Here is a 114,035-nt window from a genome sequence, read left to right on the forward strand (position 1 = left end):
GTTCGTCCGCGGCGCTGAGACCCAGGGCTTCGGCGCGTGCGTAGCTGTCTGGTGTCATCAGCGCGCCGGCGTTGTCTTCCGAGCCGTCGATGCCGTCGGTGTCACCGGCCAGCGCGTACACGCCGGGCAGGCCCTGCAGGTTTTCCGTCAGGCTCAGGAGGAATTCGGCGTTGCGTCCACCGCGACCGTTGCCGCGTACCGTCACGGTGGTTTCCCCGCCGGAGAGGATCACGCAGGGCGGGGCGATCGGCTGGCCGTGCAGCACCACCTGGCGGGCGATGCCGCCGTGAACCTTGGCCACTTCACGCGATTCGCCTTCCAGGTCGCCGAGGATCAGGGGGGGGATGCCGGCGGCGCGAGCCTTCTCGGCCGCGGCGTCGAGAGACTGCTGCGGCTTGGCGATCAGCTGGAAGTGGCTGCGCGACAGGCAGGGATCGTTGGGCTTGACGGTTTCGGAGCGTGGGTCTTCCAGCCAGGCACGAACATTCGCCGGAATCTCGATGTCGTAGCGTGTCAGGATCGCCAGCGCTTCGGCCGAGGTGGTCGGGTCCGCCACTGTGGGACCGGAGGCGATCACCGTCGCTTCATCGCCCGGCACATCGGAAATCGCATAGGTATAGACACTCGCCGGCCAGCAGGCCTTGGCCAGACGACCGCCTTTGATCGCCGAGAGGTGCTTGCGCACGCAGTTCATCTCGCCGATATGGGCACCGGAGCGCAATAGCGCCTTGTTGATCGCCTGCTTGTCGGCCAGGCTGATGCCTTCGGCGGGCAGTGCCAGCAGCGAGGAGCCGCCGCCGGAGAGCAGGAAAATCACCCGGTCGCTTTCCTCGAGATTGCTGACCATGTCCAGCACGCGGCGGGCGACGCGCTCGCCGGCATCGTCCGGCACCGGGTGGGCGGCCTCGACCACTTCAATCTTGCGGCAATCGGCACCGTGGCCATACCGCGTCACCACCAGCCCGGAGAGTTCGCCTTCCCATACCGCTTCGATGGCTTCGGCCATGGCGGCCGCTGCCTTGCCAGCGCCAATGACGATGGCACGTCCGCTGCGATCGGCCGGCAGGTGATCGGCCAGTACCTGGCGTGGGTGGGCGGCGTCGATGGCGGCGGTGAACAGCTCGCGCAGCAGGGCTTGTGGGTCGAGGCTCATGTACTGCTCCTTCTAATGGGTCTGGAGCCGATTCCAGACCTTAGTGCTCGACAATGCAAGCGCTAAGGTCTGGAATCGACCTACCCGGCAGTCGGGCCGTGACTCCTTCTGCCGGGCGGGTCGAAAGGGGCGCCGCCCGGAGGCGGCAAGCAAAGCAGGTGCTGAACAGGGTTTGTTGCGTCGTGGGGACGTGATTCCAAGTACGGCAACCGACTTCGCTTTTGAGTGGCGTTGAGCGCAGCGCCATTCAGCGTTGCTGTCTGGGTCCAACGCTGAATGACGCGGCTCAACTCAACTCGGTTGCTTCCCGATCACTGCTTGCGGATCGAGAAGTTGGCCATGTGTTCCAGGCCTTTGATCAAGGCCGAGTGGTCCCAGCCGCTGCCACCGATCGCCGCACAGGTGCTGAACACTTGCTGAGCGTTGGCGGTGTTGGGCAGGTTCAGGCCCAGCTCGCGGGCGCCGGCCAGGGCGAGATTCAGATCCTTCTGGTGCAGGCTGATGCGGAAGCCCGGATCGAAGGTGCCCTTGACCATACGCTCGCCGTGCACTTCGAGAATCTTCGAGCTGGCAAAACCACCCATCAATGCCTCGCGGACACGGGCCGGATCGGCACCGTTCTTCGCCGCGAACAGCAAAGCTTCGGCGACCGCCTGGATGTTCAGCGCGACGATGATCTGGTTGGCGACTTTGGCCGTCTGGCCGTCACCGTTTTCACCGACCAGGGTGATGTTCTTGCCCATCGCCTGGAACAGCGGCAGGGCGCGAGCGAAGCTCTCCTCGCTGCCGCCGACCATGATCGACAAGGTCGCGGCCTTGGCGCCGACTTCACCGCCGGATACCGGGGCGTCCAGGTAGCGGGCGCCAGTGGCGTTGATCTTCTCGGCGAACTGCTTGGTGGCGCTGGGAGAGATCGAGCTCATGTCGATCACCAACTTGTTCGGGCCGACGCCTTCGGCGACACCATTCTCGCGGAACAGCACGTCTTCGACCTGTGGCGTGTCCGGAACCATGATGATGATGTACTCGGCTTCCTGGGCGACTTCCTTCGGGTTCGCCAGGGCGACGGCGCCCGCTTCGACCAGCGCGGCAGGTGCCGAGTCGTGGTGTTCGGACAGAAAGAGGCTGTGCCCAGCTTTTTGCAGGTTCTGAGCCATGGGCAGGCCCATGATGCCGGTGCCGATAAATCCAATCTTAGCCATGAGTGTTCTCCTTCAATCTTCTCGTGTTCGGTCAGTTCAGATGGCGTTGTGCGCTTTCATCCAGCCGAGGCCGGCAGCGGTAGTGGTGGCCGGCTTGTACTCGCAGCCGACCCAGCCCTGGTAGCCGATGCGATCCAGATGCTCGAACAGGAAGCGATAGTTGATTTCGCCCGTACCCGGCTCGTTACGGCCCGGGTTGTCGGCCAACTGCACGTGGTTGATCGCCGCCAGGTTGGTTTCGATGGTGCGCGCCAAGTCTCCTTCCATGATTTGCATGTGGTAGACGTCGTACTGCAGAAACAGGTTGCCGCTGCCGACCTTGTCGCGGATCTCCAGCGCCTGCGAGGTGTTGTTGAGAAAGAAACGCGGGATGTCGCGGGTGTTGATCATCTCCATGACCAGGCGTATGCCTTCGGCTTCGAGCTTCTGCGCGGCGTAGCGCAGGTTCTCGATAAAGGTCATCTCCAGTTTGCCGAGATCGGCGCCCTTGGGTGCGATACCGGCCAGGCAGTTGACCTGCGTATTGCCCAACACCTTGGCGTAGGCGATGGCCTGATCGACGCCGGCGCGGAATTCCTCGACTCGTGCTGGATCGCAAGCAACGCCACGGTCGCCCTTGGCCCAGTCGCCGGCCGGCAGGTTGAACAGCACCTGGGTCAGGCCGTTGGCATCCAGCTGAGCCTTGATCTGCTCGGCAGGGAAGTCATAGGGGAACAGGTACTCGACACCGGAAAAGCCGGCCTGGGCGGCAGCGGCGAAGCGGTCCATGAAGTCCTGCTCGGTGAACAGCATCGACAGGTTGGCGGCAAAGCGGGGCATGGTTTTCTCCTGATCTGTAGGGATCACATTCGGTTTCGCATTGCGGTGGTGTGGTGGCCACCCTGGGTGTTGTGTTTGCGGTGGATATGCTTCGCGATATCCACCCTACGGACCGAAGTGTTCGTAGGATGGAAGACCGCGAAGCGTCTTCCACGCGTTTGGTTACGGTTGAATCAATCCAGCAGCGCGACCGCAGTCGGTGCGTCTTCTCGGCCCTCGGCCAGCGGCTCGAATTCGTTGATGGCGTCGATCTCGGTGCCCATGGCGATGTTGGTGACGCGCTCGAGGATCACCTCGATCACCACTGGCACCTGGTGCTCGGCCATCCACGCCTGGGCCTGCTCGATGGCTGGGCGCAAGTCTTCCTGCCTGAACACGCGGATCGCCTTGCAGCCCAGACCCTCGACCACCGCGACGTGGTCGACGCCGTAGCCTTCCATGCCGCTTTGGTCGGCATTGATGTTCTCGAAGCCCAGCTGCACGCAGTAATCCATCTCGAAGCCGCGCTGCGCCTGGCGGATCAGGCCGAGGTAGGCGTTGTTCACCAGAATGTGGATGTAGGGCAGCTTGAACTGCGCGCCCACCGCCAACTCCTCGATCATGAACTGGAAATCGTAGTCGCCAGAGAGCGCCACCACCTTGCGGGTCGGGTCCGCCGCGACCACACCGAGCGCCGCCGGAATGGTCCAGCCGAGCGGGCCAGCCTGGCCACAGTTGATCCAGTGGCGCGGCTTGTACACATGCAGGAACTGCGCGGCGGCGATCTGCGACAGGCCGATAGTGCTGACGTAGCAGGCGTCCTTGCCGAACGCGTTGTTCATGCACTGGTACACACGCTGCGGCTTCATCGGCACCGAGTCGAAGTGGGTCTTGCGCAGCAGGGTGCGCTTGCGCTCCTGGCAATCGGCGGCCCAGGCGTTACGATCCGGCAGCTTGCCCGCGGCCTTGCGCTCCTTGGCGACTTCCACGAACAGTTTCAGGGCGGCGCCCGCATCGGAAGTGATGCCGAAGTCCGGCGAGAACACCCGGCCAATCTGAGTCGGTTCGATGTCGACGTGTACGAATTTGCGGTCCTTGGTGTAGACGTCGACCGAGCCGGTATGACGGTTAGCCCAACGGTTGCCGATGCCGAGCACGAAGTCCGAGGCCAGCATGTTGGCGTTGCCGTAGCGATGGCTGGTCTGCAAGCCGCACATGCCGGCCATCAACGGGTGATCATCCGGGATCGAGCCCCAGCCCATCAGGGTCGGGATCACCGGCACGCCGACGGTCTCGGCGAACTCCACCAGCAACTCTTCTGCACTGGCGTTGTAGATACCGCCACCGGCGACGATCAGCGGGCGCTCGGCAGCGCAAAGCATGTCGATGGCTTTCTCGATCTGCTTGCGGCTGGCTGCCGGTTTGTAGACCGAAAGCGGCTCGTAAGTCTCGACGTCGAATTCGATCTCGGCCATCTGCACGTCGAACGGCAGGTCGATCAGCACCGGACCAGGGCGGCCCGAACGCATGACGTGGAAGGCCTGCTGGAATACGCGCGGCACCAGGGCCGGCTCACGCACGGTCACCGCCCATTTGGTGACCGGCTTGGCGATGGACTCGATATCCACGGCCTGGAAATCTTCCTTGTACAAACGAGCACGCGGCGCTTGCCCGGTGATGCAGAGAATCGGGATCGAGTCGGCCCAGGCGGAGTAGAGGCCGGTGATCATGTCCGTGCCGGCCGGGCCCGAAGTGCCGATGCAGACGCCGATGTTGCCGGCCTTGGTGCGGGTGTAACCCTCGGCCATGTGCGAGGCGCCTTCGACGTGGCGGGCGAGGATGTGGCGGATGCTGCCGTCGGCGCGCAGGGCGGAATACAGCGGGTTGATCGCGGCACCGGGGATGCCGAAGGCGGTGTCGATGCCTTCCTTGCGCAATACCGCAACGGCGGCATCGATTGCTCTCATTCGGGCCATGGATCATTCCTCCTACGTTTGACTCGATAGTTTTTATACGTGGCCCAAGCATGCAGTGCTGGAACCCAAGGCGGAATTGGCCGAAACTTCAGTTCTGTCGATATCAGGAGTATCGAATGGATCGCTATACGATGCTGAACAGCTTCGTGCTGGTGGCCGAGAACGGCAGCTTCGCGGCGGCTGCATTGAAAGAAGGCGTGACGCCGGTGGTGATGGGCCGACGGCTCGATGCGCTGGAGCGGCACCTGGGCGTCAAGCTGATGCACCGCTCCACGCGCGGGCTGGCGCTGACCGATCTGGGCGAGCAGTACCTGGATCGTGCCCGCGGGCTGCTCAAGGATTTCGACGAAGCGGACGCCAGCATCAGCAACGATCGCACTTCGGTACGCGGACATCTGGTGGTTTCGGCACCGGCCGCGTTCGGTCGCCGACATATCGGCCCACACGCGCCGGCGTTCCAGGCACGCTACCCGGACCTGCAACTGTCGTTCAACTTCACCGACAGCGTGGTCGATCTGGTCCGGCATGGCTATGACATGGGCATCCGCATTGGCGAAGTGACCGACCCCAACTACGTCGCCATCAAGCTGTTTCCCAATCGCCGCGTGGTCTGCGGTGCACCGGACTACTTCGAGCGCCAGGGCGTGCCGCGTACCCTGGAAGATCTCGCGCGGCACAATTGCCTGGCGTTCAACCTCCAGGGCGGCCAGCAGCGCGGCTGGACCTTTCTGCGTGACGGCAAGCAGGTCGCTGTGCGGGTCTCGGGCAACCTCGATTGCAACGATGGCGAGCTGCTTTTCGACTGGGTCAAGCAGGGCCTGGGCATCGGCTGGCGCTCGACTTGGGAGATCCAGGCTGAGCTCAAGCGCGGCGAACTGGTGACGGTGCTCGACGAGTTCGCGTTGTCGGCCTACGACATCCAGGCGGTCTACCCGCAGCAGCGTTATCTACCGGCCAAGGTGCGTTTCTTCATCGACTACCTAAAGACGATCTACAACGCGCCGGGGTATTGGGAGAGCCGCTGAGTCGAGGTGTACAGGCAGGTTCGTATGGCGCTTTGATGGGGGAAAACCCATCATCGTGCCAGACGACACAGCGAACCACGCCACGCCGCCGCGAGTCACAACAAGGGTCATCCATCGGCGCGAGGCTACCCGTGGACTCCCTTAAAATTGCCACCTTCAACATCAACGGCATCCGCGCCCGGCGCACCAATCTGCTCGATTGGCTCGAGCGCGAGCAACCTGACGTGGTCTGCCTGCAGGAGCTGAAGGCGCAGGACGCCGACTTTCCCATCGACGATATCCGTGCGGCTGGCTACGGCGCGATCTGGCATGGGCAAAAGTCCTGGAATGGTGTGGCGATTCTCTCGCGCGGCGATGATCCGCTGGAGATCCGCCGCGGTCTGCCGGGTGATCCGGATGACAGCCATAGTCGCTATCTGGAGGCGGCGGCGCACGGCATCATCGTCGCCTGTCTTTACCTGCCCAACGGCAATCCGCAGCCGGGGCCGAAATTCGACTACAAGCTGGCCTGGTTCGAACGCTTGATCGAGCATGCGGCGGGGTTGTTCGACAATGGGCATCCAGTGGTGCTGGCGGGCGACTACAACGTGGTGCCCACCGACGAGGACATCTACAACCCGCGCTCCTGGCTCAAGGACGCGTTGCTGCAACCGGAAAGCCGCGAGTGCTATCGACGCCTGCTGGCACAGGGCTGGACCGATGCGCTGCGTGCGCAATACCCGGACGAGCGCGTCTACACCTTCTGGGATTACTTTCGACAGCACTGGCAAAAGAACTCCGGCTTGCGTATCGACCATCTACTGCTCAGTGCCGACCTGGCGCCACGCATGCTTGACGCCGGTGTCGATCGTTGGGTGCGCGATCAGGACCACGCCAGTGATCATGCGCCGACCTGGGTCAAGCTGGCCGCAGCTGATGCCGCGAATGAGCAGAAAAAGAAACCGGCCAAGCGCCGGTCGTCGTCCTCCGCCTAGCAACGTCGGAATGAGCGCTAGGCTCAAGACAGGGCTCTGCTGCGCGTGCCAGCCCCGTACCTGAGCATCAAACGCCACGACTCTTCCGCTGGAAGAGCGAACGGAGTACCCATCGATGAACCGGGATTCTGAACTAGTCGGCGGCAGCGAGTTGCTACAGCAGGTAGCGCGGGATGAACGGGTCAGTCTGTCCGTTGACGAGATACTGACCGAGGCCTTGTATACGGTCCGTCGCCATCTAGGAATAGAAGTCGCCTTCATTGGCGAATTTCGCGAAGGGCTGAGGGTGTTTCGCCATATCGACGGGAATCCTCGCGCGGTGGCGTTGACGGTCGGAGATGGCGGCCCTCTGGAAGAAAGCTATTGCCAGCGGATCGTCGATGGCCGCCTGCCGGAGCTCATTCACGATGCCGCCGAGCTCAAGGAAGCGTTGGCGCTACCGGAGACTCAGACGATACCGATTGGGGCGCATATGAGCGTACCGATCCGCTTCAGTGATGGCTCGCTCTACGGCACCTTCTGCTGCTTCAGTACGCAAGCGGATCAACACCTGGACCAAAGCGATCTGAGTACCATGCGCTTGTTCGCCACCTTTGCCGGCGGCCTTCTCGAGCGCAACGCACAGCGCGAACAGCTGCACCGTGACAAGCTCGAGCGCATCAAGGCGGTTATCGCGCGCCGCGATTTCTGGACGGTCTACCAACCCATTTTCCACCTGGCCGACGACACGATCGTTGGCTACGAAGCGCTGGCGCGATTTCGTGCCGAGCCCTACCGTTCACCGGATCTTTGGTTCGAGGAAGCCGGCGAAGTCGGGCTGCGCACCCAGTTGGAAACCCTGCTGCTGGAAACCGCCCTCGAAGGCCTGCGGCTGATTCCAGAAGATGTTTACCTGTCGCTGAACGTCTGTCCGGAAGCGTTGCTGGACGGTTCGGTGATCGATTTGCTCGCCAGGCAACCGCTGCATCGTCTGATGCTGGAGGTGACCGAGCATACCTCCATCGTCGACTATGTGCTGATCGCCGCTCAGCTCGAACCGCTCCGTCAGGCCGGGCTGCGTCTGGCGGTCGACGACGCGGGAGCCGGCTACGCCAGCCTCCGCCACATCCTCAAGCTCAAGCCTGACGTCATCAAGCTCGACCGGAGCCTGATCAGCAATGTCGACAGCGACAGCGATTGTTGCGCGATGGCCGCGGCGCTGATTCGCTTTGCCGACCAGACCGGCAGCAAGATCATCGCCGAAGGCGTCGAAACAGATGCGGAGCTGAAAGTGCTGCGCGACTTGAAGGTGACCAAGGCCCAGGGCTTCCTGCTGGGCATGCCGCTGCCGCTGGAGCACCCGGTAGGCTGAAAGCGGGGCCACTTACGCGCCGAGGGCAACCAGTCGAGTGCGGCGTGGTACTTCCCGACCAGGGCACCTACAATCCAGTCCAATTCATTCGCTGCGCTTCTTTGTTGCTGGAGCCATCAACTCTTCCCATGCATCGTCCTCGTCGCGCCCCGCTCTGGATAGCTGCTCTGGCGGTACTACTGCACCTGTTCGCGATGCCGCTGATGGGCGTCGGTGTGCGGGCAGCGGGCATGGCCGGGCACTGCCCGATGAGCGAGCCCGGCCGGCACGATTCTGGTCCGCTGGTTGCGCACGGGGACCACGCGCTGCATGCCGGCCAGGTGTCGTCTGAGGACGAACCCGCACCGGCGCCTGTTCATCATCTCGGCATGCCTTGTTGTTGCGCGGCGGGCGCGACGTCGCTGGCAGCGATTCCGGCCAGCACGCCCGAGCTGCACGAGCCACGGCGGTTGCGGATGGGCGTTCTTGCGCTCGTCACGGCGCCGCCCCTGTCACCGCGTTACCGCTGGCCCAGCCTCAATCCCCGCGCCTCTCCGTTCACCTGATCGTCATATGCACTGTTTTGAACCCGCCTGAGGCGACGTAGTACCGCGGGCGGTGGATCTGTCTCGCCAACCCGAGTGCCGGGTTGGTCTGCCAGGCGTAACTTCTCGATCGAGTGAATCTGCATGTCATCACCTATTTCCGGAGCCCGGCCCGAGGCCCCACCCCTTGTATCCGTGGCGCAGCGACCTTTGCTGGGGTTGCTGATTCGTTTGCATCTTCATGTGGGCCTGCTGGTTGGGCCATTTATCCTCGTCGCGGCGTTGAGCGGCTTGTTTTATGCGCTGACGCCACAGCTGGAGAGCCGGCTCTATGCGCAGCAGTTGTTCACCGATAACCGGGGGCCGACACTGCCCCTGGCGCGCCAGGTGGAAATCGCCCAGGCCCACATCGGTTCGGCCGCGACACTGTCGGCGGTGCGCCCGGCACCGCAACCCGGCACCACCACGCGGGTGATGTTCAACGCCCCAGGACTGGCACCGTCGGAAAGCCGCGCCGTATTCATCGACCCGGTAACGGCCGAGATCCGTGGCGATCTGCTCGTTTACGGCACCTCTGGCGTACTGCCGTTGCGAACCTGGATCGATGGTTTTCATCGCAACCTGTTACTGGGGGAGGCGGGGCGGCTCTACAGTGAGCTGGCGGCGTCCTGGCTATGGGTTGCGGCGCTGGGTGGGCTGGCGCTCTGGACGATCCGCCGTCAGCGTAGTCGCACGTCGCGCGTGGCCAGCACGCAACGGCTGCGGCGCTGGCACGCCACGCTGGGGCTGTGCTTGCTGGTGGGCTTGCTGTTCTTCTCCGCCACCGGACTGACCTGGTCGCGCTGGGCCGGGGACAATATCGGCATCGCCCGGGCTGCGCTCGGGATGTCCACGCCGAGCGTCTCCACCGCGCTAACCGGCCAGGCGTCAGCCCCCGCGAGCGAACATGCTCATCACGCCGGGATGCCGATGGCTTCGGCCGCACCTGGCGACCCCGCGCTATTCGACGCCGTGCTGGCCGTCGCGCGCCGCGCCGGGATCGATGCCGGCAAGCTGGAGATCGTTCCGGCGGCGGGCCTTGATCGAGCCTGGACGGTGACCGAGATCGACCGCAGCTGGCCGACGCAGGTCGATGCGGTTGCGGTCGATCCACGTTCGTTGACCATCACCGATCGCATCGACTTCGCCACCTTCCCGCTGGCGGCCAAACTGACCCGTTGGGGAATAGATGCCCACATGGGCGTGCTGTTCGGCCTGCCCAACCAGTTGCTGCTCGCGGTCACTGCGCTCGGTCTGATCACGCTGGTGAGCTGGGGTTACCTGATGGGGTGGCGTCGCCGTGCGCCGGTGCGTAGCGCCGGGCTGCTGCAGGCGCTGCGCGATCTTTCACCGACCGCTCGGATGATGACCGTGACGCTCGCGGTGCTGTTCGGCTATTGCCTGCCGGTGTTGGGTGGCAGCCTGCTGCTGTTTCTCCTCGCTGAGCTGGCCCTCGGCGGAAGGCGGCGCATCGACCGCGAGGCCGCGCGTCAGCCGGGCTGAACGATCAGTGTTCGGCGGCGGGCTGCCAGCCCCCGCCGAGCACCTGATAGAGGCCGATGAGCATGTTGATCTGGTTTTCGCGCAGCTGCACCGCGGTGAGTTCGGTGTTGAACAGGTTGCGTTGGGCGTCGAGCGTCTCGATGTAAGACGAATAGCCGGCACGGTAGCGATCCTCGGCGTAGGTCAGCGAACGCTCCAGCACCGCGCGCCGCGCCTCGACGCGTTCGATCTGCTGCTGCAGATTGCCCACCGCTGAAAGGCTGTCCTCTACGTCGGAAAATGCCTGGAGCGCGGCCGCGCGGTAGGCGAAGGCGGCCTGATCGCGCTGGGCGGTGGCGATGTTGACACCCGCTTCAAGGCGTCCGGCATTGAAGATCGGCGCGAGCACACTGGCGCCGAGGTCCCAGATGCGGACCGGGTCGTAATCCAGCGAATTGACGAACAGCAGGCCGATGCTCGCCGAGAGTTGTACCTGTGGCAGGAAGCGGTCGCGCTGGGCTTGCAGGTTGATATCGCTGGCGGCCAGCAGCAGCTCGGCCTGATGGATATCCGGCCGTCGCCTCAGCAATTCCGAGGGAAGTGCCTGCGGCACGGGAGGGGAGTGCAAGGCCGTGAACGCCTCGCCGCGTTGCACCGGCCCCGGCAGCTCACCGATCAGCAGGCGCAGCGCATGTTCCTGTTCGCGGATCGCCTGTTGCAATTGAGGGAGCAACTGCGCCGCGGCTTCGTATTCCGATTGTGCCTGGCTCAGTTCCAACTGCGAGGTGTAACCGAGGCTGGCGCGGTCTTCGGCGACGCGCAGCGCCTGCTGCCGGGAGTCGACCGTCTCGCGAGTCACGTACAACTGGCGGTCCAGCGACAGCAGCGAAACATAGGCGCGTGCGGTGGTGGCGGCGACTGCCAGACGCACGGCATCGCGTTCGGCCTCGCTGGCCTGATATTGCAACCTTGCGGCGTCGCGCAGACGCCGCAACCGGCCCCAAATATCCACTTCATAGGACACCTGAAGCGAGGGCTGCAGCGCGGTGGTGTGGGCGATTCCAAGAACGCTCAGTTCGCGGGTGCGCTGCGCGCCCAAGGCAGCGTCGAGCGTCGGCAGCAAGGCGGCGCGTGATAGTCGGATCTGTTCGCGCGCCTGTTCGACGCGAGAAGCGGCGCTCAGCACATCGGTGTTGTTGGCCAGCGCCGCCTCGACCAGGGCCGTCAGCTGAGAGTCGCCGAACGCCGCCCACCAGTTCGCTGAAATTTCCGTTTTGCGGCCGGGAGCGTCGCGCCACTGTGCAGGCGGGGCGACGTTCGCCTCGGTTGGCGGCGGCTGGCGCGGTGGCATGCAGCCGGTCAGCGCGACCAGCAGTACGCAGGACGACCATTGGCGCAAAACACGGGAAGGACGAATCATTGCTCGCCGTCCGCGGTGGATCGCTCCTGCGCCGTAGTGCCGCCGGTGTCCACATGGGTAATCACCGACAGCCCCGGTCGCAGGCGTTGCGCGAGCGGCTGGTCCGGATCGATGGAGATACGCACCGGCAAGCGCTGGACCACCTTGGTGAAATTGCCGGTGGCGTTGTCCGGTCGCAGAATGCTGAATTCCGAACCGGTTGCCGGCGCCAGACGCTGCACGCGACCGTTCAGGTGTGCGCCGTCCAGCGCGTCGACCTCGATTTTCACGGGTTGGCCGGGGCGCATGGCGAAGGTCTGGGTTTCCTTGTAGTTGGCGATCACCCAGAGCTGCTCCGGCACCAGGTAGAGCAGCTGCGAGCCAGCCGTCACGTATTGGCCCTGGCGTACCGTGATCTCGCTGACCTGGCCGTCGCGCGGCGCCTGGATCTCCGTGTTATCGAGGTCGATTTGTGCCCGCTTCAATGTGGCCTCGGCGATCTCCACCTGCGCCTGCAAACCACCACGGGACACTTCGCTGGCTTTCAAGGTCTGCTCGGCAATGGCGATAGCCGCCTGCGCCTGCTGCACCTTGGCCGCGGCGGCACGGGCGCCGGCGCGGATCTGGTCGCGTTCGCGGATGGAGACCGAGCCACGCTTGGCCAGCTCGTTGACGCGCTTTTCATCCGCGAGGGCGCGTAGCCGTTCGGCTTCGGCGGCAGACAGTTCGGCGCGGCGTGACGCCAGCGTCGCCTGATTCGAGGCCAGGGTCTGTTCCAGGTTCTCCAGTTCGAAGCGTCGCGCGGCGAGCTCGGCGCGGCGCTGCTCGACGGTCTGGCGATACTGGCGGTCGTCGATACGTACCAGTGGCTGGCCCTGTGCGACCTGCTCGAAGTCCTGCACCATTACCTCGGTGACGTAGCCGTTGACCTGCGGGGCGAGCACGGTGATCTGCCCGCGCACGTAGGCATTCTCGGTCACCGCCACCTGTCCACTGAACGGCCACAGTTGCCAGGCGTAGAGAATCGCCAGCACGCCGATCAATGCCACCAGCAGCATCAGGATGACCGAGCGTCGACTCGGTTTGATGGTCTTTGGCGGATCGTCCGGCGTCGGGCCGGCATCGGTAGCGGCCGCCGAAGGTTGGGGAGGCTGAGCCGTCTTGAGGTTTTGCTGATCCTCGGTTTGGGTGCGTTCGCTCATGGAGAGGCGGCGTTCCTGTTCTGCTGCGCGATGCGCAGGGTGCGATAGAGCGTCCAGCCGAACACGCCGATGGAGAGCATGCCGATCAGCCGGAATACATCATTGAAGGCCAGCACATTGGCTTCCCGCGTGGCCGCCTGACTCAGCTGCGCGGCGCTTTGCGCCTGGCGTAGTCGAGGGTCGGTCTGGCGTGGTGTCAGCGCCTGGTTCTGGGCCTGCAATCGGCCCGCGACCCGAGGGTCGCCGGGCACCACCTGCTCGGTCAGATGGCTGGAATGGTATTTCTCGCGCATCACCTGGTAGGTGCCGAACAGCGCTGGGGCTGCCAGGCCGCCCAAGCTCTGGGTCATGGTGAACAAGACGATGAAAGTCACCAGATAGTTCGGCCCGTTGCGCAGCGCCCGACCGATACCGGTGATCAGCAGCGGCCCGAGAAACATGCCGCTGGCGAATGCCAGCAGGCCCTGGCTGAGAAACATGTCGTGCGGGCGGGTCAGGTTGGTGGCGTCGATGTCGAGAAAGCTGGCGATGGCGATCAGCACGATCGACAGCAGGATCTGCGGGAAGGCCATGGCCGGGCTGAAGGTCATCGCACTGCCGGCAATGCCCATGATCAGCCCCAGCAGAATCACCGCATACAACGGCTGCAGTTGCTCGGTGCCCATGCCGAGGGTCTGCAGCAGGCCAACCGCGCCATAGGTCTGTTCGGACAGCAGCAGTCGCAGCATCAGCGCACCGAAGGCGAAACGCAGCATCTCGGCGGTACCCAGCCAGCGGGTGTGCAGCAGCGGATTGCGCCGGTGATGTTCGATCATGAAGGCCGCGCACATCAGCAGCAGCGCAGCGATCAGGGCGTAGCCCAGCCACGGCTGCTCGGTCCACCAAAGGATCCGGCCCTGCGCCAGCACCGCCGCGATCAACGCCAGGGCGGGGGCGAGCAGGGCGAAGGTCAGGAAGTCCAGCGGTTCGAAGACCTTGATGCGCTCGCCCAACGGCAGCTTGAGCACGACCACCGCCGCCAGCGAGCACAGCGCCAGACCGCTTTCGAACACGTAGAGGCGATGCCATTCGCCAAGAATCAGCAAGGCCGGCGACATCAGCCAGGCCAGCGGCGTGCCCAGCTGGGAAATGCCGAAGCCGAGGATCACCGCCTTCGGCAAGTCCGCCTTGCGAAACGCCTGGAGCATGTAGAACAGCCCCAGCGACGAGGTCGTGGCCGCGGCCAGGCCGCTGGCCGCGCGCACGAAGATGGCCATTTCGAGCCCTTCGACGAATACGTGGGCGATGCTCAGCGCCGCGTAGAGCGCCAGCCCGATCTCGGCGAAACGGCGCAGGCCGTACTGCTGGCGAAATTTGATCATCAGCAGGTTGGCGGAGACGTTGACCATGAAGTAGGCCGCTGGCAACCAGGCCGCCTCGGAGGGCGTCAGACCGAGATCGCCCTGGATGCTCGGCAGATTGGCGATGAACAACGCGTTGCCCAGGCCGCCCGTGAGGCCCACCAGTACGGCGACGCAGGCATAGGCGATGCGCACCGGCATCGGATGCAGCAGGATCGCCGGGGATCCGGGCATCGACGGGCGTTCATGGGGTTCCCAGCGAGGAACGGGTGCGAGGTATTGCGGCATGTTTTGCAGAACTCGACGGCTAGGGGCATGCACGGGCGTCTGCCGAGCCGGCGGACATCCTTTAGGACAGCCGCGGGCGCGAAATGATTGATTCTACCCGTGCCGCTCCGTTGGTCGCGATGAAAAATCGCCCTGTGCGGCGGGCCGGTCACTGGGCGGGGCGGCTGAACCTTTGCCGAAACGCGGCAGTCGACTCAACAGGTTGGCCGTGTTGTTACCGGCCTTTAACTGAGCCTCAGGAGGACCTTCAAATGGACACCAACGACACCATTTCCGTACTCAACGACCTCATCGAAACCAGCAAGGACGGTGAGAAAGGCTTCCGCGAATGCGCCGAAGACCTGAAGAATCCGCAGCTGAAAACCACCATGACCCAACGTGCGCAGGACTGCGCGACGGCTGCCGCCGAGCTGCAGCAACTGGTCAGGTCCCTGGGCGGCGATCCGGAAACCTCCACCAGCACGGCGGGCGATATGCACCGGCGCTGGGTCGATCTGAAGTCCGCGATTACCGGTCACAGCGACGAAGCGATTCTGAACGAGTGCGAACGAGGTGAAGACGTAGCACTCAAGAGCTATCGCAAAGCGCTGGAGAAAGACCTGCCGGTCGATATCCGTGCGGTTGTGGAGCGCCAGTTTCAAGGCGTGCAGCGCAATCATGACCAGGTGAAGGCGCTGCGTGACGCAGAACGCGCGCGCAGCTGATCCGGCGCGCCGATCAACCTGATCGACACGGCTCCCGAGTCCGACAACGCCCCGACCATTCGGGGCGTTTGCTTATCTGCCTGGTGCCCGGAGGCGACTACGCCTTGTTTCGACCCGCTGGTGCCGTCGCCACGCCTCACGTTCGTTAAACATCGGGAATGACTGTCCCAGCCCGGGCTGCACGGCGATTCGGTTCGGCTTGCTAGCCTCCGGCTCGTCTGCTGCCCACCGGCAGCAATTTCGTTGCGAGCTGCTAAGCTAAACCCCTTCGTTTTCCTGAGAGCCGGCTGCCATGAATTCATTCATCACTCCTCCGGCCGATGACACCGGTGCCCAGCGTGCCGAACTGGCGCGGCTGGTCGATGGCTTCGTCAGCGGTGACGGCATGCATCCGACCATCATCGAACCGCTGCACCTGATCCGTTGCGAGACACCCGGCGAGATGACCTATGGCGTACACAAGCCGGCGTTGTGCATCATCGTTCAGGGCGGCAAAGAAGTGCGTCTGGCCGATGAACTGTATTGCTATGACCCACTGCATTACCTGGTGGTGTCGGTGACGTTGCCGGTGGCCGGTTGTGTGGTACGGGCCTCGAGCGCGGAGCCTTATATTTGCATCCGCCTGGATATCGACCCCCCGTTGATCGCCGGGCTGATCAGCGAGGCCGAGCCGCTCATGGCGAGCAGCGAGCCGGACGGGCGCGGCCTGTATCTGGACCGCATCGATGCGCCGCTGCTCGATGCCACCCTGCGGTTGGTCCGCCTGCTTGGCAACCCGAAGGACATTCCGGTGCTGGCACCGTTGGCCTTGCGCGAAATCTTCTATCGGTTGCTCTGCGGACCGCAAGGTCGGCACTTGCGGGACATAGCGCTGCAGGGCAGCCAGTCGCACCGGGTCAATCGCGCCATCGAATGGCTCAACCACAACTACGTCGAGCCGCTGCGCATCGATGAGCTGGCGAGCCGGGTCAACCTCAGCAGTTCCAGCCTGCATCATCGCTTCAAGGCGCTCACCGCCATGAGCCCGCTGCAGTATCAAAAACAGCTTCGCTTGCAGGAGGCCCGGCGCTTGCTGATGACCGAAGGCCTGGAAGTCTCGGCAGCCGGCTATCGGGTCGGCTACGAAAGCCCTTCGCAGTTCAGTCGCGAATACAGCCGGCTGTTCGGCGCCTCGCCGGTCAAGGATATGGCGCGTTTGCGCAGCATCGCCTGATCAGCGCGAGGCGTTCGCCAGCCCCAGCATTCAGCGCAGCGCCGCCACCTTGCCGCGTGCCGCGTGCAGCTTCTTGTAGCTGTCGATCAGGCGCAGGTGGCGATCGAGTCCTTCCAGCTTGGTGCTGGTGGGCGTCAGGCCGAAGAAGCGCACGCTGCCGTCGACCGAGCCCATCGCGGCGTCCATCCGCTCGTGGCCGAACAGGCGACGGAAGTTGGCTTCGTAGTCATCCAGCTGCATCTCGTCATCCAGGGCCACTTCGAGCACCACGTTCACGGCCTGATAGAACAGCCCACGCTCGACCGTGTTGTCATTGAACTGCAGGAAGGCTTCGACCAGCTCCTTTGCCTCTTCGAGCTGGTTCAGGGCGAGATGGATCAAAAGCTTCAGTTCGAGAATCGTCAGCTTGCCCCATGCTGTGTTCTCGTCAAATTCGATCCCGATCAGTGTGGTGATGTCGGTGTAATCATCCAGTTCACTGTCTTCGAGACGCTCGACCAGTGCTTTCAGGCTGCCATCGTCCAGCCGGTGCAGGTTAAGGATGTCTTCACGGAAAAACAGTGCCTTGTTGGTGTTGTCCCAGACCAGATCTTCTACCGGGTAGATTTCCGAATAGCCGGGCACAAGAATCCGACAGGCCGTTGCGCCTAGCTGGTCATACACGGCCATGTACGCTTCCTTGCCCATGCCTTCGAGAATCCCGAACAGCGTGGAGGCCTCCTCGGCGTTGGAATCTTCGCCATGCCCGGAAAAGTCCCACTCGATGAACTCGAAATCAGCCTTGGCGCTGAAGAAGCGCCACGACACCACACCGCTGGAATCGATGAAGTGTTCGACAAAGTTGTTCGGCTCCATCACAGCCTGGCTTTCAAAGGTCGGCTGGGGCAGGTCGTTCAAACCTTCGAAGCTGCGGCCCTGCAACAGTTCGGTGAGGCTCCGCTCCAGCGCCACCTCGAAACTCGGGTGCGCCCCGAACGAGGCGAAGACACCGCCGGTGCGCGGGTTCATCAGGGTGACGCACATCACCGGATATTCCCCGCCCAGCGACGCGTCCTTGACCAGCACCGGAAAACCCTGCTCCTCCAGCCCCTGGATGCCTGCCAGGATTGCGGGGTACTTCGCCAGTACTTTCTGGGGTACGTCAGGCAGGGCGATTTCGCCTTCGAGGATCTCGCGTTTGACCGCGCGCTCGAAAATTTCCGACAGGCACTGTACCTGCGCTTCGGCCAAGGTATTGCCGGCGCTCATGCCGTTGCTGAGAAACAGGTTTTCGATCAGGTTGGAGGGGAAGTACACCACTTCGCCGTCCGACTGGCGCACAAAGGGCAACGAGCAGATGCCGCGCTCGACGTTGCCCGAATTGGTGTCGTACAGGTGTGAGCCGCGCAGCTCGCCATCGGGGTTGTAGATCTCCCGGCAGTACGTATCGAGTATTTCTGCCGGCAACGCATCTTTGCGGCCCGGCTTGAACCAGCGCTCGTCGGGGTAGTGCACGAAATCGGCATGGGCGATGCCTTCGCCCCAGAACTGGTCGTTGTAGAAGAAGTTGCAGTTGAGTCGCTCGATGAACTCTCCCAACGCCGACGCCAACGCGCTTTCCTTGGTCGCGCCTTTACCGTTGGTGAAGCACATCGGCGAATGCGCATCGCGAATATGCAGCGACCACACGTTGGGTACGATATTGCGCCACGACGCGATTTCGATCTTCATCCCGAGGCCGGCCAGAATCTCTGACATGTTGGCGATGGTCTGCTCGAGTGGCAGATCCTTACCGGCGATGTAGGTGCTCGCGTCGGCCGCGGTGTCGGGTAGCAGCAGCGCCTGGGCGTCTGCATCGAGATTGTCCACTTGCTCGATGACGAACTCCGGCCCAGTCTGCACCACCTTTTTGACCGTGCACCGCTCGATGGAACGCAGGATGCCCTGACGGTCCTTGTCGGAGATGTCCGCCGGAAGCTCGACCTGAATCTTGAAGATCTGCTTATAGCGGTTTTCCGGATCGACGATGTTGTTCTGCGAAAGGCGGATGTTTTCGGTCGGGATGCCGCGCGTCTGGCAGTACAACTTGACGAAGTAAGCCGCACACAGCGCGGAAGAGGCCAGGAAATAATCGAACGGGCCTGGCGCTGAGCCGTCGCCCTTGTAGCGAATCGGTTGATCGGCTACCACCGAGAAATCATCGAACTTGGCTTCAAGCCTGAGGTTGTCGAGAAAGTTAACTTTGATTTCCATGGGCGATACCAGAACAACACGATTTGGCCGCCCATTATCCGGTTTATCAGCCTTGCGTGCGTGATTTTCCAGCCTGGCGGTCTGTGCAGCCTCTCGCTCCCCGAATATCAGCGCTAACACGAATGCACGGTAGTGACCCGCCACGACCTCGTCGTCCCAAATGGCTACGAGGATTAGAACTCGTTCTTTCGTGCCTTCCGTCAGTGGGAAAGCCGTACGCTTGCTACCTGGCGAAAGCAGCAAGAGGCTCAAAGAAAGGCCTGAGCGCGCCCATTTTCGCCGCGACGGACGTGACGGGGACACCGCTGCTGCCCGTCTGTCGCAGTCATCTCCAGCACTTGGGCTCAGCGTGACGAGGCGTGCCCTTTGCCCGCTTGCAACTCGAACGCGATACTCCAGTTGTGCAGCGGATAGGGTTTGTCCACCAGTGCGGCGATGTTGGCTTCGCGCGGCATGCCTTCGTCCGGCAAGTATTCGTAGCGGGCGTCGGCCTGGCTCGGGTCGCTGTCGCGTAATTCACCGGCGCCTCCAACCGCATGGCTGGCATAGCGGATGCGCGGCGTGCCGACCAGATCGCGGCCGGCATTCAGGCGCACAACCGTGTCGGCGACGATCTCCACGGCTTCGATCGGCACCTCGCCCTGCTCGTCGATCAGGATGAAGCCGCGGTTCTCGATCGGCCGTGCCTGATGGCCGAGATAGGGTTGGTCGAATACCAGCGGCGGGGACGGCACATGGAAGTCAATGAGTATTTCGCGATCTTCGTAAGTGGCGCCGCGCGGCGACAGCGGTTGCCAGTTGCGGCCCTCTATCACCACCTGGTGATAGACCTTGCCGAGCATCTGGCCGAACCAGCGATAACCATTGGCCGACAGGTGAGTGCCCTTGTCCACGTAGGGGTAAACCGGCCCGGCGAGGTACCAGTTCGGCTCCTCCTGCGCCAGTTCCCACTGCGCCATGCCGATGTCGAGGCTGCCATTGACCACCGATGATTTGGCATCGGTCTGGTAGCTGATGAACGCCGGCATCCGCTGCTGTCCGGCGATCGCCTGCGCGGTATCGGCGTTCAGGTCGTCGCGCAGCTGGCGCAGCATCTTCTTGTAGTAAGCCTTGTCGTTGATGCCACCCTGGGTCTGCGAGTAGTCGTATTCACCCTGCAGCCAGAAGAAGGCGCTGAGGCGGTAGCTGGCGTCTTGAGCGTCAGCGATCTGCTTGGCCTGGTCGACCGCCTGCAGCACCCGTCGATACTCGTGGGTGCCGCCGACCTTGGACAGCTGCGCGATGGAGCGCCCGGAGGTGGACGCGTTGCTGGCCACGAACAGGTGCTCGGGGTCGGCTGCGACGCCGTGCTTTGCGAGATAGAGGCGGCGGGCCATATTCAACGCGCCGACTTCCACGGATTCGCCTTCCTCCTGCGCATGCTCGTCCAGTCTCGCCACCGACCGGCCATCGAGGATGACCTTCGGATCGCGCTTGAGCTGGACGACCGCCCTGAGCGGCTTGAACGCGAATTCGCCGACCGGTACGAATCGGTCGCCGCTGAATGTCGCCGAACGCACCGAGTCGCCCAGCATCAGATTGTCGTACTTCGGCTGTTTCGACAGCGCCGGCCAGCCTTCGGCGGCCGAGGCCAGGGACTGACCGTAAGTGACGATGTGGTTGTATCTGGCCGTCGGCGCCGGTGCGCGATGATTGGGGGATGCCATGAGCTGCTCGCTGAAGCGCTTGTTCTGCGCGTCGCGGGTCGCCAGAGAGGCGTCGTCGGCCAGCGATGAGGCAGAGGTGCTCAACAGTACGGCGGCGACCGTTGCGTAAGTGAAGGGCCAGGCGGTGAGGAGCTGTGCAGGCATGCCATTTCCTTTGTTGAACTGCGACCAGGCCCTGTGCCAAACAGGTTCGGACCGGGTCGTTTCGGAATTGGCGTTCGACGGTGAAGGCTGTGCTTAGTTCGGCTTCGGCTCGCCGAGGCGGTATTTCGACGTTTCGCTCAGTGACGTGATGAGGCGAGCGGCTGAGGGGCGTGCCGTGGCGCGGGTGCATTGTCCATCGCGTCTTTGATCGCCTGCGCGAGTTCTTCCAGTCGATAGGGTTTGGCCAGTACGTAGACACCTTCCTCATCGGCGGTTTTTTTCGCGGCTTCGGCGTAGCCGCTGGTGAGCAGCACCGGAATGTCGCGGTGTTTCGTACGGATCTCTCGTGCCAGCTCCACGCCGTTCATGCCGCCGGGCATCATCACGTCGGAGAAGACGATATCCACCTTGCGTCCGTTTGCCAGGGCGCCCAGCGCCGCCGCGGCACTGGTGGCGAGGGTCACGGTGAACCCCAGGTGTTGGAGCATTTCGCCGACCAGTGCCGCGACCGCTTCGTCATCGTCGACCAGCAAGACATTGCCGGCCGAGACCTGCGCCGCGACCTCCACTTGCATGCCTGCCTGGCCAGGCGCGTCCGGGACGGATGTCGCACGGGGCAGTAGCAGCACCACGCTGGTGCCCCGTTCACACTCGGTATCGATCCAAACCGTGCCGCCAGACTGCCGGGCGAAACCATAGACCTGCGCCAGGCCGAGGCCGGAGCCCTTGCCGATTTCCTTGGTGGTGAAGAAGGGGTCGAATACACGTCCGCGTACATCGTCCGGGATACCGGTGCCCGAATCGATCACCGCCAGGCGGACAAAATCGCCTCGCTGGCCCAGCACCTGCTCGTCTGGCGCATTCGAGGCCTGCAACAGGATCGTGCCGCCTTCAGGCATGGCATCGCGGGCATTGACCGCCAGGTTGAGGATCACCAGCTCCAGCTCGCCGGGATCGACTTCCACTGGCCACAGATCGTCGGCGAACTGCACCTCGACGTGCACGTCGCCACGCAGGCTGCGGTCGAGCAGTTCGCGCATCCGGCTGATGCGATGGGCCAGATCGACCGCCTCGGGTGCCAGCGACTGCCGCCGCGAGAAGGCCAGTAGCTGTCGGGTCAGGGCGGCGCCACGCTGTGCGGCCTGGCGCATGCCGTCCATCAGACGCTGGCGGCGATCTGGATCGGAGCGGCGATCGAGCATGTCGAGGCCGCCAGCGATAACCATCAGCAGATTGTTGAAATCATGTGCGATGCCGCCGGTGAGCTGCCCGATGGCCTCGATCTTCTGCGTTTGACGCAATGTTTCTTCGATGTGGGCACGTTCCACCATTTGCGTGCGCAGCTCGACGTTGGCCTGCTCCAGTGCCCGGGTACGTTCGACCACCAGCGCTTCGAGCTCATGCGAGGCCTGCTCGCGGGCCTCGATCAATGCGCGGACCTCGTACTGGCGAAGGCGGCCGCGTATGGCCGCCTGGACGGCGCTGGTGAGGGTGATGCTTTGCACCGGGCGTTCGAGCAGAGAGACATTGCGCAACGCCGCGACCAGGCGTTGCCGCCAGGCACTGACCGCCGGCTGTCGGTGCTTGCTGGTCAACACCACGAACGGAAAGTCGGACCAGGCCGGTTGTGCATCGACCCACGCACCCAGGGCCTTAAGGTCCTGGCCGAACAAGGCCTCTTCGGCGATGAACACCGCGTCGGCATCGTGTTCGGCGCGCTCCAGCACCTCGGCGACGCTGTGGCAGACATCGGCAGCCATCCCGCTGCGGCGCAGCAGGTCGGCCGTTGCCGGGCCGTCCCTGCCGATGGGTGCGAAGACGACTACTAATGGGCTTTCTCGCTTAGGCGTCGTCATGCTCGTCTTTCATGAGAGGGCTGGCATCGCCGGTGTACGTCGGCGTGCCCAAGAATATGCCGCTGAAGTGCACGAGCGGCAGTCCGACCTTGATGCCGGAAGCGCCAAGGCGAAACTCCCGGATGCTGTTTTCGTGGCGTCCGCTGCGCTTTTTAACCACAGACATCGCGCGCCGGACGACGCCGGCATGCTCGAAGTAGCGCAGCATGATAACCGCATCACTGAGATAGCTGATATCGATGGGCGTATCCATCGGTCCCACCAGGCCGTGCTGAGCGAGCACCATCACGCTGATCACACCTTTCTGACCCAGATAGCTCAGCAGCTCGTGCATTTGCAGGATCAAGAAACGGCCATCGGGCATGGCGTTCAGGTAGCCGTTGAGGCTATCCAGTATCACCAGTTGCGCCCCTTGCTCCTCGACGCTGTGCCTCACGGCGGCGGTGAACTCGCCGGGCGACAGCTCGGCGGGATCGATCTGTTGCAGGTGCAGCAAACCGCGTTCGATCCAGGGTTCGAGATCCAGGCCGAGCGCTCGAGCGCGCGCCAGCAGCGTGCCGATGCCCTCGTCGAAGATGAAAAACGCCACGTGCTCGCCGCGCTTGCAGGCCGCTGCGGCAAAACCCAGTGCCACCGAGGATTTACCGACGCCGGCCGCTCCGATCAGCAATGCGTTGGTGCCACGTTCCAGACCGCCGCCCAGCATCTTGTCCAGTTCGTCGTTGCCGCTCGAGGTGAATTCGCCGACGAACGGCGAGTGGTGTTCGGCGGCGATCAGACGCGGGTAGATCGCCAGGCCGCCGGTCTTGATCGTGAAGTCGTGGTAGCCGCCCCGGAATTTGATGCCGCGCATCTTGATCACCCGCAGGCGTCTACGCTCCGCGCCGTAATCAATGGCCAACTGCTCCAGCATCACCACCCCGTGTGAAATCGAGTGGAGTTGCAGATCGCCGCTTTCGGAGGTCTGGTCATCGAGCAGGATCACCGTGCAACGGCGCGTGGTGAAGAAGTGCTTGAGCGCCAGGACTTGTCGGCGATAGCGCAGCGGGCTCTGCGCCAGCAGACGCATTTCGGACAGGCTGTCGAAAATAACCCGGGTCGGGTTGGTTGCGCTGACGCGGTCGAAGACCTGTTTGGTGGTCTCGCTCAGCTCCATCTCGGCCGGATGCAGCACGGTCAGTTCGAGCTCGGGGTCGAGGGCGTCTTCGGGCGTCACCAGCTCGAAAACATCTATACCATCGAGCGTCCAGCCGTGACGCTTGGCGACGAGTTCCAGTTCCTTCTTGGTTTCCGAGAGCGTTATGTAGAGCACTCGCTCGCCATGGCGTACACCTTCGAGAAGAAACTGCAGAGCGATAGTGGTCTTGCCGGAGCCTGGGCTGCCCTCGTAGAGATACATTCGATTAGGGTCCAGTCCCCCACCGAGGATGTCGTCGAGGCCTGCGCTGCCAGTCGAGATACGAGGGCATTCGTCATCGGTCGTCGGCAACTGATCAAAGGAATCGGTCATTCCATACTCCTTACGCAGGGCTCCAGACGGAGGCTGCGTGTCCTTGTTCCAGGCTTCGTGACGTATGGCAATGAAGCAGCTGGAACACGCCCGTAAATGCCGCGTGGCGGTCGGGCAAAAAGCCCCTTCAATCGGTTCGCCGATGGCTCTGACGAAGCTTCGCATAGATGCTGCCGGCAGGCGATAACCGAGGGGCACCGTCCTCTAATCCGACTGGGCTTTCGTCGCACCGTTCCCCTTCCCCCTGCCGTTAGCGGTCATCACCGGAACGCTGTCATAGGCGCTAGGCCACGTCGTAGAGCCGTTCGGATGTCGTTTCGCTTGTAAGGTGCGAGTGCACCGCCTGCGCTGCGCCGATGCAACAGATCGTAATCATTGGCGCTTGGATCGCCTGACCGGCTGGCCCATGATCGGGCTTTGTTTGATCAGGTGGCCCGGATGTCACGACCCTCACGTCCATCGGCCTCGGCTCTCGGCCGGTTGCTGCTCCTGGGTGGCACCGGCGCGCGGATCGCTGGCAATCTCGTGGTGCAGCGCATCACGTCGGGTAAGGCGAGTATCGACTGGGCGCCGGTCGGTGAGCTGCTGGGCGATACGCTGGGGCAGATGAAGGGCCCGGTGCTCAAGCTCGGTCAGCAGGCATCGCAATGGCAGGATGTGCTGCCGCCACCGATCAGCGCGGCGCTGTCCCGGCTGCAGAATCAGGTCCCGTCACTGCCGTTCGCCCCGCTCGAATCCCACCTGCAGCGCCTTTACCACGGCCGGTTGTATGCGCTGTTCGACACCATCGAGGCGCAACCCGCCGCGGCGGCGTCGCTGGGGCAAGTGCACCGTGCGCGTGACCGGCAGGGGCGAGCGCTGATCATGAAGATCCAGTACCCGGGCATTCGTGCGATTTGCGATGCCGACCTGCGGCAGCTGCGCCGGCTGATGCCGCTGGGGCGGCTATTCGGCACGCCCTCGGCGCGGCTCGAGTCGGTCTACCGCGAGCTGCAACGCGCGATCGACCAGGAACTCGATTACGGTGCCGAGCGCGACAATCTTGAGCGCTTTCGCCAGCACTTCGAGGACTGGCCCGGCGTGCGCATTCCGTTTTCCGTCGTGGCGCTGTGCCGCCCTGGTGTGCTGGTGTTGGAAGAGCTGCCGGGACGCTCGATGAATGAGGTCGACCAGGCATCCGCCGAGATTCGTCAGCGACTGGCCGAAGCCCTCTGCGACTGGCTCGCCGAGCAGGCATTCGGCCTCGGACAACTGCACGCCGACCCGCATCCGGGCAATCTTGCCTGGACCGATGCCGGGGAACTGGTGATTTACGATTTCGGCAGTGTCGTCCCGCTGCCGATGCGCTTGCTGCGCGCTTATGTACAGATCTTCGATGCCTTGCGCGGCCCATCCAGCGAGGCGCTGGAGGCGGGCTTCCAGGCTCTCGGTGGGCGCCAGCCAGGCAGCGCCCCGCCGCATGGCCTGTATCGCCGCATTCATCTCCTGCTGCATCCGTTACTGCAACCCGGAGCGCAATGGGATTTTCGCGGCGCGTCCCTGCATCAGCAACTGGTCGAACTCTCGCCGTTGCTGATGTCTGCGCTCGGCAGTCTGCAGCCGGCGTCCGGTACGCTGCTGGTCAACCGCACGCTGGAAGGGCATTACTGGAACCTCTACCGGCTCGGCGCCTGCCTGCCAGTCGCTGATCTGCTGGCAAGCCGCATCGCGCAATGGCGTGCCATCGTACAACCCGACAAACCGGTCTAAGCGCTCAATGAAATCGGATTCGACCATTCAACCAGGCCCGATTGCGGCCAGAAGGCAAACAGGTGGATGCGCCGCAACGGGCTGCGACGCATCGACTTTCATTCAGCGCCGCACCATGGCCGCACGGCGCTGAACAAGCGGTTACGGGGCGCGGTAGATCGCGCACAGTTTGTTTCCGTCAGGATCGCGTACATAGCCCAGGTGCATCGCGCCGAGGCTGCCTTCACGCAGCCCCGGCGGCTCTTCACAGGTGGTGCCGCCATGCGCGACGGCTACGTCGTGAAACGCCTGGACCTGCTCGGGTGAGTTGCATTTGAAGCCAATCGTGCCGCCATTGCCTACCGTCGCTGGTTCACCGTTGATGGGCTCGGTGACACCGAACAGGCTCCCGTCGTGATGGTAGAAAAGGCGAGTGTGCCCGGAAGGAGCGGTATTGCGGAGCGGCTCGCCTGCGCCGAGCACACCGAGCACTGCGTCGTAGAACCGCTTCGACCGTTCAATATCATTCGAACCGACCATTACATGATTGAGCATGGACCCCTCGCTACGTGGTTGGATGATGCAAACACGCACTCTAGCACCGGTAACAAGCGAGCCGTCAAAGGACGGATCCCGCTGTGCACGGGGCGCTCCGACACATCCATACCGGTACTACAGACATGCGCGCCAGGGGCGGCAACCTAGGGGATGGTGATCTCCCCGTTCTTTCCGGCTTCCCGGTACCGAGCCCGCAGCACATCGGCCAGTCGCTGCTTGGCCTGGTCTTCGCCGTGGATGAGGCGGATTTCCTTCGGCCATTCCGTCATCCGGGTGACGAAGCCGACCAGGTCAGCTTGATCGGCGTGTGCGGAATAGCCACCGACGCTGTCGATACCGGCGCGGATGTCGATGCGCTGTCCGTCCAGATCGACGAAACCACCATCCGGTCCATGGGTCTGGATGTCGCGCCCCGGCGTGCCCTTGCCCTGATAACCGACGAACACCACATTGTGGCGCGGATCGCCCAGCATCGCTTTCAAGTAGTTGACGATCCGCCCGCCCGAGCACATCCCATTGCCCGCGATGACGATTGCGGGCCGTGCGGTCTGGGTGAGGTGCTCGACGATGCGCATATGCTCGTCGTGGCTGTCGACGGTGATGAGCTGCTTGAACGACAGCGGCTTGCGGCCTTCCTTCATACGATCGCGAGCATCTTCGTCCCAGAATGCCTGCAGCTCCTTGTAGGTTGCGGTGAATCGGCTGGCCAACGGCGAGTCGAGAATGATCGGAATCTGCGGCCAGTCGATATCGGGATCGCCTTCCTGCGCTTGCCGCCCGGATTCGCCCACCGTCCTGTCCGCTTCTACCAACTCGCTCCGCTCATGGAGGATCTCTTCCAGCTCGTACAGCAGCTCCTGAGTTCGGCCAATGCTGAACGAGGGGATGAGCACGGTGCCCTCGTCGGCCAGGGCCCGCTCGATGACCGCCTGCAGCCGTTCGCGCCGATGCACGCGGTCTTCATGCCGGCGGTCGCCATAAGTGCTTTCCATAATCAGCAGGTCCGCGCGTTCGGGCGGCACCAGGTCAGGTAGCAGCGGTGAATGCGGAGCGCCCAGGTCACCGCTGAATACCACCCGCTCTGCCGGGCCCTCGGCGTCACTTAGTTCCAGCTCGACATAAGCCGACCCCAACACATGCCCGGCCGGCTGCAAGCGTACCCGGCAGCCGCCGCTATCCGTCTCGTTCAGGGTGAACCAGTGGCCGTAGGGCAGGGCGATGATGCGCTGCTCGACTACCTTGATATAACGCTCCAGTTGCGCCTGATCACGGCTGATGGACAGGCGAAAGGCGTCCTCCAGCACGATCGGCAACAGCCGGGCGGACGGCTCGCTGCACAGGATCGGCCCGCTGAACCCCGCCGCCAGCAGGTTCGGAATCCGTCCCACGTGGTCGATGTGCACGTGGGTGACGATCAACGCCTTGATGCCCTCGATGGAGAAATCCAGCGCCAGCTCATCGTCATCTGAATTTGCATCCTGCCCCTGAAACTGGCCGCAATCGATAAGGACGCTACAGCTGTCATCCATCCACAACTGATGGCACGACCCGGTGACGCCTTCATGAGCGCCGTGATGGATGAGTTTCGGATGCTTCATCGGAATTCCTTCACCAGCGGATGCCCCGACAATGAGTCGAGGCAGGGAAAGCGGTACGAGCCGCTTTTGCTAATGAAGCATTTGGCCGCCGGCGGGGTTGAACAGTTTCCGGCGACCGCCGAGCGGGAGCTCGGTTACGGTGCGAGAGTGGATACGGTTGTACCGTTCGCCGGGTGTCCTCTCTACTTGCGGCCGCGGCTTGGGGTCGCGGCCGCTTTCGGCCAGAAGCGGACCTAGGTTTCGCTGATGGAGTGGGGGGTTCTACCCCATTTCCACGGACGGTTTTGAAAGGTCTGAAAACTTCAGGTCTTGCCTGGCGACTCTACGACGCATGCGTGGGTTATAAATCGTTCGATGTAATCGAATAATTCTGCCCGCGCTTCATCACGTGTTCGATACAACTGATGGGCAACGCGCTCCCGTTTGAGTTGACCGAAGAAGCCTTCACAGGCCGCGTTGTCGCCGCAATGCCCGACGGCACTCACGCGCAGACTAGCGTGTTGCGATTCACAAAGCGCTGGTAGTCACCACTGGTGAATTGGGGCGGATTCAACCGGTCGTAATGTTTATGGGACGACCCGCAGGAGGGATGCAGAAATTGACGGGCCGGGGAGCGATGCGTTCGCCAGGCGCGCCGTCACTTCGTAATGAGATCGAGCGGCTGTTTTGGGTGCAGATCGCAACCGGCATCACAAGCGAAAAGGCAGCACAGGCCGTTGGCGTCTCATCCGTAGTAGGCACTCGCTGGTTTCGTCATCGGGGCGGAATTGCCGGGCCTCGACAAGCTCCCTTCAAAGGTCGAAATAACCACATCGCAATGACCGTAAATGGGTCAATGGCTGGCCGCCCGAACAGATTGCCAACCGGCTCCAGATCGATTTTCCGGACGATGAATCCATGCGCATCTCTCACGAAGCCATAAACACTCGGCTGGAAAACACCCGCTGAAGCTCTGAATGAGTATCTAAAATCTGTTCAACAATCCTGTGTTGCGACGACCGGTTGAATCCGCCTTGGCTGCCTCGATCCGAATGCGGAATCATCGACCAGTTACCCTGGCGTTGCCAAATCGTCATCTCCACCGCTCGAATAACCATCTGCCGATCCTGACGGTGATAGGCAAGTCCTCTGACCGTATCTGCCTTCAATCGTAGATCCGCGCTGTGCCGATGTTCGCATGCGCCAGCCACTGCTGGATCTTAGCGACTAACTGTCGTGCGCCACCTATCCTGCCCTATCTGAAGCTGTTTTTGCACCAACAACCAGCGCAAGAGCCGGTATGAGTGACCGGCTCCCACTCGTGCCGGTGTCCTGCTCGTCCGAGCAGCAGTTAAGTATCTCCTATCCCTCGCGCTTCACTATGACTAAAAGTCATGGTACTCCAGCGAATTTTACGCTTGCGAAGTACGAAAATATTCCGAGATTCTATCCCCGGTCGCTAAGTCTCTTCTGGGTTTTGTGGAGCCGAAATCGCGTCAGTACTTCATCAAAAGTTCACAATAAAAGATTAATATAAAACTGTTCCTCAGTCTGTCTGTTAGTAGTCCCTCTGCCGACTATCCACGTCTTTACGTTAATATGTCGGCATCATCGCTGTGGTCGCTCGAAGCGCCGTAACTATCAGCGATTGGAAAATTCCTGACAACCATATGCGAGGCCAATAATTTTGAAAGTAATTATTGTAGGATACGGATCTATAGCTACCGCATTACTGCCGATCCTGACAAAGGAGCTGGGTCAGGTCTTCTCAAAGATAATGATCATTGACCCAAAAAATCCATCAGCACCAGGCTGTATAAGCGGTTTGACCTTTGTTCAATCTGCAGTGACAAAGGATAACTATAAAGAACTACTTTCAACGGTAGATTCCGAAACGTTCGTTATAAATCTATCAGTTGATGTCTCCAGCACAGACCTTGTTGCCTACTGCCAAGAGCGGGGAGCTCTGTATATAGATACTTGCATTGAGCCATGGGGCGGCCATTATGTTGACCCGTCTATCGAAGCATCCGGCCGGACAAATTATGCATTGCGAGAGGAGATGCTAGCCCTAAGGAAACAATTTCCAACAGGCCCCACTGCGGTTATCGCGCACGGAGCAAATCCTGGAATCGTCTCGCACTTCATTAAGAAAGCCCTCCATAACCTAAAGTCAACGTTGATACCCGACGACGAAGAAGTGCCCCGCACCCAGCAAGATTGGGCAGCGCTCGCCTCGAAACTCAGTATCCGCACCATCCATATCGCAGAGCATGATACCCAGCTTCCATTAGAGCCTAAACGCCCGAATGAATTCGTAAATACTTGGTCGGTAGACGGATTCATTAGTGAGGGATGCCAGCCAGCTGAGCTTGGCTGGGGAACGCATGAGGATGGTCTACCCCTAGATGCTCAGGAACATCATAACGGATCACGCTGTGCTATTTATCTTAACAAACCTGGCGCAAGCGTCAGGGTAAAAACATGGACGCCAGCACAGGGTCCCTGCCTAGGCTTTCTCATAACACACAACGAGTCGATATCCATCGCTGACTATTTAACGCATATAGAAAATGGCGAGGTCATGTACCGTCCAACTGTTCACTATGCCTACCACCCCTGCGGTGACGCTATCCTATCGCTCCATGAATTTAACGGACGATCGTGGCAGCCTCAAGAAAGTAAACGAGTACTCTCCGGCACGGAAATAGCTTCCGGTGCTGACTTCCTTGGCGTACTGCTAATGGGACATGCCAACAATGCTTATTGGCTGGGTTCAACGCTGAGTAATCACGAAGCGAAGAAAATAGACGGGCTTTGTTCGGCGACGTCACTACAAGTGGTTGCTGGCGTTGTGTCTGGCATTAAGTGGGCATTGGCCAATCCGCAACAAGGAATTGTGGAAGCTGATGAAATAGATTTCGAAGCCATACTTGATTACGCGCGTCCCTACCTTGGTGAAGTTGTCGGGGTATACACCGATTGGTCACCCATCAAGGATGATCAAGGCCTCTTCCCTCGGAAGAGCAACGATGCTTGGCAATTTGAAAATTTCCTTGCCTAAGGGGCCCTTACATGAGCTACGTGAAATCAGCTATCGGATTGAAAAGTTACGACTGGTCTTCGGTAGAACTACTTAAGGGCCTCATCCCGTCCTCCATCACAGCAACAGAAGAAGATATTGCCAAACGCAAAGTGCATTTCTGGCATGACATGAGTTCAGAGTACGATTCCAAGTATTTTCTAAGATACCTTCTGGACCGGAAAGACCTAGCGCTGTCAGATGACTTTATCGAGTTTGTATGTCTATGGCATCTTGATGAACAGAACCACTACCGGGGCTTGCGCAGAATCAACAGTGTCCTTTTTGATATGGAGGAGAGTGATATAGATCGGAAAATAGGCTCGCGTGAACCCAGCTTTGATCTAATAGATGGCTTCCTTGTAGACGAGTTCACTATATTGCTTTCCATTGCTTTTGATGAAGTAACGAGCACAAGAGCTTACAAGCAGGATTTTTCTTTTTTTGACACGCTTGGTCCGCAGTGCTTGTCTATATGGATCAGAAATGCAGCGCGCGACGAGGCGGCACATTACGGTAATGCTATGAAGCTGCTGAGGGCGCATCATTCAGACAGGTTCGTGGAGGCGGCAGGGATACTTGACGAAATTATTAAGTTCGAAACAGCTGACGGGTTTGGGTATAACAATACCTTTATATTTGACCACGACACGGATGATTTTTCAGGCGAGCTGTTGTCGTATAGTAAAAATACGATTATCAGTAAGTTGGGAGCTGATCAATGACATGGTTGTACCTGGCCTTAATGGCGCCGGTATTATGGAGTCTTTCGAATATCGTCGATAAGTTCGCAATTAATAATATCACCTCACACTATATACCATTCGTGTTCCTGTTGAGCATAGGGAACATTTTCTTTGCGGCTGTAATCTATCTGGTGTTTCTCCCTCAAGATGTTGAGCTTTGGTTCGTTGTGTTCAATCTATTGTCAGGATTGGCAATATTTGGTCAGTATTTTTCTTATAGCTACTCCCTTGAACAAATGGATGTTTCAGCAGTCATCCCAATTCATCAGTCCGAGCCTGTTTTTGTGCTGATAGCGTCTGTGTTATTTTTCCATTCCGTACCTTCTGAATGGCAAATTTTTGGGTTCTTTTTAATCATAGCGGGGATACTTTTGCTCTCCGTGTCTCGGCAGACAGTACGAGGGCTTGGTCAGTCTAGGCATGTAGTGGTTCTGCTGGTTTCCGCGCTTTTCGGTGCCATTTCAACTCTGATATCTGATTTTCTTTTGATATCAAAATCACTTGAAACAGTTTTGATTTTCAATTTCGCTGGATACTCTCTCGGTGGCGCTCTGCTTCTCTTGTGGCCTGCCTGGCGAGCCTTGATACTTAATGATCTATCAAAGCTGAGCTTGCATCAGTTCTGCGTCTTTGGACTTACAAACCTCTTTGACGTTGGGGGGTATGTATTTTTCATGGCCGCACTCGCTGTTGGTGGAGGAGCGGCACTTGTCGCTGTCATAGTCAGCATCCATCCGCTGTTCGTTTTGATCCTTGGCTACATTGTCACCAAATTCTTTCCGAAACTATTTACCGAAGATATCGCGCCAGGCGGTTTTATCCGGAAGTTATTCTCAATCGTTGTGATTGTGGCAGGTGTTTCAATAATTTCGATGGCCCAACCGGTACAAGCATAGTACTTTACTCTGTATGTCGGTGAGTCTTTTGGTCGGTGCTGACGGCGATCATATGCACGTGTCGTGCTAATGTTGACGTGCCCTAGCCATTGCTCGCTGACCCTGGCGCTCGGCGCCTCGGCCACCGAGGTGCTGTGGATCATCGATATCTACCCGCTGCTGATGGCGGGCCTACTGGTGCCCATGGGCACCATGGCCGACCGCATCGGCTACCGCCGCGTGCTGCTCACCGGCCTGGTGGCGTTCGGCATCGCCTCGCTGCTGACGGCCTTCGCGCCAACCCCTCAAACCTGAGCAAGGACGCTCAGTGAAACGCCGAAAGGCAACTTTAAGTGGCTTGCAGCCACTTCGACAGCAGCCACTTCGACAGCAGGCACATCTGACCGGCCGGCCGCTGAAGCTACTTTTTCAACAGAATCGGCCGACGGCTGCCGTTCGCTAACTAGCTGCTTCTCGGCCAATAGCGGCAGTTGTAACGGGCTGAAACCAATCCCAACAGTTAGTGGTAGGTAGCATCAAGCGCTGCGCAGTAACCGGCTGACATCCTTTGACGGCGGTGAGCCGAACTGACGGCTGTACTCGCGGCTGAATTGCGAGGGGCTTTCGTAGCCGACGCGGTAGCAAGCGCTGGAAACGTCGAGCCCTTCGCTGATCATCAGCCGGCGCGCCTCCTGCAGGCGCAGCTGCTTCTGGTACTGCAGCGGGCTCATGGCGGTGACCGCCTTGAAGCGGTGATGCAGTGTCGAATTGCCGAGATTTGCCACACGGGCAAGCTCGTCGATCCTCAGGGGTTCGGTGTAGTGCTTGTTTAGCCAGTCGATCGCTCGCGTCACCCGGTGCGTCTGCGTATCACCGATCGCAATTTCGTAGAGCCGACGCCCCTGGCTACCGCGCAGCAAGCGGTAATAGAGCTCGCGCAAGGCCAGCGGCGCGAGCATGCCGATGTCCCGTGGCGTATCGAGCAGGCGCACCAGGCGCAGCATGGTGTCGAGCAACGGAGCATCGATGCGGTCGAGGAACAGGCCGCGGCTCGGCTCGTCCGGCACGCCAGCGGGCGGCGCTTCGGCGATCAGCTGGGCGATTTCAGCCGGATCGAAATCAAGCCGAATACAGATGTAAGGCGCTTCAGGGCTCGCTTCGATCACGCGTCCAGAGACGGGCAAGGTGACCGATACCACCAGATAGTTGAGGGGGTCGTAACGGTACTGTTCATCACCCAGGCCGACATCCTTGCGCCCTTGAACGATCAGGCAGAGCGCGGGTCGGTGCACGGTGTGGATGAGCTCGGACGGCGCGTCCATGCGAATGACGTGCAGCGGTGCGATGGCTGTTTCGTAGGTGCCGGGGCTGGGGATCCGCCGCGTCAGTATCCGTATCAGTTCGGCGCGGTAGGCTGCGGTGTTCTGGAGGTCGGAATCGTTGTTCGTATCCATGTGAAGGCCCTCGAGAGTGGTCAAAGGTTAGCAAAGCCAATCACTGATGCCACGAATCCGTATGCCGGCGAGACGAGAGAAGCCCGGTCAAGACGCCGGGCTGGCTATTACCTGCGGTAGAGCACCATACCGGCGTGGTAGAGAATGCCATCGCGAAATTCCCCGTCCGCGGTGAAGCCCGTGTCGTCCCGGTAACGGATGTAGTCGCCTTCCACCTCGTAGCGTCCCTGATAGGCGCTCTTGCGATTCCCTCGTGCCTCGTCGTAGCGCCCGTTGGGCAGCAACTCGTGGCGAATGTATCCATCAGCGGTAATCCACATGCCGGCATAAGGGTGAGTTGCGACAGAAGGTTGCGTGCTTTGCATGTCAGGCGCTCCATCTGCGGAACCATCAGCCGAGGCGGCTGATGGCGGTGCGCTCCGAGCCGTCTTCGGCGACGCGAAATCCTGGGTTACGCTCGGCACCATCTTCAGCGACGGCCAGGCCGACCGGGACCAGGTTCGCGGTGGAGACGATGAAGGCGCTCAGGGCGGTACCGATCAACAGTTGGCTGATGTTTTTCATGGTGATGACCTACAAGTCGAATAGCGGGTACGGATGGCCTGTCCGGGCCGTTTGGTGTCATCCGTTTCGTGAGTCCAGATTAGGGAGAGTGGCCGTTGGGCCGTTATGTCGAACGTGTCGCGCGTTTGCCTGATCCTGTATGGCGTTGCCGACGTCCCTGTCGATTCACGGCTTCACTTGCCCCATCCGGCCGGCCGCTGCTTGTGCAACTCGATCAGCCGGCTTTGACGGTCATGCCGCCGTCGGCCATGACGACCGAGCCGACCATGAAACTCGCGCGATCCGAGGCGAGAAAGGCAACGATCTCGGCAATTTCCTCAGGCTGCGCAGCACGGCCGATAGGCGCGGCTTCACCGTGCTGGGCCAGGAAACCCGGGCCGTCTTCAACGACATCGTTGAGGATGTTGGTGACCACGTCGCCAACGCCGATGGCATTGACGCGAATGCCATGCTCGATGGCTTCGAGCGCCAGCGTGCGGGTCAGTTGGGCCAGCGCGCCCTTGGACGCGGTGTAGGCGGCGATGGTCGGAAAGGCGAAGTAGGACGCATAGGAGGCGATGTTGACAATGGCCCCGGAGTTGTTGGGCATCATTGCCTTGACCGCCTCGCGGCAATGCAGGAATGCCGCGGTGGCATTGACCGCCTGGATGCGCTCCCAGTCTTCGCGAGTCATGTCGACGACCAGCTTGTTGATGATGATCCCTGCGTTATTGACCAGGATGTCCAGCCGGCCGAACTGCTCGATAGCCAGACCGACCGCGCGCTCCGCGGCGCCGTCTTCGCTGATGTCGGCCACCAGCGGGACCAGCCCGGGACGGGCGAGATCTTCGACGGCGGGGTTCAGGTCTTCGGCAACGACCTTGGCGCCACGTGCATGCAGCAACAGGGCGATCGCCTTGCCGATGCCACTGGCGGCGCCGGTGACCAGCGCAACTTTGCCTTCGACTTCGTGAGGAATGCTGTGCGTGAAATCAGTCATGGTGCTCTCCTGCGTTGCGAGCCGAGGAGACATTCGCCGGCTCGGCGCCCGTGAGGCGCTGTCGTTATCGACAGCTTCACTGTCTCGCAATGCGCTGGGGCGGGCTTTCGCAGGTTTGCCGGGGCTGTCGGGGTTTTGCGCCGACGTAGAACATGGGTCAGCCGGCGCAGATCACGTCTTGAAACGCCAGCGCACCTGGGAATCGTCTGGCAGCGGAATGAAATCTTCATCGCCCGGCACATCGGGGAAGCGCCGCGCGCGCCAGTCTTCGGCTGCCTGCTGGATGCGTTCGGGCCGGCTCGACACGAAGTTCCAGTAAATGTGCCGACGACCTTCCAGTGGCTCGCCACCAAGCAGCAGAAGCCGTGCGGGTCCGATGGCATGCAGCACCACTTCGCTGTCCGGGCGCAGCACGACCAGGCGATCGGCCCCGAATCGCTCCGGCTGCCCCACCACTTCGACCTCGCCACTGACGACATACAGCGCGCGCTCGATATGTTCGGCCGACAGGCGATAACGTGCGCCCGCTTGCAGTTGGAGATCGGCGTAGAACAGGTCCGAGACGGTCCGGCTGGGCGACTTGAGGCCGTCCAGCGAACCGGCCAGCAGACTCAGCGAAGCGCCGTCACCGTCGATATGCGGAATACGCTCGGCCAGCAGATGCTGGAAGCCAGGCTCGGCCTTCTCATGCGACTCGGGCAGCGCGACCCAGGCCTGGAAGCCCATGAGCCCGCCACCGCTGGCCCAGACCGGATCGCTGGATCGCTCGGAGTGGACGATGCCGCGCCCGGCCGTCATCAGGTTGATTTCCCCTGCACGCAATTGCTGGACATGCCCGGCGCTGTCGCGGTGCAGCATTTCACCTTGCAGCAGGTAGCTGATGGTCGACAAGCCAATGTGCGGATGCGCGCGGGTGTCCATGCCTTCTCCCGGCCCGAAGACCACCGGCCCGAAGCTGTCGAGAAAGATGAACGGCCCGACCATCCGCCGCTGCACGGAAGGCAGCGCACGGCGCACATCGAACCCGCCGATGTCGCGGACGTTGGGAAGAATGATTTGCTCGATGGCGCCGGTGGCGGAGGTTTGCAGGGTCATGGCCGGTCTCGTTGAATCGGTGAAGGTGAGGTCACTCTAGTCCTGCTGGCTTATCTGCAAAACCCGGATAATATGCATCGAAACGTTCGAGGGATTAGAAATGATTTCAGGCCCAGGCACCCCAACGCTCGATCAACTGCGCGTGTTTCTCACCGTGGTCGATGTCGGCAGCTTTGCTGGCGCGGCGCGCAAGTTGCACCGCGCCACGTCGGTTGTGAGCTACTCCATTGCCAATCTGGAAATGCAGCTGGGCGTCAGCCTGTTCGACCGCAAAACCACCCGCAAACCGCAATTGACCGACGCCGGCCGAACGGTGCTGGCCGAAGCCCGCACCATCTATAGCGGCATCGACGGGCTGAGAGCCAAGGTCCGTGGGCTGTTGCACGGTCTGGAAGCCGAGGTGCATCTGGTGCTCGACGTGATGTTGCCCCGCGAACGGGTGGTCGATGCGCTAAAAGCCTTTCGCGAGGAATTTCCCACCGTGTCGCTGCACCTGCATATCGAAGCCCTTGGCGGGGTGACGCAACGCGTGCTCGACCGCGGCGCCACGTTGGGCGTGAGCGGACCGCTGACCGCCAGCATCGACGGCATCGAACGTATCGGCGTAGGCAAGGTGGCGCTGGTTCCGGTGGCCGCGCCCGACCACCCGCTGGCGCAACCGGGCCCGCACGCGCCGGGCGCTGGGCGCACGCACGTGCAACTGGTCCTGACCGACCGCTCCCGGCTCACCGAGGATCAGGAGTTCGCCGTGGTCGGCACGCGCACCTGGCGACTGGCGGACCTAGGCGCCAAACACATGCTGCTTCGAGAAGGCATCGGCTGGGGCAACATGCCGATCGACATGGTTCGCGATGACCTGGCCAGCGGCCGCCTCGTGCAACTCGACCTGCCCGACTGCTTCGTCGGCGACTACACCTTCGATGTCATCTACCGCACCGACACACCGCCCGGCCCGGCAGCGAACTGGTTGATAGAACGGTTCAAAGCGCAGGTATCCGAACGGGCTTTAACTATTCGATAAAGTCGAACCTAACTCTCGAAATTAGTCTTCTATTTTCGATCGTAGCGCCATGAGACATTGCCTCCATCGCGGCAACACGGCCGCTGGCACTTACTCAATGGAGGCATCTCATGGCTAAGGTTCTGGTTCTTTATTACTCGTCCTACGGGCATCTCGAAACAATGGCCAACGCCGTAGCCGAGGGCGCACGAGTGGCCGGTGCACAAGTGGACGTCAAGCGCGTCCCGGAGACGGTCCCGGAAGAAATCGCCCGCGGTGCCCACTTCAAACTGGACCAGGCCGCACCGGTTGCGACGGTCGCCGAGCTCGAACAGTACGACGCCATCATCGTCGGTACCGGCACCCGTTTCGGCCGCATCAGCAGCCAGATGGCCGCCTTCCTCGATCAGGCCGGCGGGCTTTGGGCGCGCGGTGCGCTCAATGGCAAGGTGGGCGGCGCTTTCACGGCGAGCGCCACCCAGCATGGCGGCCAGCATGGCGGCCAGGAAACCACGCTGTTCTCGATCATCACCAACCTGCTGCATTTCGGCATGACCATCGTTGGCCTGCCTTACAGCCACCAAGGCCAGATGAGCGTTTCCGAAGTGGTGGGCGGTGCACCCTACGGCGCGACCACCATCACCGGCGGCGACGGTTCACGCCAGCCCAGCGACATCGAGCTGGACGGCGCCCGCCATCAGGGCGAGCTGATCGCCAAGACTGCCAGCAAGCTGTTTGGCTGATCGTCCCGGGCTTGCTTGGTGCAAGCCCTTCCTATCCACCTCAGATACGGGCAACCACCATGAACGCCGAACAGTTGCTGCGCCTGCATTTCGAAACCTTCGTCGATGACCCTGAACGCTGGAAAACCCTGATCGCCGATGACCTGGCGTGGGAGCTGCCATTCGCTCCCGCACTTGGTCACCCGGCGCGGCTGGACGGGCGCGATCAGGTGCTTGGCCATGTCGGCTGGTTCGTCGGCGCAGTGGAGAACTTCCGCTTCTTTGACTTACGAATTCACCCCGGCGCGAACCCACTGGAAGCCAGCGCCGAGGTGAAAGCCGAGGGCCTGATCAAACCGACCGGACGCCGCTACGAGCAGGACTACGTGCTGTTCGTGCGAGTCAAGAACGGCAAGCTCGCGTTCATCCGCGAATACTTCGACCCGGTCCGGGCTGCCCTTGCGCTGGATGCGCCCATCCCTGCATTAGCCAGTTGATCTGACGCGTCACCCTCTTAAAAGCCGCCGCCGCTGCGTTACCCTAACGACACCCGCCCTCGCCAGAGGGCTCTGTCGCGGGAGCATCCTGTGCGCCAAGCAGATTCCCAGAACCTTGCAGCCAGCGATGCTCTGCGCATCACGGGCGAATCGATGCTGCATCACCTGCCCGGTGCGCCGCGGGCCTTGCCGTCGCGCCCGCAGATGCAGGATGTGGTGGTGTTGCGGTTCAGCCATCGCAGCATCGTCGAGCCGATTCTAGTCCCCGCGGTAGTCGAGCCGCTTCTGGTATGGGTGCTGGAGGGAGCGGCCCGCGTCGAAGAGCGTGACCTCGGTGGAGAATGGCAGGCATCCAGCGTCAAGGCCGGTGACTTCTTTTTGACCAACACCAGCGAGCCCTACGAAATGCGTTGGCAGACGCAAGGCTGCGACACCTTCGAAGTAATGCATCTATACCTCGGCCTGCCGCTAATCGATCAGGCTGCGCGCGACGTGTTAGGCACCCACGCCGACCCGGTAGCCTTCCTCGATATTTCCGGCGCTCAGGATGAACGGATCAGCGTGATGCTGGAGCAACTGCGCCACGAGTTCATCGACGAGCGCCAACCCAGTCCCCTCTTCGCCCACAGCCTCGCCCAGGCGTTGGCGGTGCATCTGGTGCGCCGATACCTCGATCCGCGCCGCGGCGCCAGGCGCAATAATGCGCTGCAGGCCTACAAGCTGCGCCGGGTCATCGAGGCGATGAACGAGGGTCTGGCCGAAGACTTCAGTCTCGCGAATCTTGCGCAGGTCGCGGAGCTGAGCGAGTACCACTTCAGCCGGATGTTCAAGCGCGCCACCGGGCTGTCACCCTCGCAGTACTTCATTCGCTTGCGCATGAGCCGCGCCCGGAATCTACTGCTGGAGACGGACCGCAGCATCATCGACGTCGGGTTGGAAGTCGGTTACTCGAGTCCCAGCCATTTCTCCCAGGTGTTTCGCCGCGAGGTAGGCGTCACGCCCAGCGCCTATCGCCAGGCGTGACCGCTCTCTCAATCGTTACCCCTCTGCACCGAAAGGAGCACCTCAGCTGCGCGGGGTTGCGAAGTTCAACTCCCGAAGCTGTCACCTTAATTACCTCAACCGGGCAGGCAGACAGCCCTGCCTGGAGCGGCCGTGCTAGGCTTGGTTTTGGCTGCTGCGGCGGCCGATACGAACAATTATGCATGGCCCGACTCGGCGCCTTGTTTGGAGTCCCGCATGATCGCGCGTCCGCCATCAGAGCTTCCAACCGAACTCTCCGCATTCGTCGCCACGCATTTCGCCGACCGAGGATCCAATCCGGATCGGTTGATAGCGGAATCGTGGTACCGCAGCGTCCATGAGCACGGGCTCGATCCCGCTCGATCCGCTTCTCACGTTCAGCTTGAACATCACGAGATCCGCCTGCATCAAGAAGAGCACCATGACTTTCTGGCCATTGCGAGCCAGGGCATGGAAGGGCTCTCGCGGCGCCTGAACCCAGCGGGGTTTGCGGTACTGCTCAGTGATCGCCGCGGTATCACGCTCGATGCGCGGCTGCCTGGGGAATACAGCCCCTATGCGGACTCGGGGCTGGTGGTCGGCAGTTGCTGGGACGAGTCGCTGGTAGGGACCAACGGTATCGGTACGGGGCTGGCCGCGGGCCAGCCGCTGATCATTCACCGGGACGAGCATTTTCTCAGCAGCAACGCCATGTTGAGTTGCTCGGTGGCGCCGCTGTTCGATCCTCAGGGTGCGTTGCTGGGGTGTCTCAATGCCTCCTGCCTCAACAGTGGCGGGCCGAAGCAGGCACAGTATCTGACACTGCAGTTGGTGAGCCTGTACGCGCGACTCATCGAGAACGCCAGCTTCCGCCAGCGCTATGCCAGTTACGCAATGCTGACCTTGGGCGGTGATGTCGGCGACCTGGGCAACGAGCGGTTGTTGGCGCTTGATGCGGCGGGCCGAATTCTCGGAGCCAACCGAGCGGCTTTTGTGGCCGCCGACCAAGGGAGCGCGCTGCTGGGGGTGGCGGTTCAGGATGTCTTGTCGACGTCCCTGGATGAGCTGATAACCCTGACGCACGGTGGCCAGCACGCCGCGAATCTACGGCTGGCCGGCGGGCCTGCACTGGAGGTCACGCTGCGTATGCCGGCCACCGCCGCGCGGCGCGCCAGGAACGAGCGTGGCCTGAGCGTCGTTCCGGCAGAGCCGACGCTTGAGCACTTGGCCGGGGAGGACTCAGGTCTGCAACGCTCCGTCCAGAAGCTGCGGCGCGTGCTCGATCGCGACATTCCGCTGTTGCTGACCGGTGAGACCGGCACCGGCAAGGAAGCCTTTGCACGGGCGATCCATCACGCCAGCGCGCGCGCCAGGGGGCCCTTCGTTGCGCTCAATTGCGCGGCGATCCCGGAGTCGCTGATCGAGAGCGAGCTGTTCGGCTATCGCGCCGGTACCTTTACAGGCGCTAGCCGTCAGGGGATGAAAGGCAAGCTGGAACAGGCCAATGGCGGGACGCTGTTCCTCGACGAGATCGGCGATATGCCGGCGCATCTGCAGACGCGGCTGCTGCGCGTGCTGGCCGAGCGGGAGCTGGTGCCGCTGGGCGCCGCAACACCGGTGTCGTTGAACGTGCAGCTGGTGTGCGCGACGCATCGCGACCTGCCCACCATGGTGGCTGCGGGCGAGTTTCGTGAGGACCTCTATTACCGACTCAACGGGTTGACGGTCAGGCTGCCCGCCTTGCGCGACCGGGCGGATCGCGCGGGGCTTATCCGCCGCGTTCTGCAACGTGAGGCGGGGAATGAGTACGTCGAGCTGACCGCCGAGGCGATGGAGCGTCTGGCCGCTTATGGGTGGCCTGGCAACGTGCGCCAGCTGATCAACGTGCTGCGCTGTGCGGTCGCGTTGGCGGACGACGGGATAATCGGTCTCGATTGTCTGCCGCCGGAGATCATGTCGGTGCCTGCGGAGCGGGCACCCGTTGCGCAGTCGCTGGAGACGACCCGAGACGCTGCCGAAGCGGCCCATCTGCAAGCGACACTCGAACAGCACGGCGGCAATGTCACGTCGGCCGCTCGCTCCCTCGGCATCAACCGCGCCACCTTTTATCGCAAGCTGCACCGTTACGGTCTCACCGCGCTGCGCAAATGATGCTCGTAGGTGACTCGGTGTTTTCGGTGGATTGAAGCGGAGCGCCCCTCGGTCCACCCTAGGGTCAGGCGCTAGTCATCGCTCGATCGCATAAAAAAGAACCCCGCCGGGGCGGGGTTCTTGGTCAGCTCAAGTCACTCAGCTTTGCAGATAAACCGCGTGAGTATGGGTGTACTCGTACAGGCCGTGCTTGCCGTCGGCGCCACCGATGCCGGACTTGCGCACCCCGGCGTGAAAGCCTTGCATCGCCTCGAAGTTCTCTCGGTTGATGTAGGTTTCGCCGAAGTCCAGACCAGCCGCAGCCCTCATCGCGGTGGAGAGGTCGCGGGTATAGATCGAGGAGGTCAGGCCGTACTCGCAGTCGTTGGCCAGGGCGATGGCTTCGTCCAGGTCGTCGATGATCTGCACCGGCAGTACCGGGCCGAAGACTTCCTGGCGCATGATCTCCATGTCGTGCGAGCAGTTGGCGAGCAGCGTCGGCTGGTAGTGAAAGCCCTTGCCCAGGTCCGCCACGGCGCCGCCGGTGATCACCTGTGCGCCTTGGCTCTGTGCGGTACGCACCATCTGCTCGACCTTGCGCAGCCCGGCCTCGTTGATCAGCGGGCCCATTTCCACGTCCGCCTGGGCGATCGGGTCGCCGTAGCGCGTCTCGGCCAGGGCGCCGGCGATGCGCTCAATGAACTGCTCGGCCACGCCGCGCTGCACGTAGACGCGCTCGGCGCAGTTGCAGACCTGCCCGGTGTTGATGATGCGCGAGGCGCGAATGGCGGTTACGGCCAGGTCCAGGTCCGCGTCGTTCATGACGATCGCTGGGGCCTTGCCGCCCAGCTCCAGGTTGAGCTTGGTGACGTTCTGCGCCGCGGCGGCCATGATCCGCTGGCCGGTGCCGACGCTGCCGGTAAAGCTGATCATGTCGATCTTGTCGTTGGTGGTCAGCGCGCTGCCGACGCCGGCACCGCTGCCGCAGGCCACGTTGAACACACCCTTGGGCAGGTCGGTCTCGGCCACCAGCTTGGCGAATTCGAAGCAGTTGTTTGGTGTCTCCTCGCTGGGCTTGATGACGATGGTGTTGCCGGTCACCAGCGCGGGCGCCATCTTCCGGGCGATCAGGAAGAACGGGAAGTTCCACGGCAGGATGCCGGCCACCACGCCCAGCGGTTTGCGGAACAGGAAGATGTTCTCGCCCGGACGGTCGCTGGTGATGATTTCGCCCTCGATACGCCGCGCCCACTCGGCCATGTAGTCGAGGTAGTCGGCGGTGAAGTTGACTTCCACCAGCGCCAGGCGCTGGATCTTGCCGCCTTCCTCGGTGATGACGCGGGCCAGGCGCTCGGCGTTCTGGCGAATCTTGCTGGCGATGGCGCGCAGGTATCCGGCGCGTTCGATGGCCGGCTTCTGCGCCCAGCCCTTTTGCGCAGCACGGGCTGCGGCAATGGCGCGTTCGGCGGTGGCAGCGTCGGATTCCGGCACGCGGGAAAGCACCGCACCGGTGGCCGGGTTGCGCACCTCGATGAGGTTGTCACAGGCGACGAAGGCGCCGTCGATATAGTTCTGGTAGGTGATTGGATCAGTCATGTCGGTCTCCTGAGGGTCAGTTGCTGGCCGTTTTCTGGGTCGGCTGCGGCAGGTCGTTCGGGCCGTGCTCCACGCGGTCGTGGGCACGCTTGATCAGGTACTGGTGGATCTGGCCCATCTGGTCCATGCTGAACGCCTCGGCAAACGACGGCATGCCATCGGGAATGCGCGCGCCGTGGAGAATGCCGAGGAACTGCTCATGCTTTTCCGGGGCGAGCATGCGCAGGTCCGGCAGCACGCCGCCGCTGACCGCGTGGATACCGTGGCATTGCGAGCAGTAGCCGTCGTACAGCTTGGCGCCGGCCTCGACCGTAGCCGCATCGGCCGTCAAAGGCGGTGGCTTGGGTGCATCCTCACGCGGCGCGGGTTCCTGCAGTTCGGCCGTACCGCCGAGCTTGTAGGTCAGCACCTGGGCGTACGGCTGCACACCGGCACGCAGCGAGAGGGCGCCGGCAAAAGTGGAGAAGGCACCGCCCCAGCCCGCCATGAAGGTCACGTACTGCTCGCCGTCCACGCTGTAGGTGATGGGCGCCGCCATCACGCCGCTGGCAGCCGGTTGCTCCCAGAGTTTCTTGCCGGTGTCGGCGGCGTAGGCGATGACGCGGCCGTCGGCGCTGCCTTCGAACACCAGGTTGCCCGCGGTGCTCAGGGTGCCGCCGTTGAAGATGGTGACGTAGGGCACTTCCCAGGCTTGTTGCTGCTTGACCGGGTCCCAGGCGATCAGCTTGCCGGACCAGGTGTCGGCGTACTTGCCCAGGCCTTCCGGATCCTCGGGCATCATCCCGGTCTTCAGGCCCAGCTGGTACATGCTCTTGAACTTGTTGCGCGCCGGCGCATCCGGCACGTGCTCGTACCAGGCCGACATGATGTGCGCGGGGATGTAGACCAGCCCGGTATCTGGGCTGTAGGACATCGGGTGCCAGTCATGCGCGCCCCAGAAGCCCGGCTGGACCAGCTTGGCCTTTTTCTCGCCCTTCCAGTAGGCGGCGGCTTCGTCGTCGACGATGGGCCTGCCGGTCTTCAGATCCACACCCTTGGCCCAGTTGATCGGCACGATGTTCTCGGCAGACAGGAGTTCGCCCGTGGCGCGGTCGATGACGTAGAAGAAGCCGTTCTTCGGCGCCTGCATGAGCACCTTGCGCTGTTTTCCCTTGATCTCGAGGTCGGCCAAGATCATGTGCTGGGTCGCGGTGTAGTCCCAGGCATCGCCCGGGGTGGTCTGGTAGTGCCAGACGTACTCGCCGGTATCGGCGTTGACCGCGACGATCGACGACAGGAACAGGTTGTCGCCCTTGCCCTCGCTGCGCCAGATCGGATCCCACAGCGAGCCATTGCCGACACCGATGTAGAGTAGGTTCAGCTCCGGGTCGTAGGCGAAAGAGTCCCAGGCGGTGCCGCCACCGCCCTGTTCGACGAAGGCGCGACCGTGCCAGGTCTTCTTGGCGATTTCCATGCCCTTGCCTTCGGCCGGCTTGTCCGGATCGCCCGGCACGGTGAAGAAGCGCCAGGCCTGATCACCGGTCTCGGCATCGTAGGCGGTGACATAGCCGCGCACGCCGAACTCAGCGCCGCCGTTGCCGATCACCACCTTGCCGTTGACCACACGTGGCGCGCCAGTGATGGAATAGCTGCGGGCCTTGTCGTAGCGGGTATCGACCGACCAGACGCGCTCGCCAGTCTTGGCATCGATGGCTTCCAGGCGGCCGTCGAGCACGCCGACGTAGACCTTGCCCTTCCACACGGCGACACCGCGGTTGATCGCATCGCAGCAGGCCTCACCCGCGCGGGAGCGGTCGGACTTGGGATCGTACTTCCAGATTTCCTTGCCGGTGCGCGCGTCGAGCGCATAGACGATGGAGAAGGGGCCGGTGGTGTACATCACGCCGTCGACCACAATGGGCGTGGCTTCCACGCCGCGGTCGATGTCCAGCTTGTAGCTCCAGGCCAGGCCGAGTTCGCCGACGTTGTCATCGGTGATCTTCTTCAGCGGGCTGTAGCGCTGCTCGCCGTAGTCGCGCCCATGGCTCATCCAGTTACCGGGTTCGGCGTCGGCATTGGCGATGCGTTTGCCGTCGACTTCGGCAGCGTGCAGCGGCAGGGACAGCAGGACGGCAAGGCTGGCGCCAAGCAGGGCGGTGGGCCGTCGGCCCGAATAGGGATCGAATTGTTTCATCGCAGGCTCTCTCTTGTTATTGGTCTGGCCGCCCCGTGGGGCAGGTATTTCAGGGAGAGCAACCGCTGTGCCAGCCGTTCCGATCTGGCTGCGGAGCCAGTGGCGACGCGGCCTTGCGCGAGCAGGGGCGGTGCGGTTGAAGCGGTCTGTCGCAACCGGGCCGTTGCACCGCTGCAGCAACTGTCGCGTTTCTGCGACAGGGTTGCGGCGTCGGCAGGCGCGGCGGTAGCAGGCTGGGCAACGCGGCGGCGATTCGAAACGGGTTACTGGGCGGCTGTAAAGCAGCCGTAGGGCTGTTTCGGCGGCGCAAACGGCAAAACGGTAAGTCTTCAGGCTCGCTTGGCATGTGCATTGCCTTGATGACGCGCAGGCATTTGCAGGGTTTTCCGCATCAGGGCGTTTCTGTAGTTTAAAAACGCGCTCCGGTGCGCCTGGGCTAAGACTGCAATCCTTCGTCCTGAGGGCGTTCATGGCTCGTGAGCCGTTCGCCTGGCAACAGAGGCCAGCGGCAGCAAAACACCTAACAACAAGGTTTAACCATGTACCGATTTTTTCTTGCCGGATCGCTCTCGTTGGTAACCGGGCCATTGCTCGCGCAGACAAGTGAACCGCTTACGCTTGACCCCTTGATGGTGAGCTCGCCGCGGGCGGAATCCGACTGGTTTACGCTGCCGATGGCGGTGTCAGCCGTGACGGCGCAGGACCATCCGGGCGAACAGTTGCTCAGCCTCGATAGCCTGCTGGGCCCCGTTCCAGGCGCGTTATCGCAGAGCCGCTACAACCTGGCGCAAGGCATGCGCTTGTCCATTCGTGGCTTTGGTTCCCGCTCCAGTTTTGGCGTTCGCGGCGTGCGGGTATTGGTCGATGGGGTGCCTCTGACCATGCCGGACGGGCAGACCGAGATGGACGGGCTGGATACCGCGCTGGTCGAGCGAATCGAGGTGATTCGCGGCCCCTCGTCGACGATTTACGGCAATGCCGCCGGTGGCGTCCTGGCGATCCAGACGCGACAACCGGGCGACACGCCGCTCACTCAGGTCGAGGTGACCGGCGGCGAACTGGGCTATCGCCGCATGCGCGCGGAAACCAGTGGCAGCGCCGGATCGCTGGGCGCCTTGCTCGCCGTCAACGCCACGCAACTCGATGGCTACCGCACGCACGGGACTGCCGAAACCAACCACCTCACTGGCAAGCTGCGTTGGCAGGGGGAGGGCGGCACGCTGGGGCTCACCCTGCATGCGATCGACAACCGAGCCGAAGACCCCGGTGGCCTGACGCTGGATCAGGTCCGGGCGGACCGTTCCCAGGCGCGGCCGCAGAGCCTGCAGTTCGATTCCGACGAGACTGTCGAGCAGCAGCGCGTCTCGCTGGTTTGGGATGGGCAGGCCGCCGGCGACGATACGTACCAGTTGCGCAGCTATTACGGCCAGCGTGAGTTCAGCAACAGTCTTCCGCTGCGGGACAACGGTCAGACAGCCTATGACCGCTGGTTCGCCGGGGTGGGCGCGCAGCGCACCTTTCACCGTGAACTGGCGGGTCTGCCGCATCAGCTGACCGTCGGAATGGACCTGGAGAGCCAACGCGACGAGCGCTCCCGAAACGACAACTTGCCTGGTGGCATCAGCGGCGCCCTTACTCAGCGCCAGCGCGAAACAGCGGACAGCCGGGGTGTGTTTATCGAGGATCAGGTGAACCTGGGCGATGCCTGGTTGCTCACCGCAGGCGTGCGCTATGACAGCGTGCGGCTCGAAGCGAAGGACCGCTATCTGAGCGACGGCGATGCCTCGGGCGAGCGCAACCTGGACGACTGGAACTACAGCCTGGGGCTGAGCCGTCAATTGGACGCCCATCATGTGGCGTACGTGCGTTACGCGACCTCGTTCGAAACGCCGACGATCAATGAAATGGCCAACCCAAACGGGGGTGGCTTCAATCCGTCCCTCGGTGCGGCGCAGTCGGTCAACCGCGAGATAGGCTTCAAGGGCGAGCACCCGGGGTTGCGCTACGAAGCGGTGCTCTACAGCATGCGCATCGAAGATGAACTGGTTCCGGAAGTCGACGGGCGTACCTTCTACACCAACGCGGGCCGGTCCAGCCGCGACGGGGTCGAGCTCAGCGGGGACTGGCTGGTGGGGCGCTACTGGCGCTTGACGGGTGCCTGGAGCTACAACCGTTACCGTTTCGAGCAGTTCCAGGGTTACGACGGCAACCGCATCCCGGGAATTCCAGGGCAGACCCTGTTCGCCGAGGTCAGCTATGAACGCGACGACTGGTATGCGCGGGTCAACGTCAATGCCTACGACCATCAATACGCGGACAATGCCAACGTCGACCGCGTGGCCGGCTATGCGGTAGCCAACGCCCGCTTGGGCTGGCGACTGGCGTGGGGCGATCAGCGGTGGGAGCCCTATCTCGGCGTCGACAACCTGTTGGACCGCGATTACTACGACAACCTGCGCATCAACGATAACTTCGGTCGCTACTATGAGCCTGCCCCAGGGCGGACTATTTATGCCGGTGCGAAACTGACGTTTTGATAGCTTGCGGTTGTTGCGCTGCGCTGATCGAGGGCGCACGCCGCAATGGAAGCACAGCCCCAGCCGCTGCTCCGCGAATCAAGCGGCATCGCTTGATCCGGTTCCTTCAAAGGGCTGTCTGGCGCCGGGGGGCTGGCTAGGCCGGAAGCGATAGTTGTGTGCTGCATGGGTTCCGAGGCTGCTAATGGGCGAAGCCAGCCTGCTGCCTTCCGTCATCCAACAGATTTATCTGTATATCCATACAGATAAATCTTGCCTGCCGCTCCGCCTCTGCGCATGCTATCGGCCATTGCAAAGCGAACGGGTGACGACCTGATGCGGCTGTTTCTCTGTGAAAAACCCTCCCAAGCCAAGGACATTGCCCAGGTGCTCGGCGCCACACGGCGTGGCAATGGCTGTTGGGTGGGTGCCGGTGTCACCGTGACCTGGTGCATCGGCCATCTGCTGGAAACCGCACCGCCGGACAGTTACGACGCGCGTTACAAGCGCTGGGCGCTGGCCGATCTGCCTATCGTTCCTGAGCGCTGGAAGATGTTGGTCAAGCCCAAGACGGCGAGCCAGTACAAGGCGGTCAAACGCCTGCTGGGCGAGGCGCAGGAGTTGGTGATCGCCACCGACGCCGACCGTGAGGGTGAGATGATCGCCCGTGAGTTGGTCGAGCATTGTCGCTATCGAGGGCCGGTTCAACGGCTGTGGCTCTCGGCACTGGACGACGCTTCCATCCGCAAGGCCCTCGGCGCGCTGCGCGCGGGCGCCGATACCTTCAATCTCTATCAATCGGCGCTCGGGCGTTCGCGGGCGGACTGGTTGATCGGCATGAACATGAGTCGACTGTTTACCCTGCTTGGGCGGCAATCCGGCTATCAGGGCGTGCTGCCGGTTGGCCGGGTGCAGACGCCGACGCTGCGCCTGGTGGTCGACCGTGACCGCAGCATTGCCGACTTCGTGCCGCAGCCATTCTGGGCCATCGAGGTGCAGCTTTTGGGTGACGAACCGGCTCCCTTTACCGCGCAGTGGCGCGCGCCGGAGGAGCACAGCGATGACCAGGGGCGTTGCCTCGACCAGGCGCTGGCGCAGCGAGCGGGCGAGGCCATGCGTGCAACTGGCAGCGCCCGGGTGCAGCGGCTCAAGACCGAACGCATGCGCGAAGCCGCGCCGCTGCCGTTCGATCTCGGCACCCTGCAGGAAATCTGCTCGAAGAAGCTCGGCCTGGGTGCTCAGGAAACGCTGGATATCGCCCAGGCGCTCTACGAAACCCACAAGCTGATCACCTATCCGCGCAGTGATTGCGGCTACCTGCCGCTGAGCCAGCACAGCGAAGCGCCGGGCATCCTGGCCGCATTGACGCAGGCCGATCCGTCGCTCGGCGAACTCGCGCCACACCTCGAACCCCGGCGCAAGTCGCGCGCCTGGAACGACGCCAAGGTCGGCGCGCACCACGGGATCATCCCCACGGCAGCGGCCCGCGCATTCGAGCGGCTGGCGGGCAAGCCACGGGCGGTCTATACGCTGATCCGTGCGCGCTATCTGGCGCAGTTCCTGCCCGCGCACGAATACGATCGCACCCAGGCCGATTTTGACTGCGGCGGCCAGACACTGCGGGCGGTCGGCAAGCAGATCGTCGAACCGGGCTGGAAGCGCGCCTTGCCCGAGGCGCTGGCGGCGGCCAGTCGCGGTCGTGAGGCGCCAGCGCCGCAGACGCTGCCATCGTTGCGGGAGGGGCAGACATGCGCGATCCACGACCTGATCTTCAAGGATCTCTGGACGCAGCCGCCCAAGCCCTTCACCGAAGGTGACTTGATCAAGGCGATGAAGAACGTCGCCAAGCTGGTGGACAATCCCAAGCTGAAACAGAAGCTCAAGGACACCACCGGCATCGGCACCGAGGCGACGCGTGCAGGAATCATCCAGGGCTTGCTCGAGCGCGGCTACCTGACCAAACAGGGCAAGGCGTTGGCGGCAACACCGGCGGCCTTCAGCCTGATCGATGCGGTGCCGCGCGCTATCGCCGACCCCGGCACCACGGCAATCTGGGAGCAGGCGTTGGACATGGTCCAGAGCGGGGAGATGAACCTCGAAGAGTTCGTCAGTAAACAATCGGCTTGGATGAGCAAGCAGGTCGAACGGTGCAAGGGCGTGCGACTGACCATCAGCGGGCCCGCCGCCCCAGCCGGTCGCGGTGCGCCCTGGAAAAAGCGCAAGGGTGCGGGCCGCAAAGCGCCGCCCAAGGCGCGTCGCGCTGTGAGGTCACCAATCCCGCATGACGGTTAGGAACAGCGTGGCGCGGATCACCATCGTCTCGCCTGACATGGTCAGCTATCGATGTGTCACCTGATTGTCCACCACCCCAGCAGGCGTGCCGGTTCGCGTTTAGAATGCGCGAGCCTTTTTTCCTGGACGATGTGCCCAATGCAACCTGACGCCCTCGCCACCCTTCAGCAGCACCTCAGCCACGCCCTCACGCAGCTACCAGACGAAACCCGTCGGCTATTTCATGGGCGTGGGCGCTGCTGGGCCGGCCTGGAGCACGTCACGGTCGATTGGCTGCAGGGCGTGGTGCTGGTCTCGTTGTTTCGCGAGCCAGCCCCTGATGAGCTGGAGGCATTGATAGGGATGTTGTCTTCGCTGACCGAGGCGCTACCCTGGCAATCGAGTGGGGCGCATACCCTGTTGCTGCAGCACCGCTACCTGCCCGACAGCCATATGCAGCAGCTGCTCGGTGAACCGATCGAGGAGTGGCTGATCAGCGAGAACGGGCTGCGGTACAAGCTCGACCTGGGCATCAAGCAGAACAACGGGCTGTTTCTCGACATGCGCTACGGCCGACGTTGGGTTCAACAGCAGGCGCGGGGCAAGCGCGTGCTCAATCTGTTCGCCTATACCTGTGGATTCTCCGTGGCGGCCATCGCCGGTGACGCCGAGCATGTGGTCAATCTGGACATGGCCAGAGCGGCCCTGAGCCGAGGACGCGACAATCATCGGCTAAACCAGCATGAGCTGAGCCGGGTGAGCTTTCTCGGTCACGAGCTGTTCAAGTCCTGGGGCAAGGTCAAGAAGAGCGGGCCTTACGATCTGGTGATCGTCGATCCACCCTCGTTCCAGAAAGGCAGCTTTGCGCTGGACCGGGACTATCGGAAGATTCTTCGACGCCTGCCTGAGCTGCTGACGCCCACTGGTATGGTGCTGGCTTGCATCAACGACCCTGATACCGGGCCGGATTTCCTCATCGACGGCGTTGCCGCCGAGGCGCCCGAGTTGGTATTTCAGGAACGTTTGGAGAACCCCCCCGAATACCCCGACGTCAGCCCCGAGAGTGGTTTGAAGGCGCTGGTCTTCAGCCGTTCCGTGCCTCCGGCCGGGCAGACATAATCCGTTTCCGCCGGGCTGCGACGATAAAGGTCGTACGGGGTCGAAACATCCGCTCTCCAGTCTTCGCTGGAGGGCTCACTCACCTATTGGTTAAAGTTGCAAACGGCTCTATCCATGAACGGGGCGACGGGCCTATGGACAGGTTAGATCAGTTGTAGGAGTCAATGTCATTACTGATTCAGGGCAGCAAATACAGGCAGTCTTCGATGCCGCTTGCGACTGCGCCATGCTTACGACCGATCCGCAGGGGGTGATTACGGCTTGGAGTACCGGCGCCGAGCGCATCTTCGGCTGGACCGCGCGGGACATGCGCGGGAAGGCATTCGATCGACTGTTCAGCTGCGAAGAGCGCTCCGCGGATTCGCTGCATGAGCTGATGCAGCGCGCGCTGGCAGAGGGTAAGACCAGCCACGATCGTTGGTATACCCGTGCCGACGGCTCTCGCCTACGGGGTGCAGGCACGCTCACGCCCTTGCTCTGCGAGGGCAGGCACCTGGGCTTTCTGAAGGTCCTTCACGATTGCACGGCAGAGGATGAGGTCGCGCAACGCCTGGCCGACAGCGACAGACGTTATCGCACCCTGTTCGACGCAATCGATGCGGGGTTCTGCGTTATCGAGATGAAATTCGATGTCGAGGGGCGGCCTATCGACTATCGCTTTCTTGAGACCAATCCGGCGTTCGAGCGCCAGACCGGACTGGCCGACGCGGTCGGCAAGTGGATGACCGATCTGGCGCCTGCCCATGAGCAGCACTGGTTTGACATCTATGGCGAGGTTGCTCTGAGCCGCCGTCCGGTGCGTTTCGAGAACAACGCCGATGCCTTGCAACGCTGGTACGAAGTCCAGGCGATGCCGGTTGGCGAACCTTCCGAACACCGTGTCGCGATATTGTTCAATGATGTTTCCGGGCGTCGCTCCGCTGAACTGGCGCTGCAGGCGCTGATGGAGTCCCTGCGCGAGGAAGTTGCCACCCGAACCAAGGACCGCAATCAGCTCTGGGAATTGTCCAGCGACGTGATGATCCGCTGTCGCTTCGACGGGCTCATCATGGCCGTCAACCCGGCCTGGGAGCAGTTGCTCGGGTGGAGCGAAGCTCAGCTGCTCGGTGCCAACATCCTTGATTTCGTTCATCCGGACGACGTCTCCAGCACGCTGGAGACGATGCGGCGCTCCTCGCAAGGGCAGTCTTTCGTACATTTCGAAAACCGCTATCGGTGCAGTGACGACAGCTATCGCTGGATCAGTTGGTCGTTGCGACCGGCTGATGCGGTCATCAACGCAGTGGGGCGCGACGTCACCACACTGAAGGAGCAGGCGCAGGCACTTGAACTGGCAGAAGCGCAACTGCGGCAAAGCCAGAAGATGGAAGCGGTCGGCCAGCTGACTGGAGGTCTGGCACACGATTTCAACAACCTGTTGACCGGGATCGGTGGCAGTCTGGAACTGCTCGAGAAGCGCATCGAGCAGGGGCGCTTCGATTCGCTCGAGCAGTACGTAGCGGTGGCGCAGACCGCGACTCGCCGAGCCGCCGCGCTGACGCATCGGTTGCTGGCATTCTCTCGTCGCCAGACGCTCGATCCTATGGCGACCGATGTCGGAGAGTTGGTCAGGGATCTGCGAGAACTCCTCAGCCGCACGGTCGGGCCGTCAATCAAACTGGACACGCAGGTGGCCAGCGATCTGTGGCCGACACTGGTGGATCGCAATCAGCTGGAAAATGCATTGCTCAACCTCGGCATCAACTCGCGGGATGCGATGCCCGACGGCGGCACGCTGACCCTCGAAACCTGCAACGAACTACTGGATGAGCAATCGGCGTTGGAACTCGATGTGCCACCTGGGCAATACGTGCGCGTATGCGTAACGGACACGGGTGTCGGCATGTCCAAGGAGGTCGTGTCGCAGGCGTTCGATCCGTTTTTCACCACAAAGCCGTTGGGGATGGGCACAGGCCTGGGGCTGTCGATGGTCTACGGCTTTACCCGGCAATCGGGCGGCCAGGTGAAGATACACTCCGAGCCGGATCGGGGCACCCGCATCTGTCTGTTTCTTCCGCACGTGGCGCTCGGTAATGTTGAGGCTCATGACTCCGCCGAACTGGAGGCGCCACGGCGGGTGGGCGGCGGCACTGATGAGATCGTGCTGGTAGTGGATGATGAGCCCGCCGTGCGCATGCTAGTGGTGGAAATACTGCAAGAGCTGGGGTATCGGGTGCTGCAGGCCGCTGATGGCAACGAGGGGCTGCGCATGCTTCAGAGTGGCGCGCCGATTGCGCTGCTGGTCACTGACGTTGGACTGCCTGGCGGGATGAACGGACGCCAGCTCGCCGACGCCGCTCGGCAACGAGATCCTCTGCTGAATGTGCTTTTCATAACCGGCTACGCGGAAAGCGCTGTGATGGGCAGCGGTCAGTTGGAGCCCGGGATGCGCATTGTGACCAAACCGTTCTCGATCGATACGCTGGCGGCACGCGTTGCGGAGCTGCGCGCCGACCGCTGAGCTGTTTCGTCCGCGCCCAGGCTGGCGACGTTCTGCTCAAGGTCGTTGTGCTTGGCAATGCGCAACGGCCGGCGCAAGGCCGACCGTTGCGCAGTGCTGCAGACGTCAGTGTTGGTTGACGACCGCCATGTTGTTGAACCCGGCCTGGCTGATTAGCGCGTTGTTGCCCATGCCGCTCTGAACCACCAGAGCCTCGTTTCCAGCACCGTTCTGCGTGACCGTAGCCAGATGGCTTTCGCCGTACTGGGAAATGGTCGTGTCGTGATTGCTGCCAAACTGGTTGACATTGGCCAGGTTGAAAACGCCGTCCTGGACGATATCGACGTCATTGGCAGCGATGCTGCTGGAGCCGGTGATGCGGTTGCCTTCACCGTCCTGTACTGCGGTGAGCCTGTTGAGCAGGCCCGATTGCGTGAAGGCCAGCTCGTTGCCCTTGCCCTGCTGGTCGGCCGTAGCGTTATTGTAGTTGCCGCTTTGGTCAACCGAGGCCATCTGGTTGCGACCGTCCTGATCGATTACCGTCACGTTGCCAAAGCCCTGCTGCTCTGCGGTGGCGGTATTGCCGTTGCCGCGCTGGGCGACGTCAACGTTGTTTTCGTTACCCAGCTGGTAGACGAAGGCGTTCTGGTAGCCGCCGCGCTGATTCACGTTCAGGTTGTTGTTGTCGCCACCGGTGTAGGTGTAAGCCTCATGGCGGGTGCCCGTCTGGCGCACGTATGCCTCGTTGAGATTGCCGACCTGCTCGACTTCGGCGACCGAGCCAGCGCTCCAGTTCTGGACGATCGCGGCGGAGTTCTCGTCGCCTTTTTGATCGATCATGGCGCGGTCGTTGGCGCTGAAAGACTGGTTGATGCTCGCGTCGTTGAGGCCGCCATCCTGATACAGAGCAGACTCGCTGCCATGGGTCACGGCCTGGTAGCTGGAGGCAACGTTGTGGTTGCCCTGTTGCTTGGTAACGGCGTCGGTGTCGTGAGTGCCGGTCTGCTGGCTGTCAGCACTGTTGGCGTGGCCATGCTGGCGCTGTTCGATATCGCTGTTCCAGGTGCCGGTCTGGTTGGCGCTGGCATCGTTGGCGTTGCCGTTCTGCCATTGCACCGCGCTACTGTGCACGGCGAGCGTCTGGTTGATGTTTGCCTGATGGAAGTTGGCGATCTGCGTTTGCAGGGTCGACGACGAGTGCGAGGCGTTCTGCTCGGTCATCGCGTCATTGCCTAAGCCGCTCTGCAGTTGCGTGGCCATGTTCGAACTGCCGCCGTTCTGCTCTACCTGGGCGAGGTTGTCGATGCCGTTCTGGCGTTGTTCGGAGGTGTTATCGACGGCGAACGCCTGGCTGGCGGCGACGGTAAGAAGGGCAGCTACAAGGGGGTTTATCTTGAACATTATTGTCTCTCCATGAATGTTTTCAGCGGTACTTCCTGGTGATGCTCTGCTCAGCGGTACTGGCGTACCACTAGGTTCAGACCCTGGCCATTCTGCGTGACGCGACTACGATGCCCGGTGCCGGTCTGCTCGATCAGCGCGTTGTTGTACGCGCCGTACTGTTCAATACGGGCCTGGTTGCCGGTACCGTCCTGAACAATCAATCCCTGGTTGTGGCTGCCGTGCTGCACGATGAATGCCTCATGCGCATAGCCGCTCTGGAGGATGAAGGCCTCCAGTGCATTGCCGATCTGAGTGATGTCCCCGGTCAGGTTGTCGCCGACCTGGGTGACGAAGGCGAGGTTGCCAGTTGCCCCGCTGGCTTCTGGCTGCGCCAGTGCGATGGTGTGAGCCTGACGGAAGGCGAACTCGTTGGGTGCCAAATCACGTGATGAGGTGATTCCGGCGGCCTGAAGGGCGGGGCAGGTGAGCGCTGCGAAGAGCAGCGGCACCAGCGCGTTGCGGGCAATCCTTTGCACGAGGTCCATCAGTCATCCTTGGTTGAATGGCGATAGGCCATCCTGTCCTAAACCGCGATTCGGCAAATCCATCGAACGGGTGAAACCGTTGCGTTTGTTTCGAGTTTCCCGTTTCGCGGCGCGGACGAAACGGGAAAAGTCACTAGATCTTCGCCGGAATGGTGAGGTATTTCGCCAGTTCCGCCTTGACCTCGGGTGTGTTGTCGGCAGTCTGCCAGAGCCGCCGATCGACACCTTGAGCGATCAGGTGAGCGACTGCCGCTTCGATCGCCGACAACACGCAGAGCTGCGCCGGCTCGTTGGTGGTGTAGCCGGCCTCGGCTTCGAGCAGCTCCTTGAACTCGATGAATTTGTAGACGTTGGCGCTGCGCCCGATCGAATAAATGGTCTTGGTGGTCATCACGTTGGATAGCACCTGACCGCTGCGCACGTCGATGGCGCGTAGATTGACCGTGACCTGATCGACCCGGTATTCCTGCGATACGCCGATGCCCAGGTAGCGGGCGCCCTGCCCACCGCTACGCACGTTGGTTTCGTAGGCGACGATGGCGCCTTCCATGAGAATGTTGGCCGCCAACAGCGACGGCAACTCCGATTGAATGTTCGGCGCCACGTCCGGTTTGGCCTGTGAGGCGCGAATGATCTTGCGCTCGGTCAGTACGTTCTGCAGGCCCTCGCGCTCCAGCACGATGAACCAGCCGCTGGCCTGCATGGCGTCGACCAACATGCTGGCGGCGCCTTGGGTGACGGCAGTGGAAAAGGAGCTGGCCGGGCTTGGCTTGTACTGTCCGGTCTGGTCGCGGAAGCCATACACGGCGGCCACCAACGGCCCCCTTGGGCGCGGCAGTTCGAGCAGATCCTGATAGGTCGAGGTGCGGGGGGTCAGGGTCGGCGTTTCCTGGTCTGCCGACATGGGCTCGCGCACGGAGCAACCCTGTAAAACGGCCATCATCCCGATGGCTACGAATAGGCTTCTCATGGCCTTTTGCTCTCCCTGGTTAGTTTTGCCCGATGACGATTTCGGACACTTCGCCGGTCAATCGGTCGGTGATTTTCACGATCAGGTTGCCGATGTCGTCGTTGACGATATTGACGATGAAATCATCAGTCGTGATCGAACCGGTCTTGCCATCCCTGACGTCACCCAGCAGATCGGAAAGCAGGCGGGATTCGAGCTGGCTGGTGAAACGGTCGAGGGCCGAGGTGCCGTTCAGTGAGGAACGGTCGAGCGCATCCGGGTCCTTGGTGTCGTTCTGGGCCTGGGCATTGCCTAGCAACCAGGCACCGTTCAGCGGGCTGCCGCCAAAAGATGGGTTGACCGGCGTGTAGACCAGTTCGGTAGCAGTAACGCCGGTGCTGAGAAAGAAGCCTGCCAGAAGCATGCCGGTGATTTTTTGTGGTGACCGGTTCATAACTCATCCTTCGCAAGGTCAATGGTGTCTTCGAACAATGCTTCGACTTTCCTACGGTTTATCTCTTGTAGTACGAAATCCGCTGCGTCATAGGCGGTTTGCTCCATGTCGCTGACGTTCGGTTGCAGGAATCGACGGTAGAGCGGCTGGTTGTTCTGTTCGACCCAGACCAGAACGCCCCAGCGCGCCGACGGTCGCTCCTTGACCGCCAGGTTGAAATCCAGCGTGCTGGTGTCGTTCAGGCGCTCGCAGAATTTGCGATAGAACTCCTGGCCGGACCGGGAAATCGTGTTGTTGGTGATAAAGCCCTGGAGCTCGGCCTCGTCGGCATGGGCCTGGATACCGACCAGCAGCATCAGACTCAGGCACGCGGCTTTCATATACCAGCCTCGTTGACGTGCCCCATGACCAGCGATGCGCCCTGTGCGCGGTTGGACGCGCCCAGCTTGCCCAACGCGTTATGAATATGGCTTTTGATGGTGTGCGTGCTCAGATGCAGGCGCTCGGCAATTTCCGAGTTCGAGAGACCTTTGCCAGCGAGTGCGAGGATTTGCTTTTCGCGTACTGACAGCTCGTCGATGCCGCGTGAAACGTGGGTCAATTCACGATAGCGGCCGAGCATTTTTTCCATCAGCGCTCGGGGTAGCCAGTCGCCGCCCTCGAGAATGACGCTGACCCCACGGCTGAAATTGCCGCGGCTGGTGTTCGGGTAGAACACACCTCTGATCCAAGGATGCAGTTCCAGCAAGCGGCGCGCCTGCTCCATCTGGGTGTTTATCAGCGCGGTAGGGGTGTCGCGCAATTGCCGAAGCAGGCGTAGACAATCTGCATCCGAAAAGCTGCCAACGTCGACCAGCGTCAGGTCCACGTCGCCCAGTCCGGGACGAAGCGTAGTGCTGCGCGTCAGCCGCAGCTGAGGGCAGTCGAGCAGATATTGGGGAAGCGAGTTGTCCAACATTTCACAGTTGGACAGCAGAACGAGACGAGCTGGCGAGGCGACGAGCGCCAGACGGGCTTCATCGATCATGGGGCATATCCTTTGCTGAATGGCTACGAGTAGCGCCCGGATTCCTCACCGGGCCTGGCGCTTTGACATTACCGCTGAAAAAATAGTTCAGCCCAGTGACAATAAAAAGTCAAAAGTGAGAGGGAGTGGCGGTTTTCCGACGAAGCGCATGTCGTTCGAGGCTAAATGGAACTGGAAGACACTCATCCGCCGGGCTACATTCATTCTCTTTATCGTGACGGCAAAGGGAGCGGGCATGTCGGACCCAGCGTTCTGGTTGGTTTTTCTCTCGGCCGCTCTGGTGTTGAACCTGTCGCCAGGGCCCGATCTGCTGTTCGTTCTGTCGCGTACGCTGTCCAGCGGGCGACGCGTCGGCGTAGCCTCGGCGTGCGGTGTGTGCAGCGGCGCGCTGGTTCATGTCGCTGCGGCCGCTCTGGGCCTCTCAGCGATTCTGGCGACGTCGGCGCTGGCGTTTGCCGTCGTCAAATATGTCGGCGCCGCTTACCTGTTGTACCTCGGTATCCAGGCGTTGCGCTCTGCCAGCGCCAGCTCGTCGCTCAAGCTCAAGCCCGCCGCGCGGATCACCGCTTGGCAGGCTTATCGCCAGGGCATCCTGGTGGATATCCTGAATCCGAAAGCGGCGATTTTCTTCATGGCGTTCCTGCCACAGTTCGTACGGCCGAATGAAGGCGCGATAGCCCTGCAGTTACTGGTATTGGGCGTACTGGTGGTGCTGGTGGCGATCATTATCGAATGCGCCCTGGTGTTGCTGGCGGCCCGAGCGAGCTCGGCGTTGCGCGGCAACCGCCGTTTGAGCCAATGGCTCGACCGGGTACTCGGCTCGGTGTTGATTGGTCTGGGCATTCGTCTAGGCCTTGCCGAGCGCGCATAAACCAGTGGGGAACGTCCGGCCCGGTATCGGTCTGAATGGTATGCGGTGCGTTTTTCGACAGCGCTGCCACGGCTATCGGAAGGAGCTTTCATGTCCCTGTACAGCAAGAACACCACATCCAACCTGATTCCCTGCCTGCGTTATCGTGATGTCCCCACGGCGCTGGAATGGCTGTGCCGGGTGTTCGATTTCGAGCGCCAGAGTGTGGTCGAGGATGCGCAGGTGGGCATCATTCACGCCCAGCTCAGTTTCGGCAGCGGCATGCTGATGCTGGGCCCGGTGAGCGATTCGCAATACGGTCGTCTGGTCAGGCAGCCGGACGAAGTCGGCGGCGTTTCCACGCAAAGCATCTATGTCGTCGTCAACAGCGCCGACGCCCTTTACACCAAGGCCAAGGCTGCGGGGGCGAAGATCGTGATCGAATTGAAGGACGAAGACTATGGCGGTCGCGGTTTCAGCTGCCGCGACCTAGAAGGACATCTTTGGAACTTCGGTACCTACGATCCGTGGGCGGCACCGGTTGCTGAGCAGGGTGCACGGGAGAACGGCTGATGCGAACCCTGAAACTGGCCGACGGCGGTGTGGTCCCTGTGATCGGTCAGGGCACCTGGCACATGGGCGAGGATCCGGCCGAACGCGGCAACGAGGTGGCCGCGCTGCGCCTCGGCATCGAGCTGGGCATGACGCTCATCGATACCGCGGAGATGTACGGCGAGGGCGGCGCGGAAGAGGTGGTCGGCGAGGCGATCCGCAACCGCCGCGAGCGGGTTTTTCTAGTCAGCAAGGTCTATCCGCACAATGCCAGTCGCAAAGGCGTGCCGGAGGCCTGCGAACGTAGCCTGCGCCGGCTGGGCACCGAATGCATCGACCTGTATCTGCTGCATTGGCGCGGTCAGTACCCGTTGGCGGAAACCGTCGAGGCGTTCGAGCGGCTCAAGGAGCAAGGCAAGATCCGCCGCTGGGGCGTGTCGAACTTCGATCTGGACGACATGCACGAGCTGGCCGCGCCCGCATGTGCGACCAATCAGGTCCTCTACAACCCAGACGAGCGGGGAATCGAATTCGATCTGCTGCCCTGGTGTCAGGCCCAGGGCATGCCCGTCATGGCCTATTGTCCGTTGGGGCAGGGCGGTGCTCTGCTGCGCCATCCGGCTGTCATCGATGTCGCGCGTCGACACGGTGCGCAGCCCGCTCAGGTTGTGCTGGCCTGGGCCTTGCGCCAGCCCGGTGTGCTGGTAATACCCAAATCGGCCAACCCCAGTCACCTACATTCCAACGCCTCGGCCGCTGAGCTGAAATTGACGGCCGAGAACCTGGCCATCCTCGATAGCGCCTTTCCACCACCGGCTCGCCGACAGCCGCTGCAGATGGTTTGACTCTGGTTCCTTCGACGTAGGGAATGTTTGCCTCGCCGTGGCTGTCAGCTATGAACGACAGCAAATTCGGAGGAATGAGCATGAGTGGGTCCAGACTCGAAGGTGCGCTGGTGGTCATAACCGGTGCGTCCAGCGGTATCGGCCGCGCCACTGCGCAGGCTTTCGCCCGCCAGCGAGCCCGCGTGGTGTTGGCCGCGCGTGACGACGAAGCATTGCAGGAGGCGGCCGAAGAATGCCGGGCGCTTGGCGGTGAAGCGCTTGTAGTGCCCACCGACATGACGCTCAGCGACTCCGTGGAGCAGTTAGCCAACGCTGCCGCCGAGTTCGGTCAGGGTCGCATCGATGTCTGGATCAACAACGCCGGCGTCGGCGCGGTCGGTGCGTTTGACGAGACGCCGCTGGATGCTCACGAACAGGTGGTGCAGACCGATCTGATTGGCTACTTGCGGGGCGCGCACGTGGTGTTGCCCTATTTCAAACAGCAGAACGGTGGTGTTCTGATCAATACCCTGTCGGTCGGTAGCTGGGTGCCGCAGCCGTTTGCGGTGGCCTATTCGGCCAGCAAGTTCGGCCTGCGCGGATTTTCCCATGCACTGCGCGGCGAGCTCGCGCAGTGGCCCGGCATTCATGTGTGCGATGTGTATCCCTCGGTGGTCGATACGCCCGGTTTCCGCGACGGCGGCAACTATGCCGGGCGTTCGCTGCAGCCGCCACCTCCACTCTGTGATCCCCGTCAGGTGGCCGACGCGATGGTCAGTCTGGCGCTGCATCCACGTCATACCACCTCGGTCGGCGCGATGGCGACGGTGCTGCGCTTCGCCCACTTCATCGTCCCGGGCTTCGATCGATTGTCGGGCCTATTGACCGGCGGTGCACTGCGTCGCGCAGATCGGGTGGCGCCGTCGTCAGGCAACCTGTTCCATCCCGCCCTGGGCCAACGGCGAGTCGATGGCGGCTGGCGGAGCAACCATTCCCGTCAGCACACCTTGCTGATGATGGGTGGAGTTGCGGCGGGTATGGTCGGGCTGCTGCTGTGCTGTCGCAAGCGCTGATTCGATCCGGCCAATGGCTGGCCTGAGCGGCTGCTGAGGACGAAGGTCAGCGAGACTCGGACAAGCAGTCCAGCGAACTCAGATCCTTGTGCAGATCTCCCAGCTGCGCCTCGAGATGGCGCCGCTGATCGGTGTCGGATAGGGCGTAGAGATCGTTGACAAGGTCGAAGGCCGCCTGCTCGGTGCGGGCGAAGGCGTCTCGATAGTCTGTCGTCCAGAAGGATTCGCGATCTTGCAGTAGCTTCGCGATGCGGTTGTCGAAGCCCTCTTCGTGGCGTTTGGCGAGTGCTTCGCTCAGCGCTTGCTGCCATTGCGCACGGTTGGCCAGCCAGAATCGATTTTGGTCGCCGAGCGTGTGCGCCCAGGCGAGGATGCGCTGCCGTTGCACCGCGTTGACGCTGCCCAACCATTGCTCGACGCGCTCAGTCATGCGCTGCGCGCGTTCGCGGATCTGCTGCTCCAGTGGAGGCTGCAGATACTTCTTCTCACGTTCGCGGCGATCTTTCGCAAAGGCCTCGCTGAGTTCGCTGATCTGCTCGTCATCGAGGTCGCGCAACATTTGCGTCGTGGTCGGGGTGATTTCCACGGCAATGGTTTGAATCGCCTGTTTCGCGCTCTGGTAGTGAGCCCGCAGCCTGGCTTCGTTAATGTCGCCTTGACCGACCTGGTTCTGGAGGCGCTCGATCGCCTCGAGATACGCGGGTAGCTGGGTACGGCAGTGCCAGCTCAGATGGTCGCGCAGCTGGGCCCGCAAGCGCTGCTGCTGGTCGCGATTCATGTCCAGGTAGTCGTTGAGTGACCAGGGAATCAGCAGATGTAGGTTGCGGTAGGCAAGGTTCATGCGGCTGCAGCCGGCCAGGACCACGCAGACGGTGATCAGTAACAACAAGGCCTTACGGCCACACGCCTGACGGATATGCATCGGAGCCCTCGTTTTGCCATCAGCCAAAACGGCGATATCGCTTGTTCAGTAGAACAGCGGAGCGCCGCGGCAGTTCGGACTGACGCAGCAGCGCGGATGCCGGTTGTGACGGGCGGTGAACAGGAGCAGAGGGGCGGTGGCTGCGTCCCGATGGTCGGGTTACGGGCACCGGTTGGCGCAGGGGTCGATTCGCTCGGGTATCGGCGGTGGCGGTTCGACCAGCTCGGAGACCAGCTCCAGAGCCTTGTCGAAGGAAGGGTAGCCGCTTTGCGCGACATCCAGTTCCGAGTAAGCCTGACGGTACTGCTCTGCCTTGGCCGTGTCGCGCTCCTCGAGCAAATAGGGCTCCTGGTAGATCTTGTAAAGCAGCGCGATGGCATGCGGATGGCCTTTGGCTCGCGCTTTTTCGAGCAGGCGCAGCACCTCGGCCGGCTGCGGGCCCTGACGAATCATCAGCAAGGCCTGATAAAACTCGATCTCACCGCGCTCATCAAGACGGGCGCTGCGCTGGAGCAGCGCATCGGCGAGCTCGTAGCCCCCTTCGTCGCCGATGGCGATAAGGATTTTCGCCTGCAACAGATCATTCTGATAGAGCAGCCGCTCCGCGCGGCAGCCGCTGTCGGTCTGATCACAGGGCTGAGAGGCACAGCCACCCAGGGCCAAGAGCAGTCCGATCATCAGTGCATTCTTCATTGCTGCCTTGTTCTCTTGATTATTTAGGTGGGTCAGCGCGTGTTCTGACCTGCAAGTTCCCGTTCTGTTCAGCCTGTTTCAGCTTTCACTGGCGATGGGCTTGAGGCCGTACTCAAACAGGAGGATCTGCCACTCGGGATTGGTCGGCAAGGTGGCGAGGAAGTTGTCTAGGTAGTCGACGACGGCCTTGCCAGGTGCGCCGTTGATGAGCAGGTGTCGCGCGAATTTGTACAACGGGGTGGCCGAAACATATAGATCCCTGAGCTGTTGCTCTTTGCGGTAGTAGAGCAGGGTTGAACGCGGGATCAGCAAGGTGTTGATGCGCCCCGAGAGGAGCTTCTGAATATTTTGCTGGTCTGTCTGAACATCCTGGCGGGTGATCGCACCGCTGGCGATGTCTTCATCCAATTCCGCGTATCGATGCCCCAGCACGCCCCCCAGGACGAGGCCGTGCAGCGACTCGGGGCCTTCGTATTCAAAGGGGGCATCAGGTAGTGAGACGAAATCCTGTTGGTCAATCAGCAAAGGTTGCGACCATTTCCCATTGGCTTTTTGCGCGTCAGTGAAGAAGCTTGGCGTGGCCCAGAGCAGGACGCCGGGGCGCTTTCGGACGAGGTGCACATCCACACGTTTGCGCGGTAATTGCACCAGTTCGAAGCGAAATCGGTTGCGATTGCCTAGATCCTTGTTGAGCAAGTCGACGAATGCGTGCGAAAGGCCCTGAGCGTTGTCGAGGATGAAAGGCGGCGATAAATGATAGGTCCACACTTCGATTCGCTGTTGCGCCCGACAGATCAGGGGCAACAGAACGAACATGAGCACCAGAACGAGTCTCTGCATGGCGAACCTTTACGACGGGGTGGCGAAGCGGTTGGCCAAGGCTCGATGTTGCGACCCGTGGGTGGCTTCTGTCCGTTTCCATTCCACCAGCATAGCTGAGCGGCCAAAAGGCGCGAGCAGCCGGCGCTATACCAGACGGGCTGCTTGCTAGAAGCGCTCGTGCTCGCCGAGAAAGCGCCATTCGCCGATCGGGAGCTTAGCCATCGACAGGCGCCCGATGCGGATGCGCTTGCAACTGAGCATTTGCACGCCGATGGCTTCGCACAGCTGGCGCAAATCGCCGGCTTGCGGTGCCTTGAGCACGATGCGCAGGCGAGTCTCGTTCTGCCAGCTGGCCTTGGCTTTGGGCAGGACCCTGCCGCGATGGCCAATGCCTTTGGCCAGCAGCGCCAGGCCGCCTTCCTCGGGTTCGCCGGCCACTTCGACGATGTACTCCTGCTCCAGCCTGTCCCGGGGATCGGCCAGCTTGCGGATCACTTCGCGCTGCTGACTGAACACGACCAGTCCACTGGCATCCGGCTCGAGCGCTAGCAAGGCGGTCTGACGAGCAAGATGACGGTCGCGCGGCAAGAAACGTGCATCGTCGCCAGACCAGTGACTGGCCTTGGCGAGCTGCACCTGGGCACTGGCGGGGTCCGTGGCGGTGGGTTGGCCGGCTGGCTTGTGCAGCAGCAACGTGACCGGCGGCACTTCGGCCGCGACCGCGCCGGGCAGGAGCTCGATCTGCTGGTCGTCGACCTTGAAATAGGGGGCTTCGATGATTTGACCATCGACGCTGACCCAGCCGCCCTCGATATACAGCTCGGCCTCGCGCCGGGAACAGCCCAGTTGCTCGGCGAGGCGTTTGGACAAGCGTACAGGGTCGGTCATGGATATCTCGGATGTCGCGGTGGGAAACCTAGCGAGCCACTGCGGTACGGCAATGACAGCGGAAGCTCGCTTGTCGGTCAGGTGTTGCGGGTTGCTGCTTGGCTTTTTATTTCTTGCTGATGGTGATTTGCCGCGATGGGCCTTGGGTCTGGCCGCTGACGCCGTTGGGGATCTTCTGAACTTCGCCACCGGCCTTCAGGAAGGCGGCCATCTGAGCGGCCAAAGACTGGCTGGTTTCGCTGGCGGGTTCGGGCTTGCGTTTGGCGGATGTAGTCTTGGAGGCCATCGTCATCTGGTTCCTTTGGTCAGTCGAACCGGACATTATACAGATCTGGCTAATTTTTGTTCGATTTTCATGGGTACCAATTGGCTGAAGCGTTTTTCTTCGTCCATGGTCTTCATTGAATGATTGCCGTCACGTTCGGAGAGTTAACCATGTTGCGCTATATCCGCATCGGCCTTGCAGGCTGTTTCGTCTTGACCTGTTCCATGCCAATTCTCGCTGAAATGGAATATTTCGACAGCGAGCGAGGCCGCGTCACGGTGGAAACCGTCGCCAGTGATCTGGAGCACCCCTGGGCCGTGGCTTTTCTTCCGGACGGCAAAGGCATGTTGGTCACCGAGCGGCCTGGCAGGCTACGCGTCATCGAGCGTGACGGGCGGTTATCCGAGCCGCTCGCTGGCGTGCCGGACGTCTATGCGCGCGGGCAGGGTGGGTTGCTGGACGTGCGCTTGTCTCCCGATTTTCGGCAGGATCGGCTGGTCTATCTCAGCTATGCCGAGGCGGGAGAGAACGGTAAAGCCGGCACGACCGTGGGGCGCGGCCGGTTGACAGATGATCTGAACGCCTTGGAAGGCTTCACCGTGATCTTCCGGCAGCAGCCGAAGCTGTCCACAGGTATTCATTTCGGCTCACGGCTGGTTTTCGATGATGAGGGCCATCTTTTCATCGCGCTGGGTGAAAACAACCAGCGGCCCACCGCCCAGGATCTCGACAAGCTTCAGGGCAAGCTGGTGCGGATCTACCCCGACGGCAAGGTTCCGGACGATAACCCCTTCGTGACCACCCAGGACGCTCGTCCGGAGATCTGGTCCTACGGCCATCGCAATCAGCAGGGCGCCGCGATCAACCCCTGGACGGGTGAGCTCTGGACTCACGAACACGGTCCACGCGGTGGCGATGAGATCAACATTCCAAAGCCAGGGCTCAACTATGGTTGGCCGCTGGCGACCTACGGCATCAACTACGGCGGCCAACCGATTCCCGAAGCCAAGGGGGAGAAAGCGGCGGGGACCGAGCCACCGCATCACGTATGGAAACGCTCGCCGGCAATCAGCGGCATGGCGTTCTACGATGCGCAACGCTTCCCCGAATGGCAGCGCAACCTGTTCATCGGCGCGCTGGTGGACCAGTCGCTGATCCGTTTGCAACTCGATGGCGACAAGGTCACCCACGACGAGCGATTGCTGAAGGACATGGGTGCACGAATACGTGATGTCCGCTTGGGCCCTGATGGCTTTCTATACCTGCTGACCGACTCGCCAAGCGGAAAACTCTTACGGGTCGGGCTGAGCGCGAAGTGAAACGGATGCCCTGATTCGGTTTTGCCAGGGAGCGTTCTCGCCGACCGCCGGTCCACTGTAGTGCCGGACGATTCCGGATCGCCGGCTGCATCTCCAGGCCTGACACACGGATAGGAGGAAAGAGTGGCGGTCGTCATCAGTGCTGTCTTGTGCATCATTCTGGGCTTGGTGCTCGCCGTTGGTGGTTGGAAAATCATCACGCTTGGCGGGACCTGGTATTTCGCGGTGCTTGCGGTGGGCTTTTTGCTGACCGGCATGTTGCTGCTGGCTAGACGTCGTGCGGCGTTGTGGATCTACGCGCTGGTGATGTTTGGCGCCTTGGGTTGGGCGCTCTACGAGGTGGGCTTCGACTGGTGGCAGCTGGCGCCACGCGGCAGCATCGTCGCGCCGCTGGGTTTGTGGTTGTTGATGCCTTGGGTCGCCCAGAGATTGGGTTGGCAGCATTTCGGTGCGCGAGCCTGGGGTGGCAGTGCGCTGCCGCTGATGTTAGCGGTTCTGCTCTGGGGCGCCGCAGCGGTACAAGCGATCTCCAGCGACAGCCACGACATCAGGGGCATGCTGCCGCAACCGCTGGCGGCAGCACCTGCCGGCGAGGGCCCCGCTGTCGCCGACGGTGAATGGCATGCCTACGGCCGTACCCAGCATGGCAAGCGTTATTCCCCGCTGGCGCAGCTAACGCCGAGCAATGTCGATCGGCTGGAGAAGATCTGGGAGTTCAATACCGGCGATCGTCGCCGCCCCAGCGATCCGGAGGAAACCACCTATGAAGTCACCCCGCTGAAGATCGATGACAGTCTATATATCTGCACGCCGCATAATTTCGTCATCGCTCTGGACGCCGACACCGGGCAGGAGCGTTGGCGCTTCGATCCACAGGTCCCGGACTCGGTCAATCGTCAGCATCTCACCTGTCGTGGGCTGTCCTATCACATCAGTGATGCGCCCGCTGGCGAGCAGGCCTGTCGGCAGCGGCTGTTCATGCCGACCGCAGACGCACGGCTGATCGCGCTGGATGCCAAAACAGGCCAGGTATGCCCGGAATTCGGTCGCAATGGCGCGGTGAATCTATGGGCGAACATGCCGAACGTGAAAGAGGGCTTTTATTACTCCACCTCGCCGCCGGTGGTCGCCAACGGTCTGGTGATCATCGGCGGCGCGGTCAACGACAACGTTTCGACCACCGAACCGTCCGGTGTGGTACGTGCCTACGATGCCATTACGGGCGAGCTGAAGTGGAACTGGGACCCGGGTAATCCGCAACAGACCCAGCCGATCGCCGAGGGCGAAACCTACAGCGAAAGCACACCGAACAGCTGGAGCATTTCCAGCGCCGACGAGGCGTTGGGGTTGGTCTACGTGCCGCTGGGCAATCAGGTGCCGGACCAGTGGGGTGGCAATCGTAGCGAGAACAGCGAGCGTTTCTCCTCCTCGATCGTTGCCCTCGATCTCGATACCGGCGAGCTGCGCTGGGTATTCCAGACGGTGCATCACGATCTCTGGGACATGGACGTACCGGCGCAACCGAGTCTGGTCGATATCGATACGGACAGTGGACCGGTCCCGGCGCTGGTCGCACCGACCAAGCAGGGCGACATCTATGTGCTGGATCGCCGCACCGGTGAACCGATTCTACCGGTCCGTGAAGTGCCTGCGCCGCAGGGCGCCGCCGAAGGGGACTGGGCCGCTCCGACCCAGCCGGTGTCGGCGCTGTCCTACGAGCCGCCCGTGCTGCAGGGCAAGGATCTCTGGGGGGCCACCTTCATCGATCAGATGATGTGTCATATCCAGTTCCACTCGCTGCGCTACGAGGGCCGCTATACGCCGCCATCGACCCAGGGCACCTTGGTGCATCCGGGTAACTTCGGCGTCTTCAACTGGGGTGGCGTAGCGGTCGATCCGGTTAGACAGATGGTGTTCAGTACGCCGGCCTATCTGCCGTTCACCTCGACCTTGATTCCCCGTGAGAACGACCGCAAGACCTATGTTTCCGATAGTGAGCCGCATCTCAACGAGAATTTCGGCGCGCCCTTCGCGGTTGAGCTCAAACCCTTCGTTTCGCCGATCGGCCTGCCTTGCATCGCGCCGCCTTGGGGGTATGTCGCCGGCGCTGATCTGCGCACCGGCAAGACCCACTGGATGCGCAAGAACGGCACCGTGCGGGATCGGGCGCCTATTCCCCTACCGTTCAAGATGGGTGTGCCAAGTCTCGGCGGACCGATGCTCACGGCCGGTGGGGTGGCGTTCCTGAGCGGCACGCTGGATTACTACCTGCGCGCCTATGACGTCACCACCGGCAAGGAGCTGGGCAAGTGGCGGTTGCCAGCAGGCGGACAGGCAACGCCAATGACCTATCTGAGTCGCTCAGGCCGGCAGATGGTGGTAGTGGTCGCTGGCGGCCATGGCTCCCTCGGGACCAAGGCCGGTGACTCGGTCATAGCCTATGCCTTGCCACGATAGCCGGTGTGGCGAATCTGGTCAGAGCGGGGCCCGATCAGCACCCGGTGGCTGGGCCTCGCTTGTCATTCACGGGGCGATTCGGCAGGCCGTCGTGGCGCGCTCGCATCCTGCGGCCTGTTAGAATCGCCGCCTTCGACTCACAGGATTGTTCACCATGGCTGCAATCGGGCGCTTCAACAGCATGCAGATCGTCAAGCACACCGGTTTCGGCCTGTACCTGGACGGCGGGCCGGACGGCGAGATTCTGTTGCCCAATCGTTACATTCCCAAGAACGTCCCGACCGAAGTCGATGATTGGCTGAACGTGTTCATCTACCTCGACAGCGAAGACAAGCTCATCGCGACCACTGAGAAGCCCAAGGTCCAGGTGGGTGAGTTCGCCAGCCTCAAGGTCGTCGAGATCAATCGGGTCGGGCTGTTCCTCGATTGGGGACTGCCCAAGGACCTGCTGCTGCCGCATTCCGAGGAAAAGCGTCCGCTGAAAGAGGGCGATTATTGCGTCGTTCACGTCTATCTCGACAAGCACACCAAACGCATCACGGCCACCGCGCGACTGGACCGCTATCTCGACAAGACGCCGCCGCGCTACAGCGTTGGCGAGGCAGTGGATCTGCTGGTGGTGGAGCCGACCGATCTGGGTTACAAGGCGATCATCAACGGCAAGCACTGGGGCCTGATCCACAAGAACGAAGCCTTCAAGTTTCTGCGCGGCGGCATGCGCGAGAAGGGCTATATAAAGGAAGTCCGCGCGGACGGCAAAATCAGCCTGAGCCTCCAGCCGGTGGGCAGTGAAGCCGGTGACGCCTTGCAGGCGCTGATTCTGCAAAAGCTTCAGGAAAATCAGGGCAGCCTGCCGGTCAGCGACAAAACGGCGGCCGACGAGATTGCTCGGTTGTTCGGCGTCAGCAAGGGCAATTTCAAGAAGGCCATCGGTGGTCTCTACAAGCAGGGCCGAATCGTCATCCACCCTGATCGGATCGAGCGCGCCTGATTCTGTTGATCTGGCCGCCGCTTGGTCACTCCATTCTCCTCGCGATGTCTGTAAGCCCGACCGCATACAAGCGGTCCGGTTTTCTGCTGCTGGTCTCGCCAGTCGCGCCTCAACGGACCTCGTGAAACCCTCGAGTTAGACGGCATTCCGGCCAAGTCTCGTCCGGCACGGCTTCTTGGTGCGACCGCTTGTCCCGTCTAAGTGTTGCCGGGTGTAACAAAGCGGAACTCCCTTGGAGCGAATCATGTCCAGAAAGGGCGTCTGGTGATCCAGAGGCTTGTGGGGGATCGCCGATGGTTCCTCAGCGGATGTTTAGCGCGCTCGGAGACGCTGTGGATAGACATACCGAAACGCCGGCGAAGGCCTGGTATCTGCTGCAGTGCAAGCCGCGCCAGGACGGGCGGGCTCAGGAGCATCTCATGCGCCAGGGCTTCGAATGCTTCGCACCGGTATTCACGGTGCAAGCGATCTGCGCCGGCAAGCTGCGCGAGCAGCAACAGCCATTGTTCCCCGGGTACGTGTTCATTCGCATGGGCGCCGAAGACAGCTGGCTATCGCTACGCTCCACGCGGGGCGTCAATCGCGTCGTCGCGTTCTGTGGTCAGCCTTGTCAGGTGCAGGACGCCATTGTCGATCACCTCCGGCAACGCTGTGCAGCGATAGGCCCCAGGCCTGCGTTGGTGCCTGGTGATCGAGTGCAGGTCAACGTCGGTGGGTTTGCCGAAATGGAAGCCATCTTCCTTTCCATGGAAGGCGAGGAGCGGGTGATGCTGTTGTTGAACGTGCTCAATCGCCAGCAGCGGATCCAGGTAAGTCTGGCGAGCGTTCAGCCCGTCCCGCGGCGCGCGGTTTCGTCGCTCTAATAAAAAACAAAACACCGAAATTTTTGTTTCGCCTGCCGTTGGATTCGCTGGTCGAGGCGGCCTGCGGCTGTGGTTGTGGCTGCTGGCAAACTGCTACAGGGACTCCAGCCCTGGGGCGGTAGCGTGCCTGAATCCAGCTTCGAACCGGCTTCAGGGTGTGCTGGGAAAGGCCTGGATGGAGGCGCCGCTCATCGATTCTGCAACTGTCCGGGATATTTGCGGTCTGTTGCGTGTCTATGCCTGCTCACATAAGCCAGCGTCGTGGCCGGAGTCGGTATGAACAACAATTTATCTCCGAGAAGGGATTCCATATGAGGAACATCACGCTTCCAGGTGTATCGCTACTGTGCCTTGTCGCTACCGATAGCTGGGCGGTCAACGAGCCGCAAGATATACGCATTGGCGGCTTCGAGTTCACCCCGACCCTGATTGTCCGTGAGAGCTACGACGACAACTATCGCGGGCTGTCAGACAACGAGCAGGCGTCCTGGGTGACTGGAATCAATCCGACTTTTTTGCTGGGGACGGGAAACCGCAACAGCGAATATGAACTCGAGTACTCCCTGAACCACGACATCTTTCATTCGGATTCGGAAGCCAGCAATACCGACCACCATCTAAAGCTCAGAAGCGTCATGGAGTTCACCTCCCGCCATCGTCTGAGCTGGGGGCTGGCCTATCACAAGGTAGAGGAGACCGCCGATACCGAAGACGCGACCGAGAACGACAAGTACAGCCGGGCCATCGCTCGCGCGGCTTATCGCTTCGGCGCCCGGACGGCGCGCAATCAGCTCGAGTTCGGGACCAACTACGAGCAGCTTCGTTACCACAACAGCGGCAACATCAACGCATCCGAAGAACGCGACAGCCTGATGTTCAACTCCATCTGGTTCCATCGCCTGGGCGCCAGCACGCGCTCGCTGGTCGAGGTTCGGCACACCGATCATGACTACAAACTCGCCAGTGCGCTGCGTGACAGCACCAACATCGCGCTGCTTGGTGGCGCGACCTGGGATGCCACTTCCAAGACCTCCGGTAGCTTCAAGCTCGGCGCCGAGCGCAAGGATTTCGACAGTGATCAGCGCGAGGATTTCACCAGTCCGATGTGGGAAGCCGGCGTCACCTGGAAGCCGCGCACCTATTCGGTATTCAACCTGACCTCACGGCGCGCCTTCGATGAAGGAGATGACGGGGCCAGCACCATCAACGACTGGACCACCCTGGCGACCTGGGAACACGAGTGGACCTCGCGTATCGCGACCGAAATGAAGTACCGCTTCTCCGATCGTGACTACGAAGGGATCGGTCGAAATGATGAACGAACGTCTTACGGTGCCGGCGTGATCTGGTCACCGGATCGCTGGGTCGATGTGACCCTGTCCTATCTCAGAACGGAAAACGACTCCAACCTGAGCTCGGAAACCTACGACCGAAACGTTTACCTGTTGAGCTTCGACCTGAGCCTTTGAGGCCGGGAAGGACGTTAACCAGTGCCTAAGGAGGAGCCGATCATGCGCATCCCGAACATGTATAAATTCTTTTCCGTCCTGTTGCTGCTGGTGTTCAGCGCCGCAGCCAGCGCCGCCCAATATCAGCTGGGCTCAGGCGATGTGATTCGTATCAGCGTTCACGGAGAGCCGGACCTTTCTTTCGAAGAAATACGCCTGACCGATGCCGGCACCTTCACCTTTCCCTTCATCGGTGAAGTCGACGCCAACGGCAAGACGCCGAGTGACGTGCGCAGCCTGTTGGTGGAAAAACTCAAGGACGGCTACCTGATCGACCCGCGTGTCTCGGTATCGGTGGTCAACTACCGCGAGTTCTATATCGCCGGCGAGGTCAAGCTTCCCGGCGGTTATCCCTACCAGCCCGGCCTTACGCTGGATCGGGCGATCGCGCTGGCCGGCGGCCTTACCGAGCGCGCCTCGACCAAACGCATGACCATTGTGCGGGGGTCCGAAGGCAGCCGCGCTGAAGAGAAAGCCACCATGGACACCCTGGTTCGCCCCGGCGATACGATCAACATCGACGAAGGATTCTTCTGATGAATAGCCCAGTTCGCCCGGATCGACCGTGGCAGCGTCCCGTAGGGCCTGCAGCCGATAGCGACTTCATAGACCTGAAGAAAATCTGGCATGCGATCTGGTCGCGTAAATGGGGCATTGTCCTGTTGGTGGCCATCGTCGCGTTGCTGACGTTTTTCCTCCTCTCGCGGGTGACCCCGATCTACAAGGCCGTCACTTCGGTACTCATCGAGACGAAAGGCACGCCGGTGTTGTCGTTCCAGCCGGCGGCCGATACGCCGGTTGAACTCAGTGAGTATTTGCAGACCCAGCTGAGCCTGATGCAGAGCCGTGGCGTTGCCGAGCGTGTGGTTCGGGACCTGAACCTGACCGAGCATCCCGAGTTCGACCTGCGTCAGCAGCCTGGGCCGCTGGTGGATTTCTCGGGCATCGTCGATGCGCTGACAGGCGAAGAGCCTGAGCCGCTCACCGAGGCCCAGATCATCGATTACGCGACCCAGACCTTCATGGATCGCACGACTGTGTGGGTCGAAGGCAAGAGCCAGTTGGTCTATCTATCCATTGCGATGGCCGACCGTCTGACCGCTGCGCAAGCGACCAATCAATTGGCGCAGGCATACATCGAAGCGCAACTGGAGGCCAAGGTCGACATGTCGATGACGGCTGCCAGCTGGATGAATGAGCGCTTGGTTTCCCTGCGTCAGAAGCTTCAGGATTCGGAAGACCGTCTCCAGGCCTACCTGGACGCTGAAGGGCTGGTCGATCTGGACGGTGTCGGTACCATCAGTGCGAACGAGCTTTCATTGACTGGCGACCGCATGATCGATGCCCGCCGTCAGCGCGCCGAAGCCGAGAGCCAGTACCGTCAAGTCGAGTCCATGCGCAGCCAGGGCTGGGAGCGTCTGGCCAGTGTGCCTGCCGTGCTTGGCCATCCGCTGATCCAGCAGTTCAAAGCTGACCAGGCGCATGCCCGTTCGCGTGTGGAAGATCTTTCGCGTCGCTATGGGGATCGCCATCCGGCGATGGCTTCGGCACGCTCGGATCTCAACGCCGCCACTGCGAGCCTCAAGCAACAGGTTGAGCAGGTAGTGGCGAGCATCGAGCGTAACTATCAGTTGGCTGTGGCCAACGAGAATTCGCTGCGTGCCTCGTTCGACGAGAACAAGGGCCGAATCCAGGACATTTCCCGCAAGGAATTCAAGGTGCGTGACCTGCAGCGCCAGGTCGAAAGCGACCGCGCGTTGTACGACACCTTCATGACCCGTCTGCAGGAAACCACCGCGACCTCGGATCTGAGCTCGACCAACGCTCGCATCGTCGATGCGGCCATCCCGCCGACCGAGCCCAGTGCACCGAACAAGAAGCTGATCATGGTCGTGGCATTGTTCCTGGCGCTGGTGGTGGGAATCGCGCAGGCGATCATTCGGGAAATCCTCGACAACACCTTCAAGAGCTCCGAAGAGGTCGAGACCAAGCTGGGCCTGCCGGTCATGGGCATTGTTCCGCAAGTGCCACGCAAGATGCGCAAGGAGGTCAGCCATCTGTTCGAGCGCAGCAGCGACAAGCGCTTCTGCGAGGCCGTGCGGACCATTCGTACCAACCTGCTGCTGAGCGAGGCTAACCAGCCGCGTCAGGTATTGGTAGTGACGTCTACGGCGCCGGACGAGGGCAAGAGCTCGGTTTCGGCCAACCTGGCGTTCGCCATGGGGCAGTTGCATCGCGTGCTGCTGATCGATGCTGACCTGCGCCGCGCGACGCTCGACAAGGCATTCGACTTCAAGCCGGGTACGCCGGGCTTGGTCAACCTCATCGGCGGCAATGCCAAGCTCGAGGAGTGCATCCATTCCGTCGGCAATGTCGACATGATCGCGGCCGGGTCGGTGCCGTCCAACCCGCTGGAACTGCTATCTTCGCCACGCTTCGCCAAGTTGCTTGAAGTGGTCAAGGGTCGCTACGACCGCATCATCATCGACTCGCCGCCGAGCCAGGCGGTGAGCGATGCGGCCGTCCTGTCGACCTTGGCCGACGCGGTGATCTACGTCGTCAAATCCGACAGCACCCTGATCCCGCACGTGCAGAAGGGCGTTAGCCAGCTGCAGAACAGTAACGCGCCGATCACGGGCGTGGTGCTCAATCATGTCGATATCGAGAAAGCCAAGAAGAACGGTCAGTTCCGTGGCTACTACGACCATTACGGATACAGCGAGCAGACGGTCTAAAGCCAGTTCGCGCCATCCGTCACCGAGTCAGGTTCCGCTAGCGGTGAACCTGACTCGGATTGATTATCTGCCCAGCAAACGAATTTGCGCCTCCGGCCACCTGTAGGGTCGCGCCGAGGCACGCCTGTATCAATGTCTGAATCGAGGATCCTGTTATGAACATCACCGTCGTTGGAAGCGGCTACGTGGGGCTGGTTACCGGTGCCTGTATTGCGGAGATGGGCAACACGGTCTACTGCGTCGACGTCGACAAGTCCAAGATCGATAACCTCAAGCAGGGCATTCTGCCGATCTACGAGCCGGGTCTCGAAGAGATCGTCACCGAGAATCATGCGGCTGGGCGGCTGCACTTCACGACCTCGCTGGGCGAGGCCGTCGAGCAATCGGAAGTTTTCTTCATCGCTGTTGGCACTCCGCCTGGCGAAGATGGCTCGGCGGATCTGCGCTACGTGCTGGAAGTTGCACGGCAGATTGGCGATACGCTGAGCGCGCCGGCCATCGTGGTGAACAAGTCCACCGTGCCGGTCGGTACCGCGGATCTGGTACGTGCAGCGGTGTCCGAACGCCTCGAGGCGCGCGGCGTCGATATCGAATTCTCTGTGGTCTCGAACCCGGAATTCCTTAAGGAAGGCGCCGCGGTCAACGACTTCATGCACCCGGACCGGATCGTCATCGGTGCCGACAACGAGCATGCCCGCCAGGTCATGAGCGCGCTTTACGCGCCCTTCGTCCGAAATCGCCCGCGCACCATATTCATGGGCATCCGTGATGCGGAAATGACCAAGTACGCCGCCAACGCGATGCTGGCGACCAAGATCTCGTTCATGAACGAAATCGCGAGTCTCTGCGAGCGCCTCGACGTGGACGTCGAGAACGTGCGCCTGGGGATCGGTTCGGACGAGCGCATCGGCTATCACTTCATCTATGCCGGTTGCGGCTATGGCGGGTCGTGTTTCCCGAAGGACGTCAAGGCACTGATCAACATTGCCCACCAGAACGACTTCGAGCCCGAGTTGCTGCGGGCCGTCGAGTCGCGCAACGACCAGCAGAAGCACTCGCTGTTCAACAAGATTTCTACCCATTTCAATGGCGACCTGAGCGGTCGCACCTTCGCGGTCTGGGGCCTGGCATTCAAGCCCGGCACCGACGACATGCGCGAAGCGCCGAGCGTGGTGCTGATCAACAGCCTGATCAATGCCGGTGCCAAGGTGCGGGCTTTCGATCCGGTCGCACGCGAGACCGCGCGCCGTGAGTTTCCGGAAAGCTGGTTCGCCGATGGCCGTTTGCAGATCGTCGAAGGTCAGTACGAGGCTGCAATCGATGCCGACGCGCTGTGCCTGGTTACCGAATGGAAACCTTTCCGTCGCCCGGATTTCCGCGCCTTGAAGCGCCTGCTGAACACTCCGCTGATCATCGACGGCCGTAACCAGTACGACCGCGAGCAGGTCAAGCGCGAAGGTTTTGGCTACTACGGCGTCGGCCGTCAGCCGGTCCTGGCCTGAGCAAGGGGCAGCGAGTGAACGCCATCGATCAGCCCAGCGTGCGGCGCGGTCCTGCTCCCATTCGGGAAAGGCTAGCCGCGCTGTTGCACGCCAGCATGCGAAGCAAGTTGCTACGCAACATCGTCACCGTGGTAACCGGCACCGCCGGTGCGCAGGCGATCACGTTGGCGTTCATGCCGGTGATCACCCGCATCTATGGACCGGAAGCTTACGGCGTCCTGGGGACCTTCCTCAGCGTCACCATGATGCTGATTCCGGTCGCGGCGCTGACCTACCCGATCGCCATCGTGCTGCCCAAGCGTGATGGCGATGCCCGCGGGCTGGTGCGTCTGGCGTTGGCAATCGCCCTGGCATTGGCGACGGTGGTCGCCCTGGCGCTGCTGGTATTCGGTGATCGGCTGGCGGCCGCGCTGGAAATTCAGATCATCCAGCCGTACCTGCTGCTCATCCCGTTTGTGATGTTCTGCGGTGCGGCGTTGGAGATCTGTCAGCAATGGCTGTTTCGCACACAACGTTTCCGTATCACTGCGAGCGTGGCGGTGGGGCACTCGTTGCTGTTCAATTCGATGCGCACGCTGGCCGGCCTGGTGCAGTCGTCGGCACTGGTATTGGTTTGCACCACCGCGCTGCAGCAGGCCCTGCACGCGGCAATGCTGGGTCTGGCGATGCTGCGTGCGAAGCCCCATCGGGACAACCACGCCGACGAAACCGAGCAGGGCGACCCGGGCATGCTGGAGCTGGCTCGTCGGCACAGTGACTTTCCCAAGTATCGCGCACCGGTGATGCTGATCAACGCTGTCTCGCAGCATCTGCCAACGCTGGTGCTGGCCGCTTATTTCGGCCCGGCCGCGGCCGGTTTCTTCGCCCTGTGCAAGCAGGCGCTGACCATGCCGACCAACTTGATCGGCAAGTCGGTCGCCGACGTCTATTACCCGCGCATCAGCCGCGCAATCCATGACCGTGAGCCGGTCACGGCGATGTTGCTGAAGGCGACCAGCGCGCTGGGACTGGTGGGCTTAGTGCCATTTTCGCTGGTGGCGGTGTTCGGGCCTTGGATGTTTGCGCTGGTGTTCGGTGAACAGTGGCACGTCGCGGGCGAGTACGCCCGCTGGTTGGCGCTGGCTGAGTACGTGATCTTCGTCTCGCGCCCCTGCGTGGTGGCGGTGCCGGCGCTGTCCCTGCAAGGCCGGTTCCTTCTGTTCGAGATATTCAGCACCAGCTTGCGCGTGCTTTCGCTATTCGGCGGGGCGCTGCTGATCGGCAATGCGCTGGCCACCGTTCAGGCGTTCGCCGTCGCCAGCATCATCATCTACTCGTCGCTGATGGTGATCGTGCTGGTCGCCTCGCGCCGGTGGTATGCGGCCCAGCACCCGAAAGCCCAGTACTCGGAAGAGAGTTTCGATTGATATGAAGGTATTACATTTGGTCGCTGGCGAATTGACCGGAGGTGCTGCCCGCGGTGCGTACTGGTTGCACCAGGGGTTGCGCTCGCTGGGTGTCGATTCTCTCGTCTACACCAACAGCCAGATTACTCATGGCGATACCTCGGTGGTGTCCGTCAGCCGCAGCAAGAAAGACAAGATCATCAGTATCGCCAGGAGCCAGGCGGACCAGGCATTCGCCAGCTTCTACCGTGGACGCCAGTCGGGTATGTTCAGCGCCGGGGTGATGGGCGCCGATTTCACCGACAGCACCGAATGCCGCGAGGCCGACGTGGTGCATCTGCACTGGATCAATGGCGGCTTCGTCGACATGAAGCACCTGGCCAAGCTGCGCAAGCCGGTGGTCTGGACCATGCGCGACATGTGGCCGATGACGGGTGGCTGTCACTACGCCATGGGCTGCGAGAAGTTCATTACCGGCTGCGGCAGCTGCGATCAACTCGGCAGCACCTCCGACAGGGACCTGTCGCGCTTCGTGCTCAACCGCAAGCGCAAGTATCTGCCCAAATCGATGAAGATGATCGGCATCAGCGACTGGGTCTCCGAGCAGGCCAGGCAGAGCCTGCTGTTCCGCGATTTCGACGTACGCACCATTCACAACAACGTCGATGCCAACGAGTTCTTCCCGCTGGATAAACCTCTGGCCAGGCAGTTGCTAGGGCTGAATACCGAGAAGAAGATCATCCTCACCGGCTGTACCAGCGCCAAGGACATCTACAAGGGCTTCGGCAAATACCTGGAGATGCTCAAGCATCTCGACCCGGCCAAGTACCACCTGTGCTTTTTCGGCAAGCTGGACCAGTCCATCGCCGACGGCTTGGGCTTCGACTACACCTCGTTTGGCTACCTGCACGACAGCATCTCGCTGCGCCTGCTGTATTCGGCGGCCGATGTCTTCATTGCGCCAAGCCTGATGGAAGCGTTCGGCAAGACCCTCGCCGAAGCCATGGGCTGTGGGACCCCCGTGGTGTGCTTCGACGCCACCGGCCCGAAAGATATCGTGACTCACCAACACGACGGCTATAAAGCCGCGCCCTTCGAAGCCAGGGGGCTCGCCGAGGGCGTCGAGTGGGTCACGGGCGAGGCCGACTATCCACAGCTCGCGGCCAATGCGAGAGAAAAGATCGTCAGCACCTTCGACAGTCCGGTCATCGCTCGGCAGTACCGGGCGCTGTACGAGGAAATGCTCGCATGAGCGGTCCGTCCGTCCGAGGCGGGCAGGGCAGTAACGCTTCGTTAACTTCGGCTGCCAACAATCAATTTAAAGCTGCTGTTCGGCGGGACAGGGCGCTTGGTCGCGCCTGCTTTGGCCGCCCAGCATCACACACCACTCCTCTTGTCATCTGGAACCTACAGGTACTCTGAAATGGAAAAGAAACGCGCACTGATCACCGGGATTACTGGGCAGGACGGTTCCTACCTCGCCGAGTTTCTGCTGGAAAAGGGCTACGAGGTCCATGGCATCAAGCGCCGCGCCTCGTTGTTCAATACTCAGCGGGTCGATCACATCTATCAGGACCCTCATGTCGAGCACCAGAACCTGGTTCTGCACTACGGCGACCTGACCGACTCGTCCAATCTGACTCGCATCATCCAGGAAGTGCAGCCCGACGAGGTGTACAACCTGGGTGCGCAATCGCACGTCGCCGTCAGCTTCGAATCGCCTGAATACACGGCGGACGTAGACGGCATGGGCGCGTTGCGCATTCTGGAAGCCATTCGCCTGCTGGGCCTGGAAAAGAAAACCCGCTTCTACCAGGCCTCGACCTCCGAGCTGTACGGCTTGGTGCAGGAGATTCCGCAGAAGGAAACCACGCCGTTCTATCCGCGTTCGCCTTATGCAGTGGCCAAGCTGTACGCCTACTGGATCACGGTCAACTACCGCGAAGCCTACGGTATGTATGCCTGCAACGGCATTCTCTTCAACCACGAGTCGCCACGCCGCGGCGAAACCTTCGTGACCCGCAAGATCACCCGCGGCCTGGCAAACATCGCCCAGGGACTGGAGAAGTGCTTGCACATGGGCAACCTCGACGCGCTACGCGATTGGGGCCATGCCAAGGATTACGTACGCATGCAGTGGATGATGCTGCAGCAGGAGCAGGCGGAAGACTTCGTCATCGCTACCGGCGTGCAGTACTCGGTGCGCGAATTCATTCGTTGGTCGGCCGCTGAGCTGGGTGTCCAGCTGCGCTTCGAAGACAGCGGCGTAGACGAGCGCGCCATCGTTGCCGGCATCGAAGGGGACAAGGCACCGGCGCTTAACGTGGGTGACGTCATCGTTCGCATCGATCCGCGCTACTTCCGTCCGGCGGAAGTGGAGACCCTGCTCGGCGACCCGAGCAACGCCAAGAACAAACTTGGCTGGACCCCGGAAATCAGCGTGCAGGAAATGTGCGCCGAGATGGTCCGCGAGGATCTGAAGGTCGCCCAGCGCCATGCCCTGCTCAAAGAGCACGGCTTCGACATTCCAGTGACATTGGAGAACTGAATATGAATCGTGACGCACGTATTTTCGTTGCGGGACATCGCGGCATGGTGGGCTCCGCGATTGTCCGTCGCCTGCAATCGCTGGGATACCGCAATCTCATCACGCGTGGGCGTGAGGAGTTGGATCTGGTCGACCAGGCGGCGGTGAACGCCTTTTTTGCAGAGAACAAGATCGATCAGGTTTACATGGCCTCGGCCAAGGTGGGTGGCATTCATGCCAACAACACCTATCCGGCCGAGTTCATCTACCAGAACCTCATGGTCGAAGCGAACATCATTCATGCCGCGCATTGCAACGACGTCAATAAGTTGCTGTTCCTCGGCTCGTCGTGCATCTATCCCAAGTTCGCCGAGCAGCCGATGAAGGAAGAGGCGTTGGTGACCGGCGTGTTAGAACCGACCAACGAGCCCTACGCGGTGGCGAAGATTGCTGGCATCAAACTGTGCGAGAGCTACAACCGCCAGTACGGCCGTGACTATCGCAGCGTGATGCCAACCAACCTCTACGGTCCGAACGACAATTTCCATCCGGAAAACAGCCATGTGGTGCCGGCATTGCTCAAGCGCTTCCACGAGGCGACGCAGCGCGGCGATAACGAAGTCGTGATCTGGGGCAGCGGCAAGCCGCAGCGCGAGTTCCTCCATGTCGACGACATGGCCGCAGCCTGCGTGCACGTCATGGAACTGGATGACGAGACCTATCAGGCCCATACCCAGCCGATGCTGTCGCACATCAACGTGGGTACTGGGGTGGACTGCAGCATCCGCGAGCTCGCCGAAACCATTGCTCGGGTCACTGAGTACCAGGGCGAGCTCAAATTCGACAGCACCAAGCCGGACGGCACCCCGCGCAAGCTCATGGACGTCTCGCGTCTCAAGGCGCTCGGTTGGCAGTCGAGCATCAGCCTGGAAGACGGTCTGCGCGATGCATATCGCTGGTTCGTCGAAAATCAGCATCTGGTTCGTCACTGATCAATCAGGGCCATGGCCTGCCACGCAGGATTTTTTGGCGCGATGAGCGGGGAAGAGACAGGCGGGCGATAGCGCCGGAGAAGCAATGCGGCGCATTTGGCTTGAGCAACAGCGGACTTTTTTGCCGCTGTTGTTGTCCATCCATGGCACATGATTCCTCCGCCGTGGTGAACCGCCTATCTAGAAGTCGTCAAACCGGACCGGCTCGGTTCTGTGTTCGCCACGTCACATCTGGAAAATGGGGAAAGCCGCTTGTTAAGGAAAGTTCTGGCGTACAAGAATCTGCTGTTCATGCTCCTGTTGCTGAACTCCACCTGCTTCTTCCTGACGGATGACAAGCGGGCCGGAATTCCGTACTTCCAGGAGCTGTTTCTGCTACTGGTTCTGGCCGCAACAGCTTGCCTGTTCGTAGCATGGAAGTGGGTCTACCAGTCAAAGACCAGCCTGTGGATCATCTTCATGGGCTGCCTGCTGCCGGTTATCTCCGCGGTGCTCGCCAACCTGAACTTCGGTCAACCCATGGCGTATGGCTTGCTGGAAGAGCGTCGTTTCTTTCAATACCTGGTGTTCTTCCCGACCCTGTTCCTGTTGATCAAGGCGTCTCCGACCGAGGAGGAACTGGGAAAGTACTTTCTTTACGTCGGCCTGTTCTGCGCCACCCTGGGCTTTGCCTACTATCTGGGAATTATTCCGCAGAACAAGGTGGCTTCCTTCACCGTCGATGATTGGACGCAGTACGAGGACCTGTTGCGTCCGAATCGCTTCCGTATCGGTGCGCCCGTAGTCACCATCTCGGCGTTCATGCTGATGTACAGCATGAAGGATCGGGTCACGATCGGCAGGCTACTGGTTCTTCTCTACTTCGTGGCCTATCTCTGGCTGGTCATGCAGACCCGGCAGACCATGGTGGTCTGGGCCTTGGCGGGTATGTGGATATTCCGTAAGCGCATCGATTCGCTGATGAAGATGAGTGTGCTCGGCGTGACGATCCTGGTGGCGTCATACCTGTTGGTCCCTGAGTTCTATCACGAACAATACGCCCGATTCGATGCCTTGCTCTTCGACGCCACAGCGGGGCCTGGCGTGCGGGAGAGAACCGTTTCGATCATTCTGGATGCCATCAGCGCCAACAACTATTTCGGCATGGGTGCGCTGTCTCTGCAATGGCAAGGCGGGTTCTCGCGAATTTATAACTCACACTTTTATCTCGCCGATGTCGGAATATTCGGCGTCTATTATCGGTACGGGTTCCTGGCGCCTATCGTCGCCTTGGTCTTCTATGGCGGCTTCATCTGGATAATGCGCCAATGCTCGAACAAGGGGCCTTTGCTGGCAGCCCTGCAACTATCCTTTGTGGTCAGCATGTTGAATATTGCGCTTTCCAATGCACTGACATTTTCTGGTGATGTGTATGGGATGGCGGCGGCGTTTTTCCTTTATTACGCCAAGCTTAAAACAGCGGACACCCCCCTTACGGCAAATCTTGAACAGGTGAATTATGGTCAGTTTCAGTATCGTAACTATAAACTGGAATAATCTGGATGGCCTGAAGGAGACCTATCGGAGCCTAACCAGCCAGACCTACCGGAACTTTCGCTGGATTGTTATCGACGGCGCCTCCAAAGATGGGAGCGGCGAATGGTTGAAAAGTCTTGACGACGATCAGGCGGAAATAACCATCGAGCCGGACAAGGGTATTTACGATGCGATGAACAAAGGGCGTCTGCGTGCAGTCGAGACGTCCGGCTATACGCTGTTCCTCAACAGCGGCGACTCGCTTGCCGACCCATCGGTACTCGAACGTATCAATGGCGAGTTGTCGAAAACGACCGCCGTACCGAAGTTCATCTATGGTGACTTCTATCGCAAGGAAGCCAGCGGCGACTTGAAACTCACCAGCGCACGTCCCATCGAACGCGCGCCGCTGGGTTTGCCGGCCAGCCATCAGACCATGTACTTCGAGAATGAGCGACTGCGCCAGTTCGAATTCAGGCTCGATTACAAGTTGTCAGCAGACTACTGCTTGTTGCTTGAATTCCTGCAGGGGCTGGACTTGCAAAGCGAAGTTCTGCAACTGTCGTTTCCGCTGTGCATCTTCGATACCACGGGTGTATCGCACAAGCGACGCTTTGAGGCGATTCGTGAAGACATGCATATCAGAACGCGCTTTCTCAATTTTTCCAAACCCAACGCCTTGGCGCTCTATGTGCTGCATTACGTACATACTCATACCAAACAACTGCGTTCGTCATTGGGGCGTTGAAGAAGTAGACGGGTTTCCCATCGAGGAGATGGACCAAGAAAAGGCACAGGAGAGTGTTCGATGAATTACCGAAGCCTGAATGACCTATCGCGGCTCAGCACTGAGTGTGCCAGCAAGATTCCAAACGATGTCGATCTAGTGGTCGGTATTCCCCGAAGCGGGACGCTGGTCGCCAGCGTCATCGCGCTGAAGCAGAACCTGCCATTGACGGACCTCTATTCGTTTCTGCGCAATGATGATCTGAAGAAAGGCAATACCCGCACCTACAAACACGCCGACCTGACGAAGCCATGGGATGCAAGAAAAATCCTGCTTGTGGACGATAGCATCTCATCGGGCAACTCCATGCAGGCCGCGTTGGTGCAGGTACGCTCCGCTTATAAGGGCAGCGTGGTGACCATGGCCGCGTTTGCCGAACGACATAATCGGAATCTCGTAGATGTACATCTAGAACTCGTAGAGCAGCCGCGGATGTTTGAATGGAACGTGATGCACCATCCGTTCCTGGCCCAGGCATGTCTGGATATAGATGGGGTGCTCTGCGTCGATCCGACCTTGGAGGAGAACGACGATGGACCGAACTACCTGCAGTTTCTAGGTTGCACGCGCCCGCTCTTCATCCCTTCGGTCAAGGTTGCGCATCTGGTGACCAGTCGGCTTGAAAAATACCGTGCCGAAACGGAGGCGTGGTTGGAGCGCAACGGTGTGCAATACGGCACCTTGCACATGCTCGACCTACCCACTGCTGAAGAGCGCCGCCGACTGAATATCCATCACAAGTTCAAGGCGGAGGTTTATGCCAAACAACCGTTGACGCGGCTATTCGTCGAGAGCGAAGTCAGGCAGGCGGTCGAGATCATGAAGCTCAGTGGCAAACCGGTGTACTGCATCGAGACCAATGAGATGTACGTGCCTGGCCAGGTCTATAACCTCAAGTCCAATGCATTGCGCAAGAGCTACAGCCTGAAGGCGAAGCTGGTCGGCAAGGCTAGATCGATTCTTGGCAAGTGGGTACCGGTCGCACCCTCGTCGAAGAGCTGATGCGCCCGTTTCGATCGCACCTGGGTGCGGCCGGAACGAGCGCTGGTGCTGCTCAGTGTTTGGGGCCGATTTGGCTGCAATTTCCCTGGTTGACGTACTTGCTGAGCACTTCCCACTGCGGACGGTCCTGACCGTCCTTCGGTTCGACGGACAACTTGTATTTGCCCCAGGACGAACCGGCCGCCCAGTATGTCATCGGGATGCAGTGTTGCTGCAGGTATGCCAGCAAGTTATCCATCGCTTCCAATAGGCGGGGGTCATCGGAAGGAACACCAAACTCACCGATATGACCTTGCTTGCCATGCTCGATCAACCAATCGATAAAGGGTTTGACGCGTTTGACGCCGAGCATGGTGTCGAAGTCTTTCTCCAGCGGTTCCTTGTATTGTCCGCTACCGTGTTTATCAAGATACAGATGGGCGGAAAATATCAACTTGTCGGAGGGGTCTTTCAGTTGCAACAGCGGATCATTGAATTTCTGCCAGCGAAAACTGCTGGACCAGAAGTTGCCCTCGATAAACAAGGGCCGCGCCTTGTCATGTTTTCTGATGGCGTCGATACCGGCTTGGGCTGCGGCCGGCCAATATTCGTCGGCGCCGTGTGGTTCGTTCATGATGTCGTAGGCATAAAGCCCTGGGTGATCCTTCCAACGCTTGGCAATGCGTTCCAACAGATCCGCGTAAGCCGATATCGGTACAGCTTCGGTTCCAATGATCTGTTTCTGATAGCGGGCGTAGTTGTGAATGTCGAGGATGACCCGCATGTCGTTATCAGCGGCTTGTTGCAATGTCTCTTCGATCAGCTGTGCATAATCTTCGTCAAGTTCCGCGTTCAATTCATGCTGCAGGCGTTCCCACATGATGGGAAAGCGAATGGTCATGATGCCCTTGGCCTTCCACTTCGAAAGATAGCCAGGAGCTGGGAAGAAATAATTTGTTTTATATTTCCCAGGGATGACATTGCCAGAAAATGCGGCACCGCCAATATTCAGTCCGATCAGATCGATATTTTCTGCCTCGCTTGCGGCACTCCCGAGCACAAGTGCGAGTCCGAGGAGTATTCCTTTTGATCGTTTCGATACGCTACGTGTCCTTAACATCTGACTACCTCTTTTTACCCTTTGGGAAGATACCGCGGGAGCGGCTGCTTCGTTTGTCCGGCAGAGCCAGGCATTGTTCAGTTTTTTTCCAGACGAATCTTCCGTTCAGCACGCACCCCCATCCGGCTGCTGCAGTGCGTCTCGACGACTTTCATTTGATTTGCAGACAGAGAAGCTATTTATGAAAAATCCCCTCACCAAAAGGATGGATCCTTTGATAGGGAAGCTGAAACTATTGGACGAAACAGATACCGGCCCTTTTATCTCCGAGTTGAAGAAGCGCGAGTCGCCGACCATCCTGGGGTTTCTCAATCAGCACGGCTACAACATCGCTCAGCGCCATTCCTCGGTCCTGCACAGCTTTCTTCAGGTCAACTATTTGCTGCGCGACGGCATCGGTATCAAGATCGCCTGCTTGTTCAATGGGCTCGACCCGAAAGCCAACCTCAACGGATCCGACTTCATTCCAGAGCTGATCGAAGATCTGGTAGGAGACTCCGAAGACCGTTACGAGCTGTTCGCCATGGGGACTTGTGAGCCTTGGCTGAGCGATGGCGCGCGCAAACTGTTCGGCGACCGCAGGTTCTATGCGATCGATGGCTTCAAGCGTTCCGAGGAGTACCTGGAGTTCTTTCGGCAGCACCACGTGCCCGGGCGCTTTCCGATCATCGTGTTGGCCATGGGCATGCCCAAGCAGGAGCATGTGGCGCTGCATCTGCAAAAGGCGATGAATACCCGTGCACTGCTGATCTGTGGTGGCGCGATCCTTGATTTTTCGGCACAGCGCTTTCCGCGCGCACCGATGCTTTTTCGCCGGTTTGGGCTGGAATGGGCGTTCCGCATGCTCATCGAGCCCCGTCGCTTGTTCAAGCGTTACGCCGTGGGGATCCCGCTGTTCTTCTATTACCTGTCGCGTAACGCCTTCTCGAGCACGCGGCGCGTCGGTGGCTGGAGTGCGCTCAAGCGCGAACCCTAACCATTTGCTGCCGCCTGGCAAGGAGGAGAGGGCGGCAGCAGCCAGGATAGGTGGCAAAACGGACCGCGATTAGCGCGGGACACCGTTAATGTCGTCGGCTTGCGTCGATCGAGACGATCCCAGCGTGGTACGTCTTGCTCGTCGAGCGCCCAGCAGGTTCATCGGTAACGCGAGTCAATATCCCCGCGCCAGTGCCCAAAACCTGGCCAGTCAGAAGCCCGAGTGGCTTCATCCCCCAATATTCCCAACATGATTTTTGCAATCGACCCGACGGCGCTCTGCTGGACTTGAGCGCGGGCGATGGTGGGGTGCGCGTCGGCGCAACACTCAGATCAGCAGCACCTCGTACAGGACTGCCTGAACAGCGCGATTACCGCTTCCACCTATAGGCCTTGAGCGCTCCGCCTCTGCCATTGCCAGCAGAGCCGGGCCGGCCTACCAGATCTATCAGTGCCTTGATCGTACCGCGCAGCGGCCCCGCTTCCGCTGCTTCCAGAAAAGACTCGGTATCGATCCGCTCGTGGTTGACGACGCAAAGCCGTCGTTCGGTCAACCGCCTGCTTGTTTGCCTCTCCCTCCTTGTGGGCTGTCAGCGCTAGTGTCTCACGCCCGGCCCGTCCTTCTTTAATGGCACGCCGACGCCTGCGTCATAGGTCAGCTTGCCGTTCTCCAGTCTTGCTGGCGAGGTATAGGGATGCGGCGTCATTCGTTGAGCGTCCTGGATGTGCAGTACCTCTATTCCTCGTAGCTTCAAGACATCCGACACCATGGCGCGGTGGCAGCGCCACCAGAGCACTTCTGCACACATCATCGCGGTGGGTCGTCCATCCGCCAGGTGTAAGAGTCGCTGGAGGCCAGTGGCGAACTCGTCGGTTTTCAAATGCTCGGCGTAGCCCCGAAAGGACGCGTTGCGCCACGCGCTGGAACACAGCCCCGGCGGGGCCCGACGTCTGCCACCCAATTGCTCGATCCACTCATAGGCAATCTCGTGTTCGTGGAGCACGGCTTCGAGATTCGCCGACATGAATTGTGGCCAACGCTTCGATCCGGGAAAGCGACGGACGTCCGCGACCGCGCGGATGCCGTAGTGCTCCAGCACCGCGATAAGCGCCTCGGGCGTTCGCGTGGAGTGGCCAATCGTCCAGATCTGGCGCGGCTGGGTCGGGATCATTCGATCTTACCCAGCGCGCCGCCCTTGTGCATCGCCACGTGATCCGTCTTGTCGCTCTTGATCTCGTATTGCGGTTCATCCGGGCTGGCCCGTCGCCTATGACCTTTGTAGTCGGTGTCCTGTGTATGCACTTTGACGATGCGTCCCGTCACATACCCCGCCTCGGAATTCCAGCGCACGTGGTCGCCAATCTTGAATTTCTGCTGCGTCATGAACGGCTCCCGACTCTGTCAGGTGGGCTGACAAGGAATAACACGAGCGGAAATAACTCTTCCTCTCTTATAAGCGGACCGGAAGCGGCGCTTCCTTGCTCCGACCGTTCGTCGGCTAAATCCATAGCCGATTTCTCATTCTGTGACCTGGTTAATTCAAAAAAATGACGCCGTCAGGCAATTAGCGTAACGGTTTAAAGCGGCTTAAGCGCTATTGAGGGTAATGGCAAAAAGACAGCTTCTAATAGCGGATTAATGGCCGGTCAAAAATGTGGCGGAGAGTTGGCGATCTAAATCCGTCAAAAAAATTTTGAATCGTTTTGGAAACCTATTATAAAGGCGCCACGCAACGGATTGCCGGGTTCCCCTACTGGTAATCCGGCGTTCGTTGTAACGCGGTTCGTCCGGTTGCGCGAAGTGATGCATCTGCCCCAGTAAGCGCCTGTACGACTTAATTAAAACTCCCGCCACTTTTTTAAAGGCTTCGGCTTTTAGAAGTATTAAGTTCCGGAGAGACTGAATGTCTATCAATGTAATTACTGGTGCCCCTAAGGCACTTGTTCGTTCCATCGCTCTTGCTGCCGTATTCGGCGCTGTTGTTTTCACTGGCGAAGCGGCTGCTGACATCACGGTAAGTGCCTCTTCCACGACCGCTTTCACTTCAAAGATCAATACCTTCACCAGCACCGATTTTCTCAACGGTGTGTGGCGCCGGACCGCGGCTCTTTCCGTGCCGGCGAGCTCTGCCGCTATCGCCGCGTTCAAGCCGGGCGTCCAGATCAAGTTTGCCGATGGCCAAGTACGCAAGATCACCAAGGTCTACGTCGTCGGTAGCAACATCAGTATTTACGTTGACGGTGGTCTGCTCGACGGCGCCAAGGTCGGCGCACCGCGCACAGTCAGCACCGTGTTTGCCTCCGCAGCAGCTCCTGCTACAACGGCTCCGGCAGCGACTGCCCCTAGCAGCACGCTCTCGGTCTCCCTGAACAACTTCACCAGTACTGATTGGGATCGCGGGATCTATCGCCGGTCGCCCGGTTTCTCCATCCCGGATACCGCTGCCAACAAAGCTGCGTTCGTTGTCGGTGCATCGGCGAAGCTGGCGGATGGCCAGGTACGCAAGATCACTGCGGTCTATGACACGGGTGCCAACCTGTCGATCATGATGGGTGGCTCCGCGCTGTCTGGCAGCGCCGTTGGCTATCCGAAGTCCGTCAGTGTGGCGTCGGCCACCGGCACCACTTCGCCTTCCGTAACCCAGCCGGCACCTGCTCCGGCGCCCGCCCCCGCGCCGACTGCCCCTGCGTCCGGCACGACGTACAGCGCCGGGTTGAACAGCTTCACCAACTCGGATTGGGAAAACGGTATCTATCGCAAGGCCGCTGGCTTCTCGATCCCAGACACCGCTGCCAACAAGGCCTCGTTCGTTAAAGGTGCATCGGTAAAACTGGCAGACGGCCAGGTACGTCAGGTTGCCGCCGTCTATGACGTGGGCGCCCACCTCTCCGTCATGCTGAGCGGCACAACGCTGTCCGCCAGCGCCGTTGGCTATCCGAAGACCATCAGCGTGGTGTCCAGCACCGGCGGCACGACTACGCCGACGGCTCCTGGTACCTCGTCGCCTGCTCCGGCACCGGCACCAACGCCTGCTCCGGCACCCACCACTCCGGTGGTCAGCGACGGTAGCGGTATCGATCTGGTCGGCGTGAACTTTGGTTCGGGCGTGTTCGACCCGGCGAATGTTCCGGGCATCTACAACAAGGGCTACACCTACGCCGACGAGTCCTATTACAAGCGTCACGCTGGTCTTGGCTTCAAACTGGTGCGTCTGGGCTTCCTCTGGGAGCGAATCCAGCCCAAGCTGGGTACCGAACTGGATGCCGCTGAATTGGCGCGCATCAAGCAGTCCCTGGATTACGCTCAGAAATACGGCATCAAGGTCATCCTTGATATGCACAACTACTACCGTTACTACGGCAAAGTCATCAACTCGCCGGAAGTTCCGCGGGCGCAGTTCGCTGAAACTTGGCGCAAGATCGCTGTGCAGGTATCCAAGCACCCGGCCCTGTATGGCTACGGTCTGATGAACGAGCCGTACAACACCGGTAACAACCTGTGGCCGCAAACTGCGCAAGCCGCTGGGCAGGCAATCCGTAAGATCGATCCGACCAAGTGGATCATGATCGCTGGTGATCGCTACTCAAGCGCCTTCCATTGGCAGAAGTACAACACCCAGCTGATCAACGATCCGTGGATGCGTGATCCGAAGAACAACCTGGTTTACGAAGCTCACCAGTATCTCGACTTCGACTACTCGGGCACCTACACCAAGCGCTCCGAAACCTTCGCCCCGATGCTGGGTGTAGAGCGAGTCAAGCCGTGGGTCGAGTGGCTGAAGGCCAACAAGCTGCGCGGCTACCTTGGCGAGCATGGCATCCCGGACTTCTCTCCGTCTGCTGTAGTCGCCACCGACAAGCTGCTGGCGTACCTTGCCGAGAATTGCATCCCGAGCACCTACTGGGCAGCCGGTCCTCGCTGGGGTGAGAACATCATGGCACTGGACGTCGCGAGCGGTAAGCACCGTCCACAGCTGGCTCCGCTGCAAAAGCATGCCGCTGCGAAGAAGACTTGCTCCACCATCGGCCCGCTGTAACGGCGACCGGTATAAAAAGACGGGCCCTCGGGCCCGTTTTTTTTTGCCTTCAACTATTTGAAGACATCATCGCGGTGCTGCTCGTCGGCTGCAGTTTCGTTTCCTGTCAGTTTCAACCGGTAAGTTCGGCTAATGGGCATTTTGTTAACGATAGATCATCCGTTTCGCTTGTTAGTTATACCGTTCCGCTTAAGTTCAATAACGACGCCGGTTTATAGGTGTGCGAAGGCAACTTGCCACTAATCAAGCGTGCCGAGGATTAGGCTTCCTGCCGTTCTTTCACAACCAAGGCGCGCTATTAATGGCGCGCCGAAATAATGGAACTCGAAAATAGCGCCCCGGTCACCTTATATGTGCACACCGAAATTACACAGTTTGCGGTTCCCCGCAGTTGCTGTGTTCCTACGGACCGTGGTCTTCCGGCCAAGCCATATAAAAGGTGAATCAAATGACTACACCCGACGAAGAAATCACTGGTTACGGTGGCCTATCCAAGACCGGCCCCGATACCGCTTCTGCGACATCCAACTCCACCAATGGCCAGTCGACTTCTAGCGCGTCGACCGGGCATGTCGCCGAGGATGCCAAAGCCAAAGCCAGGCAAGCCGCCGATCAGGTGAAAACTCAAGGCAAAAGCCAGCTCGAAGGCTACCGCGAAACAGCCGCCGACGAGCTCGAGAAGGTTGCTCAAAGCGCCAAGGCCGCCGCTGAGGAATTGGAAGGGCAGGATCGTCTGGGGCTGTCCAACTACGTTTCCAGCATGGCGCAAAGCATGGTCAAGCTCTCCGACGATCTACGCGGCAAGAGCGTGGACGAGCTGTTCCAGGACGTGAATCAGTTGGCACGGAACAATCCGGGTCTGTTCATTGCCGGCAGCGTCGCGCTGGGATTCGGTTTGACCCGTTTTGCCCGCGCATCCAGCAAGCGAGCTGCCCAGGGCGATTACGGCCATCGTGACAGTTCCACCTCGTTTTCCTCGGGAAGTCAGTATGGCTCCTCTCGCGATGGGTATCGCTCCGATCAGGAAGAGCTTAATGATCGCCTGAACACCGGCGAACCTGGAACCATCGGTAGCGTCAGTAACGCCGGCGTTTCGTCTGCAACCAGTGCTTCCCGCTCCACGACCTCCACCACGGGAACAGGTGCAGGTATTGGAACCGGTGCGGGCACCGGGACGAGTAGCAATGGCTTGGGCTCCACGTCGGGGACTGGCCTGGGTTCCACTTCCAGCCGTGACGGCAAAGGTACTGACGGAGGGCTTTTCCCATGAGCGAAGCACGTAAGACAACCTCAACCACTGTGCATACGCCTGAACCTGGTCTACGCACCGAAAGCGATAGCTCTGTAGGCGGCCTGCTGCGGCAGCTGACTCACGAAGTGCCGTCTCTGATCACCAAAGAGCTGGCGCTGGCGAAAGCCGAACTGAGCGAATCCATTCGCGCCACCAAGGCCGGCGCCGCGAGCGTCGCGACCGGTGGGGCCGTCCTGCTCGGTGGATTCATCGTCCTGTTGATGTCGGCCGTCTATGGACTGAGCAAAGTCATGGAGCCCTGGCTCGCCGCGTTGATCGTTGGCGGAGTGGTGGTGGTGATCGGTTTGATCATGGTGTCCGCCGGCAAGAAGAAGTTCGAGGCATCCTCGTTCAAGCCCGAGCGCACCATTCATTCGGTTAACAAGGATAAAGAAGCCGTGAAGGGGCATACATCATGAGCACACGTAACCAGATAGATGTCGAAGCACAAAAGGATCCCGCAGAGCTGGAGCGCGAAATCGACCAGCAGCGTGCCGAGATCGGCAATATCGTCCATGCGTTGGAAAGCAAATTATCCCCGGGCGAGCTCATCGACACCGCATTGGGCTACATGAAGGGCGGCAGCGGCGAGTTCTTCTCCAATTTGAGCAATACGGTCAAGGCCAACCCGGTACCAACAGTGCTGACATCCATAGGCCTGCTCTGGATGATGGCGGGACAGAATCGCCAGCCGCATTCGAACGTGACCACGACCGGCTATGGCAATGGATCAACCGGGCCCTCGATGGGTGAAAAGCTTTCCGCCAAGACCGCGAGCCTCAAAGAGCAGGGCTCGGGGATAAAGGACAAGGCCAGTCAGATGAGCCACAGCGTATCCGAGTCACTCGGTAACGCCCGTACTCGAGCCAGTGATTCCAAGCGCCATGCCTCAGAGCGGTTGCGGGGCGGGGCCGACCGGGCGCGTGGCGGTTTCAATCATTTGCTTCAAGAGCAACCCCTGGCGTTGGGTGCCATCGGTATCGCCCTGGGGGCGCTGCTAGCGGCCTCGGTGCCACCGACGCGACGGGAAGATGAGGCGCTGGGTGAGATGAGCGATCGCGTGACCGATCGGCTCCGCCACAAGGCCGAGGAGGGGTACCAAAAGGTATCTGCCAAGGGCGAAGAGGTGGCTGCCCAGGTCAAGCAGGGCGCCAGCAACGGCGAGGCCAGCCGATCGCCCTCCGGCACGGCGACTTCGACCGGCTCCACATCTGCCGGTCTATGACACCGCGCGACACCGCATAGCGAATGCGGCACGTTTTCACCGGTGCGGGCCTTGAGTCCGCACCGGCGAAAACCGATAATGCGCCGCTCCATGCCGGTGTAGCTCAGTAGGTAGAGCAGCGCATTCGTAATGCGAAGGTCGGGGGTTCGACTCCTCTCACCGGCACCACAGATCCACGAAAAGGCCCGCATTGCTGCGGGCCTTTTCGTTTGTCGGTTCGCTGTTCGCTCAGTTGGCTGCTACGGCTTCCGCCTTGGTCTGAGCCATCGACGACTCGCCACGTGCCGGTGCTTGTTCATACAGCGTAATCATATGGTCTAAATTGGCGCGTACCCGGCCTTTCATGGCTTCGACCACAGTGCTTAGCTCGGCCCGATGGCTTTCGCCGAATGAATTGATCAGGTTGGTGCCGATCTGGCTGATCTGTGGGACCTCAGCGAACCCGCATGACTGCTTGGGTACCCAGGTTTCGAGGAAGCTCGACAACTTGACCACTCGCTGCGGAAGCAGTGCGATCTGCGGCACGGCGAAGGCCAAGGCAGTGATGGCGCCATGCAGGCTGGTGCCACAATAGAGCTTGCTGGTAGCGATGCAGCGGATGATGTCGTCGATCTTGCCGCTATCGACGCGGTAGGCGCGCTCGTCACCCAGGAGGCTGTGCAGCTTGTCCAGTGGACCGTCGTCGGAGTGGCCGGGCGCCTTGCCGATGGTCAGCAGGGCGATCTTCAGGCCGGTGTTGACGTTGAGTTCGGTCAATTGCTGGGCGATCGCCTCGATGCGGCGCTTGGCATGGTGGTCGGAAATGTGAAACACGATATGGCCGGGCTCGGCCGGGTCGACCTGCTGCTGAAAAATATCCGAAATCAAGATCGCGCTGTCGGGCACCAGATTATGTTGGACCCCGAGCTTGTCCAGCTCGGCGGACGTTTCGCGGTCGCGAACCGATATGTAGGTGCAGTCGTTGAGGTTGCGCTTGATTGCCTCGTGGATCAGCGGTTTTTTGCGGCTGATCTCGTTACCGCCCACGCTGTTGTACATCACCTTGTAGCCGGGCAGGTCGCGTTCGCCCAGGACCAGCGGGATGTCCGATGGAATCGAGGTGAACATTCGGCTCAGGCGAATGAATGCCTTGTGGCCGATCAGGTAGGGGCTAGCCTTGATCGGGTAGTAAATCGCTTGCGGCGCGAGATAGCCGATGATGCTTTCCCATTGCGCCGTCAGGCATTCGCCACCAGCGACGATGAGCATGGTCTTGGGCTGCTGGCGCGTGGCCTCCAGGGCTTTTTTCAGCGGGACGGTCGGCAGTGCGCCATAGCCGGACAGGTCCGACTTCTTGGTTGCCGCGACCAGCACGTTGAAGCGGCCGTCGGCCTCCAGGTAGCGTTTGAGGACGATTGCAAAGAGCAGGTCGCCATAGTTGTGCCGGTCATAGGCTCCGTAAGCGATTACGTTAACCCGGTCAGTCATGGCGTCGGACTCCTTTCGATTTGTTTGAATTGCAGGTAGAGCAGGGCGTTTTTCAGTGCCAGCGCCACGGCCGTGGCGAAGCAGGCGCCATTGACGCCATAGCGCGGAATCAGGATGAGGTTGAGCGCGAGGTTGATCACGCACGCCGCTATGTTGTTGTGTAAATAGCGGCGGTGATTGCCCGTCATGGTCATGAAAATGCCCAGGGGCCCGGCGGCCAATACGAAGAAGTAACCGATGGCCAGCACCAGCAGGGGGTAGACGCCCTGTTCACGGTATTCGGCGCCGAAGACGGCGAGGATGTATTCGCGCAGCAGGCCGATAGCGAGCAGGATCATTAGCGCCAGTGCCAGCATGAAGCGCGAGTATTTCCTGACCATGGCAAAGGCGCCAGCACGGTCGTGCCGGGCCCAGCGTCTGGAAATGTCAGGCCCGATGGTGCCGTTGATAATGAACAACAGGGTGGTCGAAAGGGCGGCGATCTTCGCAGCGATGTAGTAGATGCTGACTTCGCCTGCCGAGCGCAGCACACCGAGCAGCAGCGTATCGGAGAGTTCGATGACGCTGTTCATCACGGCGATGAGCATCAGCGGAACGCAGAGTGTGAGCATCTCCCGCCAGCCGAGTGCGCGCTCTGAGGTTGAAGCGGGCAGACTGGCGTTGGCGCGCCATATAGAACCGAAGATGGCCAGGCCGTAGCTGATGACGAAGCAGCCCGCCACGGTGGTCAGGTCGTTACCGCTGACCGATACCAGCAACAATGTCAGGGCCGGCTGGAATGCGGTCTGCCAGAACAACCCCTCGCTGGTTTTATGCTTGGCTTTCAGTGTTTCGCTGGCGATGCTCAGCAGTGACAGACCGAGCGCGGTGACGGCGAAGAGGACCGCTGCATGGGCGAAATATGCTTGGGTGGTTTTGGAGAAATACACCACGACCAGGCCGATCAGGAAGGCCGGTACGTTCATCAACGCGGCAAGACCCAGTGCGCGATGGAAGTAACGGCGCTGCTGGCCATCGCTCAGTGAGGAAATATTCTTCAGGCATGCGATGTCCAGCCCTATCCGGGCTATCAGCGACAGGAAGATGCCCAGCGCCACGCAGAAAAACACCGTACCGGCCAACTCGGGGACGAGCAGTCGCGCCAGCAGGATGTTCAAGCCAAGCGTAGCGCCAGCCCCGCTGCCTTTGGTGACGATCAGCCTGGCATATTTGAGAAGGTCGGCTTTCATTCCTGGCTGTGGGGCGTCCGTTGCATATGCCGATTTCATTCAATGCTCCTGCGGTCGCAAAAACGACTAAGCCATGTCTGGCGTATCCGAATGGCGATGCCGGGCGAGCCGAGGTTCGGAACAGAACTCTCCGCCTGCACCGATCGTTGCGCTGTACGGTTGCGCCTGCAGCTCAACGATGGGCTGAACTGGAGACTCCATCAAGAGCCTCGCTACGGCTGAAAGTTCCTTGAACGAAGTCGTCGTTGGGATGAATGCTGTTCGTCCGTTCAGGGGATGGCGAGCCGTTCACAACGTCGTAGACGTCTGCTCAACAGCCTGCAACAGGCCACCGACGACGGTCGGGGCGACCGGCAGCGAACTCTTGTTGCAGCTGGTCGTCCCATTTTTTGATGGCCTAATTTTGATGGTTCGGGGGAAACGCAATGGCATTGCTGGATACGCGCGGCATCGGCAGTTTCGAATTGCTGAAACGCACCTTCAAGGAGTTCAGCAATGACGACATGACGACTTACGCGTCGGCGTTAGCCTATCGAGCGATCTTTTCGTTGTTCCCCTTCTTGCTGTTTCTGATCGCCATGTTGGGCATGCTCGATCTGCAGACCTTCTTCATCTGGCTACGGGAACAGGTGTCGCTGGTGTTGCCACCTGATGCACTGAATCTGGTCAATCCGGTGATCGACCAAATGCAGGCACAGAAGAGCGGTCTGTTATCGGTGGGGATCCTCGTTGCGCTGTGGTCCGCGTCGATCGGTGTTCGCTCGCTGATGAACGCCATGAACAAGGCGTACGACGTCGAAGAGGGACGCCCGACCTGGAAGCTGATGCTGCTGGCTGTTGCCTACACCATCGGACTGGCGCTGATTCTGCTCGCGACGGCGGGTTTGATGGTGACCGGCCCGCAGGTGATGGAATGGCTGGCCGATCAGGTGGGGCTGAAGGAAATAGTCGTGACGCTGTGGACGTGGCTTCGTTGGCCAGTCGTCGTGATCCTGATGATGCTGGTGGTGGCCTTGCTGTACTACGTCACGCCGGACGTGGAGCAGGAGTTTCGCTTCATCACGCCCGGTTCGGTGCTGTCGGTGATCGTCTGGATTGCCGCCTCGGTGGGTTTCGGCATCTACGTGCAGAACTTCGGCAACTACGACGCCACCTACGGCAGCATCGGGGCGGTGATCGTGCTGTTGCTCTATTTTTATATTTCGGCGGCGGTACTGCTGTTCGGCGCGGAAATGAACGCAGTCATCGAACATGCATCATCCGAAGGTAAGGAGCAGGGGGACAAGCGCGTCGATGGCTGAAACCAGCCGAGCGGTATTTATCGACTAGCTGAGCGTGCCGGCGAACAACCGCCTAGGCCGGTGGTCCATTGATTTCATTGCAGAATCTTTCGGGCGAGACCTGACGTTGACCCGATGGGGTGGCGATTAAATCTCCGTCGGCCTTCGCCTTCGACGGCTCTGCATCGAGACCTCACGGAGACGCTCCATTTTGCATATCGCCGACATGACCATGTTTTACGCACCCGCCAGTGGTGGGGTGCGTACCTACCTCGAAGCCAAACACCGCCGCTTGCAGCTGTATTCGGGGGTCCGTCACAGCATTCTGGTGCCGGGAGACAGCTACAGCCATGACGGCGGCATTTACCAGATACCTGCGCTGGCGCTGCCTTTCGGCAAGGGCTATCGCTTCCCGGTCCGACGTGCGCCGTGGCGTAATCAGCTGCGCGCGCTGCGTCCCGATGTCATTGAGGTGGGTGATCCATACATGACAGCCTGGGCGGCTCTGGATGCTGGGCGACGCCTCGATGTTCCGGTGATCGGTTTCTATCACTCCGACCTGCCCCTACTGGTCAGCAATCGTATCGGCGGCTGGCTCGGCACCAACATGAATGGTTATGTCTCACGGCTGTACAGCAGTTTCGACCGGGTGTTGGCGCCCAGCCGGGTCATGGCGGAAAAGCTGCGGCAGCTGGGTGTCGGCAATGTCTACGTGCAGCCGCTAGGTGTCGATCTGGAAACCTTTCGCCCGGATCGCCGCGATCCCGCGCTACGCCAGGAGCTGGGGTTAGAAGACGATGCGCGGCTGATGATCTTCGCTGGGCGCGGCTCGAGGGAGAAGAATATCGATGTCCTGCTGGAAACCGCCCGTCTGCTCGGTAAGCCCTATCATCTGCTGCTGGTGGGGTCGAGCATGCCCCACCGCGTGCCGGCCAACGTTTCGGTGATCGATCGCTTCTGTCCAGCATCGGACGTCGCGCGCTACATGGCCAGCTGCGATGTGCTGTTGCATGCCGGCAATCAGGAAACCTTCGGCCTGGTCGCGCTGGAAGCCATGGCCAGCGGTATTCCAGTGATTGCGGCGCGAGCCGGTGCGCTGCCCGAATTGGTGCCGTTTCATACCGGTCGCCTGTGCCGCCCCCTGGATGCCCAGGCGATGGCGCAGACAGTGCAGGAGCTGTTCGAAGACGATCCCAGGCTGCTGGGACTGCAAGCCCGCCAGCATGTCGAGGCGCATCACGCGTGGGACGCCGTGGTCGCGGGACTGCTTGCGCACTATCACGCCGTGTTGGGTACAGCCGATCTGCCGGTTGCCGTGCATGGCTGAGCGCAGTCTGATGCTGGTGCTGCACGATGTAGCGCCTGAAACATGGCTGGACTATCAGCCTTTCGTGCAGGCGGTCGACGCGCTGGGCGACATCCCGATTTCCTGGCTGGTGGTGCCGGATTTTCATCGGCGCAATCGGCTCGACGATCATCCCGAATTCTGTCGCATGCTCGACGGCCGGCTGGTGCGCGGTGATGAGCTGGTATTGCACGGCTACCATCATGTCGACGAAGCACCGCCGCCTCGCGCGCCGCGGGACTGGTTCATGCGTCGTGTGTTCACTCACGAGGGCGAGTTCTATCCGCTTGACGAAGCCGAAGCGGCGCGACGGCTGCAGCGAGGCATCGAGTTGTTCGCACGGCTGCAATGGCCGTTGTACGGCTTCGTGGCACCGGCCTGGTTGCTTGGGCCGGGCGCGCGACGCGCGCTAGCGACCACCGGATTGACCTATACCAGCGACCCTGGGCACTTTTACCTGTTGCCCGATTACGCCCCCTTGGATGCGCCGGGCCTGGTCTGGAGCGCGCGCAGCGCTTGGCGTCGCGGTATCTCCCGAGTGGTCAGCGAACAGATGCTCAATCGTCATCGGCAGGCACCGGTGCTACGTCTGGGGTTGCATCCGGTGGATATGCGGCATGATTTTTCGCGTGGTTACTGGCTGGACCTGTTAATTCGGCTGATGGAAGACGGTCGGCATCCGCGGACCAAGATCGATTGGTTGAATCACCATGCGCTGGCGCCGAGCGTTGCGGCATGAGCGGCCGTTGGTGGCTGCTGCTGGGGGCATTGCTGGTTGCGGCGCTGATCCCGCTGTTGTTAGGGGGAAGCGGGCTGTTCGAGCGGTTGTTGGGCTTTCCGCCGTGGTTATTGCTGAGCATGCTCGGGATGATTCTGCTCGGCTGGTACCTCAATGCGTTACGTCTGCGCTTGCTGGTGGGCAGACGGCGGATTGGGCAGCGCCGCGCCCTGGGTGTCGTCATTGCTACCGAATTCGCGATCTGCGCGACACCGGGCGGTGCGGGCGGGCCGCTGACGATGATGGCCTTGTTGCGTCGGCAGGGCGTTACACCCGCGAAGGGCACGGCAACCTATGCAGTCGAACAGCTGACCGACCTGCTGTTCTTCGCGTGCGCCCTGGTGGGGGTGCTGATCTATGCGGTGACCCATTCGCTGAATGCTTACATCGCCAGCCTGCTCGGCTTCAGTGCAGCGTTGCTAATCGGCCTGATGGTACTGCTGGCGTTGCTTGGACGTTTTCACCGTCAGGTCTTTTTGCTGAATGGCTGGCTGGTCGGTCGGCTCGGCGTGGGGGCATCGCGCAAGCGTACCTGGGCCAGGAAGGTGCTGAGTTTCCGTAATGCTTTGCTGGAGTGCTTCCGGCTGCCCCGGACGATCTTGTTGGGGGTATTCATCCTGACCACGCTGCATTGGTTGCTGCGCTACAGCGTGTTGTATCTCACCTTGCAGGGGCTGGGTAGCCAGCTCGCCTGGGCCTGGACGTTCATCGTCCAATTGCTGGCATTGACCGCTGGCCAGCTGAGTCTGTTGCCGGGTGGCGCCGGTGGTGCCGAATTGGCTTCGGCGGCGTTGCTTGCACCGCTGGTGGGCAAGTCCACAGCCGCGGCAGCGATCCTCATCTGGCGCTTCGTGACCTATTACTTCTATCTGATCGCGGGTGCGCCGCTGTTCTTGCACCTGGCGGGTCGGCCTTTATTCAACCGCTTGGTGAAAGCGCGTAACGGTTGAGCATGCGGCCGCTTTGGAAGGCCGGTTGTCGGTACCGTTCTTGGAAAATCGAAACTATCCGGCCACCGTCCCGGTCCACTTAACGACACCCATGAAGAAAGAGGAATATGCCATGAGCAGTACCGAAGACAAGATGAAAGGCAACCTCAACGAAGCCGCCGGCAAGGCGAAGCAAGGCCTTGGTGAAGCAACCGACAATGAGCGCATGAAGAATGAAGGCCAGCGCCAAGAGATCAAAGGCGATGCGCAGCAGGTCAAGGGCGAAGCCAAGGACACCTTGAAGAAAGGCATCGATCGCGCCTGATCGACGGCTTATGAAAAATGCCCGCATCAGCGGGCATTTTTTTGTTTCGGCGAGCGTATCAGCGCTCCAGATGCTGGAGTTTATCCTTCACGCCATCCCACTCTTCGGCGTCTGGCAGGGCGTCTTTTTTCTCGGTGATGTTCGGCCAGACTTCCGCCAGGTCGGCGTTCAGTTCGATGAACTCCTGCTGATCGTCGGGCACTTCGTCTTCAGAGAAGATCGCCTGAGCCGGGCATTCCGGCTCGCAGAGTGCGCAGTCGATGCACTCATCCGGATGAATGACCAGAAAATTCGGGCCTTCGTAGAAGCAGTCGACCGGGCAGACTTCCACACAGTCGGTGTATTTGCACTTGATGCAGTTGTCGGTGACGACGAAGGTCATTTCTAGCTATCTCCTCGGGCGTGTCAGGTGGCGTTGCAATGACGCCCCCGTTCGGCAGGGCTATGGCGACACCAGGCAAATGCCGCACATATCCAAAAAATGCGCGCGATTCTAGCAGCTTTTTCGCAGCCGTCAGACACGCGCTTTCAGGTTGTATAGCAGGTCCAGCGCCTGACGCGGAGTCATATCATCGGGTTTGATTCGCCCCAATTCTTCGACCACTGGGTGCGGCAGGCTTGCGAACAGGTCGTTCTGCATCGGTGGTGCGGGCTGGCCAGCGGCTATTTTCGGCGTTTCGTGGGGCAAGCTGGTGGTTTCCAGCCGCGACAGATGGTCGCGTGCGCGTTCGATCACGCTGCCTGGAACGCCCGCCAGCTGCGCCACTGCCAGGCCGTAACTCTGGCTGGCCGGCCCCGGCAGAACGTGGTGGAGAAAGACGATGCGCTCGTTGTGCTCGGTGGCAGACAGATGCACGTTGGCCACGACCGGTTGGCTTTCCGGTAGCACCGTCAGTTCGAAATAATGAGTCGCGAACAGCGTGAAGGCACGTAAGTGCGCCAGATGCTCGGCCGCCGCCCAGGCCAGAGACAGGCCGTCGAAGGTGCTGGTGCCGCGACCGACCTCATCCATCAGAACCAGGCTGCGGTCGCTGGCGTTGTGCAGGATATTGGCGGTCTCGCTCATCTCCACCATGAAGGTCGAGCGACCGCCGGCCAGATCGTCCGAAGAACCGATACGGGTGAATATGCGGTCGACCAGCGACAGCTCGCAGGTCTTTGCCGGGACGAAGCTGCCGATCTGGGCGAGCAGGACGATCAGCGCGGTCTGGCGCATGTAGGTGGACTTACCACCCATGTTCGGTCCGGTGATGATCAGCATGCGAGTGTCATCATCCAGCTCGAGATCGTTGGCAACGAAGGGCGTCTGCAACACTTGCTCGACGACCGGATGGCGGCCTTGCTCGATCTGCAGACAAGGGTGCTCGACGAAGCGTGGGCGATTGAGGTCAAGCGTCAGGGCGCGTTCGGCCAGGTTGCTCAGGACGTCGAGCTCAGCCAACGCCGCGGCGCTTTCCTGTAGCGGTGCCAGGTGGCCGATGAGCCGCTCGAGCAGTTCCTCATAAAGCTGTTTTTCCCGTGCCAGGGCCCTGCTCTTGGCCGACAGCGCCTTGTCTTCGAACTCCTTCAGTTCCGGGGTGATGAAACGTTCGGCGCCCTTGAGCGTCTGCCGGCGGATGTAATCGGCCGGTGCCGATTCGGCCTGCTTGCTCGGCAACTCGATGAAGTAGCCGTGCACGCGGTTGTACCCAACCTTGAGATTGGCCAGCCCCGTTCGGGCCTTCTCGCGGACTTCCAGATCCATCAGATACTGGCCGGCGTTTTCGGATAGCGATTGCAACTCGTCCAGCTCGGCATCGTAGCCGGTTTTCAGCACGCCGCCGTCGCGGATGACCGCCGGTGGGTTATCGATGATCGCCTTGGCCAGCAGCTCGGCCAGTTCGGGATAGGTGCGGATGGTGGCGGCCAGCGCGGTAAGGTGCGGCGCTACCAACTCCCGCATACCGTCCTGCAACTGTGGCAAGGCGGCCAGGGCATCGCGCAGGCGCGCCAAGTCACGCGGGCGGGCGTTGCGTAGGCCGATTCGCGCGAGAATGCGCTCTAGATCGCCGATTTCCTTGAGCTGCGGCTGTATCTGTTCGAAGCGGTAATGCTCGAGCAGGCAGGTGATCGAGTCCTGGCGGGCTTCAAGCACACTGCGATCGCGCAACGGGCGGTTCAGCCAGCGGCTGAGCAGACGACTGCCCATAGCGGTCTGGCAGCGGTCGACGACCGACTGCAGGGTGTTGTCGCGTCCGCCACCAAGATTGATGTCCAGCTCCAGGTTGCGCCGGGTCGCACCGTCAAGGATCACGGTATCGTCGAGACGTTCATGGCGCAGGCTGCGCAAATGGTGCAGAGCTGTTCGCTGGGTTTCCTTGGCGTAGGTCAGCAGGCAACCGGCGGCGCCGATGGCCAGGGTCAGCTTTTCGCAGCCGAATCCTTTCAGATCCTGAGTCCCGAACTGCTGGCATAGGCCCTTGAACGCGCTGTCGCGGTCGAAATCCCAAGGCGCGCGCCGGCGCACGCCACGGCGTTTTTCCACCGGCAGGTTGGTGGGCCAGTCGTCCGGAATCATCAGCTCGGCGGGATTCAGGCGCTCCACCTCTGCCAGCAGGGTTTCCCAGCCGCTGAATTCCTGCACGCTGAAGCGGCCGCTGGTGATGTCCAGCACCGATAGCCCGAACAATTTTTCGTCGCCGACCACCGCGGCCAGCAGGTTGTCACGGTGCTCGTCGAGCAGCGCTTCGTCGCTGACCGTGCCTGGCGTGATGATGCGTACCACCTGACGTTCCACCGGTCCCTTGCTGGTCGCGGGGTCGCCAATCTGCTCGCAGATCACCACCGACTCGCCCAGCTTGACCAGGCGGCCAAGGTAGCCTTCAGCAGAGTGGAAAGGGATCCCTGCCATGGGGATCGCATTGCCGCCGGACTGGCCTCGAGCGGTGAGGGTGATGTCCAGCAGTTTCGCGGCCTTCTTGGCGTCTTCGTAGAAGAGCTCGTAGAAGTCGCCCATGCGGTAGAACATCAACTGGTCTGGATGCTCACGTTTGAGCTTCCAGTATTGCTGCATCATCGGGGTGTGGTGGGACAGGTCTTGTGACGACATATAGCTCGATACTTGAAGTGGATGCAGAAGTGGCGGCCGTTGTCTGCGCGTCTCGGCAACTGTTGCGACCATCGGCTGGCAACCCTATTGTGCCGGCTGGATCAAACCGGCAAGGTTAGCATGGGCTGCCGACGTACCGATGCGGCACTTCTCTGATTGCTTTGGCTGGGTTCTGCTGCTGACAGCAGAGGGGCAGCACCTCCGCCATGTCAAAGTTGCTGTATCGAGCACATGACAGAACTGACGCAAGCACTGGATTCGGCACCCAATTTGATGGTCGTCTCGCTGGTGAACCTCCTTATCGTCGTGACAGACGTGGTGTGCATTACGAGTTTCTGTCGTGTCTGTCGGTTCGCCGAGTCGAGCCGCGCTTCAATATTCGAATCGGCGTCGTTTTTGGCGTATGCGGCGCGATCGCGGCGCATACGGTGGAAGTGTGGATATTCGCGTTCGCCTACTTCTTCGTGCATTGCGCGTCTGGATGGGGCGAACTTTTGGGACAGTTCGGCGGTGGTCTGATGGACTGCGTCTATTTTTCCTTCACGACCGTCACCACCCTTGGCTTCGACGATATCCACCCGGTTGGGCCGGTCAGGTTTCTGACCGGGGTCGAGGCGCTGACGGGTTGGTGCTGATTACCTGGACTGCTTCGTTCCTGTTTCTTGAGATGCAACGGCACTGGGGTAACAGGTGAGCTTCCGAATGCGCCGCCGAGGCACTGCCATCTGGCGCTGCGCCGAGGCCTGGCTGTTGTGATGACGGCGGGATGGATCATCGCTCGGCAAGGCCTGTTAATGTACGCATTTCGAATCCGCTGTCGGAGCACTCATGGCGTCTTTGACCGATCTGGCTGCGAGGCTGGGCGCTGCGCTAGACGCGCAGTCTGCACAGGTGACCACTGCCGAATCCTGCACCGGCGGCGGTATCGCCGAAGCCATCACCCGCATTGCCGGCAGCTCGGCCTGGTTTGAAGCGGGCTTCGTGACCTACTCCAATACGCAGAAAACCCGTCTGTTGGGAGTGCCGCCCGAGTTGTTCACGCAGGTGGGCGCCGTCAGTCGCGAAGTCGTCGAGGCCATGGTCCGTGGCGCGCAGCATGCCAGCGAGGCACATTATGGTGTCGCGGTGAGCGGTGTCGCCGGGCCAGGCGGGGGCTCGCCGGAGAAGCCGGTTGGCACGGTGTGGCTCGCCTGGGCGGCGGGCGAGCAGGTCGTTGCCCGGCGCTTCCAGTTTGACGGCGACCGGCAGGCCGTACGCGAGCAGAGCGTGGAGGCCGCGCTCGTCGGATTGATCAGGCTCACGGCGGGAGAAAATCCGCTTCAGGGCTAGGCGCATCATTTTGCCTATGCTCTAATACTGTCTACTTATACAGTTGTTGTGGCCTCTGGCCCTCTTGATCAAGTGAGGATTGTAATGGACGAGAACAAGAAGCGCGCCTTGGCTGCTGCCTTGGGCCAGATCGAAAAGCAGTTCGGTAAAGGCGCGGTCATGCGCATGGGCGATCATGATCGTCAGGCTATTCCTTCCATCTCCACCGGCTCGCTGGGCCTGGATATTGCGCTGGGCATCGGTGGTCTGCCGAAAGGGCGAATCGTCGAAATCTATGGACCGGAATCTTCCGGTAAGACCACTCTGACGCTGTCGGTCATTGCCGAAGCGCAGAAGATGGGGGCGACTTGCGCCTTCGTCGATGCCGAGCATGCGCTCGATCCCGATTACGCCGGCAAGCTCGGTGTCAATGTCGACGACCTGCTGGTCTCGCAGCCGGATACTGGCGAGCAGGCGCTTGAGATTACCGACATGCTGGTGCGCTCCAATGCGGTCGACGTGATCATCGTCGACTCTGTAGCTGCCCTGGTACCCAAGGCGGAAATCGAAGGCGAGATGGGTGATACCCATGTGGGGCTGCAGGCGCGTCTGATGTCCCAGGCGCTGCGCAAGATCACCGGTAACATCAAGAACGCCAATTGCCTGGTGATCTTCATTAACCAGATCCGCATGAAGATCGGCGTGATGTTCGGTAGCCCGGAAACCACCACAGGCGGTAACGCGCTGAAGTTCTACGCCTCGGTTCGTCTCGACATCCGTCGTACCGGTGCGGTGAAGGAAGGTGACGAAGTGGTCGGCAGCGAAACCCGCGTCAAGGTCGTCAAGAACAAGGTGGCGCCCCCGTTCCGTCAGGCCGAGTTCCAGATTCTCTACGGCAAGGGTATCTACCGCAACGGCGAGGTCATCGACCTTGGTGTGCAACAAGGCCTGGTCGAGAAGTCCGGCGCCTGGTATGCCTACAAGGGCAACAAGATCGGTCAAGGCAAGGCCAACGCGGCCAAGTTCCTGGAAGAGAACCCCGAAATCGGCCGCGAAATCGAGCAGCAGATTCGCGACAAGCTGTTGGTGGTGGCGCCGAATACCAAAGCCAACCCGGTTGCAGAAGATCTGGCCGAAGCCGATCTCTGATCTGCATGCCTGTTGTGCTCGATAGCCCCGCCGCGGTGCGGCGGGCTGCCATGGATCTCCTGGCCCGCCGTGAGCATGGTCGCATCGAACTGAGCCGCAAGTTGCGCTCACGCGGCGCGCCTGTAGAGCTCATCGAGCCGGCGCTGGATCGGCTGGCTGAGGAAGGCCTGCTCAGCGAAGCACGCTATTTAGAGAGTTTCGTACGCATGCGCGCCAATGCGGGTTACGGTCCCTTGCGCATCCGTGAGGAGCTGTCCCAGCGCGGCTTGTCCCGTGAGGACATCGAACAGGCCCTGCGTGATAGCGGTTTCGATTGGAGTGCGCAGCTGCAGGACGTCTGGAGGCGCAAATTTGCTGGCGAATTGCCGAGCGATCAGCGGGAAAGAGCGCGGCAGGGCCGTTTCCTCAGTTACCGGGGTTACCCGTTGGACCTGATAAGCCGGCTGTTACGGGGTAACTCAGCCGACGACTGAGGCACTTCGTCGGCCGCTTCTCTCCTTTAGCTAATCCGATAGCTGCACCGGCCCGGTTCAGCTCCCCGCGCCCACCCAGTTCTGCGGTTCATTGATGAAATCGGTCAGCTCGCGCAGACGACCATGGTCGCGGCCGTTGAACACGAAGCTCAGCCGTGGCAATTGCTGCAGCTCCGGCTCGTCCAGCTCCATCTCGCAGCAAGTTTGCTGCTCGAAGCGGCCTTTGAGGCGCAAATCGGTGAATTCGCTATCCAAGAACTCCAATGCGGCATCGGTCAGCATATGGTTCATGCGCATGACGAAGCGTTCTTTTATCCAGCGGCTCGAGTGGAAGTTACTATAGAACCTATCGATCTCTGCGGCGGCATCGTCGGCGTTATCGACCAGCCGCATCAGGCGCATGTCCGTGGGCAGGATGTAGCGGTTTTCCTCTAGCTGGCGATGAATGAAGCTCAACGCGTCTTTCCAGAATGAGCCGTCGGGCTCGTCCAGCAGCACCACCGGTACCAGCGGGCTCTTGCCGGTCTGTATCAGTGTCAGCACCTCCAGTGTTTCGTCCAGCGTGCCGAAACCGCCCGGACAAAGCACCAGTGCATCGGCCTCCTTGATGAAGAACAGCTTGCGCACAAAGAAGAAATGGAACGACAAAAGATGGTCGGTGCCGTCTACCGTCGGGTTGGCGTGCTGTTCAAAGGGCAAGGTGATGTTCAGTCCGAGGCTGTTGTCCGTACCGGCGCCTTCATGCGCCGCCGCCATGATGCCGCCGCCAGCGCCGGTAATGACCATCAGGTCATAGCGCGCCAGCGTTTCCCCGAGTTCTCGTGCTAGCGCGTATAACGGGTGCTCGATGGGTGTTCGCGCCGAGCCGAAGACCGTGACCTTGCGGCGGCGTTTGAACTGGTCGAGTCGGCTGAATGCGTGTTCCATCTCACGCATGGTCTGCAGCAGAATCTTGGCATCCCAGCGACTTCGATCGGCCTGAGCCATACGCATGACGGTGACCAGCATTTCACGGTAGAGAGGGAGGTTCTGGCTGTTGGGTGGGACGACCAGTTCCACCAGCTCATCGAGCTTTTTCGACAGTTCTGCACCGCTGGTCTTGAAATGCCGCGAAAGGTAATCGTCCGGGTCGAAAGGCATACTACGTCTCCCTTGTATTGAAACTTGCGGCTCTGTGTGGTGCCGCCCTGCGCAAGGTGCTGCCCGTGTGTAAGCGTGTGCCAGCGGTCCAGAAATGGCGTGAATGGTGTCGCACGACGAGCCGTGCGGCACCTATTGCAAGCCTAGCAGCCGCCCATCACCAATAGCGCGCGCTTTCGGACGTCGATGCTGAACCGTGAACCCGGGAGCGGCTTCTCGGTTATCGCATAACTAACGCAAGATTGTCTGGATCAGAGGGCGATGCGATCACCGGGTTCCGGAATGTTAGCCTTCCAGTCGAGGCGGTCGTCCAGCGCTTGCTGCAGGGCTCGCATCTTTTCCAGCTCACCGTGCACGAGATAAAGCTCCGGGCGAGCCTGAAAATGGCTCGCCCATTCGATCAGTTGCGATTGCCCTGCATGCGCTGAAAAACCGCCGAGCGTATGCACCTGAGCTTTGACCGCGATCCGCTGATGCATCAGCTTGACGGTCTCGGCACCATCGACGATGGCGCGGCCGAGTGTGCCGCGAGCCTGGAACCCGGGGATAACCACATGGCATTCCTTACGCCAGAGGTTGTGCTTGAAGTGATGGAGAATCCGCCCGCCGGTACACATGCCGCTGCCGGCGATGATGATCGCGCCACTCTTGAAGCGGTTGATGGCCATTGATTCTTCGGGCGTCGGCGTGGCCCGGAATATCGGCAGCCATTTCTCGATACGCTGTATCTGCCCGCCGCCGAGTATCTCGGTGGGCGCGGCATCAATATCGAGCTGCTTATGAAAGAGTGAATAGACAGCGTTCGCGCCGATGGCCATCGGGCTGTCCAGAAACACCGTCTGCTGCGGTACTCGACCCCGCTGATAGAGAAGGCCGAGGTAATAGATGAGATCTTGAGTCCGGCCAACGGCGAAGGACGGCATCAATACGTTGCCGCCGTCGCGGTGGGCCTGCTGAAGAATGTTGGCCAGCTCCTCGATGGTTGTCTCATGGTCACGATGGTCGCGGTCGCCGTAGGTGGATTCCATAAGCACCACATCGGCTTCGCTCAGCGGCGTCGGCGCATGCATCAGTGGTGAGCAGGCATTACCCAGGTCGCCAGAGAATACCAGGCGGCACCTGCGACCAAAGTCCTCCACGTCGACCTGGACGATAGCCGAGCCGAGGATATGCCCCGCGTCGAACAAGGTCACGCTGAGGCCGGGTGCGGCTTCGAAGGTTTCGCCATAGGCATGCGGTTCACGCTGCGCCAGCATGCGTTCGGTATCGACTCGAGTGTAAAGAGGCTTGATCGGAGGTTTACCCAGGCGCGCGCGCCACTTGTTTTCCCACTCGGCGTCTTTCTCCTGGATATTGGCCGAATCGAGCAACATGAGTTCGACCAGCTTGCAGGTCGCGTCAGTGGCGTGAATGGGTCCCTTGAAGCCCGCCGCCACCAGTTTGGGCAGCAAGCCGCTGTGGTCGATATGCGCGTGGGACAGCACCACCGCATCGAGGGTAGCCGGATCGAAGGTGAATCCCGCTCGATTGCTGTCTTCTTCCTCGTGTCGCCCTTGGTGCATCCCGCAGTCGAGCATCACGCGCGCGCCTGCGTGGGTTTCGATCAGATAGCAGGATCCGGTGACCTGCCGAATAGCGCCGAGAAAACTGAGCAAAGCCATGAGAACCCTTCCTCTGTGTACGGTTTTGATCAGCATGCCCGTCAATCCGCTTGGCCATCTTGATGTACATCAGCGATGGCCCCGCAGCCGCTGACTAGACTATCGGCACCGCCACTCAACGGAGCGCTCCATGAATCAGCTACTGCCCAGTCTCGCCGAGCTGGATCGCCACGCCGAAATCCAGTCGGAATTCGCTCGCTGGAGAACCGGCTATGGTGTCATCGAGCATGCCTTGGAAACCCAAGCCGCCGTATTCCGCCTGGCCCATCAGTTGGTCCAGGCGCATCTGCAGCCGGATCTCGCCAGTGTCTATCGCTTGTTGCAGGCAGTCGATCGGCTCGGCTCGGCAGGGTTATGGCTGGTCGTGCACATGACATATGCGCGTCGTGCCCGGCTCGATGGCTCGGCGCTGGATGCCGAGGATTTCAAATCATCCCCGGAGGGGCATACCGGCGGCTCGCTGAATATGGTTCCGGCCTACGCTGGCTACCTCGGGTTGAATGCTCTGACCGGTAGCACCCGTTCCTGGCTGATGGGGCAAGGCCATTGTGTCGCAGCGATCGAAGCGTTGAACCTGCTCACCGATAATATGCAGCCTGAGCAAGCTCGGGCCTACGGTGAGGGCGAGGCTGGCATCAATCGCTTGCTCGAAGATTTCTATGGTTATCACCTGGCGGCGGATGGCAGCCCGTCCGCGCCGCTGGGTAGTCACGTTAACGCGCATACCGGCGGCGGCATTGCCGAAGGGGGGTACCTTGGCTTCGCGGAGCTGCAGTACGCCCATATGCCGCTTCCGGGCGAGACGCTGGTGGCCTTTCTGTCCGATGGCGCGGCCGAGGAGCAGCGCGGCAGTGACTGGATTCCGCGCTGGTGGCGCGCCGAGGATTGCGGTATGGCGTTGCCAATCATGATTGCAAATGGCCGGCGCATCGAACAGCGAACCCAGCTCGGCACACATGAAGGACTGGAAGGGTTTCGTCAGCACCTGAGCCGTTGCGGTTTCGATCCGATTCCCTTCGACGGGCGTGATCCAGCGGCCTTCGTTTGTATGCTTTGGGAGATGGAGCAGCGCCTGGCCCGGCGCGTAGAGGAAAAGGCGCGTGGGTTGCTCAGCTACCCGTTGCCGATTCCTTATGGCATCGCTGAGACGGTCAAGGGGTTCGGCTTCTATGGGGCTGCGAGCAATGCCGCGCACAACCTGCCGCTGCCGGGCAATCCGCGTTTCGACGACTCCTCGCGCGAGCTGTTCAATACCCACGTTGCGCCGCTTTTCGTGCCGCAGGACGAACTCGAGTCCGCTCGTGACCTGCTGCGGCAATCCCGGCAGGGGCGTCCGGCGGAGCGGGATAGTGCTCTGGCCCTGCGACGCCCCGCCGAGCCGGTGATACCACCGCTCAATTACCAGGGGAACGCCTGCTCGCCAATGGCAGCGGTGGATGATTTCTTCGTCGCGCTCACCCGCGCCAACCCGTCGTTGCGTCCCCGTGTAGGTAATCCGGATGAACTTGCGAGCAACCGCCTCGGTGGCGTGCTTCAAGCGCTCAAGCATCGTGTGATCGATCCGGAGAGTGAGCTTGAGGCCGTGGACGGGAAGATCATTACCGCTCTGAATGAGGAGGCGGTGGTTTCCGCATGCCTGGCCAACCAGGGCGGGTTGAACCTAGTTGCAAGTTACGAAGCCTTTTGCGTGAAGATGCTCGGCGCGGTGCGCCAGACGCTGATCTTCGCGCGTCAGCAGAAGGAAGTGGGACGTCCGGCAGGCTGGCTCGGCTGGCCGTTGATTGCCACTTCCCATACCTGGGAGAACGGCAAGAATCAGCAATCGCACCAGGACACCAGTTTCTGCGAGGCGCTGTTGGGGGAAATGAGCGATATGGTCAGGGTGCTGTTCCCCGCGGACCATAACAGTGCTTTGGCGTTGCTGCCGTCGATCTATCGTGCGCGCGGCAACTTGGCCTGTCTGGTCATGCCCAAGCGTGAGCGCCCGGCGGTATTCAATCAGGCGCAGGCCGAGCAGCTGGCAAAGGACGGAGCGATCATCGTCGACGAGCAGGCCGGCGGCGATGCCATTCTGCTAATAGCCAACGGCAGCTATCAGCTGACCGAAATGCAGCGTGCAGCGGCGCGCCTGAAAGAAGCGGACGTTGCTTATCGGCTGATCTATCTGCAGGAGCCCGGACGTTTCAGGGCCCCGCGCGATCGTTGGGAAATTGATGGGCTTGCAGCAGATGGCGTGACCGAGCGACTCTTTCCTGAACGAATGGAGTTGCGGGTGATGCTCACCCACATGCGGCCAGAGGTCGCGCGCGGCCATCTCTGGCCCATACTGCCGGACGCGCGGCGAAACTCCGTGCTGGGCTATCGCAATCGCGGCGGTACGCTGGACACGGAGGGCATGCAGTTCGCCAACCGGGCGTCCTGGGCCAACGTATTGGCCGCTTGTGCGCGATTGCTCGACGTACCGCGAACCGCCCTGCTCAAACCGGACGAGGCTGCCGCGGTGGCCGGTAAGGGCGACCCGCGAGTTTTACGCTAGACGGGGTTGCCGAGGGCGGCGATTGCTGTTGCCCTCGGCAGGTGAGGGCATCAGCAATCGCTGGAGCGGTACCGTTCGGTAGTGATCGGCTTCTTGCTCTGGTATTCGCTGAACTCGAAGCGCAGCACCGCACCCTGGCTCATCAGTTGACGCAGGCCGTCATTGTTGCAGACGCTCGCCGCTAGCTGGGTGCGAACCTGCTTTGGATTGTCGCGCATCTGCGCGGCGTGGCGCGGTTGGACGCTCAGGTGGTTGACCAGTTCGTTGCCGTCGACACTGTAGCCCTCGTCGAGAAGGTCGGAATTGATCGCGCGCGGCGTGCCTACGCTACTTTCGCGGGCAACCTTATCGAGCAGTTGGCCCAGTGCCTGGTCCTGTGCCGAGGCGGCATGGGCGAAGGGCAGGGCGAGGCAAAGCGTGAATAGGGTGGTCAGACGGTGCATGAGAAATCTCCTGGTAACTGCCGTCGTTCGACCGGTGTCTGTCGACACGGTTCAGCGGCGCATGGATTCCGGTCGGGCTGATAAACTGCCGCTCCACTTGAATCGATCGAAAGACTCCTATGCCACATGCAGTAGCCCGTTTACGCGATGCGCGCCTGGCCCGTAGCGCCAAGCCCTTTATCGCGCGGGGGTCGCGTACACCTCGCTGCGCCCGTTGCCGCGTTGCCAGCAGTCATTGTCTCTGCGAATGGCTTCCGCACGTAGCGGCGGACAGCTCAATGTGCCTGATCATGCACGACATCGAGCCGTTGAAGCCGAGCAACACCGGCTGGCTGATCGCCGACATCGTGGCCGATACCCACGCTTTCACCTGGCAGCGGACGGGTGTGGAACCGGCCTTGCTGAAATTGCTGGCTGATCCTCGATATCAGCCGTTGGTGGTGTTTCCTGGCGAATATGCCGAACCCGAGCGGGTGGTTTCCGGCGTCGAGCTGTCGACGGACAAGCGTCCGCTGTTCATCCTGCTCGATGCGACCTGGACCGAAGCGCGCAAGATGTTTCGCAAGAGTCCCTATCTGAATCGTTTACCAGTGCTGAGTCTGCAGGTCGACGTATTGTCGCGCTATCGCCTGCGCCGCTCGACACGCAACGAGCACCTGTGCACCGCTGAGGTTGCTGCGTTGTGCCTGGGGCTAGCAGGTGATGACCAGGCCGCAGGCGCGCTGGACGCTTGGCTCGACGCCTTCACCGATCACTATCTGGCTGCCAAACATCACCGTACACCCGACCTAGGTGATGTTACTCACCGAGCGCTGACTGCGTTCAGACAGCGCTGATCGGCCAGTGTAGTCAGTGCCTGGCCGTTTGCGGAATTCCGTTATCGGTCGTCGCCGGCATTGCCTTGCGCGGCCAGAGCTGCGCGGCGAGCATGCCAACGAACATCAGTGCGCAGCCGAAGTAACCACGCAAACTGAGGCTTTCATCGAGGAACAGGGCGCCGGCCATGGCTGCGAATACCGCCTCGAGCGAAAGGATGATGGCTGCATGCGAGGCAATGGCGTGCTTCTGTGCCACTACCTGCAGCGTATAACCCACGCCGACCGCGAACAGCCCACCGTAAATCAGTGCCGGTGCCGCCAGCCAGAC

The 114,035-nt window shown here is 61.1% G+C and carries 97 protein-coding genes, 1 tRNA gene and 5 pseudogenes (2 of these 103 cut by a window edge); 58 read left to right on the forward strand and 45 right to left on the reverse strand.

The window, feature by feature from the left end:
• The 4 genes from ACL0K2_RS19045 to gcl all read right to left on the reverse strand — a co-directional run.
• Positions 1-1,153, reverse strand: the 5' portion of a protein-coding gene (locus tag ACL0K2_RS19045) for a glycerate kinase (protein WP_413043223.1). Its footprint begins 119 nt before the window's first position; 1,153 of the gene's 1,272 nt are visible here — the first part of the coding sequence; its start codon is at positions 1,151-1,153; its stop codon lies off the left edge, out of view.
• A 311-nt stretch (positions 1,154-1,464) separates the two neighbouring features.
• Positions 1,465-2,355 (reverse strand): 2-hydroxy-3-oxopropionate reductase, encoded by an 891-nt coding sequence (locus ACL0K2_RS19050; protein WP_045161060.1) that lies wholly within the window; start codon positions 2,353-2,355, stop codon positions 1,465-1,467.
• A 36-nt stretch (positions 2,356-2,391) separates the two neighbouring features.
• Positions 2,392-3,174 carry a hydroxypyruvate isomerase gene (hyi, locus tag ACL0K2_RS19055; protein WP_413043224.1) on the reverse strand — a complete coding sequence of 261 codons (783 nt, stop codon included), beginning with the start codon at positions 3,172-3,174 and terminating at the stop codon, positions 2,392-2,394.
• A gap of 173 nt (positions 3,175-3,347) precedes the next feature.
• A complete protein-coding gene (gene gcl, locus ACL0K2_RS19060) occupies positions 3,348-5,129 on the reverse strand; it encodes a glyoxylate carboligase (RefSeq protein WP_045161062.1) in 1,782 nt (593 codons plus the stop codon).
• Between the two features lie 116 nt (positions 5,130-5,245).
• On the opposite strand from gcl, the gene ACL0K2_RS19065 reads away from it, so the two are divergent.
• From ACL0K2_RS19065 to ACL0K2_RS19085, 5 genes are all read left to right on the forward strand, one after another.
• Positions 5,246-6,154 carry a LysR family transcriptional regulator gene (locus tag ACL0K2_RS19065; RefSeq protein WP_045161063.1) on the forward strand — a complete coding sequence of 303 codons (909 nt, stop codon included), beginning with the start codon at positions 5,246-5,248 and terminating at the stop codon, positions 6,152-6,154.
• Between the two features lie 131 nt (positions 6,155-6,285).
• On the forward strand, positions 6,286-7,128 hold the full coding sequence (xth, locus tag ACL0K2_RS19070) for an exodeoxyribonuclease III (protein ID WP_045161064.1): 843 nt from the start codon (positions 6,286-6,288) through the stop codon (positions 7,126-7,128).
• A 115-nt stretch (positions 7,129-7,243) separates the two neighbouring features.
• The gene (locus ACL0K2_RS19075) at positions 7,244-8,479 is read left to right on the forward strand and encodes an EAL domain-containing protein (RefSeq protein ID WP_413043225.1); all 1,236 of its coding nucleotides are present in this window, start codon (positions 7,244-7,246) and stop codon (positions 8,477-8,479) included.
• Positions 8,480-8,607: 128 nt separating this feature from the next.
• On the forward strand, positions 8,608-9,024 hold the full coding sequence (locus tag ACL0K2_RS19080; protein WP_045161066.1) for a DUF2946 family protein: 417 nt from the start codon (positions 8,608-8,610) through the stop codon (positions 9,022-9,024).
• 123 nt (positions 9,025-9,147) lie between these two features.
• Positions 9,148-10,545 (forward strand): PepSY-associated TM helix domain-containing protein, encoded by a 1,398-nt coding sequence (locus tag ACL0K2_RS19085; RefSeq protein ID WP_080890552.1) that lies wholly within the window; start codon positions 9,148-9,150, stop codon positions 10,543-10,545.
• Positions 10,546-10,549: 4 nt separating this feature from the next.
• On the opposite strand, the gene ACL0K2_RS19090 is transcribed toward ACL0K2_RS19085, so the two are convergent.
• The 3 genes from ACL0K2_RS19090 to ACL0K2_RS19100 are packed head-to-tail and all read right to left on the reverse strand — an operon-like array spanning position 10,550 to position 14,699.
• Positions 10,550-11,944, reverse strand: coding sequence for an efflux transporter outer membrane subunit (locus ACL0K2_RS19090; protein ID WP_155397601.1), 1,395 nt, complete (start codon positions 11,942-11,944; stop codon positions 10,550-10,552).
• Positions 11,941-13,125, reverse strand: a complete 1,185-nt coding sequence (locus tag ACL0K2_RS19095; RefSeq protein WP_413043226.1) for an HlyD family secretion protein — start codon at positions 13,123-13,125, stop codon at positions 11,941-11,943. The genes ACL0K2_RS19090 and ACL0K2_RS19095 overlap by 4 nt, the downstream gene beginning before the upstream one ends.
• Positions 13,122-14,699, reverse strand: coding sequence for an MFS transporter (locus tag ACL0K2_RS19100; protein WP_239610774.1), 1,578 nt, complete (start codon positions 14,697-14,699; stop codon positions 13,122-13,124). The genes ACL0K2_RS19095 and ACL0K2_RS19100 overlap by 4 nt, the downstream gene beginning before the upstream one ends.
• 305 nt (positions 14,700-15,004) lie before the next feature.
• Here ACL0K2_RS19100 and ACL0K2_RS19105 point away from each other — a divergent pair, with 305 nt between their 5' ends.
• Both ACL0K2_RS19105 and ACL0K2_RS19110 read left to right on the forward strand, forming a co-directional pair.
• Positions 15,005-15,457 (forward strand): PA2169 family four-helix-bundle protein, encoded by a 453-nt coding sequence (locus tag ACL0K2_RS19105; RefSeq protein ID WP_045161070.1) that lies wholly within the window; start codon positions 15,005-15,007, stop codon positions 15,455-15,457.
• Between the two features lie 292 nt (positions 15,458-15,749).
• Positions 15,750-16,670, forward strand: a complete 921-nt coding sequence (locus ACL0K2_RS19110; RefSeq protein WP_045161071.1) for an AraC family transcriptional regulator — start codon at positions 15,750-15,752, stop codon at positions 16,668-16,670.
• A gap of 30 nt (positions 16,671-16,700) precedes the next feature.
• On the opposite strand, the gene ACL0K2_RS19115 is transcribed toward ACL0K2_RS19110, so the two are convergent.
• The 4 genes from ACL0K2_RS19115 to ACL0K2_RS19130 all read right to left on the reverse strand — a co-directional run bounded on the left by ACL0K2_RS19115 (position 16,701) and on the right by ACL0K2_RS19130 (position 24,118).
• Positions 16,701-18,902, reverse strand: a complete 2,202-nt coding sequence (locus ACL0K2_RS19115) for an OsmC domain/YcaO domain-containing protein (protein ID WP_045161072.1) — start codon at positions 18,900-18,902, stop codon at positions 16,701-16,703.
• 344 nt (positions 18,903-19,246) lie between these two features.
• Positions 19,247-20,752, reverse strand: a complete 1,506-nt coding sequence (locus tag ACL0K2_RS19120; protein WP_413043227.1) for a sialate O-acetylesterase — start codon at positions 20,750-20,752, stop codon at positions 19,247-19,249.
• A gap of 137 nt (positions 20,753-20,889) precedes the next feature.
• A complete protein-coding gene (locus tag ACL0K2_RS19125) occupies positions 20,890-22,608 on the reverse strand; it encodes a response regulator (RefSeq protein ID WP_413043228.1) in 1,719 nt (572 codons plus the stop codon).
• A complete protein-coding gene (locus tag ACL0K2_RS19130) occupies positions 22,595-24,118 on the reverse strand; it encodes an ATPase domain-containing protein (protein WP_045161075.1) in 1,524 nt (507 codons plus the stop codon). The genes ACL0K2_RS19125 and ACL0K2_RS19130 overlap by 14 nt, the downstream gene beginning before the upstream one ends.
• 438 nt (positions 24,119-24,556) lie before the next feature.
• Here ACL0K2_RS19130 and ACL0K2_RS19135 point away from each other — a divergent pair, with 438 nt between their 5' ends.
• Positions 24,557-25,867 carry an ABC1 kinase family protein gene (locus ACL0K2_RS19135; protein ID WP_413043229.1) on the forward strand — a complete coding sequence of 437 codons (1,311 nt, stop codon included), beginning with the start codon at positions 24,557-24,559 and terminating at the stop codon, positions 25,865-25,867.
• 141 nt (positions 25,868-26,008) lie between these two features.
• Here ACL0K2_RS19135 and ACL0K2_RS19140 read toward each other — a convergent pair whose 3' ends face one another.
• From ACL0K2_RS19140 to ACL0K2_RS19150, 3 genes and pseudogenes are all read right to left on the reverse strand, one after another.
• Positions 26,009-26,401 (reverse strand): VOC family protein, encoded by a 393-nt coding sequence (locus ACL0K2_RS19140; RefSeq protein WP_045161077.1) that lies wholly within the window; start codon positions 26,399-26,401, stop codon positions 26,009-26,011.
• Positions 26,402-26,547: 146 nt separating this feature from the next.
• Positions 26,548-28,002, reverse strand: a complete 1,455-nt coding sequence (locus ACL0K2_RS19145; protein WP_413043230.1) for an MBL fold metallo-hydrolase — start codon at positions 28,000-28,002, stop codon at positions 26,548-26,550.
• 261 nt (positions 28,003-28,263) lie between these two features.
• A pseudogene (locus ACL0K2_RS19150) lies at positions 28,264-28,567 on the reverse strand (IS3 family transposase); the annotation flags it as partial.
• Between the two features lie 24 nt (positions 28,568-28,591).
• Between ACL0K2_RS19150 and ACL0K2_RS19155 the strand changes: the two are divergent.
• Positions 28,592-28,923, forward strand: a pseudogene (locus ACL0K2_RS19155) (IS30 family transposase); the annotation flags it as partial.
• Here ACL0K2_RS19155 and ACL0K2_RS19160 read toward each other — a convergent pair.
• A complete protein-coding gene (locus ACL0K2_RS19160) occupies positions 28,911-29,150 on the reverse strand; it encodes a hypothetical protein (protein ID WP_239611609.1) in 240 nt (79 codons plus the stop codon). The pseudogene ACL0K2_RS19155 and the gene ACL0K2_RS19160 sit on opposite strands and share 13 nt — an antisense overlap.
• 518 nt (positions 29,151-29,668) lie before the next feature.
• On the opposite strand from ACL0K2_RS19160, the gene ACL0K2_RS19165 reads away from it, so the two are divergent.
• From ACL0K2_RS19165 to ACL0K2_RS19175, 3 genes are read left to right on the forward strand one after another with little or no spacing between them, the layout of a single operon-like run.
• Entirely contained in the window at positions 29,669-31,045 is a 1,377-nt protein-coding gene (locus ACL0K2_RS19165; RefSeq protein WP_239610766.1) for a saccharopine dehydrogenase C-terminal domain-containing protein, read from the forward strand.
• Between the two features lie 11 nt (positions 31,046-31,056).
• Positions 31,057-31,788 (forward strand): hypothetical protein, encoded by a 732-nt coding sequence (locus ACL0K2_RS19170; protein ID WP_239610765.1) that lies wholly within the window; start codon positions 31,057-31,059, stop codon positions 31,786-31,788.
• On the forward strand, positions 31,785-32,705 hold the full coding sequence (locus ACL0K2_RS19175) for an EamA family transporter (protein WP_413043231.1): 921 nt from the start codon (positions 31,785-31,787) through the stop codon (positions 32,703-32,705). The genes ACL0K2_RS19170 and ACL0K2_RS19175 overlap by 4 nt, the downstream gene beginning before the upstream one ends.
• Here ACL0K2_RS19175 and ACL0K2_RS19180 read toward each other — a convergent pair.
• Positions 32,705-32,824, reverse strand: a pseudogene (locus ACL0K2_RS19180) (integrase); the annotation flags it as partial. The gene ACL0K2_RS19175 and the pseudogene ACL0K2_RS19180 overlap by 1 nt on opposite strands.
• On the opposite strand from ACL0K2_RS19180, the pseudogene ACL0K2_RS19185 reads away from it, so the two are divergent.
• Positions 32,799-32,990 (forward strand): annotated as a pseudogene (locus ACL0K2_RS19185) (MFS transporter); the annotation flags it as partial. The pseudogenes ACL0K2_RS19180 and ACL0K2_RS19185 overlap by 26 nt on opposite strands.
• Positions 32,991-33,220: 230 nt before the next feature.
• Here the strand turns inward: ACL0K2_RS19185 and ACL0K2_RS19190 are convergent.
• The 5 genes from ACL0K2_RS19190 to ACL0K2_RS19210 all read right to left on the reverse strand — a co-directional run bounded on the left by ACL0K2_RS19190 (position 33,221) and on the right by ACL0K2_RS19210 (position 36,776).
• Positions 33,221-34,138: an AraC family transcriptional regulator gene (locus ACL0K2_RS19190; protein ID WP_239610763.1), complete on the reverse strand. Its 918-nt coding sequence runs from the start codon at positions 34,136-34,138 to the stop codon at positions 33,221-33,223.
• 107 nt (positions 34,139-34,245) lie between these two features.
• Positions 34,246-34,503, reverse strand: coding sequence for an Atu4866 domain-containing protein (locus tag ACL0K2_RS19195; protein ID WP_239610762.1), 258 nt, complete (start codon positions 34,501-34,503; stop codon positions 34,246-34,248).
• A gap of 25 nt (positions 34,504-34,528) precedes the next feature.
• Positions 34,529-34,702 carry a hypothetical protein gene (locus tag ACL0K2_RS19200; protein WP_239610761.1) on the reverse strand — a complete coding sequence of 58 codons (174 nt, stop codon included), beginning with the start codon at positions 34,700-34,702 and terminating at the stop codon, positions 34,529-34,531.
• A gap of 214 nt (positions 34,703-34,916) precedes the next feature.
• Complete coding sequence (locus tag ACL0K2_RS19205; RefSeq protein WP_239610760.1) at positions 34,917-35,681, reverse strand: SDR family NAD(P)-dependent oxidoreductase; 765 nt, start codon at positions 35,679-35,681, stop codon at positions 34,917-34,919.
• A gap of 171 nt (positions 35,682-35,852) precedes the next feature.
• Positions 35,853-36,776: a pirin family protein gene (locus tag ACL0K2_RS19210; protein ID WP_413043232.1), complete on the reverse strand. Its 924-nt coding sequence runs from the start codon at positions 36,774-36,776 to the stop codon at positions 35,853-35,855.
• A gap of 100 nt (positions 36,777-36,876) precedes the next feature.
• On the opposite strand from ACL0K2_RS19210, the gene ACL0K2_RS19215 reads away from it, so the two are divergent.
• From ACL0K2_RS19215 to ACL0K2_RS19235, 5 genes are all read left to right on the forward strand, one after another.
• A complete protein-coding gene (locus ACL0K2_RS19215) occupies positions 36,877-37,797 on the forward strand; it encodes a LysR family transcriptional regulator (RefSeq protein ID WP_413043233.1) in 921 nt (306 codons plus the stop codon).
• A gap of 110 nt (positions 37,798-37,907) precedes the next feature.
• The gene (gene wrbA / locus ACL0K2_RS19220) at positions 37,908-38,519 is read left to right on the forward strand and encodes an NAD(P)H:quinone oxidoreductase (RefSeq protein WP_413043234.1); all 612 of its coding nucleotides are present in this window, start codon (positions 37,908-37,910) and stop codon (positions 38,517-38,519) included.
• 59 nt (positions 38,520-38,578) lie between these two features.
• On the forward strand, positions 38,579-38,995 hold the full coding sequence (locus ACL0K2_RS19225; RefSeq protein WP_413043235.1) for a nuclear transport factor 2 family protein: 417 nt from the start codon (positions 38,579-38,581) through the stop codon (positions 38,993-38,995).
• Between the two features lie 153 nt (positions 38,996-39,148).
• The gene (locus ACL0K2_RS19230) at positions 39,149-40,018 is read left to right on the forward strand and encodes a helix-turn-helix domain-containing protein (RefSeq protein ID WP_413044493.1); all 870 of its coding nucleotides are present in this window, start codon (positions 39,149-39,151) and stop codon (positions 40,016-40,018) included.
• 216 nt (positions 40,019-40,234) lie between these two features.
• Positions 40,235-42,148: a sigma-54-dependent Fis family transcriptional regulator gene (locus ACL0K2_RS19235; protein WP_413043236.1), complete on the forward strand. Its 1,914-nt coding sequence runs from the start codon at positions 40,235-40,237 to the stop codon at positions 42,146-42,148.
• Between the two features lie 138 nt (positions 42,149-42,286).
• Here the strand turns inward: ACL0K2_RS19235 and aldA are convergent, their stop codons facing one another.
• Together aldA and ACL0K2_RS19245 are read right to left on the reverse strand one after the other, a co-directional pair.
• Positions 42,287-43,723: an aldehyde dehydrogenase gene (gene aldA / locus ACL0K2_RS19240; RefSeq protein ID WP_413043237.1), complete on the reverse strand. Its 1,437-nt coding sequence runs from the start codon at positions 43,721-43,723 to the stop codon at positions 42,287-42,289.
• A 16-nt stretch (positions 43,724-43,739) separates the two neighbouring features.
• Positions 43,740-45,896 carry a PQQ-dependent dehydrogenase, methanol/ethanol family gene (locus tag ACL0K2_RS19245; RefSeq protein WP_413043238.1) on the reverse strand — a complete coding sequence of 719 codons (2,157 nt, stop codon included), beginning with the start codon at positions 45,894-45,896 and terminating at the stop codon, positions 43,740-43,742.
• Between the two features lie 539 nt (positions 45,897-46,435).
• On the opposite strand from ACL0K2_RS19245, the gene ACL0K2_RS19250 reads away from it, so the two are divergent.
• The 4 genes from ACL0K2_RS19250 (at position 46,436) to ACL0K2_RS19265 (ending at position 54,302) form a co-directional block, all read left to right on the forward strand.
• Complete coding sequence (locus tag ACL0K2_RS19250; RefSeq protein WP_413043239.1) at positions 46,436-48,433, forward strand: TonB-dependent receptor family protein; 1,998 nt, start codon at positions 46,436-46,438, stop codon at positions 48,431-48,433.
• A 315-nt stretch (positions 48,434-48,748) separates the two neighbouring features.
• Positions 48,749-50,704, forward strand: coding sequence for a DNA topoisomerase III (locus ACL0K2_RS19255; protein ID WP_413043240.1), 1,956 nt, complete (start codon positions 48,749-48,751; stop codon positions 50,702-50,704).
• A 138-nt stretch (positions 50,705-50,842) separates the two neighbouring features.
• Positions 50,843-51,802, forward strand: coding sequence for a class I SAM-dependent methyltransferase (locus ACL0K2_RS19260; protein ID WP_239610752.1), 960 nt, complete (start codon positions 50,843-50,845; stop codon positions 51,800-51,802).
• 190 nt (positions 51,803-51,992) lie between these two features.
• Positions 51,993-54,302 carry a PAS domain S-box protein gene (locus ACL0K2_RS19265; protein WP_413044494.1) on the forward strand — a complete coding sequence of 770 codons (2,310 nt, stop codon included), beginning with the start codon at positions 51,993-51,995 and terminating at the stop codon, positions 54,300-54,302.
• 105 nt (positions 54,303-54,407) lie between these two features.
• On the opposite strand, the gene ACL0K2_RS19270 is transcribed toward ACL0K2_RS19265, so the two are convergent.
• The 6 genes from ACL0K2_RS19270 to ACL0K2_RS19295 form a co-directional block, all read right to left on the reverse strand.
• The gene (locus ACL0K2_RS19270; protein WP_413043241.1) at positions 54,408-55,682 is read right to left on the reverse strand and encodes a hypothetical protein; all 1,275 of its coding nucleotides are present in this window, start codon (positions 55,680-55,682) and stop codon (positions 54,408-54,410) included.
• Between the two features lie 50 nt (positions 55,683-55,732).
• Positions 55,733-56,209 (reverse strand): curli production assembly protein CsgB, encoded by a 477-nt coding sequence (locus tag ACL0K2_RS19275; protein ID WP_239610749.1) that lies wholly within the window; start codon positions 56,207-56,209, stop codon positions 55,733-55,735.
• 133 nt (positions 56,210-56,342) lie between these two features.
• Positions 56,343-57,179, reverse strand: coding sequence for a CsgG/HfaB family protein (locus tag ACL0K2_RS19280; RefSeq protein WP_080890562.1), 837 nt, complete (start codon positions 57,177-57,179; stop codon positions 56,343-56,345).
• 19 nt (positions 57,180-57,198) lie between these two features.
• Positions 57,199-57,612 (reverse strand): curli assembly protein CsgF, encoded by a 414-nt coding sequence (locus ACL0K2_RS19285; protein WP_045161205.1) that lies wholly within the window; start codon positions 57,610-57,612, stop codon positions 57,199-57,201.
• On the reverse strand, positions 57,609-57,992 hold the full coding sequence (csgE, locus tag ACL0K2_RS19290; protein ID WP_045161207.1) for a curli production assembly/transport protein CsgE: 384 nt from the start codon (positions 57,990-57,992) through the stop codon (positions 57,609-57,611). Before csgE ends, ACL0K2_RS19285 begins: the two co-directional genes overlap by 4 nt.
• Positions 57,989-58,639 (reverse strand): response regulator transcription factor, encoded by a 651-nt coding sequence (locus tag ACL0K2_RS19295; protein ID WP_045161209.1) that lies wholly within the window; start codon positions 58,637-58,639, stop codon positions 57,989-57,991. The genes csgE and ACL0K2_RS19295 overlap by 4 nt, the downstream gene beginning before the upstream one ends.
• A 235-nt stretch (positions 58,640-58,874) precedes the next feature.
• Here ACL0K2_RS19295 and ACL0K2_RS19300 point away from each other — a divergent pair, with 235 nt between their 5' ends.
• The 4 genes from ACL0K2_RS19300 to ACL0K2_RS19315 all read left to right on the forward strand — a co-directional run bounded on the left by ACL0K2_RS19300 (position 58,875) and on the right by ACL0K2_RS19315 (position 61,938).
• On the forward strand, positions 58,875-59,510 hold the full coding sequence (locus ACL0K2_RS19300) for a LysE family translocator (RefSeq protein WP_045161210.1): 636 nt from the start codon (positions 58,875-58,877) through the stop codon (positions 59,508-59,510).
• A gap of 90 nt (positions 59,511-59,600) precedes the next feature.
• The gene (locus tag ACL0K2_RS19305; RefSeq protein ID WP_045161211.1) at positions 59,601-60,062 is read left to right on the forward strand and encodes a VOC family protein; all 462 of its coding nucleotides are present in this window, start codon (positions 59,601-59,603) and stop codon (positions 60,060-60,062) included.
• Positions 60,062-60,886, forward strand: coding sequence for an aldo/keto reductase (locus ACL0K2_RS19310; protein ID WP_045161212.1), 825 nt, complete (start codon positions 60,062-60,064; stop codon positions 60,884-60,886). The genes ACL0K2_RS19305 and ACL0K2_RS19310 overlap by 1 nt, the downstream gene beginning before the upstream one ends.
• Before the next feature lie 80 nt (positions 60,887-60,966).
• Positions 60,967-61,938: an SDR family oxidoreductase gene (locus ACL0K2_RS19315; RefSeq protein ID WP_045161318.1), complete on the forward strand. Its 972-nt coding sequence runs from the start codon at positions 60,967-60,969 to the stop codon at positions 61,936-61,938.
• A gap of 46 nt (positions 61,939-61,984) precedes the next feature.
• Here ACL0K2_RS19315 and ACL0K2_RS19320 read toward each other — a convergent pair whose 3' ends face one another.
• From ACL0K2_RS19320 to ACL0K2_RS19340, 5 genes are all read right to left on the reverse strand, one after another.
• Positions 61,985-62,860 (reverse strand): DUF6279 family lipoprotein, encoded by an 876-nt coding sequence (locus tag ACL0K2_RS19320; protein ID WP_045161214.1) that lies wholly within the window; start codon positions 62,858-62,860, stop codon positions 61,985-61,987.
• A 159-nt stretch (positions 62,861-63,019) separates the two neighbouring features.
• Positions 63,020-63,553, reverse strand: a complete 534-nt coding sequence (locus tag ACL0K2_RS19325) for a hypothetical protein (protein ID WP_045161216.1) — start codon at positions 63,551-63,553, stop codon at positions 63,020-63,022.
• 78 nt (positions 63,554-63,631) lie between these two features.
• Positions 63,632-64,369, reverse strand: a complete 738-nt coding sequence (locus ACL0K2_RS19330) for a substrate-binding periplasmic protein (protein ID WP_230623577.1) — start codon at positions 64,367-64,369, stop codon at positions 63,632-63,634.
• Between the two features lie 171 nt (positions 64,370-64,540).
• A complete protein-coding gene (locus ACL0K2_RS19335; RefSeq protein WP_045161218.1) occupies positions 64,541-65,263 on the reverse strand; it encodes an RNA pseudouridine synthase in 723 nt (240 codons plus the stop codon).
• A 106-nt stretch (positions 65,264-65,369) separates the two neighbouring features.
• Positions 65,370-65,549 carry a hypothetical protein gene (locus ACL0K2_RS19340; RefSeq protein WP_025240851.1) on the reverse strand — a complete coding sequence of 60 codons (180 nt, stop codon included), beginning with the start codon at positions 65,547-65,549 and terminating at the stop codon, positions 65,370-65,372.
• Positions 65,550-65,698: 149 nt separating this feature from the next.
• Between ACL0K2_RS19340 and ACL0K2_RS19345 the strand changes: the two genes are divergently transcribed.
• The 15 genes from ACL0K2_RS19345 (at position 65,699) to ACL0K2_RS19415 (ending at position 85,111) form a co-directional block, all read left to right on the forward strand.
• Positions 65,699-66,847 (forward strand): PQQ-dependent sugar dehydrogenase, encoded by a 1,149-nt coding sequence (locus ACL0K2_RS19345; RefSeq protein ID WP_275589471.1) that lies wholly within the window; start codon positions 65,699-65,701, stop codon positions 66,845-66,847.
• Positions 66,848-66,970: 123 nt separating this feature from the next.
• On the forward strand, positions 66,971-69,304 hold the full coding sequence (locus ACL0K2_RS19350; RefSeq protein ID WP_413043242.1) for a glucose/quinate/shikimate family membrane-bound PQQ-dependent dehydrogenase: 2,334 nt from the start codon (positions 66,971-66,973) through the stop codon (positions 69,302-69,304).
• A gap of 154 nt (positions 69,305-69,458) precedes the next feature.
• A complete protein-coding gene (locus ACL0K2_RS19355; protein ID WP_045161221.1) occupies positions 69,459-70,295 on the forward strand; it encodes a S1 RNA-binding domain-containing protein in 837 nt (278 codons plus the stop codon).
• Between the two features lie 332 nt (positions 70,296-70,627).
• On the forward strand, positions 70,628-71,158 hold the full coding sequence (gene rfaH, locus ACL0K2_RS19360) for a transcription/translation regulatory transformer protein RfaH (RefSeq protein ID WP_413043243.1): 531 nt from the start codon (positions 70,628-70,630) through the stop codon (positions 71,156-71,158).
• 311 nt (positions 71,159-71,469) lie between these two features.
• On the forward strand, positions 71,470-72,627 hold the full coding sequence (locus tag ACL0K2_RS19365) for an outer membrane beta-barrel protein (RefSeq protein WP_045161223.1): 1,158 nt from the start codon (positions 71,470-71,472) through the stop codon (positions 72,625-72,627).
• A 42-nt stretch (positions 72,628-72,669) separates the two neighbouring features.
• The gene (locus tag ACL0K2_RS19370) at positions 72,670-73,203 is read left to right on the forward strand and encodes a polysaccharide biosynthesis/export family protein (RefSeq protein WP_045161224.1); all 534 of its coding nucleotides are present in this window, start codon (positions 72,670-72,672) and stop codon (positions 73,201-73,203) included.
• Entirely contained in the window at positions 73,203-75,401 is a 2,199-nt protein-coding gene (locus ACL0K2_RS19375) for a GumC family protein (protein WP_045161225.1), read from the forward strand. Before ACL0K2_RS19370 ends, ACL0K2_RS19375 begins: the two co-directional genes overlap by 1 nt.
• Positions 75,402-75,556: 155 nt before the next feature.
• Positions 75,557-76,903 (forward strand): UDP-glucose dehydrogenase family protein, encoded by a 1,347-nt coding sequence (locus tag ACL0K2_RS19380; RefSeq protein WP_413043244.1) that lies wholly within the window; start codon positions 75,557-75,559, stop codon positions 76,901-76,903.
• A 95-nt stretch (positions 76,904-76,998) separates the two neighbouring features.
• A complete protein-coding gene (locus tag ACL0K2_RS19385) occupies positions 76,999-78,309 on the forward strand; it encodes a lipopolysaccharide biosynthesis protein (protein WP_230623579.1) in 1,311 nt (436 codons plus the stop codon).
• Position 78,310: 1 nt separating this feature from the next.
• Positions 78,311-79,540: a glycosyltransferase family 4 protein gene (locus ACL0K2_RS19390; RefSeq protein ID WP_239610737.1), complete on the forward strand. Its 1,230-nt coding sequence runs from the start codon at positions 78,311-78,313 to the stop codon at positions 79,538-79,540.
• Between the two features lie 171 nt (positions 79,541-79,711).
• Positions 79,712-80,836, forward strand: coding sequence for a GDP-mannose 4,6-dehydratase (gmd, locus tag ACL0K2_RS19395; RefSeq protein WP_413043245.1), 1,125 nt, complete (start codon positions 79,712-79,714; stop codon positions 80,834-80,836).
• A gap of 2 nt (positions 80,837-80,838) precedes the next feature.
• Entirely contained in the window at positions 80,839-81,807 is a 969-nt protein-coding gene (gene fcl / locus ACL0K2_RS19400; RefSeq protein ID WP_045161230.1) for a GDP-L-fucose synthase, read from the forward strand.
• Positions 81,808-82,098: 291 nt separating this feature from the next.
• Positions 82,099-83,343, forward strand: a complete 1,245-nt coding sequence (locus ACL0K2_RS19405) for a hypothetical protein (RefSeq protein ID WP_413043246.1) — start codon at positions 82,099-82,101, stop codon at positions 83,341-83,343.
• The gene (locus ACL0K2_RS19410; protein ID WP_045161232.1) at positions 83,306-84,070 is read left to right on the forward strand and encodes a glycosyltransferase; all 765 of its coding nucleotides are present in this window, start codon (positions 83,306-83,308) and stop codon (positions 84,068-84,070) included. The genes ACL0K2_RS19405 and ACL0K2_RS19410 overlap by 38 nt, the downstream gene beginning before the upstream one ends.
• A 60-nt stretch (positions 84,071-84,130) precedes the next feature.
• Positions 84,131-85,111 (forward strand): phosphoribosyltransferase family protein, encoded by a 981-nt coding sequence (locus tag ACL0K2_RS19415; protein WP_045161233.1) that lies wholly within the window; start codon positions 84,131-84,133, stop codon positions 85,109-85,111.
• A gap of 52 nt (positions 85,112-85,163) precedes the next feature.
• On the opposite strand, the gene ACL0K2_RS19420 is transcribed toward ACL0K2_RS19415, so the two are convergent.
• A complete protein-coding gene (locus tag ACL0K2_RS19420) occupies positions 85,164-86,210 on the reverse strand; it encodes a glycoside hydrolase family 5 protein (protein WP_413043248.1) in 1,047 nt (348 codons plus the stop codon).
• A gap of 181 nt (positions 86,211-86,391) precedes the next feature.
• Between ACL0K2_RS19420 and ACL0K2_RS19425 the strand changes: the two genes are divergently transcribed.
• Positions 86,392-87,186, forward strand: coding sequence for a WecB/TagA/CpsF family glycosyltransferase (locus tag ACL0K2_RS19425; RefSeq protein WP_230623580.1), 795 nt, complete (start codon positions 86,392-86,394; stop codon positions 87,184-87,186).
• 595 nt (positions 87,187-87,781) lie between these two features.
• Here the strand turns inward: ACL0K2_RS19425 and ACL0K2_RS19430 are convergent.
• Positions 87,782-88,357, reverse strand: coding sequence for a DUF488 family protein (locus ACL0K2_RS19430; RefSeq protein WP_413043250.1), 576 nt, complete (start codon positions 88,355-88,357; stop codon positions 87,782-87,784).
• On the reverse strand, positions 88,354-88,569 hold the full coding sequence (locus ACL0K2_RS19435; protein WP_239610735.1) for a DUF2945 domain-containing protein: 216 nt from the start codon (positions 88,567-88,569) through the stop codon (positions 88,354-88,356). The genes ACL0K2_RS19430 and ACL0K2_RS19435 overlap by 4 nt, the downstream gene beginning before the upstream one ends.
• A gap of 520 nt (positions 88,570-89,089) precedes the next feature.
• Here ACL0K2_RS19435 and ACL0K2_RS19440 point away from each other — a divergent pair.
• The 5 genes from ACL0K2_RS19440 to ACL0K2_RS19460 all read left to right on the forward strand — a co-directional run bounded on the left by ACL0K2_RS19440 (position 89,090) and on the right by ACL0K2_RS19460 (position 93,906).
• Positions 89,090-91,222 (forward strand): glycoside hydrolase family 5 protein, encoded by a 2,133-nt coding sequence (locus ACL0K2_RS19440; protein ID WP_413043251.1) that lies wholly within the window; start codon positions 89,090-89,092, stop codon positions 91,220-91,222.
• 448 nt (positions 91,223-91,670) lie between these two features.
• Positions 91,671-92,492: a hypothetical protein gene (locus ACL0K2_RS19445; protein WP_413043252.1), complete on the forward strand. Its 822-nt coding sequence runs from the start codon at positions 91,671-91,673 to the stop codon at positions 92,490-92,492.
• Positions 92,489-92,932 (forward strand): phage holin family protein, encoded by a 444-nt coding sequence (locus ACL0K2_RS19450; RefSeq protein ID WP_045161241.1) that lies wholly within the window; start codon positions 92,489-92,491, stop codon positions 92,930-92,932. Before ACL0K2_RS19445 ends, ACL0K2_RS19450 begins: the two co-directional genes overlap by 4 nt.
• Complete coding sequence (locus tag ACL0K2_RS19455) at positions 92,929-93,738, forward strand: DUF3618 domain-containing protein (protein ID WP_045161242.1); 810 nt, start codon at positions 92,929-92,931, stop codon at positions 93,736-93,738. Before ACL0K2_RS19450 ends, ACL0K2_RS19455 begins: the two co-directional genes overlap by 4 nt.
• 92 nt (positions 93,739-93,830) lie before the next feature.
• Positions 93,831-93,906, forward strand: a tRNA-Thr gene (locus tag ACL0K2_RS19460).
• A gap of 60 nt (positions 93,907-93,966) precedes the next feature.
• Here ACL0K2_RS19460 and ACL0K2_RS19465 read toward each other — a convergent pair.
• Together ACL0K2_RS19465 and ACL0K2_RS19470 are read right to left on the reverse strand one after the other, a co-directional pair.
• Entirely contained in the window at positions 93,967-95,205 is a 1,239-nt protein-coding gene (locus tag ACL0K2_RS19465; RefSeq protein ID WP_045161243.1) for a polysaccharide pyruvyl transferase family protein, read from the reverse strand.
• Entirely contained in the window at positions 95,202-96,473 is a 1,272-nt protein-coding gene (locus tag ACL0K2_RS19470) for a lipopolysaccharide biosynthesis protein (RefSeq protein ID WP_413043253.1), read from the reverse strand. Before ACL0K2_RS19470 ends, ACL0K2_RS19465 begins: the two co-directional genes overlap by 4 nt.
• Positions 96,474-96,859: 386 nt before the next feature.
• On the opposite strand from ACL0K2_RS19470, the gene ACL0K2_RS19475 reads away from it, so the two are divergent.
• The 5 genes from ACL0K2_RS19475 to ACL0K2_RS19495 all read left to right on the forward strand — a co-directional run bounded on the left by ACL0K2_RS19475 (position 96,860) and on the right by ACL0K2_RS19495 (position 101,091).
• Entirely contained in the window at positions 96,860-97,735 is an 876-nt protein-coding gene (locus tag ACL0K2_RS19475; protein WP_045161246.1) for a YihY/virulence factor BrkB family protein, read from the forward strand.
• Between the two features lie 190 nt (positions 97,736-97,925).
• Positions 97,926-99,041: a glycosyltransferase family 4 protein gene (locus ACL0K2_RS19480; RefSeq protein WP_413043254.1), complete on the forward strand. Its 1,116-nt coding sequence runs from the start codon at positions 97,926-97,928 to the stop codon at positions 99,039-99,041.
• Positions 99,034-99,798, forward strand: coding sequence for a DUF2334 domain-containing protein (locus ACL0K2_RS19485; protein ID WP_413043255.1), 765 nt, complete (start codon positions 99,034-99,036; stop codon positions 99,796-99,798). Before ACL0K2_RS19480 ends, ACL0K2_RS19485 begins: the two co-directional genes overlap by 8 nt.
• Complete coding sequence (locus tag ACL0K2_RS19490; RefSeq protein WP_045161249.1) at positions 99,795-100,787, forward strand: lysylphosphatidylglycerol synthase transmembrane domain-containing protein; 993 nt, start codon at positions 99,795-99,797, stop codon at positions 100,785-100,787. The genes ACL0K2_RS19485 and ACL0K2_RS19490 overlap by 4 nt, the downstream gene beginning before the upstream one ends.
• Positions 100,788-100,899: 112 nt before the next feature.
• Entirely contained in the window at positions 100,900-101,091 is a 192-nt protein-coding gene (locus ACL0K2_RS19495; RefSeq protein ID WP_045161250.1) for a CsbD family protein, read from the forward strand.
• A 58-nt stretch (positions 101,092-101,149) separates the two neighbouring features.
• On the opposite strand, the gene fdxA is transcribed toward ACL0K2_RS19495, so the two are convergent.
• Both fdxA and mutS read right to left on the reverse strand, forming a co-directional pair.
• Complete coding sequence (gene fdxA, locus ACL0K2_RS19500; RefSeq protein ID WP_021206625.1) at positions 101,150-101,473, reverse strand: ferredoxin FdxA; 324 nt, start codon at positions 101,471-101,473, stop codon at positions 101,150-101,152.
• Between the two features lie 132 nt (positions 101,474-101,605).
• Entirely contained in the window at positions 101,606-104,179 is a 2,574-nt protein-coding gene (gene mutS, locus ACL0K2_RS19505; RefSeq protein WP_413043256.1) for a DNA mismatch repair protein MutS, read from the reverse strand.
• A gap of 270 nt (positions 104,180-104,449) precedes the next feature.
• Between mutS and ACL0K2_RS19510 the strand changes: the two are divergent.
• The 4 genes and pseudogenes from ACL0K2_RS19510 to recX all read left to right on the forward strand — a co-directional run bounded on the left by ACL0K2_RS19510 (position 104,450) and on the right by recX (position 107,109).
• Positions 104,450-104,873, forward strand: a pseudogene (locus ACL0K2_RS19510) (potassium channel family protein).
• 134 nt (positions 104,874-105,007) lie between these two features.
• The gene (locus ACL0K2_RS19515) at positions 105,008-105,508 is read left to right on the forward strand and encodes a CinA family protein (RefSeq protein ID WP_045161253.1); all 501 of its coding nucleotides are present in this window, start codon (positions 105,008-105,010) and stop codon (positions 105,506-105,508) included.
• 84 nt (positions 105,509-105,592) lie between these two features.
• The gene (recA, locus tag ACL0K2_RS19520; protein ID WP_045161254.1) at positions 105,593-106,636 is read left to right on the forward strand and encodes a recombinase RecA; all 1,044 of its coding nucleotides are present in this window, start codon (positions 105,593-105,595) and stop codon (positions 106,634-106,636) included.
• 5 nt (positions 106,637-106,641) lie between these two features.
• Positions 106,642-107,109: a recombination regulator RecX gene (gene recX / locus ACL0K2_RS19525; RefSeq protein ID WP_045161255.1), complete on the forward strand. Its 468-nt coding sequence runs from the start codon at positions 106,642-106,644 to the stop codon at positions 107,107-107,109.
• Positions 107,110-107,166: 57 nt separating this feature from the next.
• Here the strand turns inward: recX and ACL0K2_RS19530 are convergent, their stop codons facing one another.
• Positions 107,167-108,249: an LOG family protein gene (locus ACL0K2_RS19530; protein ID WP_413043257.1), complete on the reverse strand. Its 1,083-nt coding sequence runs from the start codon at positions 108,247-108,249 to the stop codon at positions 107,167-107,169.
• Positions 108,250-108,500: 251 nt separating this feature from the next.
• Complete coding sequence (locus ACL0K2_RS19535) at positions 108,501-109,910, reverse strand: MBL fold metallo-hydrolase RNA specificity domain-containing protein (protein WP_045161257.1); 1,410 nt, start codon at positions 109,908-109,910, stop codon at positions 108,501-108,503.
• A 130-nt stretch (positions 109,911-110,040) separates the two neighbouring features.
• Here ACL0K2_RS19535 and ACL0K2_RS19540 point away from each other — a divergent pair, with 130 nt between their 5' ends.
• A complete protein-coding gene (locus ACL0K2_RS19540; RefSeq protein ID WP_413043258.1) occupies positions 110,041-112,446 on the forward strand; it encodes a xylulose 5-phosphate 3-epimerase in 2,406 nt (801 codons plus the stop codon).
• A gap of 50 nt (positions 112,447-112,496) precedes the next feature.
• Here ACL0K2_RS19540 and ACL0K2_RS19545 read toward each other — a convergent pair whose 3' ends face one another.
• A complete protein-coding gene (locus ACL0K2_RS19545) occupies positions 112,497-112,889 on the reverse strand; it encodes a PA3611 family quorum-sensing-regulated virulence factor (protein WP_045161259.1) in 393 nt (130 codons plus the stop codon).
• 119 nt (positions 112,890-113,008) lie between these two features.
• Between ACL0K2_RS19545 and ACL0K2_RS19550 the strand changes: the two genes are divergently transcribed.
• Positions 113,009-113,725, forward strand: coding sequence for a tRNA-uridine aminocarboxypropyltransferase (locus ACL0K2_RS19550; RefSeq protein ID WP_413043259.1), 717 nt, complete (start codon positions 113,009-113,011; stop codon positions 113,723-113,725).
• Positions 113,726-113,738: 13 nt separating this feature from the next.
• Here ACL0K2_RS19550 and ACL0K2_RS19555 read toward each other — a convergent pair whose 3' ends face one another.
• Positions 113,739-114,035: the end of a DMT family transporter gene (locus tag ACL0K2_RS19555; RefSeq protein ID WP_413043260.1), read on the reverse strand. It continues 627 nt past the right edge of the window; the window shows 297 of its 924 coding nt (coding positions 628-924); its start codon lies beyond the right edge, outside the window — the gene reads right to left on this strand; the stop codon is at positions 113,739-113,741.

The sequence above is a fragment of the Pseudomonas sp. YJ42 genome (assembly GCF_047225135.1).
GTDB classification, from domain to species: domain Bacteria; phylum Pseudomonadota; class Gammaproteobacteria; order Pseudomonadales; family Pseudomonadaceae; genus Stutzerimonas; species Stutzerimonas stutzeri_E.

Excerpts from the sequence above, each read along its gene's own strand:
- ACL0K2_RS19050 (WP_045161060.1), bottom strand. The coding sequence starts at position 2,355 with ATGGCTAAGATTGGATTTATCGGCACCGGCATCATGGGCCTGCCCATG.
- hyi (WP_413043224.1), bottom strand. The coding sequence starts at position 3,174 with ATGCCCCGCTTTGCCGCCAACCTGTCGATGCTGTTCACCGAGCAGGAC.
- gcl (WP_045161062.1), bottom strand. The coding sequence starts at position 5,129 with ATGGCCCGAATGAGAGCAATCGATGCCGCCGTTGCGGTATTGCGCAAG.
- ACL0K2_RS19065 (WP_045161063.1), top strand. The coding sequence starts at position 5,246 with ATGGATCGCTATACGATGCTGAACAGCTTCGTGCTGGTGGCCGAGAAC.
- ACL0K2_RS19075 (WP_413043225.1), top strand. The coding sequence starts at position 7,244 with ATGAACCGGGATTCTGAACTAGTCGGCGGCAGCGAGTTGCTACAGCAG.
- ACL0K2_RS19080 (WP_045161066.1), top strand. The coding sequence starts at position 8,608 with ATGCATCGTCCTCGTCGCGCCCCGCTCTGGATAGCTGCTCTGGCGGTA.
- ACL0K2_RS19085 (WP_080890552.1), top strand. The coding sequence starts at position 9,148 with ATGTCATCACCTATTTCCGGAGCCCGGCCCGAGGCCCCACCCCTTGTA.
- ACL0K2_RS19090 (WP_155397601.1), bottom strand. The coding sequence starts at position 11,944 with ATGATTCGTCCTTCCCGTGTTTTGCGCCAATGGTCGTCCTGCGTACTG.
- ACL0K2_RS19095 (WP_413043226.1), bottom strand. The coding sequence starts at position 13,125 with ATGAGCGAACGCACCCAAACCGAGGATCAGCAAAACCTCAAGACGGCT.
- ACL0K2_RS19100 (WP_239610774.1), bottom strand. The coding sequence starts at position 14,699 with ATGCCCGGATCCCCGGCGATCCTGCTGCATCCGATGCCGGTGCGCATC.
- ACL0K2_RS19105 (WP_045161070.1), top strand. The coding sequence starts at position 15,005 with ATGGACACCAACGACACCATTTCCGTACTCAACGACCTCATCGAAACC.
- ACL0K2_RS19110 (WP_045161071.1), top strand. The coding sequence starts at position 15,750 with ATGAATTCATTCATCACTCCTCCGGCCGATGACACCGGTGCCCAGCGT.
- ACL0K2_RS19115 (WP_045161072.1), bottom strand. The coding sequence starts at position 18,902 with ATGGAAATCAAAGTTAACTTTCTCGACAACCTCAGGCTTGAAGCCAAG.
- ACL0K2_RS19120 (WP_413043227.1), bottom strand. The coding sequence starts at position 20,752 with ATGCCTGCACAGCTCCTCACCGCCTGGCCCTTCACTTACGCAACGGTC.
- ACL0K2_RS19125 (WP_413043228.1), bottom strand. The coding sequence starts at position 22,608 with ATGACGACGCCTAAGCGAGAAAGCCCATTAGTAGTCGTCTTCGCACCC.
- ACL0K2_RS19130 (WP_045161075.1), bottom strand. The coding sequence starts at position 24,118 with ATGACCGATTCCTTTGATCAGTTGCCGACGACCGATGACGAATGCCCT.
- ACL0K2_RS19135 (WP_413043229.1), top strand. The coding sequence starts at position 24,557 with ATGTCACGACCCTCACGTCCATCGGCCTCGGCTCTCGGCCGGTTGCTG.
- ACL0K2_RS19140 (WP_045161077.1), bottom strand. The coding sequence starts at position 26,401 with ATGCTCAATCATGTAATGGTCGGTTCGAATGATATTGAACGGTCGAAG.
- ACL0K2_RS19145 (WP_413043230.1), bottom strand. The coding sequence starts at position 28,002 with ATGAAGCATCCGAAACTCATCCATCACGGCGCTCATGAAGGCGTCACC.
- ACL0K2_RS19170 (WP_239610765.1), top strand. The coding sequence starts at position 31,057 with ATGAGCTACGTGAAATCAGCTATCGGATTGAAAAGTTACGACTGGTCT.
- ACL0K2_RS19175 (WP_413043231.1), top strand. The coding sequence starts at position 31,785 with ATGACATGGTTGTACCTGGCCTTAATGGCGCCGGTATTATGGAGTCTT.
- ACL0K2_RS19190 (WP_239610763.1), bottom strand. The coding sequence starts at position 34,138 with ATGGATACGAACAACGATTCCGACCTCCAGAACACCGCAGCCTACCGC.
- ACL0K2_RS19195 (WP_239610762.1), bottom strand. The coding sequence starts at position 34,503 with ATGCAAAGCACGCAACCTTCTGTCGCAACTCACCCTTATGCCGGCATG.
- ACL0K2_RS19200 (WP_239610761.1), bottom strand. The coding sequence starts at position 34,702 with ATGAAAAACATCAGCCAACTGTTGATCGGTACCGCCCTGAGCGCCTTC.
- ACL0K2_RS19205 (WP_239610760.1), bottom strand. The coding sequence starts at position 35,681 with ATGACTGATTTCACGCACAGCATTCCTCACGAAGTCGAAGGCAAAGTT.
- ACL0K2_RS19210 (WP_413043232.1), bottom strand. The coding sequence starts at position 36,776 with ATGACCCTGCAAACCTCCGCCACCGGCGCCATCGAGCAAATCATTCTT.
- ACL0K2_RS19215 (WP_413043233.1), top strand. The coding sequence starts at position 36,877 with ATGATTTCAGGCCCAGGCACCCCAACGCTCGATCAACTGCGCGTGTTT.
- wrbA (WP_413043234.1), top strand. The coding sequence starts at position 37,908 with ATGGCTAAGGTTCTGGTTCTTTATTACTCGTCCTACGGGCATCTCGAA.
- ACL0K2_RS19225 (WP_413043235.1), top strand. The coding sequence starts at position 38,579 with ATGAACGCCGAACAGTTGCTGCGCCTGCATTTCGAAACCTTCGTCGAT.
- ACL0K2_RS19230 (WP_413044493.1), top strand. The coding sequence starts at position 39,149 with ATGCTGCATCACCTGCCCGGTGCGCCGCGGGCCTTGCCGTCGCGCCCG.
- ACL0K2_RS19235 (WP_413043236.1), top strand. The coding sequence starts at position 40,235 with ATGATCGCGCGTCCGCCATCAGAGCTTCCAACCGAACTCTCCGCATTC.
- aldA (WP_413043237.1), bottom strand. The coding sequence starts at position 43,723 with ATGACTGATCCAATCACCTACCAGAACTATATCGACGGCGCCTTCGTC.
- ACL0K2_RS19245 (WP_413043238.1), bottom strand. The coding sequence starts at position 45,896 with ATGAAACAATTCGATCCCTATTCGGGCCGACGGCCCACCGCCCTGCTT.
- ACL0K2_RS19250 (WP_413043239.1), top strand. The coding sequence starts at position 46,436 with ATGTACCGATTTTTTCTTGCCGGATCGCTCTCGTTGGTAACCGGGCCA.
- ACL0K2_RS19255 (WP_413043240.1), top strand. The coding sequence starts at position 48,749 with ATGCGGCTGTTTCTCTGTGAAAAACCCTCCCAAGCCAAGGACATTGCC.
- ACL0K2_RS19260 (WP_239610752.1), top strand. The coding sequence starts at position 50,843 with ATGCAACCTGACGCCCTCGCCACCCTTCAGCAGCACCTCAGCCACGCC.
- ACL0K2_RS19270 (WP_413043241.1), bottom strand. The coding sequence starts at position 55,682 with ATGTTCAAGATAAACCCCCTTGTAGCTGCCCTTCTTACCGTCGCCGCC.
- ACL0K2_RS19275 (WP_239610749.1), bottom strand. The coding sequence starts at position 56,209 with ATGGACCTCGTGCAAAGGATTGCCCGCAACGCGCTGGTGCCGCTGCTC.
- ACL0K2_RS19280 (WP_080890562.1), bottom strand. The coding sequence starts at position 57,179 with ATGAGAAGCCTATTCGTAGCCATCGGGATGATGGCCGTTTTACAGGGT.
- ACL0K2_RS19285 (WP_045161205.1), bottom strand. The coding sequence starts at position 57,612 with ATGAACCGGTCACCACAAAAAATCACCGGCATGCTTCTGGCAGGCTTC.
- csgE (WP_045161207.1), bottom strand. The coding sequence starts at position 57,992 with ATGAAAGCCGCGTGCCTGAGTCTGATGCTGCTGGTCGGTATCCAGGCC.
- ACL0K2_RS19295 (WP_045161209.1), bottom strand. The coding sequence starts at position 58,639 with ATGATCGATGAAGCCCGTCTGGCGCTCGTCGCCTCGCCAGCTCGTCTC.
- ACL0K2_RS19300 (WP_045161210.1), top strand. The coding sequence starts at position 58,875 with ATGTCGGACCCAGCGTTCTGGTTGGTTTTTCTCTCGGCCGCTCTGGTG.
- ACL0K2_RS19305 (WP_045161211.1), top strand. The coding sequence starts at position 59,601 with ATGTCCCTGTACAGCAAGAACACCACATCCAACCTGATTCCCTGCCTG.
- ACL0K2_RS19310 (WP_045161212.1), top strand. The coding sequence starts at position 60,062 with ATGCGAACCCTGAAACTGGCCGACGGCGGTGTGGTCCCTGTGATCGGT.
- ACL0K2_RS19315 (WP_045161318.1), top strand. The coding sequence starts at position 60,967 with ATGAGTGGGTCCAGACTCGAAGGTGCGCTGGTGGTCATAACCGGTGCG.
- ACL0K2_RS19320 (WP_045161214.1), bottom strand. The coding sequence starts at position 62,860 with ATGCATATCCGTCAGGCGTGTGGCCGTAAGGCCTTGTTGTTACTGATC.
- ACL0K2_RS19325 (WP_045161216.1), bottom strand. The coding sequence starts at position 63,553 with ATGAAGAATGCACTGATGATCGGACTGCTCTTGGCCCTGGGTGGCTGT.
- ACL0K2_RS19330 (WP_230623577.1), bottom strand. The coding sequence starts at position 64,369 with ATGTTCGTTCTGTTGCCCCTGATCTGTCGGGCGCAACAGCGAATCGAA.
- ACL0K2_RS19335 (WP_045161218.1), bottom strand. The coding sequence starts at position 65,263 with ATGACCGACCCTGTACGCTTGTCCAAACGCCTCGCCGAGCAACTGGGC.
- ACL0K2_RS19340 (WP_025240851.1), bottom strand. The coding sequence starts at position 65,549 with ATGGCCTCCAAGACTACATCCGCCAAACGCAAGCCCGAACCCGCCAGC.
- ACL0K2_RS19345 (WP_275589471.1), top strand. The coding sequence starts at position 65,699 with ATGTTGCGCTATATCCGCATCGGCCTTGCAGGCTGTTTCGTCTTGACC.
- ACL0K2_RS19355 (WP_045161221.1), top strand. The coding sequence starts at position 69,459 with ATGGCTGCAATCGGGCGCTTCAACAGCATGCAGATCGTCAAGCACACC.
- ACL0K2_RS19365 (WP_045161223.1), top strand. The coding sequence starts at position 71,470 with ATGAGGAACATCACGCTTCCAGGTGTATCGCTACTGTGCCTTGTCGCT.
- ACL0K2_RS19370 (WP_045161224.1), top strand. The coding sequence starts at position 72,670 with ATGCGCATCCCGAACATGTATAAATTCTTTTCCGTCCTGTTGCTGCTG.
- ACL0K2_RS19375 (WP_045161225.1), top strand. The coding sequence starts at position 73,203 with ATGAATAGCCCAGTTCGCCCGGATCGACCGTGGCAGCGTCCCGTAGGG.
- ACL0K2_RS19380 (WP_413043244.1), top strand. The coding sequence starts at position 75,557 with ATGAACATCACCGTCGTTGGAAGCGGCTACGTGGGGCTGGTTACCGGT.
- ACL0K2_RS19385 (WP_230623579.1), top strand. The coding sequence starts at position 76,999 with ATGCGAAGCAAGTTGCTACGCAACATCGTCACCGTGGTAACCGGCACC.
- ACL0K2_RS19390 (WP_239610737.1), top strand. The coding sequence starts at position 78,311 with ATGAAGGTATTACATTTGGTCGCTGGCGAATTGACCGGAGGTGCTGCC.
- gmd (WP_413043245.1), top strand. The coding sequence starts at position 79,712 with ATGGAAAAGAAACGCGCACTGATCACCGGGATTACTGGGCAGGACGGT.
- fcl (WP_045161230.1), top strand. The coding sequence starts at position 80,839 with ATGAATCGTGACGCACGTATTTTCGTTGCGGGACATCGCGGCATGGTG.
- ACL0K2_RS19405 (WP_413043246.1), top strand. The coding sequence starts at position 82,099 with ATGCTCCTGTTGCTGAACTCCACCTGCTTCTTCCTGACGGATGACAAG.
- ACL0K2_RS19410 (WP_045161232.1), top strand. The coding sequence starts at position 83,306 with ATGGTCAGTTTCAGTATCGTAACTATAAACTGGAATAATCTGGATGGC.
- ACL0K2_RS19415 (WP_045161233.1), top strand. The coding sequence starts at position 84,131 with ATGAATTACCGAAGCCTGAATGACCTATCGCGGCTCAGCACTGAGTGT.
- ACL0K2_RS19420 (WP_413043248.1), bottom strand. The coding sequence starts at position 86,210 with ATGTTAAGGACACGTAGCGTATCGAAACGATCAAAAGGAATACTCCTC.
- ACL0K2_RS19425 (WP_230623580.1), top strand. The coding sequence starts at position 86,392 with ATGAAAAATCCCCTCACCAAAAGGATGGATCCTTTGATAGGGAAGCTG.
- ACL0K2_RS19430 (WP_413043250.1), bottom strand. The coding sequence starts at position 88,357 with ATGATCCCGACCCAGCCGCGCCAGATCTGGACGATTGGCCACTCCACG.
- ACL0K2_RS19435 (WP_239610735.1), bottom strand. The coding sequence starts at position 88,569 with ATGACGCAGCAGAAATTCAAGATTGGCGACCACGTGCGCTGGAATTCC.
- ACL0K2_RS19440 (WP_413043251.1), top strand. The coding sequence starts at position 89,090 with ATGTCTATCAATGTAATTACTGGTGCCCCTAAGGCACTTGTTCGTTCC.
- ACL0K2_RS19445 (WP_413043252.1), top strand. The coding sequence starts at position 91,671 with ATGACTACACCCGACGAAGAAATCACTGGTTACGGTGGCCTATCCAAG.
- ACL0K2_RS19450 (WP_045161241.1), top strand. The coding sequence starts at position 92,489 with ATGAGCGAAGCACGTAAGACAACCTCAACCACTGTGCATACGCCTGAA.
- ACL0K2_RS19455 (WP_045161242.1), top strand. The coding sequence starts at position 92,929 with ATGAGCACACGTAACCAGATAGATGTCGAAGCACAAAAGGATCCCGCA.
- ACL0K2_RS19465 (WP_045161243.1), bottom strand. The coding sequence starts at position 95,205 with ATGACTGACCGGGTTAACGTAATCGCTTACGGAGCCTATGACCGGCAC.
- ACL0K2_RS19470 (WP_413043253.1), bottom strand. The coding sequence starts at position 96,473 with ATGAAATCGGCATATGCAACGGACGCCCCACAGCCAGGAATGAAAGCC.
- ACL0K2_RS19475 (WP_045161246.1), top strand. The coding sequence starts at position 96,860 with ATGGCATTGCTGGATACGCGCGGCATCGGCAGTTTCGAATTGCTGAAA.
- ACL0K2_RS19485 (WP_413043255.1), top strand. The coding sequence starts at position 99,034 with ATGGCTGAGCGCAGTCTGATGCTGGTGCTGCACGATGTAGCGCCTGAA.
- ACL0K2_RS19490 (WP_045161249.1), top strand. The coding sequence starts at position 99,795 with ATGAGCGGCCGTTGGTGGCTGCTGCTGGGGGCATTGCTGGTTGCGGCG.
- ACL0K2_RS19495 (WP_045161250.1), top strand. The coding sequence starts at position 100,900 with ATGAGCAGTACCGAAGACAAGATGAAAGGCAACCTCAACGAAGCCGCC.
- fdxA (WP_021206625.1), bottom strand. The coding sequence starts at position 101,473 with ATGACCTTCGTCGTCACCGACAACTGCATCAAGTGCAAATACACCGAC.
- mutS (WP_413043256.1), bottom strand. The coding sequence starts at position 104,179 with ATGTCGTCACAAGACCTGTCCCACCACACCCCGATGATGCAGCAATAC.
- ACL0K2_RS19515 (WP_045161253.1), top strand. The coding sequence starts at position 105,008 with ATGGCGTCTTTGACCGATCTGGCTGCGAGGCTGGGCGCTGCGCTAGAC.
- recA (WP_045161254.1), top strand. The coding sequence starts at position 105,593 with ATGGACGAGAACAAGAAGCGCGCCTTGGCTGCTGCCTTGGGCCAGATC.
- recX (WP_045161255.1), top strand. The coding sequence starts at position 106,642 with ATGCCTGTTGTGCTCGATAGCCCCGCCGCGGTGCGGCGGGCTGCCATG.
- ACL0K2_RS19530 (WP_413043257.1), bottom strand. The coding sequence starts at position 108,249 with ATGCCTTTCGACCCGGACGATTACCTTTCGCGGCATTTCAAGACCAGC.
- ACL0K2_RS19535 (WP_045161257.1), bottom strand. The coding sequence starts at position 109,910 with ATGGCTTTGCTCAGTTTTCTCGGCGCTATTCGGCAGGTCACCGGATCC.
- ACL0K2_RS19540 (WP_413043258.1), top strand. The coding sequence starts at position 110,041 with ATGAATCAGCTACTGCCCAGTCTCGCCGAGCTGGATCGCCACGCCGAA.
- ACL0K2_RS19545 (WP_045161259.1), bottom strand. The coding sequence starts at position 112,889 with ATGCACCGTCTGACCACCCTATTCACGCTTTGCCTCGCCCTGCCCTTC.
- ACL0K2_RS19550 (WP_413043259.1), top strand. The coding sequence starts at position 113,009 with ATGCCACATGCAGTAGCCCGTTTACGCGATGCGCGCCTGGCCCGTAGC.